This window comes from Sabulicella glaciei (assembly GCF_026183895.1).
GTDB classification, from domain to species: domain Bacteria; phylum Pseudomonadota; class Alphaproteobacteria; order Acetobacterales; family Acetobacteraceae; genus Roseococcus; species Roseococcus glaciei.
Window position 1 is genome coordinate 1 of sequence record NZ_JAPFQI010000019.1, and the last position, 84,118, is coordinate 84,118.

General features: G+C 66.9%; 61 protein-coding genes, 1 tRNA gene and 3 pseudogenes. 38 read left to right on the forward strand and 27 right to left on the reverse strand.

Annotated features, from left to right (window positions below; genetic code table 11):
* Both OF850_RS18465 and OF850_RS18470 read left to right on the forward strand, forming a co-directional pair.
* A pseudogene (locus tag OF850_RS18465) lies at positions 1–122 on the forward strand (IS481 family transposase); the annotation flags it as partial.
* A 24-nt stretch (positions 123–146) separates the two neighbouring features.
* The gene (locus tag OF850_RS18470) at positions 147–494 is read left to right on the forward strand and encodes an efflux RND transporter periplasmic adaptor subunit (RefSeq protein ID WP_301591825.1); all 348 of its coding nucleotides are present in this window, start codon (positions 147–149) and stop codon (positions 492–494) included.
* Here the strand turns inward: OF850_RS18470 and OF850_RS18475 are convergent, their stop codons facing one another.
* Positions 495–1,289, reverse strand: coding sequence for a class II aldolase/adducin family protein (locus OF850_RS18475; protein ID WP_301591826.1), 795 nt, complete (start codon positions 1,287–1,289; stop codon positions 495–497).
* Positions 1,290–1,477: 188 nt separating this feature from the next.
* On the opposite strand from OF850_RS18475, the gene OF850_RS18480 reads away from it, so the two are divergent.
* Positions 1,478–1,864 (forward strand): c-type cytochrome, encoded by a 387-nt coding sequence (locus OF850_RS18480; RefSeq protein WP_301591827.1) that lies wholly within the window; start codon positions 1,478–1,480, stop codon positions 1,862–1,864.
* A gap of 22 nt (positions 1,865–1,886) precedes the next feature.
* On the opposite strand, the gene OF850_RS18485 is transcribed toward OF850_RS18480, so the two are convergent.
* From OF850_RS18485 to OF850_RS18495, 3 genes are all read right to left on the reverse strand, one after another.
* Positions 1,887–2,543 carry a GOLPH3/VPS74 family protein gene (locus OF850_RS18485; RefSeq protein ID WP_301591828.1) on the reverse strand — a complete coding sequence of 219 codons (657 nt, stop codon included), beginning with the start codon at positions 2,541–2,543 and terminating at the stop codon, positions 1,887–1,889.
* A 76-nt stretch (positions 2,544–2,619) separates the two neighbouring features.
* Complete coding sequence (locus tag OF850_RS18490) at positions 2,620–3,249, reverse strand: GOLPH3/VPS74 family protein (protein ID WP_301591829.1); 630 nt, start codon at positions 3,247–3,249, stop codon at positions 2,620–2,622.
* Positions 3,246–4,802, reverse strand: coding sequence for a gamma-glutamyltransferase (locus OF850_RS18495; protein WP_301591830.1), 1,557 nt, complete (start codon positions 4,800–4,802; stop codon positions 3,246–3,248). The genes OF850_RS18490 and OF850_RS18495 overlap by 4 nt, the downstream gene beginning before the upstream one ends.
* A gap of 135 nt (positions 4,803–4,937) precedes the next feature.
* On the opposite strand from OF850_RS18495, the gene OF850_RS18500 reads away from it, so the two are divergent.
* Complete coding sequence (locus tag OF850_RS18500) at positions 4,938–7,085, forward strand: malate synthase G (protein WP_301591831.1); 2,148 nt, start codon at positions 4,938–4,940, stop codon at positions 7,083–7,085.
* 15 nt (positions 7,086–7,100) lie between these two features.
* On the opposite strand, the gene OF850_RS18505 is transcribed toward OF850_RS18500, so the two are convergent.
* A complete protein-coding gene (locus OF850_RS18505) occupies positions 7,101–8,447 on the reverse strand; it encodes a DUF3300 domain-containing protein (RefSeq protein ID WP_301591832.1) in 1,347 nt (448 codons plus the stop codon).
* A 103-nt stretch (positions 8,448–8,550) separates the two neighbouring features.
* Here OF850_RS18505 and OF850_RS18510 point away from each other — a divergent pair, with 103 nt between their 5' ends.
* The 6 genes from OF850_RS18510 to OF850_RS18535 all read left to right on the forward strand — a co-directional run bounded on the left by OF850_RS18510 (position 8,551) and on the right by OF850_RS18535 (position 14,363).
* Complete coding sequence (locus OF850_RS18510) at positions 8,551–9,507, forward strand: tripartite tricarboxylate transporter substrate-binding protein (RefSeq protein WP_301591833.1); 957 nt, start codon at positions 8,551–8,553, stop codon at positions 9,505–9,507.
* Positions 9,507–10,727, forward strand: coding sequence for a CaiB/BaiF CoA transferase family protein (locus OF850_RS18515; protein ID WP_301591834.1), 1,221 nt, complete (start codon positions 9,507–9,509; stop codon positions 10,725–10,727). The genes OF850_RS18510 and OF850_RS18515 overlap by 1 nt, the downstream gene beginning before the upstream one ends.
* A complete protein-coding gene (locus OF850_RS18520) occupies positions 10,724–12,118 on the forward strand; it encodes an amidase (RefSeq protein WP_301591835.1) in 1,395 nt (464 codons plus the stop codon). Before OF850_RS18515 ends, OF850_RS18520 begins: the two co-directional genes overlap by 4 nt.
* Positions 12,119–12,168: 50 nt before the next feature.
* A complete protein-coding gene (locus tag OF850_RS18525; protein ID WP_301591836.1) occupies positions 12,169–13,011 on the forward strand; it encodes a fumarylacetoacetate hydrolase family protein in 843 nt (280 codons plus the stop codon).
* A 29-nt stretch (positions 13,012–13,040) separates the two neighbouring features.
* A complete protein-coding gene (locus tag OF850_RS18530; RefSeq protein ID WP_301591837.1) occupies positions 13,041–13,193 on the forward strand; it encodes a hypothetical protein in 153 nt (50 codons plus the stop codon).
* Between the two features lie 195 nt (positions 13,194–13,388).
* On the forward strand, positions 13,389–14,363 hold the full coding sequence (locus OF850_RS18535) for a Bug family tripartite tricarboxylate transporter substrate binding protein (RefSeq protein WP_301591838.1): 975 nt from the start codon (positions 13,389–13,391) through the stop codon (positions 14,361–14,363).
* Positions 14,364–14,370: 7 nt separating this feature from the next.
* On the opposite strand, the gene OF850_RS18540 is transcribed toward OF850_RS18535, so the two are convergent.
* The gene (locus tag OF850_RS18540) at positions 14,371–15,066 is read right to left on the reverse strand and encodes a DUF882 domain-containing protein (RefSeq protein ID WP_301591839.1); all 696 of its coding nucleotides are present in this window, start codon (positions 15,064–15,066) and stop codon (positions 14,371–14,373) included.
* 244 nt (positions 15,067–15,310) lie between these two features.
* On the opposite strand from OF850_RS18540, the gene OF850_RS18545 reads away from it, so the two are divergent.
* Both OF850_RS18545 and OF850_RS18550 read left to right on the forward strand, forming a co-directional pair.
* The gene (locus OF850_RS18545) at positions 15,311–16,492 is read left to right on the forward strand and encodes a M20 family metallopeptidase (protein ID WP_301591840.1); all 1,182 of its coding nucleotides are present in this window, start codon (positions 15,311–15,313) and stop codon (positions 16,490–16,492) included.
* Between the two features lie 32 nt (positions 16,493–16,524).
* Entirely contained in the window at positions 16,525–17,394 is an 870-nt protein-coding gene (locus tag OF850_RS18550; protein ID WP_301591841.1) for an N-formylglutamate amidohydrolase, read from the forward strand.
* A gap of 18 nt (positions 17,395–17,412) precedes the next feature.
* On the opposite strand, the gene OF850_RS18555 is transcribed toward OF850_RS18550, so the two are convergent.
* Positions 17,413–18,114: an alpha/beta fold hydrolase gene (locus OF850_RS18555; protein ID WP_301591842.1), complete on the reverse strand. Its 702-nt coding sequence runs from the start codon at positions 18,112–18,114 to the stop codon at positions 17,413–17,415.
* A 190-nt stretch (positions 18,115–18,304) separates the two neighbouring features.
* On the opposite strand from OF850_RS18555, the gene OF850_RS18560 reads away from it, so the two are divergent.
* The 5 genes from OF850_RS18560 (at position 18,305) to OF850_RS18580 (ending at position 24,721) form a co-directional block, all read left to right on the forward strand.
* Positions 18,305–20,224 (forward strand): DEAD/DEAH box helicase, encoded by a 1,920-nt coding sequence (locus OF850_RS18560; protein WP_456314453.1) that lies wholly within the window; start codon positions 18,305–18,307, stop codon positions 20,222–20,224.
* A gap of 87 nt (positions 20,225–20,311) precedes the next feature.
* Positions 20,312–21,511 (forward strand): acyl-CoA dehydrogenase, encoded by a 1,200-nt coding sequence (locus OF850_RS18565; RefSeq protein WP_301591843.1) that lies wholly within the window; start codon positions 20,312–20,314, stop codon positions 21,509–21,511.
* The gene (locus OF850_RS18570; RefSeq protein WP_301591844.1) at positions 21,504–22,736 is read left to right on the forward strand and encodes a class I SAM-dependent RNA methyltransferase; all 1,233 of its coding nucleotides are present in this window, start codon (positions 21,504–21,506) and stop codon (positions 22,734–22,736) included. The genes OF850_RS18565 and OF850_RS18570 overlap by 8 nt, the downstream gene beginning before the upstream one ends.
* 45 nt (positions 22,737–22,781) lie before the next feature.
* Positions 22,782–23,759: an MBL fold metallo-hydrolase gene (locus tag OF850_RS18575; protein ID WP_301591845.1), complete on the forward strand. Its 978-nt coding sequence runs from the start codon at positions 22,782–22,784 to the stop codon at positions 23,757–23,759.
* Complete coding sequence (locus OF850_RS18580) at positions 23,756–24,721, forward strand: MBL fold metallo-hydrolase (RefSeq protein ID WP_301591846.1); 966 nt, start codon at positions 23,756–23,758, stop codon at positions 24,719–24,721. The genes OF850_RS18575 and OF850_RS18580 overlap by 4 nt, the downstream gene beginning before the upstream one ends.
* Before the next feature lie 13 nt (positions 24,722–24,734).
* Here OF850_RS18580 and moaB read toward each other — a convergent pair whose 3' ends face one another.
* The 3 genes from moaB to OF850_RS18595 form a co-directional block, all read right to left on the reverse strand.
* The gene (moaB, locus tag OF850_RS18585) at positions 24,735–25,271 is read right to left on the reverse strand and encodes a molybdenum cofactor biosynthesis protein B (RefSeq protein WP_301591847.1); all 537 of its coding nucleotides are present in this window, start codon (positions 25,269–25,271) and stop codon (positions 24,735–24,737) included.
* A 5-nt stretch (positions 25,272–25,276) separates the two neighbouring features.
* Positions 25,277–26,914 carry a lytic transglycosylase domain-containing protein gene (locus OF850_RS18590; protein WP_301591848.1) on the reverse strand — a complete coding sequence of 546 codons (1,638 nt, stop codon included), beginning with the start codon at positions 26,912–26,914 and terminating at the stop codon, positions 25,277–25,279.
* Positions 26,915–27,185: 271 nt separating this feature from the next.
* Complete coding sequence (locus tag OF850_RS18595; RefSeq protein WP_301591849.1) at positions 27,186–27,968, reverse strand: uracil-DNA glycosylase; 783 nt, start codon at positions 27,966–27,968, stop codon at positions 27,186–27,188.
* Positions 27,969–28,040: 72 nt separating this feature from the next.
* Between OF850_RS18595 and OF850_RS18600 the strand changes: the two genes are divergently transcribed.
* The 9 genes from OF850_RS18600 (at position 28,041) to OF850_RS18640 (ending at position 36,575) form a co-directional block, all read left to right on the forward strand.
* Positions 28,041–29,687, forward strand: a complete 1,647-nt coding sequence (locus OF850_RS18600) for an electron transfer flavoprotein-ubiquinone oxidoreductase (RefSeq protein ID WP_301591850.1) — start codon at positions 28,041–28,043, stop codon at positions 29,685–29,687.
* A 5-nt stretch (positions 29,688–29,692) separates the two neighbouring features.
* Positions 29,693–30,085 carry a DoxX family protein gene (locus OF850_RS18605; RefSeq protein ID WP_301591851.1) on the forward strand — a complete coding sequence of 131 codons (393 nt, stop codon included), beginning with the start codon at positions 29,693–29,695 and terminating at the stop codon, positions 30,083–30,085.
* Positions 30,085–30,285 carry a hypothetical protein gene (locus OF850_RS18610; RefSeq protein ID WP_301591852.1) on the forward strand — a complete coding sequence of 67 codons (201 nt, stop codon included), beginning with the start codon at positions 30,085–30,087 and terminating at the stop codon, positions 30,283–30,285. Before OF850_RS18605 ends, OF850_RS18610 begins: the two co-directional genes overlap by 1 nt.
* Complete coding sequence (locus OF850_RS18615) at positions 30,282–30,890, forward strand: glutathione S-transferase family protein (RefSeq protein WP_301591853.1); 609 nt, start codon at positions 30,282–30,284, stop codon at positions 30,888–30,890. Before OF850_RS18610 ends, OF850_RS18615 begins: the two co-directional genes overlap by 4 nt.
* On the forward strand, positions 30,887–31,510 hold the full coding sequence (locus OF850_RS18620; RefSeq protein WP_301591854.1) for a class II aldolase/adducin family protein: 624 nt from the start codon (positions 30,887–30,889) through the stop codon (positions 31,508–31,510). Before OF850_RS18615 ends, OF850_RS18620 begins: the two co-directional genes overlap by 4 nt.
* Before the next feature lie 120 nt (positions 31,511–31,630).
* Positions 31,631–33,331 (forward strand): tetratricopeptide repeat protein, encoded by a 1,701-nt coding sequence (locus tag OF850_RS18625; protein WP_301591855.1) that lies wholly within the window; start codon positions 31,631–31,633, stop codon positions 33,329–33,331.
* Between the two features lie 3 nt (positions 33,332–33,334).
* Positions 33,335–34,183, forward strand: coding sequence for a 4-(cytidine 5'-diphospho)-2-C-methyl-D-erythritol kinase (locus OF850_RS18630; RefSeq protein WP_301591856.1), 849 nt, complete (start codon positions 33,335–33,337; stop codon positions 34,181–34,183).
* Positions 34,184–34,229: 46 nt separating this feature from the next.
* Positions 34,230–34,304: transfer RNA gene (locus tag OF850_RS18635), tRNA-Gln, on the forward strand.
* 342 nt (positions 34,305–34,646) lie between these two features.
* On the forward strand, positions 34,647–36,575 hold the full coding sequence (locus OF850_RS18640; RefSeq protein ID WP_301591857.1) for a site-specific integrase: 1,929 nt from the start codon (positions 34,647–34,649) through the stop codon (positions 36,573–36,575).
* A gap of 517 nt (positions 36,576–37,092) precedes the next feature.
* Here the strand turns inward: OF850_RS18640 and OF850_RS18645 are convergent.
* Positions 37,093–40,236 carry a sacsin N-terminal ATP-binding-like domain-containing protein gene (locus tag OF850_RS18645; RefSeq protein WP_301591858.1) on the reverse strand — a complete coding sequence of 1,048 codons (3,144 nt, stop codon included), beginning with the start codon at positions 40,234–40,236 and terminating at the stop codon, positions 37,093–37,095.
* Positions 40,233–42,992, reverse strand: coding sequence for an ATP-dependent helicase (locus OF850_RS18650; RefSeq protein WP_301591859.1), 2,760 nt, complete (start codon positions 42,990–42,992; stop codon positions 40,233–40,235). Before OF850_RS18650 ends, OF850_RS18645 begins: the two co-directional genes overlap by 4 nt.
* Before the next feature lie 448 nt (positions 42,993–43,440).
* Between OF850_RS18650 and OF850_RS18655 the strand changes: the two genes are divergently transcribed.
* The 7 genes and pseudogenes from OF850_RS18655 (at position 43,441) to OF850_RS18685 (ending at position 49,084) form a co-directional block, all read left to right on the forward strand.
* A complete protein-coding gene (locus OF850_RS18655) occupies positions 43,441–43,878 on the forward strand; it encodes a recombinase family protein (RefSeq protein ID WP_301591860.1) in 438 nt (145 codons plus the stop codon).
* A gap of 194 nt (positions 43,879–44,072) precedes the next feature.
* Positions 44,073–44,294 (forward strand): annotated as a pseudogene (locus tag OF850_RS18660) (integrase core domain-containing protein); the annotation flags it as partial.
* Positions 44,295–44,568: 274 nt separating this feature from the next.
* A complete protein-coding gene (locus tag OF850_RS18665; RefSeq protein WP_301591861.1) occupies positions 44,569–44,949 on the forward strand; it encodes a hypothetical protein in 381 nt (126 codons plus the stop codon).
* Between the two features lie 120 nt (positions 44,950–45,069).
* A protein-coding gene (locus OF850_RS18670; RefSeq protein ID WP_301591862.1) for an ISNCY family transposase occupies positions 45,070–46,580 on the forward strand; the annotation gives its coding sequence in 2 pieces (ribosomal slippage) (positions 45,070–45,967 and positions 45,967–46,580; 1,512 coding nt in all).
* Positions 46,579–47,187 (forward strand): annotated as a pseudogene (locus tag OF850_RS18675) (IS630 family transposase); the annotation flags it as partial. The gene OF850_RS18670 and the pseudogene OF850_RS18675, both read left to right, overlap by 2 nt.
* Positions 47,188–47,462: 275 nt before the next feature.
* A complete protein-coding gene (locus tag OF850_RS18680; RefSeq protein WP_301591863.1) occupies positions 47,463–48,578 on the forward strand; it encodes an ankyrin repeat domain-containing protein in 1,116 nt (371 codons plus the stop codon).
* Positions 48,579–48,607: 29 nt separating this feature from the next.
* On the forward strand, positions 48,608–49,084 hold the full coding sequence (locus tag OF850_RS18685) for a hypothetical protein (RefSeq protein ID WP_301591864.1): 477 nt from the start codon (positions 48,608–48,610) through the stop codon (positions 49,082–49,084).
* A 105-nt stretch (positions 49,085–49,189) separates the two neighbouring features.
* Here OF850_RS18685 and OF850_RS18690 read toward each other — a convergent pair whose 3' ends face one another.
* The 15 genes from OF850_RS18690 to OF850_RS18760 all read right to left on the reverse strand — a co-directional run bounded on the left by OF850_RS18690 (position 49,190) and on the right by OF850_RS18760 (position 78,155).
* Positions 49,190–49,999 (reverse strand): GIY-YIG nuclease family protein, encoded by an 810-nt coding sequence (locus OF850_RS18690; protein ID WP_301591865.1) that lies wholly within the window; start codon positions 49,997–49,999, stop codon positions 49,190–49,192.
* Positions 49,996–50,640, reverse strand: coding sequence for a class I SAM-dependent methyltransferase (locus OF850_RS18695; RefSeq protein WP_301591866.1), 645 nt, complete (start codon positions 50,638–50,640; stop codon positions 49,996–49,998). Before OF850_RS18695 ends, OF850_RS18690 begins: the two co-directional genes overlap by 4 nt.
* Positions 50,633–51,655: an HNH endonuclease gene (locus tag OF850_RS18700; protein ID WP_301591867.1), complete on the reverse strand. Its 1,023-nt coding sequence runs from the start codon at positions 51,653–51,655 to the stop codon at positions 50,633–50,635. Before OF850_RS18700 ends, OF850_RS18695 begins: the two co-directional genes overlap by 8 nt.
* A 559-nt stretch (positions 51,656–52,214) precedes the next feature.
* Positions 52,215–52,559, reverse strand: a complete 345-nt coding sequence (locus OF850_RS18705) for an H-NS histone family protein (protein ID WP_301591868.1) — start codon at positions 52,557–52,559, stop codon at positions 52,215–52,217.
* 379 nt (positions 52,560–52,938) lie between these two features.
* Entirely contained in the window at positions 52,939–53,502 is a 564-nt protein-coding gene (locus OF850_RS18710) for a hypothetical protein (protein ID WP_301591869.1), read from the reverse strand.
* Positions 53,503–53,638: 136 nt separating this feature from the next.
* Positions 53,639–54,517, reverse strand: a complete 879-nt coding sequence (locus OF850_RS18715) for a hypothetical protein (RefSeq protein ID WP_301591870.1) — start codon at positions 54,515–54,517, stop codon at positions 53,639–53,641.
* Positions 54,518–55,491: 974 nt separating this feature from the next.
* Positions 55,492–57,714 (reverse strand): UvrD-helicase domain-containing protein, encoded by a 2,223-nt coding sequence (locus OF850_RS18720; RefSeq protein ID WP_301591871.1) that lies wholly within the window; start codon positions 57,712–57,714, stop codon positions 55,492–55,494.
* Positions 57,711–64,100: a DEAD/DEAH box helicase gene (locus OF850_RS18725; RefSeq protein WP_301591872.1), complete on the reverse strand. Its 6,390-nt coding sequence runs from the start codon at positions 64,098–64,100 to the stop codon at positions 57,711–57,713. Before OF850_RS18725 ends, OF850_RS18720 begins: the two co-directional genes overlap by 4 nt.
* A gap of 1 nt (position 64,101) precedes the next feature.
* Entirely contained in the window at positions 64,102–68,973 is a 4,872-nt protein-coding gene (locus tag OF850_RS18730) for an N-6 DNA methylase (protein ID WP_301591873.1), read from the reverse strand.
* A gap of 4 nt (positions 68,974–68,977) precedes the next feature.
* Positions 68,978–71,821 carry a DEAD/DEAH box helicase gene (locus OF850_RS18735; protein ID WP_301591874.1) on the reverse strand — a complete coding sequence of 948 codons (2,844 nt, stop codon included), beginning with the start codon at positions 71,819–71,821 and terminating at the stop codon, positions 68,978–68,980.
* Between the two features lie 487 nt (positions 71,822–72,308).
* The gene (locus OF850_RS18740) at positions 72,309–73,451 is read right to left on the reverse strand and encodes a hypothetical protein (protein ID WP_301591875.1); all 1,143 of its coding nucleotides are present in this window, start codon (positions 73,449–73,451) and stop codon (positions 72,309–72,311) included.
* Between the two features lie 337 nt (positions 73,452–73,788).
* Positions 73,789–75,747, reverse strand: coding sequence for a DUF3732 domain-containing protein (locus tag OF850_RS18745; protein WP_301591876.1), 1,959 nt, complete (start codon positions 75,745–75,747; stop codon positions 73,789–73,791).
* Positions 75,744–76,229, reverse strand: a complete 486-nt coding sequence (locus OF850_RS18750) for a three component ABC system middle component (RefSeq protein WP_301591877.1) — start codon at positions 76,227–76,229, stop codon at positions 75,744–75,746. Before OF850_RS18750 ends, OF850_RS18745 begins: the two co-directional genes overlap by 4 nt.
* Positions 76,226–77,443, reverse strand: a complete 1,218-nt coding sequence (locus OF850_RS18755) for an ABC-three component system protein (RefSeq protein WP_301591878.1) — start codon at positions 77,441–77,443, stop codon at positions 76,226–76,228. Before OF850_RS18755 ends, OF850_RS18750 begins: the two co-directional genes overlap by 4 nt.
* 106 nt (positions 77,444–77,549) lie before the next feature.
* Positions 77,550–78,155, reverse strand: a complete 606-nt coding sequence (locus OF850_RS18760; protein WP_301591879.1) for an HD domain-containing protein — start codon at positions 78,153–78,155, stop codon at positions 77,550–77,552.
* A 31-nt stretch (positions 78,156–78,186) separates the two neighbouring features.
* On the opposite strand from OF850_RS18760, the gene OF850_RS18765 reads away from it, so the two are divergent.
* From OF850_RS18765 to OF850_RS18785, 5 genes are all read left to right on the forward strand, one after another.
* A complete protein-coding gene (locus OF850_RS18765; RefSeq protein WP_301591880.1) occupies positions 78,187–78,480 on the forward strand; it encodes a hypothetical protein in 294 nt (97 codons plus the stop codon).
* Positions 78,481–78,964: 484 nt separating this feature from the next.
* Positions 78,965–79,195, forward strand: coding sequence for a helix-turn-helix domain-containing protein (locus tag OF850_RS18770; protein WP_301591881.1), 231 nt, complete (start codon positions 78,965–78,967; stop codon positions 79,193–79,195).
* 81 nt (positions 79,196–79,276) lie between these two features.
* Complete coding sequence (locus tag OF850_RS18775) at positions 79,277–81,016, forward strand: tyrosine-type recombinase/integrase (RefSeq protein ID WP_301591882.1); 1,740 nt, start codon at positions 79,277–79,279, stop codon at positions 81,014–81,016.
* Positions 81,016–82,137: a tyrosine-type recombinase/integrase gene (locus tag OF850_RS18780; protein WP_301591883.1), complete on the forward strand. Its 1,122-nt coding sequence runs from the start codon at positions 81,016–81,018 to the stop codon at positions 82,135–82,137. Before OF850_RS18775 ends, OF850_RS18780 begins: the two co-directional genes overlap by 1 nt.
* A gap of 38 nt (positions 82,138–82,175) precedes the next feature.
* Complete coding sequence (locus tag OF850_RS18785; RefSeq protein WP_301591884.1) at positions 82,176–84,095, forward strand: recombinase family protein; 1,920 nt, start codon at positions 82,176–82,178, stop codon at positions 84,093–84,095.
* Positions 84,096–84,118: the final 23 nt, after the last annotated feature.

Genomic DNA, 84,118 nt, shown 5'->3' on the forward strand with positions numbered 1-84,118 from the left:
CCCGTCGCTTGAAGACCCTACGCGGCCTCACGCCCTATCAAGCCATCTGCAAAGCATGGGCCGAGGAGCCGCAGCGTTTCACCGCAAATCCGCACCACCAAATGCCGGGACCAAACATCTAGGTGCGACCCGGCCAGGACGTCGTGGTGACAGGCGATCCCTTCGGCGGGATGCCGCTGCGGGGCCGCGTCGCCTTCGGTCGTCGCCCAAGCCAGCAGCAAGGGGCACAGCTTGGGGATGGGCTGACGCCCGAACACCGCCGGCGCCTCACCGTCTGCATGTCCGTCAGCCTGTCCATCGTGGTGCGTGAGCGGCAGGAGGCGGTGGTCCTGCCGCCCCAGGCGATCCGCACGGAGAACGGCCAGCACGTGGCCTGCATGCGCGACGGGGCACGCTTCGCGAGCCGCCCCGTCACTCTGGGCATCACCCTCCCCGAGGGCGTCGAGATCCACGAAGGGATCAGTCCCGGGGACGCGATCGTGCTGCGCGAGTGATCAGCTGCGGTAGCTGGGGTCGAGCCGGTCCAGCATCCGCAGCAGCGCCGGCCATTCCATGACGCCATAGGGGCGGCGCGTCTTGGGCTGGTAATTGTTCCAGGTCTCCTCCAGCACCTCGCGTCGCACCTGCACCAGCGGCACGTTGCAGGCCATGGCGGCCAGCTGCGCCTTGCAGGAGAGTTCGAGCCGGTGCATCGCGTTGAAGGCCTCGGCGATGCTGTGTCCGACAGTGAGTAGCCCATGGTTGCGCAGGATCATCGCGTTGCTGTCGCCCAGATCGGCCACCAGCTTGTCCTGCATGGCGACGTCGAGCACCACGCCCTCGTAGTCGTGATAGGCGATCTTCAGGAAGCGCATCGCTGTCTGGTTCATCGGCAGAAGGCCACATTCCAGCGAGGACACTGCCATGCCGGGCCAGGTATGGGTGTGGATTACACAGTCCAGGTCGTGCCGCCGCTCATGGATAGCGCCATGGATCACATATCCCGCGCGATTGATGCCGTACTCGAGCCCGCCGAAATCCGGCTTGAGCAGGACGTTGCCCTTCACGTCGATCTTGATGAGCGAGGAGGCGGTGATCTCCTCGTACATCAGCCCATAGGCATTAATCAGGAAGGCACCCTCCTCCCCAGGCACTCGGCAGGAAATATGGTTGGCGATCATGTCGCTCATCCCATAGTGGGCCGTGAGGCGGTAGCAGGCGGCGAGATCCACCCGCGCCTTCCACTCCTGAGGCGTCACCTGGTTCCGCAGGCTCGGAATGTTCAGGACGGGCTGCGCTTCTTCCAGCATGGGCTTCCTCCGTTTCGCTCCATCCTAGCCCGTGCGCCGCGTCCCGCCAGGGCCACCCTGGACGTGCCATGAATGGGACGCTTATTTTGCGCTGCCCGTTGCGCGGCGAAAATCGCCCGCCACGGTGACCCAGCGGCCGCATCGGCATTGAGCATCAGATGCGGCAACGCAACGGAGGAAGAGACGACATGCGGGCATGGATGATCTTGGGCGCGGCCCTGGCGGCGGCACCCTTCAGTGGCGCGGTGGCGCAGGACGCGGATGCAGGGCAGCGCGTCTTCAATCAGTGCCGTGCCTGTCACACCATCAACCAAGGCGGGCGCAACGGCGTCGGGCCGAACCTGCATGGCGTGTGGGACCGCAAGGCGGCAGCGGTGGAAGGGTTCCGCTACTCGAACCCGATGCGCGAGCGTGCCGCTGCAGGCCTGACCTGGGACGAAGCGACGCTGCGTTCCTACCTCACCGATCCCAAGGCGGTGGTCCCCGGTGGCTCCATGGCCTATCCGGGGCTCCGGAACGCGCAGCAGTTGAACGACCTGCTCGCCTACCTCCAGCGCGCCTCGACCGCGCAGTAGCGGCCGGGCGCGGCGGGGCCCCTCAGTGGGCCCCGGCGAAGGCCAGCATCATTGCATAGACCTCGCGCGTCACGGAGGAGAGGGTGCGGCCCAGTTCCTCCAGGTCCGCGACTTGGTCCACCCGCGCCATCGCCCGGTCCTGCTCCTCGGGAGAGAGGATCAGCGGGATGAGGCCGGCCGAGCGGGCGAGCCCGATCATCAGCGCCTCGCGCGGCTCCGGGATCTCATCATGCAGCAGCACGTCGCGCAGGCGGGCGCGCACTTCCTTGACCTCGGCCTGCCCCTCGGGCGGCTTGGGGTAGCGGCGCTCGGGGAACACCCAGAGGAAGCGCCCCTCCTCCCGCCGCAGCACGCCCTTGGCGGTGAGGCGGTCGAGCACCATGCTGCGCAAGTGCTCGGTCTTGCGGCCGATCTCGACAATCCAGTGCCGGCTGTCGCGCATCGTCTGAGACGACGAGATCATAATCAGCGCCTCGTCCAGCACCGGGTCGTCCGTGGGCTTCTGGCTGGTGACCATCAGCCGCTCCAGGTCCGTGTCCACGCGGCCCTGGAGCGAAAGCTCCATCAAGATCGCGCTGGACAGGGCGTAGTCTCCCGCCGGGGCCGGCAGCCCGATCGGCCGCCCGGTCCGGTCGTCGAGCAGGAGGAGCATGATCTCCTCCGGCATGGTCAGTTGCATGGCGCTTGCTCCTCAACGGTCGCGCCAGAGTGCGGAAGCCTTCCTGCCCTGTCCAGGGTGGGAGGATCACGGTGCGCTAGCCGCCGAGCCTCGCGACGCGAAGCGCTGCCACGGCGGCGCCCAAGCTGCGGCCCAGCGCCTCGATGCGGCCCAGCAGGTCCAGCCTGTCCTGCCGCGCCGCCAGGAGGTCCGCGGGCAGCAGCACGGGCAGCAGCCCCGCGGCCCGGGCCAGGGCGACCAGCAGCGCCTCTCGTGGTTCCGGCACGTGGTCGCCTTCCAGCGCGCGGCGCAGCCGGGCCAGCACCTCGCCCGCCTCGGGCCGGTCGCCGGCCGGCACCCAGCGGCGGGAACGGAAGAGCAGCAGCACCCGCCCTTCTTGTCGCCGAAGCAGCCCCTTTGCCTCCAGCCCCGCCATGGCCGCGCCACGTAGCGCATCCTCCTCGCGGGCGAGAAGCATCAGGGCGCTGCGCGAATCGCGTGAATCGGGCAGGCGTGCCAGGGCGATGTCCATCGTCGCGTCGCCTGTCGGCTCGGCCGCGACGAGGAGGAGCGCCTCCCGGTCCGTGTCGACGCGCCCGGCCAGGGCGAGTTCCATCAGCACCGCCCCAGCCAGGCCCAGCCCCGCCGCCATGCCCTGCCGGCCAAGGGGCCGTCCTTCCTCGTCGAGGGTGAGGAGCAGCACCTCCTCCGGCAGGGACAGGCTCATTCGGAGATCGCGGCCGACCAGGGCGACATCACGTCGGTGATGCCAACGCGCGTGCCGTCCTGCTGCAGGATCAGGTTCGGGCAGGCGAAGTTCACCGGCATCACCGCGTGCTCCACCACCTCGACCGGCGCATCGGCAGCCAGCGCCGCGACGACGGCATCGCCCAGGCGCTCATCCGCCGTGACGCCTTCCGGCCCGCTGACGTCGACCCGCGGATGATGCGCCGCCGCCTCCGGATCCATGCCGAAATCCGCGACATAGGACAGCATCTGGTAGACGCTCGCCATGATGCGCCGCCCGCCCGATGCGCCGAGCGCGACTTGCGGGTCGCCCTCCGCATCGAGCGCGATCACCGGGCACATGTTGCAAAGCGGACGCTTGCCCGGACCGATGGCGTTGGGCGTCTCGGGCCGCGGGTCGAACCACATCACGCCGTTGTTCATCAGCACGCCGGTGCGCGGCAGCACCATGCGCGACCCCATGGAGGAAAGCAGCGTCGTGGTCATCGCCACCATCATCCCGTTGCGGTCGGCGGCGGTCAGGTGGGTGGTGCAGCTATCGGCGCCCTGCGGCTCCGCCTCGCCCAGGCCGGCAAGGCGCTCAGCGTAGGATTCGCGCAGGGAGCGCGCGAGATGCGCGTACCATTCCGCGTCGGGCACGCCGCTGAAGGGTGCCGACTCCATCCGCTCCAGCAGGCGCGCAAGGGTAGGGGCGGCGGTGAGGCCGCGTGCCAGCATCAGCCGGCGGCCGCGATACGTGACCTCCAGCGCCGGGACGCTTCGGGCCGTGCGGCCGGACAGATCCTCGGCGGACAGGAAGCCTTCCATCGCCTTCATGTCGGCTGCGATCTCGCGCGCCACGTCGCCCTCGTAGAAGTCGCGCAGCCCAGCGGATTGCAGCCGCTCCAGCGTGTCGGCCAGCTTGCCCAGGCGGAAAAAGCCCGGCTTCCCCTGGTAGGGCGCGACCGGCGGCAGGCCGTTCGGCAGATAGATGCGCGCGCTTTCCTCGTAGAGGCGCAGAACGGCGGCGCTGTTGGCGATCTTGAGCGTGGTGAACCAGTCCTGCGCCAGGCCGCGCTTCGCCAGTGCCACGGCGGGAGCCAGGATCTCGCGGATCGGCAGCGTGCCGTGGCGCTCGTGCAGCAGCGCGTAGCCGGCGACGGCGGAGGGGATGACGACGGATTTCGGCCCGTGGATGTTCACGTCGCCTTGCACCTCGGGCCAGGCGAAGAGGTCCTGCTTCATCCGCCCGGTCATCGGATAGGCGGAAGGATCGAGGCCGCCCGGCGCGCGGGGGCCGAAATCGTAGGTCTCGGCGGCATGGCCGGGCTTCATCACCTGCGCGAAGCCGATCCCGCCCAGGCCGCTGTTCCAGGGCTCGACGGCGGCTAGGGCGAAGGCGGTGGCGACGGCCGCATCCGCCGCCGTGCCGCCCATGCGCAGCATCGCCGCCCCTGCCTCGGCCGCCTCGCGCGCCTGGGAGGCGACGATGCCCCCCTCCCCGCGCGCGGCGGGCTTGCGGAGGGTCCAGTGCTGCGAAACGTGCGGGATCATGCGGCGGCGCTCCTGTGTCGTCCGGCGCATGGTCGGCGCGGCGCGGCCCGCGGGCAAGCCACCCTTGCCCCTTCCGCCCCCGCCCAATGTCGCCTAAAGCCGGGAAAACCCCCATCTCGGCAGGGAGAGATACGGATGAGCCTGGACGTCGCCCCGGAACTGCGGAGCTTCATCGAGAACGAGGCGCTTCCTGGCACGGGGGTGGAGCCTGCGCGGTTCTGGCAGGGGATGGAGGCGATCCTGCGCGACCTCGCCCCGCGCAACGCCGCCCTGCTGGCCAAGCGCGATGCCCTTCAGGCCAAGCTGGATGAATGGCACCGGACCAACCCGGCCCGCCCCATCGACCTCGGCGCCTACGAGGCCTTCCTGCGCGAGATCGGCTACCTCCTGCCCGAGCCCGCGGACTTCCAGGTCACCACGGCGAACACAGACCCCGAGTTCGGCCTCGTCGCCGGGCCGCAGCTTGTCGTTCCTGTCTCCAACGCGCGCTATGCGCTGAACGCCGCCAATGCGCGCTGGGGCTCGCTCTACGACGCGCTCTACGGCACTGACGCCATCCCGGAGTCGGATGGCGCAGAGCGGACGGGCAGCGACTACAATCCCGCGCGCGGCAAGCGCGTCATCACCTTCGCACGGCAGGTGCTGGACCAGGCCGCAAAGCTGGATGGCGCCGGCCATGCCGAGGCGATCAAGTACCAGGTGAAGGACGGCCAGCTCCTCGTCTCGCTCCAGGGCGGCGGCGATGTGGGGCTGAAGAACCCGGCTGTCCTCGTCGGCTACACGGGCGAGCCTTCCTCGCCGAAGTCGCTGCTGTTCCGCAACAACGGGCTGCACCTCGAGCTGCGGATCGACCGCTCGCACCCCATCGGCAAGGAGGATGCGGCGGGCGTCGCCGACCTCGTGCTGGAAAGCGCCCTCTCGACCATCCAGGATTGCGAGGACAGCGTCGCTGCGGTGGACGCCGCCGACAAGGTGCTGGTCTATCGCAACTGGCTTGGGCTGATGAGGGGCGACCTTGCCGCCGACCTCGAGAAGGACGGCAAGGTGATGACGCGCCGGCTCAACCCGGATCGGACTTGGACCACGTCCGATGGCAAGGGGACGATCACCCTGCCCGGCCGCTCGGTCATGCTGGTGCGCAACGTCGGCCATCACATGATGACGGATGCGGTGACGCTGGATGGCGCGCAGACGCCGGAGACGATCCTGGACTGCCTCGTCACCTCGCTGATCGCGGTGCACGACGTGAACGGCAAGCGCCTGAACTCCCGCGCCGGCAGCGTCTATATCGTGAAGCCGAAGATGCACGGACCGGAAGAAGTGGCCTGGGCGAACGAGCTGTTCGGTCGCGTCGAGGACGTGCTCGGCCTCGCGCGCAACACGCTGAAAATGGGCATCATGGACGAGGAGCGGCGCACCACCGTCAACCTCAAGGCCTGCATCAAGGAGGCGTCGAGCCGCGTCGCCTTCATCAATACCGGCTTCCTCGACCGCACGGGCGACGAGATCCACACCTCGATGGAAGCCGGCCCGATGATCCGCAAGAACGACATGAAGGGCACGGCCTGGATCAAGGCTTATGAGGACTGGAACGTCGATATCGGCCTCCTGTGCGGGCTGCGCGGCAAGGCCCAGATCGGCAAGGGCATGTGGGCCATGCCCGATGCCATGGCCGCGATGATCGAGCAGAAGGTGGCCCACCCGAAGGCCGGGGCAACCACGGCCTGGGTGCCTTCCCCCACCGCCGCCACGCTGCACGCGCTGCACTATCACCAGGTGAGCGTGGCCGCGCGGCAGGAGGAGATCGCGAAGGGCGGCCGCCGTGCCTCGCTGGAGGACCTGCTGACCGTGCCGGTTGCGACCAACACCAACTGGGCGCCAGCCGACCTCCAAGCGGAGCTCGACAACAACGCGCAGGGCATCCTGGGCTACGTGGTGCGCTGGGTGGACCAGGGCGTCGGCTGCTCCAAGGTGCCGGACATCAACAACGTCGGGCTGATGGAGGACCGGGCGACGCTGCGCATCTCCGCCCAGCACATCGCCAACTGGCTTCGCCACGGCATCGTCTCGGCCGACCAGGTGATGGCGACGATGCAGCGCATGGCGGCGGTGGTGGACCGGCAGAATGCGGGCGACCCGCTCTACCACGCCATGGCGCCGGGCTTCGACGGCGTGGCGTTCCGCGCCGCCTGCGCGCTGGTCTTCGAAGGGACGACGCAGCCGAATGGCTACACGGAGTTCCTGCTGACGCGCTTCCGCCGCGAGGCGAAGGCCGCAGGCTGAGGATGCGGCGGGGGCTCAGCGCCCCCGCCCACCGCCCCCTCCCCCACCGCGTCCGCCACCACCTCCGCCGCCGCCACCGGAATTTCCTCCGCCACCGCGTGGGCCGGCATTGCCGCCCCCGTGGCGATTACCGCCGCCACCCGGATTTCCTCCGCCGCGCGGACCGCGATCGCCGCCGCCCGGGTTGCCGCCCCGGCCACCGCCCCCGGGATTGCCGGAGGGGCGCCCGCCTCCCGGCCCTCGTCCTCCTCCGCCACCGGCAGGCCCGCGATCAGGGCCTGGGCCGCGTGACGGCGCCGATGGGCGAGGTGATGGCCCGCGGTCCGGCCCGGGGCGAAAGTCCCGCTCCGGCCCTCCGCGCGGCCGCTCGAAGCGCGGCGGTCCGCCGCCCGGGCCACGGTCCGGCCCTCGTCCCCGGGGCGGGCCGCCTACCGCGCGCGGCGGCTCCCAGCCGCGGAAGCGGCCGTCCCAGCGCGCCGGGCCGGGGCTGCGCGGTCCGCGGCGGTCTGGGTCCGGGCGCCAATAGCCGCCCGCCGGCAACGGGCGCCCGCCCGGAATCCGCGCGTATCGGGCCGGCTCGACCAGCACGCCACGGCCCCAGGAGGGGCGTGCCCAACCCCAGAGCGCACCAAGGACGGCCGCACCGCCCAGAAAGGCCAGGCCCGTCCCTAGCGACCCGCCCAGGCCGTAGGACGCGGGCGGCGGCGCGTAGGGCGGCGGGTAATCCGGATAGGGCCACTCCCCATAAACGAGGCGCGGGTCATAGACCGGCACATAGACGCGGTCCGGCTGCGCCGGCTCGATCAGGATGACCTCGGGCGGCGGCTCGACGATCCAGGCACCGGCGGGGGGCGGGGCCGCGAAGGGCTCGGTGGAGACGGCGAGGCGCTCGTCACCACGCAGGTGACCGCGCTCCCGCGCGCGATGCCGCAGCACCTGCACCGCGTTGAGCACGTCGGCTTCGCGCTCCAGGAAGGCCTCGCCCAGGGCCTGGGTCCAGTCCAGGTTCTGGCTCATCATCCGCAGCACGTCGGGAAAGGCCACCAGCGACTTTACCGCGGGGTCCCAGGGAGCCGCGCCGGCGGCCCGTTCCAGCTCAGCGCCGGACAGCCCGGCGTTTCGCGGGTCTGACATCCAGCGCTCCGCCTGCACCACCTCCACCGGGTAGGTGGCAGCCATCAGCACCTGCGCCAGCAGCCGGTCGGGGTAAAGGGCGATGGGCGCCACGAGCTGTTCCAACCGGCCGCGCGTCAGGCGCGCGTCCTGGCCACGCGCCGGCGGCAGGATGGCGAGCAGCCCGCCCCCCGCGAGCAGCAGCAGCGTCCCACGCCGCGTTTCCACGCCCTTTCGGTCCTCGGCCACTCCGGCGTCTCCTCGTTCCGCTTCCTTGCCAACGGGGAAAGGACGCCTCCGTTTGCCGGAACCCGTGCGGCGCGCCATGCTCGGGACGGGAGGAATTACCGCCATGCTCCGTCGCCATGCCCTCGCCCTGCTGGGCGCGCCCGCGCTTTTGCCAAGCCGCGTCTCGGCCCAGTTCAGCCGGCCCATCCGCATCGTCGTGCCCTTTCCGCCAGGCGGCTCCAACGACGTGGTCGCGCGGCCGCTGGCGGATCGGCTTCAGGCGCGGATCGGCCAACCGGTGGTGATCGAGAACCGCGCCGGCGCGGGCGGCTCCATCGGCGCGGGTCAGGTGGCGCAGGCGCCCGCCGACGGGACCACGCTGATGATTACCTCCTCCTCCTTCGCCGCCTCGGCGGTGGTGCAGCGCACGCCCTATGACGCGCAGACCTCCTTCGATCCGGTCTCGGTCTTGGCGCGCGCGCCCTTCTTCATCCTGACCAACCCGAACTTCCCCCCGCGCGACGTGGGGGCGCTGATCGAGTACGCGAAGGCCAATCCGGGCAAGGTGGATTTCGGCTCTTCCGGCCCGGGCGGCATCAACCACTTCATCTCCGAGCTTTTCGCGCTGCGCGCTGGCATCCGGCTGAACCACGTGCCCTATCGCGGCATGCCGCCGGCGGTGACGGACCTTGTCGCCGGACACATCCAGATGCTGATCACCACCATGGCCAGCGCCTCCGCCCCGGTGCGGGAGAATCGCGTGCGCCTGCTCGCCTACACCGCCCCCGGCGCGCCTCCGGGCAGCCCGCCAGCGCCCACAGTGCGCGAGGTGACGGGCCTCGACTACGACGCCGCGATCTGGTGGGGGCTCTTCGCGCCGCGCGGCACCCCGCGCGAGGTGGTGCGCGCCCTGAACGAGGCGACGCGCGCCGCCTTGGCCGAGCCGGAACTGGCCCGCATCTACGAGGCGGAGGGCGCGCGCCCCGCTCCCTCCTCGCCGGAGGAGTTCGCCGCCACGCTCGCCGCCGACATCGCCCGCTTCCGCGAGGTGGCACAGGCCGCGAATATCCGACTCGACTGATGGCGCTGCCACGGAAGGATTTCGACCCCCATTCGCGCGGCCCGCTGCATGGGCTGCGGATCGTGGACCTGTCGCGCCTCGTCGCTGGAAACACCGCCACGAAGGTAATGGCCGATGCCGGCGCCGAGGTGATCAAGGTCGAGCCGCCGGAGGGCGACACGCTGCGCGCGTGGCGCGTCGAGGGGATCGAGACGTCCTGGAAGACGATCTGCCGCAACAAGCTCTCGGTCTGCCTCGACCTGAAGTCGCCCGAGGGCGTCGCCGTGGTGAAACGCCTCGTCGAGGGTGCGGCGATGTTCGTCGAATCCTTCCGGCCTGGCGTGCTGGAAGCGATGGGCTTGGCGCCGGATGTGCTGCTGGCGATCAACCCGCGCCTCGTCATCCTGCGCGTCTCGGGCTGGGGGCAGGACGGACCGTATCGCCACAAGCCAGGCTTCGGCACGCTGGTCGAGGGGTATTCGGGCTTCGCCGCCATCAACGGCTTCGGTGACCGGGAACCGGTGCTTCCCCCCATGTTCATGGGCGATGCCTATGCCGGGCTGCACGGCGCTGCCGCCGCCATGATCGCCCTTCGCCATGCCGAGGTGACGGGCGAAGGCCAAGTGGTGGACCTGTCGCTGTTCGAGCCGCTCTTCGCCGTGCTGGAGCCGCAGATGGCGAATTGGCGCCTCACCGGGCGCAAGAAGCCGCGGACGGGCTCGCGCTCCACCAACACCGCGCCGCGCAACGTCTACAGGACCGGCGATGGCGGCTGGGTGTGCCTCAGTGCCTCCACCCAGGGCATGACGGAGAAGCTGTTCCGCGCCATTGGCCGTGCGGACCTCGTCGCCGATCCGCGCTACGCCACCAACCCGCAGCGCGTCCGCAACGCGGGCGAACTGGACACGATCATCGGCGAATTCGTAGGCCGAATGACCCTGGCCGAATGCTGCGACTTCTTCGACAAGGCGGGCGTCACCATCGGCCCTGTCATGGACACTGAGTTGCTGGAGAAGGACGGCTACGTTCGCGGGCGCGAGGCGCTGGTGGAAGTCCCGGATGACGAGATGCCGGGCGGCCTGCTGCCCATGACCGGCGCGGTGCCACGCCTGTCGCGCACGCCCAACATCCTGGCCCGCCCTGCACCGAAGCTGGGCGAGCACAACGAGGCGGTGCTGGCGCCCCTGCTGGGCGAGGCGGAGGTGACGCGACTGCGCGGGGCGGGCATCCTGCGCGGATGACGCCCACCGATCCCGCCCTGATGTCGGCGGAAGACCTCCTTGCCCTCTATGCCCGCCGCGCCCTGTCCCCCGTCGAGGCCCTGAAGGCGGTCACCGAGCGGGTGGCGCGGCTCAATCCCTGGGTCAACGCCTTCGCCGCGCTGAACCCGCGCGCCATCCAGCAGGCCGGCGAGAGCGAGGCGCGCTGGATGGCCGGCCGCCCCATGGGCGCGCTGGATGGCGTGCCCTGCACGGTGAAGGACCTGCTGAACCTCGCGGGCTTCCCGACGCGGCGGGGCTCGCGCACCACCGACGCCACCCCGGCGACGGAGGACGCGCCGGCGGTAATGGGACTGAAGCGCGAGGGCGCGGTGATCCTGGGCAAGACCACCACCACCGAGTTCGGCTGGAAGACGCCGGGCGACTGCCCGCTGCACGGCATCACACGCAATCCCTGGAACCGGGAGCGGACGCCGGGCGGCTCCTCCTCCGGAGCGGGAGCCGCGGCGGCGGCCAGCTTCGGGCCGCTGCATATCGGCACGGATGCGGGCGGCTCCATCCGCATCCCCGCGGCCTATTGCGGCGTGGTGGGGGTGAAGCCTTCCTTCGGGCGGGTGCCGCAATGGCCGCTCGGCGCATTCGCCAATGTCGCCGCCGCGGGGCCGATGGCGCGCACCGTGCGCGATTCGGCGCTGATGCTGAACGCCATGGCGCGGCACGACCTGCGCGACCCCTTCTGCTTGCCCGACGACGCGCGTGACTGGCGCGACGGCATCGAGGCGGGCGTGTCCGGACTCCGGGTCGCCCTCGTGCGGCGCAAGGGCTTCGACGCGCCGCTCGATCAGGAAGGGACGGACGCGCTCGACGGCGCCGCCCGCGCCCTGGAGTCGATGGGCGCGATCGTCGAGGAGGCGGAGCCGAACCTGCCGGATATCCGCGCCGTGTTCGGGCGGGTCTGGGGCGTCGCCCTCGCGCGGCTGGTCGCCACCGTGCCCGCCGAGAAGCACGCCCTGCTCGACCCCGGCATCCTGGAGGTGGCGGAGCGCGAGTCGCGCATGTCGGCGGTGGATTTCCTGGGCGCCGACGCGCTGCGCATCGAGGCGGCGCACGCGATGGCGCGGTTCCACCAGCGATTCGACCTCATCCTCAGCCCCGGCACCCCGACCGCCGCCTTCGGCGCGGACCAGCCCACCCTGCAGCCGCACATGGCGCTGTGGCGCGACTGGGCGCCCTGGACCTTCCTGTTCAACCTGAGCCGCCAGCCGGCCATCTCCGTCCCAGTGGGGCTGGATTCCGAGGGGATGCCGCGCGCAGTCCAGGTTGCGGCGGCGCTCTACCGCGATGACCTCGCCTTTCGCGGGGCTCGGGCGCTGGAACTCGCCGTCCGTCATCCCGCCGCCCCGGACTTGTAACCAGACCGCAACCATGCTTCACGCCCCGCCCAGCGGGATGGAGAAGCTGGATGCGGCTGGTCACCTTCGATGACGGCAAGGGCGCGCGCCTCGGCGCGCTGACGGCATCGGGGATTCGCGACCTCGGCCCCCGGACCATGATGGACGCCATCGCCGACACCTCTGGCCTGCTCGCCGCCTGCGAGAAAGCCTCGGTGGTGACGGAGGCGAAGCTGCTGGCGCCCCTGCCGCGCACGCCGAAGAACATCTTCTGCGTCGGCAAGAACTACCACGAGCACGCGAAGGAATTCGCCGGCTCCGGCTTCGACGGCGGCGCCAAGGACGTGGTGCCCCCCTTCCCCGTGGTGTTCTCCAAGCCCCACACCTCCGTCATCGCCCATGGCGAGCCGATCCTCTCTGCCTTGGACCCCACCGGTGGCCTCGACTACGAAGGCGAGCTGGCGGTGGTCATCGGGGTGGGCGGGCGCGGCATCCGCAAGGCGGACGCGCTGTCCCATGTCTTCGGCTACACCATCGTCAACGACGTGACGGCGCGCCACCTGCAGAAGCGCCACAGCCAGTGGATCCTCGGCAAGGGGCTGGACAGCTTCTGCCCGATGGGTCCGGCCATCCTCACCGCGGATGCGGTGCCCGACCCGGCGGAGCTGACGCTCACCACCTGGGTGAACGGACAGCGGCGGCAGCATGCCCCGGTGCGCGACCTGATCTTCGACATCCCAACGCTGATCGAGGCCATCAGCGCCGGTATCACGCTGGAGCCGGGCGACGTGATCGCCACCGGCACCCCGGCGGGCGTGGGCATCGGCTTCGACCCGCCGGTCTTCCTCCAGCCCGGCGACGTGGTGCGCATCGAGGTGCCGGGAATCGGCGTCCTCGAGAACCCGGTCGCCTGACCAGCAGAGCTCCGTCAGGGAGGAAGAGAATGCTCCGCATGCCGCTCGCCCACGCCGCCCGGCGCCGCCTGCTTACCCTGCCCGCGCCGCCGCGCCCGGACGCCTCGGCGCAGCAGCGCCAAGCCGCCCCGGCGAAGCCCGCCGAGGCGCCGCGCAAGACCGGCACCAGCCCGCGCGGCTGACAGCGGGGGCCACTGCTTCCCTTGCCGGATGCGGGCGGGCATCCTGCTCGTCACGAAGCTGGAGGGAACGAGGTTGGACCGAGGCGCGACGCAGCGACGCGCGCCGGTGTCTGCCCCCTGCCCCCTCCACGCCGCATCCTGGACGCGTCGCCGCCTGATCGCGGCCGCGTGCCGCATTCGGAGGGACGATCGACCATGGCCCTGATGAACCGCCGCGCCGTCCTGGCCGGCGCCGCCGCGCTTCCCACTGGCGGCGCGCTGGCGCAGGACTTCCCCACCCGCACCGTCACCATGGTGGTGGGCTTCCCGCCCGGCGGGCAGGCGGACCTCGCGGCACGGCCCGTCGCCGCGGCCATGGAGCGGAACCTGCGACAGCCCGTCGTGGTGCAGAACCGTCCCGGCGCCGCGGGCGGGCTGGGCAGCGCCTTCGTGGCCCGCGCGCCCGCCGACGGGCACACGCTGCTGATGGCGCTCTCCTCCCTCGCGGTGATCCCGGAGGCGGAACGCCTCTTCGGCCGTCCGGCCCCCTATGAGGTGAGCCAGTTCGCGCCGATCGGCCTGGTGAACGCCGACCCGACCATGCTCGCCGTTCCGGCCTCCGCGCCCTGGCGCACGCTGGAGGAGTTCGTCGAGGCGGCGAAGGCGCGGCCCGGCGACATCCCCTACGGCTCCTCCGGTCCCTACGGCACGCTGCACGTCGCCATGGAGATGTTCTGTGCCTCCGCCGGCATCCGCCTGCTGCACGTGCCCTTCCAAGGCGCGGGCCCGGCGATCACCGCGCTTCTCTCGGGCAACATCCAGGCGCTCGCCAGCGCGCCGGGCACGCTGACCCAGCACGTGCAGGGCGGACGGGTGCGCGTCCTGGCCTGCTGGGGCGCCCAGCGCGCTCCTGCCTTCCCGGACGTGCCGACCTTCATGGAGCGCGGCTTCCGCGACGTGGAGTTCTACATCTGGGCCGGGCTGCTCGCCCCTGTCGCAACCCCCACTCCCATTCAGGCGCGGCTGCGCGAGGCCTTTCGCGCTGCCATGCAGGATCCGGAGGCGCTGCGCGCCTTCGAGGCCGCAGGCAGCCCGCCGCGCTACATGGATGCGCCGGATTTCGCCCGCTTCCTGGCGGAGGACAGCGCTCGCCTCGTGCGCGCGGTGCAGCGCATCGGGCGGGTGGAGTAGCCGCGCCTCAGCGCAGGTTGAGGATTCGCGGCGCCCGGAAGATCGGGCCGCCTTGCGCCTGCCGCTCCAGCGGCTCGATCACCATCCATTGCCGGCCACGGGCCAGGGGCGTGGTGCCGTTGCGCACCGTCTCACGCCCGGCCGGCGCGCGGACGGCGAGGATGGCTTCGGGCTCGGGCCCGCCCGAGCCGCCCTGGCGATGATCCCAGAAGCGCACCGCGCCGGTGTCGAGGTGCATCCAGCCACCATAGGCGCCCACCCCCCCCCCGCGCATCGCCACCGCCTTTTCGATCGCGGTCCCAAGGCGGTTCGCCGGCAGCCATAAGTCGAGGGCGCGGGCCGAGAGGTGCTGGCTGCCGGGCACCCCGCCCACCGCTGCGTTGGTGCGCGGGCTGCGATAGCCGGACAGGACGGAGAACTGGTTCACCCGCGCCTCGCGCCCCAGGCGCCACAGCAGGTCGAGCACGGCGGGATCGAACTGCTTCACCTCGCCGGTGCGCCAGTCGCGCATCACCTCCGAGAATTCCTCGATCGCCTTCTGGTCATGGCCCGACTCGTTGCGATACGGGCCACGGAACCATGCCCCGGTATGGGTGAACTGCACGGCCAGCCGCCGCACCTCGCGCGAAGCGGTGGGGCGTCGCGACTGGGCGGCAGCTTGGTTGGAGAGCAGGAGCGGGGCAGCGCCAGTCAAGCCTGCCAAGATGGCACGTCGTCCGAACAAAAGTTCCACTCCCTCCCGAACATGGCGCGGGGCCGAGATGCGAGGGCTCTGTATCGTCGAAGCGAAGCCAAGTCATCATGCAACGGATTGGAAGGTTGGCAACCCGGCGTTACTTTCGGCGGCCGCGCCTGATCCTTCCACGCATTGGGCGAGCGGGCCGGATGGCGCAGGGCTCGCGATCCGCCTAGGCTCGACGGCCCAAGGGCGAAGGAAACCGGGACGCATGAACACCGAATCGGCCGAGGCCAAGATCACCGCATGGCTCGCCACCCAGCAGGACGCGATGCTGCGCGTTCTGGAAGCGATGGTGAACACGGATGGCGGCTCCTACGACAAGGCGGGGGTGGACGCGGTCGGCGCCCAGATCCGCGCCTTCTGCGAGGAGCATGGGCTGAAGGTCGAGACGGTGCGCGGCGAGCGCTACGGCGACTGCCTGCGCGCCATCCTGCCGCATGAGGGTCCGGCCAAGGCGCGCGGCAACCAAGCGCAGAACATCGTCCTCATGGGCCATCGCGACACTGTCTTCCCGAAGGGCGAGCCGCAGCGCCGACCCTTCACCGTCCAGGACGGCAAGGCCTTCGGCCCCGGCGTCGCCGACATGAAGGCGGGGCTGGTGATGAACATGTTCGTGCTCGCGGCCTTCGCGAAGTGCGGCGGCGCCCCCGGCCCGCTGGTCGGGCTGTTCACCGGCGACGAGGAGATTGGCTCCCCCGAAGGCCGCGCGGTGATCGAGGAGGAGGCGCGCGGGGCCCGCGTGGTCCTCAACTCGGAGCCGGGACGGCCCGGGAATGGCGTCGTGACGGGTCGCAAGGGCGGCGTGTTCATGGTCTTCGACATCGAGGGCAAGGCCGCGCATTCGGGCGGCAATTTCGAGGCCGGCATCTCCGCCATCGGCGAGCTGGCACACAAGATCACCGCCATCCACGCCCTGACCGACCTCGGCCGCGGCATCACGCTCAATGTCGGCCTCGTCGCCGGCGGGCAGAGCGTCAACACCGTGGCGCCGCACGCCCAGGGCCAGATCGACCTGCGCTACGTGAACCCCGAGGACCGGGACGAGGTGATGGCGAAGATCGAGGCGATCATCGCCCGCGCCCATGTCCCGGGCACCAAGGCACGCCTCGCGATCAAGGGCGAGTTCCGTCCGCTGACCCAGGACGCGGCGGCGGCGCGGCTCTTCGACCTGTACCGCTCGGTCAGCGAGGCGCCGGTGGAGGGCGTGTTCTCCGGCGGCTGCGCCGATTCCGGCTTCACCGCCGACATGGGCGCGCCCACGATCTGTGCCGTCGGCCCGGTGGGCGGCAACGCGCACAGCCCCGAGGAATGGCTCGACGTCTCGACCCTGGTGCCGCGCGCCCAGGCCGCGGCGCGCGCGATCCTGCGCCTGGAGGAAGCCGGGCTGTGACGCGGCGCTGAGCCGAGCGTATAGGAGGGGCGATGGATCTGCCGCCCACCGGCACGGAACTGGCCCCGCCTCCTTTCACCCTGATGCGCCCGGCGCGTCAGGAAGCCCCGGTCGTGCTCGTTTCCGCGCATTCCGGGCGCCGTTATCCGGTTGAGTTCCTCCAAGCGGCTCGCCTCGACCCCCTTGCCCTGCGCAAGAGCGAGGACGCCTTCGTGGAGGAACTCCTCGCTGCCGCGCCGGAGCTCGGCCTGCCGCTGCTGGCGGCGGAGTTCCCGCGCGCCTTCTGCGACGCGAACCGGGAGCCCTGGGAACTCGACCCCGGCATGTTCGACACGCCGCTGCCGCATTGGGTGAATAGCGCCAGCCCGCGCGTTGGTGCCGGCCTCGGCACCATCGCGCGCATCGTCGCCTCGGGCGAGCCGATCTACCGGCGCCGCCTTTCCTTCGAGGAGGCGGAGCGGCGCGTGCGCGGTTGCTGGGAACCGTTCCACGCCGCCCTGCTTGCGCTGATCGGCGAAACGCAGTCCCGCTTCGGCTCCTGCCTCGTGCTCGACTGCCACTCCATGCCGAGCCAGGCCCTGCCCGGTACCCCCGCGCCGGAGATCGTGCTGGGCGACGCGCACGGCACCGCCGCCAACCCGCGCGCCGTGCGCCATGTCGAGACCTCGCTACAGCGCCTGGGGTTCCGGGTGCGGCGCAACGATCCCTATGCCGGCGGCTACATCACCCGCCGCTATGGCCGCCCGCGCGAGGCGGTCCACGTGGTGCAGATCGAACTCGCGCGCTCCCTCTACATGGACGAGTCTCGGATCGAGCGAGGCCAGGGCTTTGCCGCCATGCAGGCACGCCTGACCGGCTTCCTCGGCGAAATGGCAGAGACCGACTGGACCATGCTGGGCTAACGCCGGAGCCCTCGGTGCTCAGGCCCGGCCGAGCCACTCCCTGAGGGCGGCGCCCGCCGCCTCGGGATCCTCCATGGTCGGCAGGTGGCCGCAGCCGGCGAAGCGGCGCAGCACGGCGTTCGGGATTGCCGCCGCCATTTCCTCCGCCAGTTCGGGCGGGGTCAGTACGTCCGCCTCTCCCACCCCGACCAGCGCTGAGACGGCAATGCTCGGAAGGAGAGGGCGGGAATCGGCCCGCCCCATGATGGCACGCTGCTGGCGCAGAAATGCCTCGGCGCCGACGCGCGCCGCCATCTCCTTCACCTCCTCGGCCAGGGGAGTGTCGAGGCGCGAGCGATGCAGAAGTTGCGGCAGGAGGCGCGGCGTGACGCCACGGAACTGGCCACGCTGCGACAGGGCGATGAGGTCGAGGCGCTTGCGTCTCGCCTCCTCCGAGTCCGGCCGGGCCGAGGTGTCCAGCAAAGCGAGGGCGGCGACGCGCGGGCCGGCCTGGCGCATCACCTCCAACGCGACATAGCCGCCCATCGACAGCCCGGCGACGGCGAACCGATCCGCGCCTTCCATCAGCGCGAGGGCGCGCTGCGCCATCCCCGCCATCGTCTCGTCCAGCGTCAGGTCTGCCACGACCGGCGCAGCGACACCTTCGACGGCGCCCAGGCAGTCGCGCCACAGCCGTGCGTCGCACAGCAGCCCAGGGAGGAGAAGAAGCGGAATGGCCATCCCCCGGGCATAGATGGCCTGCGAGAACCCCGCAAATCCCCCGGGAGTGCTTGCTTTTCCGGCCGCGCGGGCGCATATGCGCGGTGTTCGCAGACGAGGGCGGCCTGACCGCCCGCTCGGCCGCGCGCCTTTTCCCTGGGCTCACCCCCGGCTGGCGACGCGGCCTCGCAAGGCGCTAGGAAGCCCAGACTTGACCGACACCACCGAGAATACCCCGGCCGATCCGGCTGCGGAGACCCTCACCGAAGGCCCCACCCGCACGCCGGTGACCCCCGACTCCCTGCCCGAGCCCGCCCGCGAGGGCGAGCCGGTGGTGGACGGCGCCGAGCCTGCCGAGACGCCCGACTCCCTGCCGGAGGCCGACCGCGCGGGCGCCGACCCGCTGACCGGGCCGGATGACGGCGGCGAGGCCGATGCCCGCATCGACGAGCGCCGCGCCGAGGCCGAGCCCGTGGCGGAAGCCGAAGCGGTTGCCGAGGCCGAGCCTGTCGCCGAGGAGCCGCGCACCGTCTTCGCCGACTTGGGCCTGTCCGAGAAGCTTCTCCGCGCGGTGGAGGAGTCGGGCTACAAGCACCCGACCCCGATCCAGGAACAGGCCATCCCCATCGTGCTGATGGGCCGCGACGTGCTGGGCTGCGCCCAGACCGGCACGGGCAAGACCGCGTCCTTCACCCTGCCGATGATGGACATCCTGGCCGGTTCCCGCGCCAAGGCGCGCATGCCGCGCTCGCTGATCCTGGAGCCGACGCGCGAGCTGGCGCTGCAGGTGGCCGAGCAGTTCGTGAAGTACGGCAAGTATTTGGGCCTGACCCACGCGCTGCTGATCGGCGGCGAAAGCATGGACGACCAGAAGGCCGCGCTGGAGAAGGGCGTGGACGTGCTGATCGCCACGCCGGGCCGCCTGCTCGACCTGTTCGACCGCGGCCGCATCCTGATGGCCGATTGCAAGTTGTTGGTGATCGACGAGGCGGACCGCATGCTGGACATGGGGTTCATCCCCGATGTCGAGCGCATCGGCTCCATCATCCCGGCGCTGCGGCAGACGCTGTTCTTCTCGGCCACCATGGCGCCGGAGATCCGCCGCATCGCCGATGCCTTTCTCCGCAACCCGAAGGAGATCACGGTCAGCCGCCCGGCGACGGTCGCGACCACCATCACCGCCGGGCTGTTCTACGTGCCCGAGATGGACAAGCGCGAGGCGCTGCGCCGCCTGATCCGGCGCGAGCAGGTGCAGAACGCCCTCATCTTCTGCAACCGCAAGCGCGACGTGGACATCCTCTACAAGTCGCTCAAGAAGCACGGCTTCTCCGTCGGCGCGCTGCATGGCGACATGGACCAGTCGGCCCGCTTCGCCACGCTGAACGCCTTCAAGGCGAACGAGATCCGCCTCCTAGTGTGCTCGGACGTCGCGGCGCGCGGCCTCGACATCGGCGGGCTTTCCCACGTCTTCAACTTCGACGTGCCCTTCCACTCCGAGGACTATGTCCACCGCATCGGCCGCACCGGCCGTGCGGGGCGCGAAGGCCACGCCTACACGCTCGCGACGCCGGAGGACGGCAAGCTGGTGCAGGCGGTCGAGAAGCTGACCGGCGCCCCCATCCCCCGGATGGAGATCGAGGGGATGGAGCCCATCACCGAGGCGGAGATCGCCGAGGCGATGACCCGCAAGCGCGGCGGGCGCGGCAGCCGGGCCGATGCCGGGCGCGGCGAGCGCTCGGGCGGCCGGGACCGCCATGGCCGCGGCCGGGAGCGCGACCGCGACGAGCGCCCGCGCCGCGCTGCTGCCCCGCCTGCCACTCCCGCTGCCGAGGAAATGACGGAGGAGCGTCCGCGCCGCGAGGAAGCCCGCCGGCGCGACGAGCGTCCGCGCCGCGAGGAAGCCCGCCGCGACGAGCAGCCGCGCCGCGACGAAGCGCGCCGTGACGAGCCGCGCCGCGACCGGGAGCGCGACGACCATCGCCGCCGCGACCGCGACCGCGACGATCTGGGCCCGCCGGTGCGCGGCTTCGGCGACGATGTGCCTGCCTTCATGCTGATCCCCATTCCGCGCCCTCGGAAGCCGCGCGCGGAGACGGGCGCCCCCGAGGGCGATGCGGCCGAGGCCGCCTGATTCCGGGCCCGCCCGGGCCGGAGGGCCCGGGCGACTGACAAGGGCGGGACGCGCGCGCTAAACAGCGTCCCCAGGAGGATGATTCCGATGAACGTCGTCACGCCGGCCAAGACCAGGCATGCCCCCTTCCAGTGGGAGGACGCGCTGCTGCTCGACGAGCAGCTGACCGAGGATGAGCGGATGATCCGCGACGCCGCGCGGGCCTTCTGCCAGGACCGGCTGATGCCCGGCGTGCTCATGGCCAACCGGACCGAGACCTTCGACCGGTCCATCATGAACGCCTTCGGCGAGCAGGGCTTCCTGGGCGCGACCCTGGAAGGCTATGGCTGCGCCGGCGTGTCCTATGTCGCCTATGGCCTCATGGCGCGCGAGGTCGAGCGGGTCGACAGCGGCTACCGCTCCGCCTTCTCCGTGCAGTCCAGCCTCGTGATGTATCCGATCCACGCCTACGGCTCCGAGGCGCAGAAGCAGAAGTTCCTGCCCAAGCTGCGGACCGGCGAGTGGGTGGGCTGCTTCGGCCTGACCGAGCCGGATGCCGGCTCCGACCCCTCCTCCATGCGGACGCGGGCGAAGAAGGTGGATGGCGGCTACCTGGTTTCCGGCTCCAAGACCTGGATCACCAACTCCCCCATCGCCGATGTGTGCCTGGTCTGGGCCAAGAACGACGAGGGCGAGCTGAACGGCTTCCTGCTCGAGCGCGGCATGAAGGGCCTCACCACGCCCAAGATCGAGGGCAAGTTCAGCCTCCGCCCCTCCGTCACCGGCATGATCATGATGGATGAGGTCTTCGTGCCGGAGGAGAACCGCCTGCCGGGCGTGCGCTCCTTCGCCGGCCCCTTCTCCTGCCTCAACCGTGCCCGCTACGGCATCGCCTGGGGTGTGCTGGGCGCCGCCGAGTTCTGCATGCATGCGGCGCGCGACTACACGCTGAACCGCAAGATGTTCAACAAGCCGCTGGCCCAGACGCAGCTTATCCAGAAGAAGCTGGCGGACATGGAGACGGAGATCACGCTCGGCCTGCAGGCCGCGCTGCGCGTCGGCCGCCTGTTCGACGAGGGCAAGGCCGCGCCGGAGATGATTTCCCTCATCAAGCGCAACAATTGCGGCAAGGCGCTCGACATCGCGCGGGTCAGCCGCGACATGCATGGCGGCAACGGCATCGTGGACGAGTACCACGTCATCCGCCACGTCATGAACCTCGAGACGGTGAACACCTACGAGGGCACGCATGACGTGCATGCGCTGATCCTCGGCCGCGCGATCACTGGCCTGAACGCCTTTGGCTGAAGCGGTCGAAACCAAGATCGAGGCAATGGGGGCCGGGGGCGACGGGATCGCCCCCGGCCCTCTCTTCATTCCGTGGACACTTCCCGGCGAAAGGGTGCGCGCCACGCCGGGCGCCAAGGGACGCGCGCGGCTGGAGGAGGTGCTTGCCCCCTCGCCCGAGCGCGTCGCGCCGCCCTGCGTGCATTTCGGCCCCTGCGGCGGCTGCGCCCTCCAGCACTGGTCGCTCGACGCCTATGCCGAATGGAAGCGCTCGCGCCTCGTCGAGGCGCTGTCGCGGGCCGGCTTTCCCGACGCGCCGGTCGCGCCCGCCTTCGTCACGCCGCGCAATTCCCGCCGCCGCGTCGATTGGGGGTTGGAGCGCCAGGCGGATGGCTCGGTCGCCATCGGCTTCCATGAGCGCCACGGCACTGCGCTGGTGCCCATGCAAGAATGCCACATCCTGCGGCCGGAACTGGTCGCGCTGCTCGGGCCGCTGGCCGCGGCGCTCCGCGGGCTGGAGGGGCTGCGGCGTCTCGGCACCGCGGTGGTGAACTGGCTCGACACCGGCGCCGACCTCCGGCTCGACACGGACGGCCCGCTCACCGAGGGGGACCGGCGCCGCTTGGCCGCCTTCGCGGCGGAGCAGGGCATCCCCCGCATCGCTTGGCGGAACGAGGTGGCGGCGCAGCGCGGCGCCGTCGCCGTCACCCTGGCCGGTGTGTCCGTCGCCCCGCCGTCCGGCGCCTTCCTGCAGGCGACGCCGGAGGGCGAGGCGACCATCATCGCCGCCGTTCTTGCCGCCCTGCCCTCCAAGATGCCGCCGCGCGCTCGCCTCGCGGATCTTTATGCCGGCATCGGTACCCTGTCCTTCCCCCTCGGGTCGCGCGGCGTCGTGGATGCCTTTGAGAGCGACACCCCGGCTGTCGAGGCGCTGAAGCGCGCCGCGGGCGGCGGGCGGGTCCGGGCGCAGCGGCGCGACCTAGTCCGCCAGCCCCTGCTGCCGCTGGAACTCAAGCCCTATGCCGCCGTGGTGCTGGACCCGCCCTTCAACGGCGCGGTGGATCAGGTGGCGCAGATCGCACGCTCGGCCGTGCGGCGTGTCATCTACGTGTCCTGCAACCCGGCCGCGCTGTCGCGTGACGGCGCGGCGCTGCGGGCGGCGGGGTTCGAAGTGGAGTCGGCGGTGCCGGTGGATCAGTTCCTGTGGTCGCCGCACCTCGAATCCGTCGTTGCCTTTACTCGGTGACTTCCTATTTGCTGGACCGAACCCAGCTTGGGAGGGATCCGTCCAATGAGCACCCATCGTCGTGGCCTTTTCGCAGGCAGCGCGGCCATCGCCACGGCCATGGCGCTTCCCGCGGCCGCGCAGAACGCACCGGCCGCCGCAGCGCCTCCTGCCCAGGCCCAGGCGCCGGGCTTCTACCGCTTCAAGGTCGGCAACCTCACCGTCACCACCGTGCATGACGGGTTCTTCCGTCGCCCGGTGGAGGGCTTCGTCCGCAACGCCCCGGTCGCCGAGGTGCAGGAGGTGCTGCGGGACAGCTTCATGCCGACCGACACCCTCACCGTCCCCTTCACCCTCACCTTCGTGGAGACGCCGCGCGGCCTGGTCGTGTTCGACGCCGGGACGGGCGGGCAGATGGCGCCGACCGCCGGTCAGATGGGCGCGAATCTCCGCGCCGCCGGGCTGGACCCTGCGCAGGTGCGGGCTGTCGTCGTCTCGCACTTCCATGGTGACCACATCACCGGCCTGACCACGGCGCAGAATGAGCCCGCCTTCCCGCAGGCCGAGATCTTCGTGCCCGCCGCCGAATGGGCGTGGTGGACCGACGAGGGCAACCGCAGTCGCTCCCCCGAGGGCCAGCGCGGCACGTTCGAGAACACGGCGCGACGCTTCGCCCCGTATCGCGACCGCATCCGGCAGGTGCAGGACAGGGCGGAGGTGCTGCCGGGCATCCGCGCCATCGCCGCGCACGGCCATACGCCGGGCCACACCTGCTACCATGTCAGCGACGGCGACGCGCAGATGATCTTCCTGGCCGACATCACCAACCGGCCCGAGATCATGATGCCGCGCCCCGACTGGCAGATCGTGTTCGACTTCGACCCGGAGGCGGCGGCCCAGTCCCGGCGCCGCATGCTGGACCGCGTGGCGACCGACCGCATCCGCGTCACCGGCTACCACTTTCCCTTCCCGGCCAATGGCCACGTGGCGCGCCAGGGCCAGGGCTTCCGCTTCGTCGCGGCCGACTGGACGACCGCGCTGTGAGCCGGCGCCTCCTTCTCGCCGCGCCCGCCCTGTTGCTGGCGCATCGCGCTGTCGCGCAGGGCTCCGCGCCCGCCGCGCAGCCGGCTCCGACCTCGCCCGGCTTCCACCGCTTCCGGCTGGGGGAATGGACCGTCACGACGCTGCATGACGGCTTCGTGCGGCGCCCCAACGCGCTGCAGGGTCTGGTGACCAACGCGCCCGCCGAGCAGGTCCAGGCCACGCTGGACGAGGCGGCGCTCCCCGCGCAGGGTCTCGTGAATCCCTATGTCATCACGACGCTGCGGACGCCGCACGGCGTCGTGTTCTTTGATGCCGGCACTGGCGCGGGGCAGATGGCGGCGGGCACCGGGCAGCTGCCGCGCAGCATGGAAGCCGCCGGCATCCGGCCAGAAGAGGTGACGCTGGTCGTCGTCTCGCATTTTCACGGCGACCACATCACCGGCCTGACGACCGCCGAGAACCGCCCCTTCTTCCCCAATGCCGAGATCGCCGTCCCCGCGACGGAGTGGGCGTGGTGGAGTGACGAGGCGAACCGCAACCGCTCGCCCGAGTTCCAGCGCGGCAATTTCGCCAACACGGCACGCCGCTTCGCACCGCTGCGCGATCGGATGCGCACCTTCGATGACGGGGCCGAGGTGGCGCCGGGCATCCACGCGATCGCGACCCATGGGCACACGCCGGGCCATACGGCCTTCCACGTCACCAGCGGCAACGAGCAGATGTTCGTGACCGCGGACACGGCCGGGCGTCCCGAGCTTTTCCTGCGGCACCCGAACTGGCATTCCGTCTTCGACTTCGACGGCGCCATGGCCGCGGAAAGCCGGGTCCGCCTGTTCAGCCGCATCGCGGATGAGCGGGCGCGGCTTTGCGCCTATCACTTCAACTTCCCCGGCACGGGGTATATCGCCCGGCAGGGCGACGGGTTCCGCTTCGTGCCGGCGGACTGGTCGGGCGCGATCTAGTCTGGAGGGGCGCTCAGCCCTTCAGATGCTCCTGCAGCCTCGGCATCAGCTCGACGAGGTTGCAGGGGCGGTGCCTCGCATCCAGCTGCCAGCGTAGGATGTCGTCCCATCCATCCTTGCAGGCCCCCGTGCTGCCCGGCAGCGCGAAGAGGTAGGTTCCGCCTGCTACGCCGCCGATGGCGCGCGACTGCATGGTGGAAGTCCCGATCTTCGCGAAGCTGATCATGCGGAACAGTTCCCCGAAGCCCTCGATCTCCTTCTCGAGGACGCGGGCAAAGGCCTCGGGCGTCACGTCGCGGCCGGTGATGCCGGTGCCGCCGGTGGAGATGACGCAATCCACCTCCGGGTCGGCGATCCAGCCACGCAGCCTCGCCTGGATCAGGTCGGCCTCGTCGCGCACGATGTCGCGGGCGGCCATCACGTGGCCCGCCTCCTGGATGCGGGCGGCCAGCGTGTCGCCAGACCGGTCGGTGGACAGGTCGCGCGTGTCGCTCACCGTCAGCACGGCGATGTTAACCGGGATGAAGCGGCGGGACTCGTCGATGGGCATACGGCCTAATTGCCCCTCTGGGGCCTCGCCCGCAACATCGCCGTGACCGCTTCCGTCCCCTGGAATTCCGGAAACTGCCCGCCCGCGATGGCATCGAGGCTCGGCGAGGGCAAACCCAGCCGGTTCGCGTAGATCCAGGAGAAGGTAAGGACTCGCTGGACGTAGTTCCGCGTTTCCGTGATCGGGATGCTCTCGATGAACAGCAGCGGGTCGTCCCGGTGACGCTGCGCCGGCAGCCAGCGCTGGAGGTTGCCGGGTCCCGCGTTGTAGGCGGCGAGGATCCGGATCAGGTCGCCGCCCGTCGCCTCGTGCCGGGCAAGGTAGTGGATGTAGCGCTGGCCGATCTCCAGCGAGAACCCAGGCTCGTGCAGCCGGTTCACCCGCTCCCCACGCAGCGTGGGGTCGTTCGCGACATAGGAGGCGGTGGCCGGCATGATCTGCAGCAGGCCCCGCGCGCCGGCCGGGCTGACCGCGCTCGGGTCGAAGCGGCTTTCCTGCAGGGCGATGGCGTAGATCAGCGATGGGTCCATGCGGAACCCGTTGGCCGGCAGCAAGGTCGGCAGCGGGAAGCGGGAGGTGTCGCGGCCACGTGCATCCTCGCCCTGCGCTGCATTGGCGACGGCGGTCGCGACGCTCGCCATGCCCGCCTGATGCGCCACGGAAAGGATGCCCTGCACCACCAGCCGGTTGTTGCGCGCCCGCCGGTGCAGGAGGCGCAGTTCCGCCTCCGCGCGCTCGGTCTGGCCCACCTGCAGCAAGGCCAGGGCGCGCCATCCTCCATCCGTCTCCGCAATGGCGGCGGCGTGGGTTTCGCCCGCCACGTCCCGCTCCCAGACCAGGCCGGGCGGCAGGCCGAGCGTGCGGCGCGCGATCATGCCGTAGAAGGTGCGCGGCTCCTGCGCCGCCTGGAGCATCCAGGGCACGTATTGCGTCGGCCGCCGCGCCCGCACCGCGGAGCGCGCGGTCCAATACGCGGCCGATGCCCGAAGCGCCGCCGCGGCCGAGTCGGCCCGCGCGGCCCGCTCGAAGGAGGAGTAGGCGAGGTCCCAGCGCTCCAGCGCCCAGGCGCTCAGCCCCACCTGGAAGGCCGCGAGCGCATGGCCCGGGATATTCCGCAGCGCGTCCTGGGCGAGGCGCAGCGCCTGCTCATCCTTGCCCTGGCGGAACAGGACCTGCGCCGCCTCGGCCTTGAGCTGCGCCGCATAGGCCGGAGTGAGACCGCGGGTCCGGGCGAGGTGCGAAAGGATCGCATCGACCTTGCCCTCGGCGGCGCGCGCCGCGACGGTGCGGTCCAGCGCCGGGTTTCGGGTGAAGCTTTCCGGCCCATTGCTCCGCTCCTCCGGCATCTCCGCGAGGCCGGGCAGTTCCGGCTGCTGCGGGGGCGGCGGGGCCGACGCGCCGCGCGGAAGCTTGGCCAGCAGCGTGTCGTGAATGGCAGGCGCGTCGGGAAGGTCGGAGAAATCCGACAGCCAAGCCTGAAGCTCGGCGGCACCGCCCTGCCCGCGCAGTAGGCGGTCGGCGAGGAGGTGGCCCATCAGGCGCCGGTCTTCCAGCCGCTCCGCCTCGCGGGACGCGGCGGCGAAATCGCCTCGACCCTGCGCCTCGAAGGCCCGGCGCATCCGGGCCGCGTCAAGGGCGGTCATGGGCTGGGGAAGCCCGGTGGTGGTTCGCGTCCGGCCCTGGGAAGGGGCGGTCTGGTCTTGGGCCCGCTGCGCGGTGGCCGGGGGGAGCCCGGCGCCGAAAAATGCCGCCAGGCTCAAGAAGGCCAGGCGGCGGCGGGCCATGGGGCAGAGCGCGCTCATGGTTCCCTTGCCCTACACAGCGCCCCGACCCCCGCGCAAGCCTTAACCAAAGCTTTCTGTCCAATATCAGGCAGAAAGATTCGGCCGTGTCGCGGCAACCCCACTGGCAGGCTCAAATCGTCACATTCCCGCCATCATTCAGTTTGCGGCGCAGCGCCAGCAAGTCGCGCCACGCGTCACGCTTGGCTATCGGATTTCGCAACAGATACGCAGGGTGCAAGGTCGGCAGCGCGGGAATGACTTCGCCGTGACTTGACGTGAACTTGTGCCACTTGCCACGCAGTCTAGTGATGCCCTCACGCGTCTGGAGCAGCCCCTTGGCCGAAACGCCCCCCGCCAGCACCAGCAGGTGTGGCCGAGCCAGGGCGATGTGGCGGTGCAGGAAGGGCATGAACAACGCCACCTCGGCGTCGCTCGGCGTGCGATTCCCTGGCGGCCGGTAGGGCAGGATGTTGGTGATGTAGAGGTTCGACTCACGCGACAGGCCGATCGTCGCCATCATCCGGTCCATCAGCCGTCCCGACACCCCCACGAAAGGCCGGCCCATGCGGTCCTCGTCGGCGCCCGGGGCCTCGCCGATCACCATCACCGACGCGCTGGGCACGCCATCCGCGAAGACGAGCTGGCTGGCGGTTTCGCGCAGCGGGCTGCCCTCGAAGCGCGCCATGGCCTCGCGCAGCGCCTCCAGGGTCGTTGCGCCGGCTGCGAGTTCGGCCGCCACGCCGCCTGGGGGGCGAAGCAAGGCCAGTGCGGGGCGCGGCAGGGTGGGCGCCTGAACGGGTTCGGGAACCGGGAGGTCGCGGCGCTGCGGCTCTGCCAGGATCGCCTCGTCGGCGCCCATGGCGGCCTGCCAGGACAAGGCGGCCAGCAGGGCCTGTCGGGTCGTGTCCTCCATCGTCCCCCTTCTACCGCGCCGCGCCGCTTCGCGTTAGGTTCCGCCGCAGCATTCATGGGGAAAAGCCGGGACATGAGCGAGAATCACGAGGAGGCGATGGCCGAAGAGCGCGAGGCCATGGAGTTCGACGTGCTGATCGTCGGCGCCGGGCCCGCCGGCCTCGCCGCCGCGATCCGGCTGAAGCAGCTCTCGCCCGACGCCGCCGTCTGCGTGGTGGAGAAAGGCGGCGAGGTCGGCGCGCACATCCTTTCGGGCGCGGTGCTCGAGCCGCGTGCGCTGGACGAGCTGATCCCCGACTGGCGGGACGATCCCCCTGCCCTCGCGACGCCGGCCGGCGAGGACAAGTTCATGCTGCTGACGGAGACGCGGGCCTTCAAGCTGCCCACGCCGCCCAGCATGAACAACCACGGCAACTACATCGTCTCGCTCGGCAACGTCGTGCGCTGGCTCGGCGCCAAGGCCGAGGCGCTGGGCGTCGAGATCTACCCCGGCTTCGCCGCCTCCGAGACGATCATCGAGGATGGGCAGGTCAAGGGCGTCGTCGCCGGCGTCATGGGCATCGAGAAGGACGGCGCCAAGGGCGGTGGCTACCAGCCCGGCATGGAGCTGCGCGCCAGCTACACCCTCTTCGGGGAGGGCTGCCGCGGCTCGCTCACCAAGCGCCTCTTCGAAACCTACAAGCTGCGCGAGGGCGCGGCGCCGCAGACCTATGCCATCGGCATCAAGGAGCTGTGGGAGATCCCCAGGGAGAAGCACCAGCCCGGCCTCGTCTGGCACTCCGTGGGCTGGCCGCTCCCTTCCGACACCTATGGCGGCTCCTGGCTCTACATGCTGGGCGAGAACCTGGTTTCCATCGGCTTCGTCGTCGGGCTCGACTACCCGAACCCGTGGCTCTCCCCCTTCGACGAGTTCCAGCGCTTCAAGCACCACCCCGCCGTGAAGGCGATGCTGGAAGGCGGCAAGCGCATCTCCTACGGCGCCCGCGCGCTGAACGAGGGCGGGTTCCAGGCCATTCCGAAGCTGGTCTTCCCAGGTGGGGCGCTGATCGGCGATGCGGCGGGCTTCCTGAACGTGCCTAAGATCAAGGGCACCCACACCGCGATGAAGAGCGGCATGCTGGCCGCCGAGGCGATCGCCGAGGCGCTGGAAGCCAAGACCCCCGTCCTCGACGCCTATCCGCGCAAGATGGAGGCGTCCTGGGTGTGGGAGGAGCTTCGTGCGGTGCGCAACATCCGCTCGGGCTTCGGCAAGTTCGGCTTCTGGGGCGGCATGGCCAATGCCGCGCTCGACACCTACCTGTTCCGCGGCCGCGCGCCCTGGACCATGACGCACCACCAGGACCACGAGACGCTGCGCCGCGCCGACGACGCGCCTCGCATCAACTACCCGAAGCCTGATGGCGTGCTGTCTTTCGACCGCCTCTCCTCCGTGTTCCTGTCGAACACCAATCATGAGGAGAATCAGCCCGCCCACCTGGTCCTGAAGGACCCCGGCCGCTGGCTACCCGAGAATTGGGAGAAGTACCGCTCGCCCGAAAGCCGCTACTGCCCGGCGGCTGTGTATGAGGCGGTCGGTGTCGAGGAGGGCAATCCCCACCTCGTGATCAACGCGCAGAACTGTGTCCACTGCAAGACCTGCGACATCAAGGACCCGACGCAGAACATCGACTGGCGCACGCCGGAAGGCGCGGGCGGGCCGAATTATCCTGGAGGGATGTGATCCGCATGAACGACCTCGCGACCCGCGCGCAACCCTGGCTGCTTTCGGCCCTGCGCATCATGGCAGCGCTGCTGCTGATGCAGCACGGCATGCAGAAGATCCTGGGCTGGCCGCCTTCGGGGCGGCCCATGCCCGAGTTCATGACCCAGTACTGGTTCGCCGGCATCCTGGAACTCGGCGGCGGCGCGCTGCTCGCGATCGGGCTGTTCACGCGGCCCGTGGCCTTCGTGCTCGCGGGGCTGATGGCCTTCGCCTACTTCCTTGGCCACGCGCCGCGCGGCTTCCTGCCCATCCTGAACGGCGGGAATCTTGCGATCCTCTTCTGCTTTGTATTCCTGTACCTCTCGGCGGCTGGCGGCGGGCCGCTCTCGCTCGACGCCACCGCCCGGCGGCGCTGATGCCGCTCCTTGCCCTGCTTCGCCAGGGCATGGTGCTTTCCTTGGGCTGGGTGGTGGCGGCAGCGCTGGTGCTGCGCCACCACGGCTTTCCCTGGGCACTCTTGCTTCTCGTCATCTGGGCCGCGCTGCTCGTCCGCTTTCAGCGCGCCACCGTCGTCCATGCGCGCAGCATCGCGGGGCTCGACAAGGAAAACTCATGATCCGCATCCATGGCACCGCGCGTTCCCGCGCCTTCCGCTGCATCTGGGCCGCCGAGGAGGCGGGGCTTCCCTTTGTGCTGGTGGAAACGGGCTTCGGCGCGGCGCTGCGCTCGGCCGACCACCTGCGCGTGAACCCCAATGGCAAGATCCCAGCGCTGGAGGATGGCGACCTCGTGCTGTTCGAGAGCCTTGCCATCAACCTGCACCTCGCCCGGCGCGCCGGTCCGCCGCTGATGCCCGAGGGCGACGACGCGAGCCGCGTCCTGCAGTGGACGCTCTGGGCCGCGACCGAGGTCGAGCCGGCCGCGATGCAATGGGCCTACCACACCTATCTCCGTCCCGAGGGCGAGCGCGATGCGGGCCAGGCCGCGCAGGGCGCATCGGGTCTGGGTGCGAGGCTGGACGTCCTCGAATCGCATCTGGAAGGGCAGCCGCATCTGCTCGGCGAGGCCTTCACCATCGCCGACTGCAACCTTGCGGGCGTTCTCTATGGCGCCTGGTCCAACCGCTTCGACTTCGGCGGCCACACGCGCTGCCGCGCCTGGCTGGAGCGCTGCTTCAACCGTCCGGGTGCCCTGGCGGCCCGAAAGCTGCGCGAAGGGTGAGCGGGTCCCTGGTCACGGCGGCCCGGCGCCTCGACGCGCTGGGCTTCATGCCGTCGAAATCGGGCAATCTTTCGGTCCGCACGCCGCGTGGCTTCCGCATCACCCCGGCCGGGCTCCCCTATGCGGAACTGACCGAGGACGCCCTCGTCGAGTGCGATGCCGATGGCGTGCCGTTCAGCGCTTCGCGACGCCCCTCCTCGGAATGGCGCCTGCACGCGACGCTCTACGCGGCACGGCCGGAGGCGGAGGCGGTCGTCCACACCCACTCCCCCTCCGCGACGGCCCTGTCCTGCGCGCGGCAGCCCATCCCACCCTTCCACTACATGGTTCTCCTGGCCGGAGGGACCGACATTCCCTGTGCGCGCCATGCCACTTTCGGCACGGAGGACCTGGCTGTCGAAGCCGCCGTGGCGCTGGTCGGCCGCCGGGCCTGCCTGCTGGCCAATCACGGCGTGGTCGCTATCGGGGCGAGCCTTTCCGCCGCGGAGACCCTGGCCATGGAGGTGGAGAATCTCGCGTCGCAGTATCTCGCCCTACTCGCCGCCGGGCTTCAGCCCGTGATGCTGGACGAGGCGGAACTGGATGAGGCGCGCATGCAATTCGACAGCTACGGGCGCTGACGGGGCGCAACCACGCCCCACGCCCACCTGTTGCATTCTTGCACGAATGCGACGGTACTTGTGGCCGTCGCGCAACGGGGGTTCTGTGCGATGCAGGTGGTTCCTGCTAGACCGGGGCCCATGGCCGGAAGCCCCTTTTGCCGCGCGGCGTTGCTGGCCGTCACTCTGCTCGCTGCCTGTGCCGCCGGTGTCGACGCGCCGGGCCGCGATGGGTCGCTTCGCGCGCCCGTCGCGGGCAATCCCGGCAACGTTTTCGGCAGCTTCCTGGTCGGGCGCTTCGCCGCGGACGAGCTGGACACGCGCGCCGCCGCCGACAGCCTACTCTCAGCCCTGCGCGCAGAGCCAGATCAGCCAGAGCTGCTGCAGCGCGCCTTCCTGGCGGCGCTGCTAGACGGGCGGCCCGAGGCGCTTCGCCTCGCGCGCCGCCTGCCGGACAACCTCGCCTCGCAGCTCGTCCTCATGGGCAGCGACGTGGTGAGCGGGCGCTTCGACCGCGCCGAGTCCCGCGCCAGGGCCTTGCCGCGTCAGGGGGCGATCCAGGCGCTGCAGCCGGTCATCATCGCCTGGACCCTGGCCGGTCGTGGCCAGTGGGGCGAAGCATTGGCCTTGCTGCGCCCGCAGGCGGAAGGCGGGCGGTTCCGCGCACTCAACGCGCTGCATGCCGCGCTGATCGCCGACCTCGGCAACCGCCCGCGCGACGCGGAGCGCTTTGTCCGCCTTGCCCTCGCCGACCAGCCGGAACCGACGCTTCGCCTGTCCCTGCTCGCCGCTTCCATCCTCCATCGCACCGGCAAGCAGGCCGAGGCATCGCGGCTGCTGGACCGCCTGGCCGAGGGCCATGACGAGTTGGCACTGGCGGCCCTGGAGCCTGCGCGCTCGCAAGTGCTGGCCGCGCGTGGCATCACCTCGCCTGCGGAGGGCATCGCGGAGGCTTATGTCGCGCTGGGCGCGGCGTTGCGCGGTCAGGGGCTGGAGGAGATGTCCACCCTCCTCGCCCGGCTGTCCCTGCGCATCCGGCCTGGCTTCGCCCCTGCCCTGCTCCTGCTTGGCGACCAGTTCACGGAGGCAGATCAGTTCGAGGCCGGGCTGGAGATCCTGGCTGCCATCCCCGCCAATGATCCGCTTGCACCCGCCGCCGCGTTGCGCCGCGCCGGGCTTCTCGACCGTCTCGACCGGTTGGACGAGGCGGAGCAGATCATTCGCGAGGTGATGGAGATCCTCCCGAATCCGCCGCAGCCGCGCATCCGCCTCGGGGACATCCTCCGCCGCCGCTCCCGCTTCGTCGAGGCGGCGGTGGCTTATGACGGGGCGATCGAGCGCCTTGGCGTGCCGCGCGCCCATGACTGGCCGCTCTTCTACGCCCGCGGCATCGCGCGCGAGCGCTCGGGCAACTGGCCAGGCGCGGAGGCGGACTTCCTCCATGCCCTCGAACTCGCGCCCGAGCAGCCCTTTGTGCTGAACTACCTCGGCTATTCCTGGGCTGACCAGGGCGTGAATCTGGACCGCGCGCGCGCCATGCTGGAACGCGCGGTGGAGCTTCGCCCGCAGGATGGCAACATCGCCGACAGCATCGGCTGGGTGCTGTTCCGCCAGGGCGACCATGCCGGCGCGATCCACTGGCTGGAGAAGGCAGTCGAACTGGAGCCGCGCAGCGGCACGATCAACGACCATCTCGGCGACGCCTACTGGGCTGCGGGCCGCGAAGCGGAGGCACGCTTCCAGTGGCGTCGCGCCCTTACCATGGAAAATGAGCCGGACGAGGCCGCGAAGATCGAGATGAAGCTGCGCGACGGGCTGCCACGCCCGGTTCGCCAAGACTGAGCGGTGTCCCTGCGCGAGGCCGCGCCGGCCAAGGTCAACCTGTTCCTGCACGTCACGGGGCGCCGCGCGGACGGCTATCATCTGCTCGACAGCCTCGCCGTCTTCGGGCCCGCCGCGGACGAGTTGCGCGGCGAAAGCGCCTCCAGCCTCTCCCTTCGCGTGGAGGGACCGTTCGGCTGCGCGCTGGCTGGGGAAGCGGACAACCTCGTGCTGCGCGCGGCGCGCGCCCTGGCGGAGCGAGGCGGCGTATCTCCCCGTGCCGCGCTGACCCTGGTGAAGCGGTTACCCGTTGCCTCGGGCATCGGCGGCGGCTCGGCCGATGCGGCCGCCGCGCTTCGCCTGTTGAACCGCGCCTGGGGCCTGTCCCTCGACGAGACGGAGTTGCGCGAGGTCGCCTTGCCGCTGGGCGCCGACATCCCGGTCTGTGTCGCCTCGCGCGCTGCGCGTATGGGGGGTGTCGGCGACGTCATCACTGAGGCGCCCGCCCTGCCACGATGTGGCCTGCTGCTGGTGAACCCGGGCGTCGCCCTGCCGACACCGGAGGTGTTCCGCGCCCGTTCGGGCGGCTTCAGCCCCCCGGCCGCGCTGCCCGCCGCTTGGCCCGACGCAGCCGCCATGGCGGCGGATCTGGCGCAACTTGGCAATGACCTGGAGGCGCCAGCCGTCGGGCTGCGCCCACCCATCGGAGAGGTGCTGTCGGCGCTGCGCGCCCTGCCCGGCTGCCTGCTGGCACGGATGAGCGGATCAGGCGCGACCTGCTTCGGCCTATTCGCGACGGCCGAGGAGGCCCGCGCCACCTGCGATGCGCTCCCCGCCGCGTGGTGGCGAGAAGGTGGCGCCCTGACCGGCTGACCCCCGGTTCCAGAGGCAATGATTCTGCCCTATAGGGTGGCGCGGCTGGGGCGTAGCCAAGCGGTAAGGCAGCGGTTTTTGGTACCGCCATTCCCAGGTTCGAATCCTGGCGCCCCAACCAGACCGGACGGATTCCCAAGGAAATCAGGAGCTTCACGGCGGGCGCGGCCCGAACCGGAGGCTGCCTCGTCCCATGGTCCCCATCTGTGGTCCCCAGAATGGTCCCCAGGGTGCCTGTCCCGCCCGTCCGCGCCCGCGATCTCAGGCGGCAGGCGCACCCACCCACCTTCTGCTTCGGCCGGGCGGCTACACCTGGCGCCGGCGCCTCCCGCCCCCATCAGGTGCGCCACGCACTCTTGTGGCGAAACGGCGCGAGGTCCGGCTATCTCTGAGGACCGGGAGCCTCGCCCACGCGCGGATCCTCGCCCTGCAACTCGACGCCTTCTTCGCCCGGACCGCCGCCATGCGCTCAATCAGCCCGGAAACCCTTGCCGACCTTTTGGCGGAATATCGTGATGACCTCGTCCAGCGCCTCGCCGTGCAGCGAGTGCGGGCTGGAGGGGGCTCGGACGCGCGAACGTCAACAGTGGTCGGAACGCTGTCGCCCACGCAGACGCGCGCCCTTCTCGATGGGCTCATGGGAGCGGAACCGGGCGACACGCTCGGACGCGGGACTACGGCGCTGCTCGCCGAAGCGGCCGCGCCACATTCAGATCAGCTAGTACGCACGCAGTCCCTGTCCTTACGCGAGGCACGTGCCCAAAGATCGCTCGGGCGGGCCGCCGTGTTCCAGGCTGCCGTCCACGGCCTCGATATGGAACTTGCGCGGGATGATCTCGCTGGCTTCCTGGACCGGCGTGGCATCGCCCTCACCCCCGACAAGCGGCTGCTGGCCGAGGAAGGGGCACTGAAGACCCAGGCCTGGGCGCATCGAGAGATGGCCAACCGCGAGCGCGCGCCAGCCACAGAACCCTGGCAGGACCCTGTCCTGCGGATCTCTATCTCACTGAAGCATGCAGATTCCCCTGTAGACAAAGCTTCGCCGCTGGTGGTTCCCCCCACTCTTCCGCCCGCTGTCGACCGCGCGGCCACGAACCCATCCGTCGCACCTGCACCGGTCTCAGGAGCCGTTGCAACTCCGACACCAACGGGAGCCGGCGAAAAGACCGAGGCACCCCTGGTGTCGGTCCTTGCCCAGCGCTGGATCGACGAAGGTCGGTCGGGCGACCCACGCGCCGCTAAGAACGCAAAGGTCCGCGTCAGCACGGTCAGCGACCGCATCCTCGCACGTCGCATGTTTCTCGATCTGATCGGCGATATGCCGGCCCAGGCTCTTGTCCCAGAGGTCGCTGATCGGTTCGTTGCGGTGCTCGGGAGGCTTCCAGCACGACACGGAAAGGGTGAGTACAAGAACCTGACGCCGAGGCAAGCCATCGAATACGCTGACAGCATGGACCTCCGGGCCTGCGCGACCGGCGACGAGGACGCGCCCACCGTGCCGCGGCTGTCCCTGGCAACGGTCAACCGATACCTGAGTGCGCTCGCACCTGCCCTTGACGGCAACGCCCCGCTGGACCGACACGGACGGACCGCCCTGGTCGCGGCACGATACACGAAGGCGCAGGTTGAGGCGGAGCCGACTTTCGTGCGGAAGCAGCTCGACGATGACCAGCTGCACCGGATCTTTCACGGGCCCCTCTTCCTGGGGCACGACGGCAGCCGCGATCGCGGGAAGCCTGGACCCTACTTGGTCCGGGATGGCATGTACTGGACACCACTTCTCGCCCTCTACGGCGGCGCCTGCCTTGAGGAGGTCCTGCAACTCCGGCCCAAGGACATTGTCCGCCGTGACGGGGTGGCCCTGATGTGCATCGGCGCCGACGGTGCAAAGGTGAAGGGACTCAACCGGCGCCGTGACGTGCCGCTGCACGACGCACTTATCCGGCTTGGATTTCTGGACTGGGTTGAGGAAGCGCGACGCAATGGCCAGGCAAGGCTCTTCCCGGAGGTGCGGCGTGGTGGCTCGGATGGACGCTTCGGCCACGCAGAGACACAGCGCCACACGGCCTATCGTCGCGCAGTCGGGATCACCGGCCGCGGGGCTGACATCCACGGGCTCCGACATACCTTTTCAAATCGCCTCTTCCGAACGGGGGTCAATCAAGCCGCGATTGCCGACCTTATGGGGCACGCGCGGACAGGCATTACAGCCGCCACCTATGGCGGCGATTTCATGGAAACCGACCTCGCGACTGTGGTGAACCGGATTTCCTTTCCGGCTGTTGACCTGAATCGCCTGATCGAGGCTGCCGGTAGTCTTCGAGCATCCCAGCCGCCACGCCGGCTGCGCGGGAAACCACGCAGCATACGGGCTCCGGGCGCTGAGACGTGAGGTCGCCCGACTGCATGCTGCTGGAACCGGTGGTGGCAGAGCGCCGGCACGCCGATCGGAGTCGAAGCCACACAGGTTCAAATCGGGGACACGCAACCGACGATCCCAATACGTGTCCGTTGCAATCTGACGAAACTCGAAAGAAATTCTCCTCGTAGACGAACGAAGGTACCTCTTGGGCTTCAGCAGCCGGTCGGCTGCGGTGCCGCGATCTCGGACCCATTCTGTCCGCCCCAACCCGCGCAGACTTCTACCAGTTTGTCAGTGGCGGCGCAGAGTTGGCCCAATCCCTTTCCTCGCTGCGGATATGTGGCAAGCATAGCCGGAAAATCATCGCCAAGCGTGCTGTTTGCTTAGTTCTGGCTGTCTGTGTTGCAGCTTGCGCCTACGCTTATCGATGGCCCAAGGGCACTATTTGTGGAGCGGGTTACAGAAACTCTCGCGCCGGGCCGCACCGTGACCATGTCTGTTGCGGTTGCAGCCGCCTCTTCGACACCATCCGCCCGGGGCCTACCCTTCATTCGGCAGCATGGTTGAAGCGAGCCTCTATGACAGCGGCGACTCCTTCCCACCCGCGATCGAAGGTAAAGGTGCCAGCTCTCCCGTGCGGATTGCGGATTCTGAGCACGCGGGCCTGGTCGCTGCCGGCGCGCTCCACGACGTAGAGCCAGAATTGGTCGCCGCATCGGCGCGCTTGCTCCATTTGAGGTCCTGAAAGTCCGACGGGGCGGTCCGCCAGGCTACCCTTCATCGCCTTGACCTCGACCCAGCGCTCGGGCTCCCCGGCCACGTCCTTCTCGACAAGATCGAAGCCCGTATTGCCGGCCGGCGTGCGCTCGAGAACAGGCTCGAGGCGCAGAATCAGCGCAATCGCGGCCTCCTCGAGATCAAGGCGCTGGCGCTGTGTGAGACCATCCGGATCCCCCTGCTCACCGTCCGGGCGTACGCCGACATAGGAAATAAATTCGCGCGTCCCGCCGCCTCCGGAGCTGTGCTTCCGGCCGCCAGATCCACCGCTGTGACCGCCACCGGGGCGGCCACCACTGCCGGAGCTGGAGCCGCAGCCACCGGCATCGCCGGTGCCCGATCCATCGCCTTGGCGATGGCCGGTAGCTACGTCGCCGCCGCCGTCTCTCTCGTCATCATTCGTAGCTTCACCTTCGTCATCCCGAGCCTCCTCCCTCAGCCGAGAACGGAGCTGCTCAAGATCGGTAACGCCTAGGCGCTTGAGCTCATCGAGCACGTCCGGATCGATGCCTACTTCACGGGCGAGCGCTGAAATTGCCGGAGGCCTAAACTCGATTCGGGCTTCAAGCACGGCGTGCCGTGGCCAACCAAGCTCCTCGAACACAACCTCAGACGGCAGCCGCAGCACGCCGGACGCATCAGGAATCCAAGCGGTCTGGTTGAGGCGCCGTAGAAAGCCCGCATCGACCATGGTGGAACGAGTCTGGTGGTAGATCCAAGTGTACGGAATCGACAGAATGGAGACGCCGCGACGATCGACGAGCTCGGCCATCGCCTCCCACAGAAGCAGAGCGCGCTCGCGCTGTTCCTCCTCCGGCAGCCCGGGAAGCAACTCGAGTAATTCCTTCAGCCCCGCGATATCGACGTCGTTGATGGCATTCTCAGAGGAATAGCCCTCCCAGCCCGCTGCGCGACGGGCCGCCTGCCGCTCATCCTGGCTGAGATCACAAACCGAGGTCTGGGGTCTCAGAATCCGGGTCGCACCGCAGGCTTCGAGCATTTCACGTATTTTCTCGCCGCGCAGGCACTCGTATTCGGCGTCGACGAAAAGCACGCGCTCTACCCCCTCAAAGACCTTCGTCAGGCGCGCGGTGGCGAGGTACACCTCGCCGGGCCTCGAGATGTACTTTTTTTGGGTTTTGGCGTCTCTCACGATTACAATCGTTGCCGTCCTAAGTGCGCCGACCAGCTTCTCCCGCTGGGCGTGTGAGTCGGTCTCAAACGCACGCAGAATGCGCGCAACGTCCTCAGCGTAGCTCGAGATTTTTACGGACTTTTCTCTGTATGCTGGAAGAAGATGGTGGATCACGTCATCAACCGGGTCCGGCTTTGTAAGACCGGCACTTTCTAAAAAATCCTGGGTCTGAGGTGCGACCAGTTCCGCTCGCAAAGTTGGGAAGCCGGTTTTCTCGCCGGTCGGCAGGAAGACCTGTCGGATGCCATTTTTTGTCAGCGGCACGTGCGTACCGTCCTCCAGCCGGTACAGCGCCATGTCTTTTGTACGCGACCGCATCAGGGCAGGCTGCGAGGCTAGCAGGCGATAGAAGCGTATCATCCACGCATCAGGCTGTTCCTTTAGAAAGGCGTCAGCGGTGCGTGCCAGCATCTGATCCAGGGTCAGCTCGGGGATCTTGAGTTCCTGCATGAGAAAGGAGCGAAGCTGCGGGGCACGGTCGGCAGTGATGTCCGCCGATGCCCAGACCACCATGCCCGGCTCCCCGATCAGTGCGGAAAGCTGCTTTGCTCCGAAAAGTTCGCGCACATCCTGAGCGCGCGCAAGGCGCAACTCGGCCGCGGTCGCGAAGCTGCCGGTGCTGGTCGGCAGTAGCCGCCTGGAGCGCATTGCAGCGACAACGCTGTCGTAGAGCGGCTGGAACAGCCCGCCAGCCATCTTTGAGCGATCAAGCGGAAGCGTACGTAGAGTGGCGACGCTTAGCATCCCGCTTTCCCGAAGATGCTCAAGTACCTCCACCAAGAGCTCACCGGTGCGCTGCGCGAGCTCGATGTTCCAGGGCTTGTCCGCGGGAATATTGTCCCGGCTCGGGGTTGTCTGATACGGGCCCTGCACCAGGAAGCCGGTATGCGTGGGCAGAACCGTCGGGAAAAACACGACGAGCCGCGCGTCCGAGATCGGCTGCACAGCCCGGGAGCCGTCCTCCAGCGTTTCTAAGCGAAACGCAAGCTCGGCCTGCCCGACCCGCTTTCCTTTACTCTCCACATCACGCGAGTATCGCAGATAGCTCTGGCTCGACGACTTGCTGCCGCGGCAGGTGGTCAGTTCGACCTCACACGCAAAGCCATCGCCAGTGCTCGAGCGGCGATAATTTCCCGCATCCTCACCCTCAACAGACCAGACGATTTCTTCAACGTGCTTCAGGAACAGGAGTGCCTCGGCGCCAAGTGCCCGCAGGCCCTCTGCGATCTCCTTGAACGCATCAGTGTCTTCCGCCCTCAGCGGCAGCAGGATAAGCGTCTCATCGGGATGGCGAGTGACGGAAGCGACTGCCCGCGGAAAGACATATTCGCTTACCGAAAAGGATTCGTCCCCCGAGTGGATTTCCGGCCGCTCCGTAAAGGCATAAACCGACTTGAACCCGATGCCGAAGCGGCCGATCGACGTGACGTCCTTGGTGCTGGCATTAATCCCGCACACCCCGCGCACGTCCGGCTCACTGAACGGTGCGCCGAAGTGCGAGATGCGCAGCGCTTCGTGTGTGAGCGCGAAGGTTACCGCGCGCGAGCCATTCCAACCCGCGCGCCTGCGCAGAGCATCCTCGGTGTTCTGTAGTACTTCATAGATGAAATGGGTTCTTTTGTCGTAGCGGTCCTCTAGCAGCATCTTGCCGATGCGGCCGATCGCGCGGCCATACTCGAGCCGGTTCTCCTCCCTTAGCGCTGCATAGTCGACGCTCATTGTTGAATCCTCACTCCATCAGCAGCAGAGCACAGCCGCCCGAAATCACAGCCTGCGCAGCGGCTGGCCTCAGGTGCCGGCGCGAAGTCGTTGTCGCGCAACGCCTGCGCGGTGCGATGGATCCGCCCGGTGACGTCGTGGATGAGGTCCTCGTCGACGGTTCTTGCCTTGCGCCGTTGCTGGTCAAGTTCGTAGGTTTCGACGAAATCCGCGTCGTGGCCAGTAAGTTCGCGGTAGCCGAGCGCATAGATATGTAGTTGGGCTTCAGTCAGCGCTTCGGCTTGCGCGCGCTCGTTCGACTTTAGATCGACGATCGCCACATCGCCGCTGTCGCGGCGCCGGACGAGATCGATCCGCCCGGCTACTGACACGCCGTTCCCGAGATTGAGTTCAATCGCTTTCTCGCTGAATTCGAGACGGGCGAACTCGCTTTGCCGGGCGGCGATGTAGGCCGCCACGGTGCGTCTCGCCGCCTCATGCATTGTTGCCCTTAGGCTGGGATAGGCATAGGGCACGCGCATATGCCTATCGACGAGTCCATCGACCCACGACATGTCTACGGTCTCCCCCGAGATGGCACGCATGTGCAGCTCGGCGAGCGCGTCATGCAGCGACTTCCCGTATCCAAGCGCCTCGTCGAGCGGCGCATTGAAGCCGTACAGCGTCCGCATCTTGAACTGATACGGACATTCGAAAAAATACCGTATGTCGGAGAACGACAGCCGGACATTGGCGATAGCAGAGCGGGGCTGGGGCACACCCCGCTCACGCCCCCTCAGATCCTGTGGTGTGCGTCGCACATGGCGGGACTCGAGAACGTCGTACCAGAAGACCGACGGTCGGACGTTGCGTCTGCTTCCGGGCGCCGGGGCGGTTGTCATGTGCAAATGCTTCTGGCTGCGCGTTACCGCCACATAGAAGAGCCGCCGCTCGTCTTCCTCAGACCCGAGGTACCGGCTGTGCCCGTTGACGCTCTGCGCAGGCACGAGATGCCAAACCGACATGCCGCCGCGCCCTGCCGGGGGGAACCGGTTCTGGACGAGCTGCGGCACAAACACGACTGGCCACTGCAGTCCCTTAGCTCGGTGAATAGTGAGGATCTGGACGGTGTCCACGGACACCAGACGCTCTTCGGTGCCGGTAGATTCGTCGTAGGCGGCCTCCGCTTGGTTGCGCAGGAACCCGGCAAAGGACTCGTATTTCTGAACTGGTCGCGAGTGGAAGTAGATCGCCTCGAAATCAGAGATGGCCTGGCTGAACTTGGCCAGATTGTAGAAGACGACCTCGCCCCTGCCACCCGGCACGGCCTCTTCGCGGATTCGCAGCCGCTCCAAAAAGCCGATGAACTGCCGCTGGATGTTGTAGACGGAGAAGCGGACCTCCTGGTCCTCTGCCTCCATACGAGTCCGGGTAACCTCGGCCTCCTGGACGGCCTGCGCAATCAGCACAGGATCGACTCCAAGATTTGCGGTGGTCCAGGCGGCGATGACATCGACGGCATTGGCCTGACCCGCCATGAGATAGAACAGTTGGCGCGCAGCTTCGGCCTCGGGTGTGTCGAAAAGACTTCCCATACCGACCGAGACGACAGGAATGCCTTCGCGCTCGAGCGCCGCACGAATCGGTCCCGCCATGCTGGTCATGCGAATGAGCACCGCCATGTCAGACCAGGAAATCGCGCGAAAACCGTCCCCGTCCCGGACCAGGGTGCCATGGAGCGCACGGCAGGTGCGGGCGATGTACTCGGCCTCTTCGTCGGGTGAGGGGAACTGCAGCGCCACAATATCGCCCGGCTCGTAAGTCTGCCGCTCGGCTGACTCCATCGTCTTTTGCAGCCTGACCGGGTTCTTCTCGATGACGAGCCGCGCGACGTCGGTTATACCGGGACTCGAACGGAAATTGTCCTCGAGACGGATTGCGCTCGCACCGTATCGTTCCTCGAAGGTGAGGATGTTGCGGGCGTCGCTCCCGCGCCATTGGTAGATCGTCTGGTCGTCATCCCCAACCACGCGCACCGCCGCGCCCAGCGCGTGGAGGCCGGCGATCAGCCGCTCTTGAACGGGATTCACATCCTGATACTCGTCGACGATCACCACGCGCAGCCGCTCGGCAAGCCTTTCCCGTAAGCCAGCGTCCGACGCCAGCGCCCGCGCCGCCTCCTGTAGAATGGCGGAATAATCCAAATAGCCCTTCTCATGCAGCATGGCGCAGTATGCGTCCAACCCTTCCGCAACGCTCGCCTGACGCAGCAAGCTCTCATCTACCTCCGCTTCGCGCAGTAGACCAAGCGCGTCGACGTACACACGGGTATCGATATAGCGCCGCAGCTGCCGCCCCTGCAGCGTCGATGTCGCGGTGAGTCCTGACCGAGCTGAGCTGCGGTTTACGAAGAGTGTCTGCTGTATCTCATTTAGTACCTCATATTTGAGGAACTGCGGAACCTCCGAGCGAAGCAGTTCGAGACAGAAACCGTGGATCGTGCCGATGTACATCTCGGCTGCACCCACTAGGTCTGACATGGCTTCGGCGCACCGCTCGAGCGTGCGTTGGCGCAGCTCTGCCGCGGCCTTCTCGGTGAAGGTGAACGCGACGATGTTGCGCGGCAGCAGCCCTGCTCCGCCGGCTGCGCTCGGCGTTAGCAGGCGCGCAATGTGCCGTGCCACGACTTCTGTCTTACCGGAGCCGGCGCATGCGATTAGCTGGAGATCGCCGTCATCATACTCGATCGCCTGAAGCTGAGCTTCGGTAAGCGACATCTCTGTTTCTCCTTGCGGCAAGCATGCCAAGTCTGTCTCGAAGTGCAATCGCAATTCGCTTTGCACGGGTGGTTCGGCATAGGGGTCCATTGACGGGCCGCGGCCTGCATTGGATCTGCCTACGCCGGAATCTCGCTTGGCGGCGAGTCCATATGGGCCCCACATCTGCTATAAGTAATCTCGCGTAAGCGCGAGGTTCGCCCGAGCTCGCGATGGACGACACCGAGACCCTAGGCCACTCGGCTGAAGTCCCCGTACTCCTATTCTTGCTTGACTCACGGCGCCTCAGCTCAGGCATTATTCAGGCTCCGGAGCGCGGCCGGGCGAGGAGGCTGGCTGGGAGGGTAGGATGGTCGAGGGCGAACGGTCGGGCGATGGCGCAGTTCACGCGTCGAGGCAGCCTCCTCGTGACCTCGCTCCTCTGTGCGACCATCGGAACACCGTCGCGTTGGCCGCGCAGGCCGCCCAGGCTGCGGCTGGTGAGGCAGAGCGGCAGCTTGAAGGGGCTAAAAGCATTGGGGCGAGTCCTCAACCTCGCCCTAGCGAGGGCGCAAGAAATGAGCCAGGAAAAGGCGAGGCGGCTCAAAGCCCGATCGCCATCGCCAAGGCGCTCAATGTCGAGGGCATCCCGGCGCCCCGCGGTGGCGCCTGGACCGACGGCGCGCTGCGCGTCCAGGCGCGGCTGGGCACCGGCATCCTGCGCAACGCGCTCTACGTCGGCCGACTGGTGTGGAGCCGGCGCCGCTGGCTCAAGGATCCGGTAACGGGGCAGCGCCTGGCGCGCCGCAACGAGGCCGAAACCTTCGTGACGGAGGAGGTGCCGGAGCTGCACATCGTCGAGCAGGGTCTGTGGGACCGAGTGCAGCAGCGCCTGACCGCGGCCTAACGGCCCCGGCATACGGCTACGGGGGAGGACAGCACGCCTCCCGATCACCTCTGGCACTACGGGCGGGCGCCGACGCTGCTCAGCGGCAAGGTGGTGTGCAGGGTGTGTGGCGGCCCATTCATCACCAGCGGCAAGGCCTCCGTGCGGCAGGGAACGTGCACAAACCGCACGCGCGTACGCCGGACCCGGCTCGAGGCCTGGTGGTGTGTTTCACACCGGTTCGCAGCCCGGAGAGCAATGGGGTCTGCGAGGCTTTCGTGAAGACGCTGAAGCGCGACTATGTCCGCGTGAACCCGTGCCCCGATGCGCTCACCGTGCTCGGGCAGCTACCGGCCTGGTTCACCGACTACAACACCCTTCACCCTCACAGCGGCTTGCAGATGCGCTCGCCGCGTGAGTTCATCGCCCACCAATAAGCCAACCCAGTTGGGCGTCTGGTCTGATGGGGCGCACTCTACCCAACCTGTCCGCATCGAGCAGGCCTTCGCCAAGCTGAAAGCAGGCCTCCGCAAGGCAGGAGCGCGAACGCGAGACACGCTCTGGCACACCATCGACCGCCTGCTCGAACCCTTAAGTCCAGACGAGTGCAGGAACTATCTCGCCAGCTCGGATGACGATTTAGAGCATTTTCGTCTTGCATAGATTCGGGTGATCTGATTCGACGCTGTTGATGAAGCAGCGAGGTTGGTGATGACGTCACCCTTGTCGCCCGACTTGCGCCGGCGCCTGGTTCGCGCGGTGGAGGCTGGCAGCTCGGCGCGAGAGGCGGCGCGCCGTTTCGAGGTCAGCGCCTCGGCCGCGATCAAATTGATGCAGCGGGTGCGCCAGACCGGCAGCGCCGCTCCCGCCCGGATCGGCGGCTACCGCAAGCCGCTGCTGGATGGCCACGAAGCCCTGCTGCGCGAACTCACCTCAGCCAAGCGCAGCATCACGCTGGCCGAGCTTCGGGACACGCTCCGCCAGCGCGGCATCGAGGTGGGCTCGCTGTCGACGATCTGGGCCACGCTGCGCAGGCTTGGCCTGTCACACAAAAAAACTAGGCCGGCAAAGCTTGCTGATCTCGTGCGTTGACGTGGCCTGATCCCAGGGTGTGGGAGGCGTGGGATGGCGAGGCTGTCGGCACGAGAGCGGCCGGAGCGGGAGCGGCGGCTGACCCCGGTCCGTGAGGTCTGTCCTGGTTGTGGCGGGCGGATGCGGGTGCGCTACGACAACTGCCGCAACCTGGTGACCCTGTCGGGGATGGTGCGGCTTCGGCTGCGGATCCGCCGTTGCGAGGCGCCGGACTGCCCACGCTTTCACCTTCCCTATCGGCCGGAGGCGGAAGGCGCGCTGGCGCTGCCCCAGCACGAGTTCGGCCTGGATGTGATCGCCCTGGTCGGCCTGCTGCGGCATCGCGACCACCGCAGCGTTCCCGAGATCCACGCCGCCCTGCGAGGCCGCGGGGTGGAGATCGCCGAGCGCAGCGTCACCAACCTGCTCGACCGCTACGACGAGCTTCTGGCCAGCGCTCTGACCGGCGGGCGGCACCTGCGGCGGGTGCTGAAGGCCCAGGGCGGCGTCATTCTGGCCCTCGACGGGCTGCAGCCCGATGTCGGGCATGAGGTGCTCTGGGTGCTGCGCGACTGCCTGTCCGGTGCGGTGCTGCTCGCGCGCAGCCTGCTGTCGAGCCGGTCGGAGGATCTCGTGCCGCTGCTCGAGGAGGCCAAGGCGGCCGTGGGCGTGCCGGTTCTGGGCGTGATCGGCGACGGGCAGACCTCGATCCGCCGCGCGGTGGCCGAGGCGCTGCCGGGGGTGCCGCACCAGCTCTGCCACTTCCACTTTCTCCGCGAGGCGGCCCACCCGGTGTTCGAGGCCGACCGGACCGCCAAGAAGGAACTCAAGAAGCGGGTCCGCGGCGTGCGGCGCATCGAGCGCTCGGTGGAAGGCGCTGAGGAGCCCGCGGCCGAGGTCGCGCGGGGCTACTGTGCGGCCGTGCGCAGCGCCATCACCGACGACGGGCGCCCGCCGCTCGCCGCCTCGGGGCTGAAGCTCAAGGCCCGGCTTGCGGCCGTGGCCGACAGCCTGGACCGGGTTGCGGAAAAAGGGGGCTCACGCCGGCGCTGACGCGGCTCCGGGTCCTGATCGGCCGCGGCCTGGAGGGGACCGCCGCCCTGTGGCCGGACATCGAACGGACTTATGGCTGGGTTCACCGTGCTGCCCAGATCCTCGGCAACGCCGCTGGCGAGACTGCTGACCTTGTTCGTCGGCGCTTCGATGGGCTGATCGGCGCCATGACCCGCCACGGCGCCGAGGCCGGCAACTTGGTTGGCGCCGTCGAGCACTTCCTGAAGGTCACCCGCAGCTACCGGCCGGGCCTGTTCCACTGCCCCGCGGTCGCGGGGCTGCCACGCACCAACAACGATCTCGAGCAGATGTTCGGCTCCCAGCGCTACCACGAACGCCGCGCCACCGGACGCAAGACGGCCTCCCCTGCGCTGGTGCTGCGCGGCGAAGTGCGCGTGCTCGCCGCCACCGCGACGCGGCTGCATCCGCCCAGCGCGCGCGACCTCGGTCGCGTCAGCCTCCAACGCTGGCGCGACCTCCGCCAACGCCTCGAGCCGAGGCGTCTCGCCAGAACGCTACGCACCCGCTTTCGCCGCGATCCTGCTCGATACCTGGCCGCACTCGAGCAGCAGGCATGCCAGCAAGCTTTGCCGACCTAGAAAAAAAGCGCTGCGGGCCGCTGAACAGGACCGGCCGGATGTCGCGGCCCACCGCTCTCAGTGGCGGGTGTGGCAGCGCTTCATGGACCCTGAGCGCTTCGTGTTCCTCGATGAAACCGGTGCCGCCACCAACATGGCTCGCCGCTACGGCTGGGGCCCGAGGGGCGAGCGCCTGGTCGATGCGGCGCCGCACGGCCACTGGCGCACCACCACCTTCGTGGCCGGGCTGCGCAGCACCGGACTCGTTGCGCCGCTGGTGCTGGATGGCCCGATGACGGGCCCGGCCTTTCGCGCCTATGTCGAGCAGTTCCTCGCGCCCGAACTTGCGAAAGGCGACGTGGTGGTGATGGACAACCTCGGCGCCCACAAGGTCGCCGGCATCGAGGCGGCGATCCGGTCTCGGGGCGCGAGCCTGCTCTACCTGCCGCCCTATAGTCCGGACCTCAACCCAATTGAGCAGACCTTCGCCAAGCTCAAGGCCCTGCTCCGCAAAGCCGCCGCCCGCACACAAGAGGCTCTGTGGGCCACCATCGGCAACTTGCTCGGCCGCTTCAGCCCAAGCGAGTGTCGCAACTACCTTGAACACTCAGGCTATGCGTTCGAGTAACCCGAAAATGCTCTAGAGTAATGGCAAAAATCTAGCAGCCACGCCTCGGTTACAGCATCACGGTTGCACAGCAGAAATTTCCGTTTCATAGTTGCATCAGGAGTCCTTGCCGTCTTGGGGCATTAAGGAGATGTTACGCGACACGCAGCCACCAATCGAGTGATGGCAGATCTTTCTCATGGCAAGAATCTCATCGGGAAAGCCACATCTTATGGCCCGCAAAGCAACTCGGCGGTAATCATTTCCATCGATCAGAACAGAAGGTCTGGGAGAAATTGTCCGCAATCATCGATATCAAGGATGAGTCTGGCTGCCCAGCTGCACGTTTCATAAACGCACTTGAACAGGGTTTTAAAGGCGCGGCAAGGAACTGCCTCGCTGACCAGAATTTCGACCCCAATTTTGGTGACGGTGCCGTTCTTCGGTCTACCATCAAACTTGGCTACCTCGATCTCATTGATGACGTTCTTTCCAAGGGCGCCAATCCGAACCTCGCTTGCCCGGATCGTCGAACGGCACTCTTTTTCGCTTTAGAAAACGAATACTTCGATGTGGCCGAAACGTTGCTGCGAAATGGCGCCGAGATCTCAGCGCGCGACAAATTCGGATGGACACCTTTGATTTGGGCTTCTATAAAAGGTTACCCTCGTATCGTAGAATTTCTGGTGGAGAAAGGCGCCGACCTCCATATCTGCAGCGAAGACGGCTGGAATGCTTTAACCGGGGCCTTTTTTAAACAGCACCAGTTCATCGTCGACTATCTGACGAAACATGGCGCAAGGTTCGGACGAAAGTATAAAGAAGCCGCCTTGCTGTCCGCCTACCAGTATGGAGCCTACCATGTAGTGCGCCAGCTGATCCAGGACGGTGTAAATGTGAACATTGGCAGCTCCGATGGCGAGCCATTGCTCATTTCTGTGCTTCATCGTGGTGATGCCGACATCCTCCAGCTCCTTCTGGACGCCGGAGCAGACATGAACATGAGGGATAAGGAAGGAAACCCGGCTCTGCTAAGCGCGATTCACCGCGCCCAGTACAGATTGGCTTCAACGTTAGTCCAAAGCGGAGCATCCGTTAACGTGAAAGGCCCGTACTGGGCTCCAATCCATATCGCTGCGGAACGCGGACAGCTGGAACTCTGCCGTATATTGCTTGCAGCCGGGGCTGCCGTCGACCAGTTGGGCCACGATGGGCATACCGCACTGATGCGGGCCTGCCAGCAGAAGCACCTTGACGTGGTTGAACTGCTTCTAAGCCAAGGAGCCGACCCCAATTTGAGACAGAAAGAAGAAAAAAGCAGCTTGGCTTTGGCTGGATACGGCTTCCGCACTCTGTCTGATCATCAAAACAGTATAATTCGTTTGTTGATGGAAAGGGGAGCTAAGCCCTGAACATTTCACAAACGGATGTGTTCGACTCGGTGCGGCGCGGTTATAGCGCGCTAGAAAAATCGTCTCCTGAAGAAATTGCCGCCTATTTTGAAGCGGTCGATTCGGGAGCTGTCCGCGGACATATAAACAATATCAAGGGCATTCTTTTCGAGCAGGAATATGTCGAAGCCTTGGAAGCGGCGGGCACACACGCCGCCATGTTCGAAGCCACCAACCATCCGGTGACCGACATCATGGTTTTCGGCGGGCTCAACGATGTTTCGGAAATTCAACTTAAGGCTACGGACAGCGTCAGCTACGTGACATCGGCAGTGAATGAGCATCCAGAAATCCTCTTTGCGGTGACCTCCGAGGTCGCGACAAAGATCGGCGATGCTGTGGTGGTCAACACTGGGATTGAAAACTCGGCGTTGGAGCAGGCAATTGAAGAAGCGCTGTTCGCTGAAGCCGTCAACCCATTCAGTGCCCTATCTGCCCTTAGGTTTCTTATTGGTATTCCGTTTTAGGCGCTTATTTCCTACCTGAGGCAGCGCTGCGCAGTCAGCAACAGCCAGTCCTGCCCCGAACCTGGGGACGACGAACAAGCCCCGCATGTGATGGTGTGGCGCGCATCAATTCCGGTTCAACCCGAACTGATCCCGCGTGAGCAGGATCTGCTTCCAATATGCCTCACGCCTAAGGATGACTTCGTCTGCAGTGCCGACTGGCCGGTGTTCCAACAGTGCAAACCGGAAAGCCTGGCGAATGTAGGCCAGGCTTGGCTCTGCTGCGAGTTTTCGCAGTTCAACACTGCCGCCATGGCCTGTCGCAGCGTAGCTGCACCACCGAGACCAGATTCCATTATCACCGTAAGCGGAGCCGACGTAGCGCAGGCCCGTCATCGTGTCGGTGATTAGATAGATGCCCTTTACGCTCTCAAGCGCTGCTTTCCAATCCGGGCGGCCATTGCGGACCAGCGTTTCCAGTTCCTCAAAGCCCAAGTCGATTTCATCGAACCCTGGAAAAGCTCGTCCAGAATAGGGTTCGCGAAGAATCTCTAGAACCGTGAGATCGGCGTGGTGATTTTCGAAGTTCACACGTGTGCTGCGATTCCGATACGAAGAGCCGAGCTTGAGGCGCCCAATGAAGCCTGCGCCCTCGCCTGCCAGCTCTACCTCGTAGCGATCAGGGTGGCGACCAAGCACGCGAAACACGCCGCCAAAAAGCCAAGTGTCAGGTTCATGGTAGAACTGCATTAAGGAGAAGATGAGTGGGCGGTTGAAATCGTCCCGGGCAGGCCGATGCTCCTGCCATTTCTGCCATTCCGAACGGCTCCGCGCCCAGGCCTCGAGCGGCTGGTTTATTCGATTCCAACGCGCAAAGTGCAGCTTGAAGGTGGCTGGAGCAGCGATAGGCCATATTTCTGCAAGGCGAATGGTCATGGAACTACGGCCTGTACTGAGACGGGAGAGCTAACCACGCAGGTGCGCTTCGCTATGGCATTGATCCACCGCTCGCCAGAACGGCCCGGGCGTACGTCTCCGGTGGTCCAGATCTCTGTCAGCGCGAGGCTAGTCCCATGAAGGGCTGCACCCATGGTCTCCTCGGTGTGGTTTACGAAGTGGCGCCCAGCTATCTCGCGCTCGCCCTTGCCGAGCTTAAAAGACAGGTACAAGGCGCCCCACGGCCGAAGTGCCGATGCAAGCCGCTTTGCGACTGCTGAAAACTCAGCTTTCGGGACGTGCAGCAGCGAGGCGCAGGCCCAGATCCCATCGAACTCCTCCCGCCACGCCACGTCCTCGAAGCGCATCTGCAGAACCTCGGCCCGCCCCGCGACCCACTGCTTCGCAAGCCGCACCATCTCGGCTGAAGCATCGAATGCTAGCACCGTGAATCCACGCTCGACGAAGGCCACCGAGTCGCGCCCAACTCCACAGCCGGCATCAAGGATCCTGCCTCCCTTCGGCACATGCCGGAGGAACCGCTCGTGGAGCGCCGCCATGTCCAAGCTGCCAGTGTCTGCGGCGAAGCGCTTTGCGTTCCGGTCATAGTAAGCGACTGAGTCCACGCCGCACTCAGCCATCGGCGGCCGCCCCCTCCGGCTCCCATTGGTGCACGAGGGCATCGAGCGCAATGCGCTGGCGCGCCCGAAGGAATGACGCGCGCGCGTCGGCGTCCACGCCCGTCTGCAGCATGACGGTTTCCCGCAGGGGGTGGTGGCTGTCCACGAGCCAGTTGTTGCGTTCGTGCAAGCGCGCGATCAGCTTCGGCGAGGGTACGCCTGCGAACTTGCCGCGCTCGCCGCGGTTGCAGCCGCGGCAGGCGAGCACGAGGTTCCAGACGCAATCGGCGTCCGGCATCTCGCCCCGCTCCTTCAGAACCCATGGGAAGAAGTGGTCTACTTCGGTTGCGGTGAGCGGCACCTCCGCCCGGCAATAAAAGCAGCGCCCGCGCTGATAGCCGTTCAGCGCGCCCCGGACGCGGGTCAGGCTCGTGCGCCGGATCCCGCGATCGGCCTCGACGAACAGCAGGTCCTGCGCAGCGTCGGCCTGCACTGCGACACCGGCCCGGGGCAGATCGAGTTGCCAGGCAGTCTCCACCAGCCGCCAGCGCGCTTCGGCCTCGTCGGCGAGCCCGAGACCCTGCACGGAGCCGGCGAGCCGCCGCAGGTCGTCGGTCAGGCGGATAGCGCCACCTCCGCCGCGGTTCCCTCCTCTCTCATCCTCGAAAAAGCGAACCGGGACCGGCCCGCTGCCGACCACGTGGAAGGCATCGATCACGTTGACAAAGCCGAGTCGCGCCGTGGTTCCCACCAGCGCCTCTTCAGACAGCTCGCCGCGGTTGAAAGCGCGACACGCGTCCAGGAACTTGCTCGAGCGGGAGGTGGTCTGCTTATCGGTGAGCGTCAGGTGCTCGCACAGGTGCCGGGCGAACGGGGCAGCGAGTTCCTCCAGCGGCACACGATCGTCGTCGCGCTCGGTCAGCCCAAGCAAAGTCTTGGCGAGGGCAAACTTGTAGGAGGCCACGTTGCGGCCAAACAGGACGACGGCGCGCCAGTTGGCGTCGAGCGTCGGGGCCTTCGCCAGGAAGTCAGTCACTCCGCCGTCTCCCTGGCCGCGTTGGTCGGTCGGCGTGGCCGTAGGCTGTACTGGGCGAGCGGCGCCCGACCGGACCACCAAAAGTGCCAGCCGAGGAGATCGCTTTCGAGCTCCCGCAGGACGTGCCTCGGTGTCCCTTGGGGCAGCGGCGAGTACGCGAGCCAGGGCTCCCGAACCGGCCAAGGCGCGGCAGCGTGAGTTGCGGCCCGCGCCGGCAGGGACGAGGTCTTCCCGATATAGACAGGCTCCTCAATGTCACGATCGTGGACGCAGTAGGCGGCAGATCCGGTTGTCAGCGACCGTGCCTCGGTGAGCCGCGCCGGCTGCCACCAGGCTGCCTGGAGCGGCCCCGCCTCGCCGTGCAGGGCCAGCCGGGAGACCGCGAAGTCTATCCTGGCGCCGCCTTCGGACAGCGGCATCGCCCTTCGGCTCGGGCCAAGGCGGTGGGCGCTTTGCGAGATCACTGCAGTCTCGCGCTCGCCATTCTTCCCCGCACGCACAAGCCAGAGCTGGGTCAAAACCTACTCCTTCCTGCTAGCGTGGGCTGTACACGTTCCGATCAGACGGCGAAATCATCCTTGCTCTTTCCCTGAGCCTCGAGCTCAGTCAGCCAGCCGGGCTTGCGACCCTTGCCCGACCACGTCAGGCCGCCAGGACCGCGATACCTTGGGTCACGAGCCTTCCCGGCATCGCTGCGCGGCTTGCGAGCTTTCCCAACAGCAGGTTGGCCACTCAGGACTTCCTGAAGGCTCAGGCCCAAAGCCTCAGCCCGCTTGATCATCTCCTGGACGAGCGCAGCCTTAGCCTCTTCCTTCTTGCTCTCCAGCATAGCGGTGGCCTCGTTAATCAACGTGACCAGTTCTTCAGCTGACATCGCATCGAGATTCATCTTGTTGCTGGTCATGGCACGACTCCATTCACACACAATTTGGTTGCTGGCTAATCGCATTGCTGCCGGTTGGCAACGAACGCCGGTAAAGCGGAAATAGTCATGCATCGCGGGTTGACTAGAGCCGTTTCAGGTTGGTTAGACCCGCACCGGAGGACAGCGGCGGCGAGGTGGCTGGCTCAACGATCCTTCCGAGGACCGGCGCGGCCCTACTGAACCCGTCAAACCCGGAAATCCTCTAAGTCCTGAACCGGGCGCCGCGCTTCGCATGAGCGGCCTTTATCGCTCGGCAGTGACCTTTGCGTACTTCCCCTATTGGCGCGAGTGGCGCACAGAAATCGTCGGCCAGCACTGGCCTACCTACCCAAAGCAAGCCTGACGCCGCGGCCCGAGCTTAGGCGTTAACGGAACTCATGAAGTACACTGGCTTGACCCTGGCGCGCTTGCCCAACCAAATTAGGTTCGCTGATCCCCGATGGGCGTCGTATTCTACGATGTCGGGCCATCCCGCGCTGGGACGAGGTAGATCCTTGTAATCTCCAGTCTCGGTGTTGTAGTGCCACCACCGATTCACAACGATACAAGACTTGTCCGGAGCTCCGGACCTTTTCTTCTGGTTCAAAAGAGGGCTGAGAAAGCGGACCAAAGCCCACTCCACACTATTGGCATGTGGCTCTGTCTTCCTCTTGCGTCCTGGAATTGCCGGAACCGACACCTCTCCCAACCAAATTTTACCGCCGCCGATTGTCCCAAGCTTGTGGTGGGACGAACCTACGCGTGTGGCGACGTTTTTGCTCAGGCCGACATACAAAAGTTTTCTCGGTCCGCGTGTACCTTTGACCATGTGCCCGACTGCGGCGTAGAGACCTTTAAGGTCCCATTCACGAGCTTTCGTGACTGCTTCCGACTTCGAATACGGGCCATACCAGTCAACCACGGTCGCGATGTTGTCAGACACGTCGTCTCCTTTTCCAGACGGTTCGGGAAACTTTGCTCAGAAGAAGAGTGTCAGCGTCAGGAGCCGCACAAAAATTGAATGCATTATAGACTGGCCGCCTGCACGTATCGCAGGCGGCCGCTCGCCCTTAATACAGCTAGCCGAAGAGTTCGTCTGCGATGCGCGTGGGCGCATAGAAGGCGATGCCCTCGTCGCGGTAGACCGGCAAGGTCGCGCGCACATTGGCCGCCTCTACCTCAGAGGAGGTGAACAGGTGCCCACCGGCCTGGGTATGGAAGAAGCGATAAATGGGTGCCAGTCCCTCGCCCGCAGTGGCTGACATATGGAAGCCCACGCCCTCGTCCCGATAGTGCGGCAGGTTCGCGCGCACGGCATCCGCTTCGACAGCTGAAGTGGTAAACAAGTGCCCACCGGCCTGGGTGTGAAAGAAGCGAAACACTGGTACTGCGTTGGCCACACTGGCGTCGGCAGTGAGGAAGGCAACGCCCTCATCCCGATAGTGCGGCAGGTTCGCTCGCACGCTGGCTGCCTCTACGGCCGAGGTTGTGAAGAGATGTCCCCCCGCTTGGGTATGAAAGAAGCGGAAGGTCACGCCGTCGTCGTTCAAAATGGTAAAGGTTGCTCGTGCAACCGGCGGCACACCAGAGAAAGGATCGAGATTGCTGACATAAAAAGAAATAGCGAATTGCTCGTCGCGCTCTCTAACATTGTCGGCGTTGAGGAGTATCTGATTGCCAGATCCACCCGCATTCGTTCCAAAGCCAGACAACGCGAATTGATTGGCCGGCTCTCCGCCAATTTTGTTCGAAAAAAATATGTTCCAGAAGTCGCTGGTTTGTCCGGTTACTGGCTCAATTTGCCAGAAGAAGCTTCTGTAGACCGGATTAATCTGGATGATGTCAAATTGAACGCTTGCACCCGACCCGGCGGACCGATCAGAAAGCGTTCCTTCGTATATCGACGATCCAAAACTTGAACGAATTATGTACTTACCATTATTGCTTATTTCTTGCATGGACGCTCTCCTTCGACAACTTTGCGTTCCTTACTATTGCAGAAATGTTGGTGGCGCAACAGACAGTCTCAGCGGGATCGGTGTTCATGCCAAGCATCTGACTCGCGCGTATGTGGTTGATCGGCTCGGCGGGGGCCGTGGCGGTTTAGTGTCGACCCGACCTTGCTGTCGGCATGTTGAGATCACTTAGATCTTGTAGAGAAGACCTCAGGGAGGCGGCGTTTGGCCAACTGCTGCGTGCCGCCACCCAACGGTCTTCCTCCTCTCTGAAGCGACGAAGTCTCGCTCTCCATACCGTGAGGCGAGGCTCGCCCGGCATACGCTGGGCCGGAGCAACCAAGGCGACAGCTTCGAGCGAGGGCTGTTGGTTCGGCCGGCGCAGCGGGCGCTGCGTCGCTAGGGCATCCGCCGCGCCGTGCGGCTGGCCGGGGCGCTGTCCACGCAGGACTGGCTGGACCGCCTCCGCTGCTCGGCGTGCGGACACCGGGGCGCGCGGATAATTGTGCGCCCGGACACGCAACCGACGTTTCCAGTACGTGTCGGTTGCGATCTGACGAAGCCCGAACATGGTCTCCCACTGGATTGCGAATTCCGCCTGCTCCTCATACCGCTCAATGTGCTCCGCGCGCTTAGCATCCTCGCTCAGCACCTAGGCGAATGCAGAATATCTTGAGAGAGGCGCTTGCAAGCGTTGTGACAGTCAAAACTGCGGCCAGCGCCTCGCTCCGGGCCTATTTCCAACATTAGGCCAAGGGCCTCGGCGCCTCGCTTACGTTTGAACTCAGCGGTTCGGCTGCTTCGCACCCGGACACCGTGCTCGACCATCAGTTTGGTTAAGCGTTTCCCGTTGTTCAGAACCACGCGCTGCGGGATCCTCGATGCGAAGTCGGCGGCCTGAGCCGAAGAGGCTGGCTTTAGATGCCTGGGTCTCCGGCCGCCCGACGGTGCTGCCAGGCGCGCGCCGCTTGGGTCTCCTACACCACCAGTCGGGACGCAACCGTGGCTCCGGGCGGGGCATCCAAGGTGGCAGCGTCAATCAGGTTCGTTGCAGTTCCCGACCAAGAAACGCGAAGCGCCTGCTTCGCACGGGTTGCTGCGACATGGAGGAGAGACCGGTACTGCATAACGATGTCCTCCCAGTCCGCTGGATCGACCGCCGCCCGAAGCACGCCCGGTGGCGGGAATGCGGTGTTGGAGAGGAACGGGATAGCCACCGCAAAGAATTCGAGGCCCTTCGCCCGGTGCATGGTCGTGATCCGGACTCCAGGAATAGCCCGATCGTCCGCGCCGGACTGAAGGAGCACCGTCTCAATCCCAGCGGCGCATAGCGCTCCGTGGACCCTCTCCACGTCCGCCTTGCGCGCGCAAAGCACGCCTATGTCGGAGAGTCGAATTCGATCTGCCGGGAGCCTGCGGAGCCAAGCTACCAGCCCCTCCAGTTCCTCGGCCTCAGATTTGCACCCGACTAGCAACGGGGCAGCCCCCTGCATGAGGCTGACGTAGCCGCGCAGTGTCTCCGTCCCCTCGTCAAGGTCATCCACACTCACGCCCTCAAGGACGGAGACGGCCCAAGCGCGGATCTCTTGCGTGGTCCGGTAGTTGAGCCGGAGCTGCTTCGATCGGCCCCGGACGTTGATCCCGCAGGCGGACATACTGGCTCGCCGTCCATATATCCGCTGATGCGCGTCCCCCACAATGAAGACAGTATTCCGGTCCCCGGACGGGGTCTCCGGAACGATCGCGCGGATCAGCCGGAATGCTTGCTCCCCCATGTCCTGCGCCTCGTCTACGATCACAGCGGCGTAAGGGAGGTTCGGTGCCTCCGAGGTCAGGATTTCGGTCGCTTCTCGGTACGCGTCATCCGGCTCAGCAAGCCCCTCGCTGATCAGCCGCGCCCGGTAATCGGCGAAGATATCCCAAAGGACAGCCCGCTTCTTGCGGTCAAGCGGTGTGCCGCGCCCAGCCCGGGACGCCTTCAGGTAGCCCCTCTGGTCGGCCACCGCCTTGGCCTGCACGATCTGCGCCCATTCCGCGCGGACGAAGGGCTCGGACAGCCCCTCGGGTAGCTCGTGATCGTCGAATACCGACCGCCAGACCTGATCGAGGCGGTCGCGTGCCTCGCCGAAGAAGGCGACCTCGCGCGTGAAGCTCTTCCGCTTGAGGAATCGGGAAACCCACCGGTCTAGGTTGGCCACTTCGATCCTTGGCGGGCGCGCGTCCAGATGCGCCGGGCAGAGGGTCCGCAGGTTGGCCTCGATGTCATGGGCGAGGCTGGTCGTGAAGGTCGTTAGAAGCACCCGCCGGCCCTCCAGGGTCGGATCCTTCTCGATCTGGTCCGCCAGATGCTTTGCCCGGTGCATCGCAACGACCGTCTTGCCGGTCCCAGCGCCGCCCCGGACCAGGACCGCCCCGTTATAGTCCCGGTAGGCGATCTTGCGCTGTTCGGGGTGCAGGAAAACGCGCCACCCCTCGAGCCCCTCCTCAAAGACGCGACGCAGCTCCGCCTCGCTGTCCGGAATGAAGATTGTCTGGCGGCTCTGCTCCGTCTCGATCAACTGCCCGAAGGTCAGATCCGCTACGGGTGTCTGCGGCTCCGCGTCCGGCTCCCCGCCGACCCCGGTCAGCGACTTGATCTCTTCGTCCTCATAGCCGGCCGCGATCGCGTAGAGAATCTGATAGGTGAGTGGGTCGAACCGGTCCTCCGCGCCCTCCATCGTCTCGATCGTGGGGATGTTGCGGACCGCCGGCAACTCCTCCTCTGGCACGCCAAGAGCACGCAGCCGCGCGTCAGGGACGTTTTCGAAAAGACGCGGGGCAACGCGGGCCAGGATCGCTACAGGCTCGGTCACCGCGTCGACCTCCTCGATGACCCGGATCCGGTTCGTCTCTGGGTCGAGCTTGACCCGGCGCCCGGCCGCCCAGCGGTAGGCCTTGTCGTGCTCGTTCACGTGCACGAACATGATGTCCCGGCCAATCTCGAAGGCGATCGCCCTGTACCCCTGATCGACCCGCAGAGACTTGATCGAACTGTCCTTGGATCCCTCCACGGTCTCGAGATTCAGCCCGTTCGCGGACGGGTCGGACATGTAACGGGTCATCATGTCCATAAACTTGAGCGCCACCCGGTCGGGCAACTTCCGCAGGCTCTTCATGCAGCCGATGTCGTAGGAGACCCGCTTGGCCATCGTGCCCGTCATGTCCGTGCCTCCTGAAGGGCCTTGATAATTCTCGAGACTGTCTCCCCGACCTGGTCGGCCTGCGGATCGAACCGGATCAGGGCCCAGTCAACCACTTCGTGGGCCTTCTCAGCGACGGCGACGCGCGCCTCCACCCATCCGAACTCCATCATGCCGATCACGCGGCTACCCACGAGCAGGTCGTCCCCGATCCGGTCCGGCCCTGGGGTTTCCGCCGCGATCAGCGCGTCGATCAGTGGGTGGAACGCCTCGTCGCAGAGGGCGCGCGCCTCCTCCCAAACCGCCGTGCGCTGCAGCACTTCTGGCTCATCGACCGGCTCCGACATGTCCGGCGGCGCTAGCGTTTCGAGCCCATCGACTTCGACATGGAGTCCACGCACCCCTTGGAACAGGTTCACGATCCGCCAGAGCCCGCGCCACGCTTCCGTGTAAAGGACCTTCGCGCCTGGGTCCGGCAGGACCGCACGCAGAAGGAGCCGGACGTCGCGGTCGGACTGCGCCCACTCCGTCGGCGTGATCTTCTGGCAGGCCATATAGAGGTCGAGCGCCCCGAGCCCGACATGTTCCGCGAGCCCCGGTGAGAGCAGGAACAGCCACCCTGCCTCGGAGAGGGCCGCCTGTCGAGGGAGCTGATCGAGCGGCCGCCCCGCCTTCACAAGCCCCCGGACCAGGATGGAGCGGATCGTCGCATCGCGGTCGGTGTCCCCATCGAGGAAGCCCCTGAGCGCCTCCACCGTGCTGACCGTCTGAAGCGCACGGACCGCCTCCGCATGCGGGGCGAGGAGCGGGCTTGCCAGCGCCTTTCCGAGGGGGCCGGTCATCTGCGTGCCGAGGGCGGTCTCGGAGAGCGGGTTCAGGTAGGCGCTATCCGCCGGGTCTAGGTCTCGCCAGGACAGGGTCCAGACCCGCACCTGCCCGGACCGGATCATCAGCATCCGGTCCAGCAGGTCCTGCGCCACCGTGTCCGCGTGATATTCGATCCCGTCCATCTCGATTACGACCGGTAGTCCCACGCCGCGGCCGACGGGCGTGACCAGGAAATCGACCCTCTTGCGAGGGAGGCCCCGAAACCGAGCGTCGATCTGCACCTGCGGCTCGATCGTCCAGAGGCGCGGCGCGTCCGACCGGCCCGCGCGCAGCACAAAGCCGCGACGTCCACCCGGGAGGACCTGCGGGGTCAGCGCCCCGTCTCCGTAATGGTCGGAAAGGGCCCGTAGGAGCCGCTTCTCGAGCACACTCTCGACCAGTGCCCCCCGGATCGACTCGTCGATCCCGGTCTCGGCCCGAGTCAGGCTGTCCCATTTTTGGAGAATCGTCTCCATCATCTGCCGTGCCCGATCCCGGTCCGGCTCTCCTGGTCCGAACTGGGACCGGTACGGCTTCACGCAACGGAAGCACCCGTTCCGGTCCAGCTCCTGGTTGCAGGGGCAGTCTCGGAGCGCCTCCGCCGCGCGGCTGATCACCGCGCGCATCGTGTCCGGATGCTCAGCGATCTGGCGCAGGTAGCCTGAACCGCCTGGGACGGAGTCGTAGAGGTAAAGACTGCGGACCGTGGTCATCCCGTTAAGCTGCGCCTGGAAGATAGTGGACCGGATGTGGTCCACTTTCCCCGCGAAATGACGCCGCATCCCGAGGTTGATCGCCGCAACGAAGCTCTTAAGGTCATCGTCATCCGCGTCGCCGACCACCGGGATCACGATTCGGATCGCCTCTGTGTCGAACCTCCGCATCAGAAAAACGCCGGTCTCCCAGCGGTCCCGGTGCAAGTCCTGATCCCGCATCACCAGGCAATTCGGCGGGTGCGTCCCGCGATCGTCCGCGCCACGTGGCGGGCCCTGGAGTGACCCGCAGTGCCGACAGATCCGGAACGGCTGCGCAGGCCGGCGCTCTCCCGCGATCTTCGGGCCTGGAAGGCTGGTTTTCTGGCCGAAGTTGAAGTCCCTGAAGGTGCAGTGAGGGAGGAACTCAAACCCAAACGGGGCGCCGTTGTCTCGGCTCGTGAACCAAGAGGTGGCGATATCCTCCGGCCCGTGGAATGGCATCAGGGCCCGGTCGAACTGGCGCTGGTCCCGCTGATCTCCGTCGCGGATCGCCGCCTTTTCCTCACTGTCCACCGCGATGACGGACTTCAGCTGGACCACGTTGTGTTCGGAGCCGCTGTCCGACCACATCTCGTCGCCGCATTTCGGGCAGGTGCGGGCTTCCGTCCCCTCGATGCGGTGCGCAACATGGGAGCAGCCAGGGCAGAAGGTCCAAGCGGTCAGGTCCTCCTTACCCATCTCGATCCGGTCGATCTGGACCTGGCGACCGTTGGCGTAGAAGAACTGGCCCGGTGCAAACTCCGACAAAGCGGAGCTAGCCGGGCGGGAGTATTCCTTGTGCAGGAGGCCATCCTCGTCGCGCGCGACCGCACCGTCGTTGCGCCGCGACAAGATCGAGGTCAGCTTCACCCCCTCTTCTGGGAAGGCGTAATTCGGCAAGATCCCCTTGTCGGTCAGAAATTTGATCACCGGCACGTCGTCGATCCCGCTGCGGATCAGCCGGTTGATCTCGGTCCGGTCCCGGTTGAGGTCCTGCTCGCGACGCTGATACTCCTCATCTGTCAGCTCCGCGCGGCGCTTCTGGAGCCGCTTGAGCTCCTTCGTCGCCTCCTCCCGCTTTTCCACGAGCCGGGCCCGCTCTGTCGCTGCCGCGTCGAACGCCTCCCCGACGCGCCACCCGATCGATTTCGGATCCGTCCCGGTTAGGTAGGACCGGATCCGATCTGCCAGATCCGTCCGGTCCCGGACCTCCTGCGGCAGGCCGGAAAGGAACCGGTTCGCCAGCTCCGGCCCGGTCTCGCGCACCAGCTCAAGCCATTCGACCGGGAACCCTTGGGTCACGCCCGAAGTCCGGCGCTTGAGCACGTCACGGACCTTCCCGTAATCCCCGCTCACGGTCGAGCCTAACACGTAGACGTCGAGGGTGAACGCGGTCACTTGACGAAGGAGTACCTCCTCCGCTGCCAGGAACACGCCCGGCGGGCGGACTTGGCCCGCCAGCATCGGGGTCGGGTTCTCCCAGAACTGCAGGTCATGCGCGCGCGCGTTCGCGAGGACCATGTTTAGGGCATTCCCGTCACGCCGCCCGCTCCGCCCCATCCGCTGGACGTAGTTCGCCTCCTCTGGAGGAACGGAACTCAAGAGCAGGGTGGACAGGTCCCCGATGTCGATCCCCATCTCAAGGGTCGGGGTGGCCGAGATCAGGTTCGGGGCCCAGCAGGTCTCCCCCTTGATGAATCCGGTCTCGACCCGTAGCCGCTCATCCGTCTCGAGGATCCCGGTATGCTCTCGGGCGACCACCCTGTGATTGCGGTCCGAGCGCAGGGATCGGCGCAGGGCGGGCCGGTCAGGTTGCTTCGTGGCAGCGAAGTGCCCGTCGCAGCCTATTCGCGTACAGGGGGATCCGACGAGGACCTCCGCGTTTTCTGCGAGCCCGGTTTCGCGCCGGCCGCACCGGTCGCAGGTGAGCCCGATCGTGGCGGTTGAAACTGTGACCCGCTCTGGCACCAGAAGCCAGGCGTGGCGGTTCGTTCCCTCCGGCCCATTCACGCGCCGAACGATCTCGTCAGCCTCAAGGCGTCGTAGCAAAATCGGATAGATCGTTTCTGGGTCCGACGCGTAGCGTAAATCGGAAGGGCCGATCGTCCGGAAAAGCCAGTCCTGGTACCAACTGGCGGTTCCGGTCCGGGTGATCCGTTCGGACCCGATCGGTGGGTGGCCGAGGGTCACCGGGATTGGGGCGAGGCCCCGGCGACCGTCTGGGCTCGGCAGGGAGCCAGTCTTGCCGGCCCCCACCTGGATGGCGGCCGCGAACCAGTTAAGCCCATAGCGCCCTTTGCCGGTCGCGATCGCGCTTTCGAGATAAGGATGCGCCACGGACCCCTGTCGGCGCATCCGCTGAGTCACCCCGGCGAGTAGCCGGGTCAGCAGCACCGGGTCGAACTCGGGTGCGCCCGGCAGCTCGTTACGCAGTTCACGCGACAGCCGGTCAGCCGAGAAAGCGAGGAGGTCCGTCGGGACGTCCGCTGCCGCTATCCCGTTCAGTTCGAGTGTGTGGTTGAAATGTGCCCGGTAGCTCAGATCGACGAAATACTCCCAGCCAAGCCGGATCCGAATATGGTCGAGGAAGACCGGATCCGTGATCGACGTCCCGCTCCCGATCAGATCTTGGTAGCGGCGCCGCCATGTCAGCTCCTTCGGGATGAAGAGGGCTGTGAACCCGTTCGGGCCGAGATCGGCCAGCTGCGCGCGAGGGACCTTCTCGATCACCTCGTGAAGGCTCATCGCGCCGCTCTCTGTGCCGCGAAGAGCCCCGTAGAGAGCCTTCTGGTAGACGGACAGGGCGTTCCGAGTCTCGGCGACCGCCGCGCGATGTGCAGCGTCCTGAACCGAGTCCGAGAACATCAGGAAGCGCGGCTTCGCCTCCGGCCGCTCCTCGTTATGCTCCGAGGTGTAGAGCGTCCCGGTAATACCGCTCGTCAAACGCGCCGCGCGCATCCCGAACAGGAGCAGCCCTCGCGCCTGCCCGCATGCGGGGCAGGTCCGATCGATCCGGCCGTTTGAGTCAGTCGGGTTGTACATCCAGACCGGCGAAGCTGGTCCTGGCTCGAGATGGTCGTGATCTGCCGGCGTGAACTCGACCGTCTCCGCGTGGAGCACCCCCTTCACGATCTGGCCCCCGGCGCCGCTCGCCTGGACCATGCGGTCGATCGACTCGTGATAGATCAGTCGGATCCGATTCGCCCCGTTCTCGTCAAAGAACTCCTCATAGAGCTGCTCGAGGTCCGCATGGAGCGACTTTGACCTTGCGTCCTGCCGCCCGACATGCGCCGTCGCTCCGCACCTGTTGCAGTTCACGACGGGAAGGGCCCGGCGGAGAATGTGCCGATCCAGGTCCAGCGCATGGGACAGGTCCATCTGCGAGCGGACCCCGCCCGCCTCGAGCCGCGGCAGGGTCGTCACCATCCGGGACATCTCCCGGATCCAAAGCTGAAGCCGAACGCTGAAAAGGGGCCTCGGGCTCTCGATCGCTCCGGATCTGGCCCAAGCGACCAAGGCCACGACCAGTTCGGCCAGCGCGCTTTTGTCCGCCTCCGACCAGTCCCGAAGGGCGCGGACCTGTCCGAGCCCAGCCGCGACCACCTCCAACGAGGCAGGCCCCTTGTGCTCGGCGATGATCTTCAGGGTCCGCTGGCACAGTTGGTGCTGGACAAGCCGGTCGCCGAGCGCGATCCGCCAGGCTGGGTCCGTCGGGTCGCCCCCGTCGAGGAAGGCGAGGTCCGGAGCGGTCCGGTCCGGAAAAAGGCAAGCGGCTAGCCGGCGCGCTGCCCCCGGCTGGTCTATCTCCGCCGCCTCACACAAGGTCGCGTGGATCTCGGCAGGGTCCGGGCGGTCCAGATATTCCGGGTCCTTGAACACCTCGTTCGGGGTCTTGCGGGTCTCCCGGACCACCGCGCCCGCGTCGAACGGCTCACCGAAAATCGTCTCTGCGTAGCGCTTCAGGTCTGTCGCCGCCTCCTCGCCGGAGCCGAGCGTGGCCGAGGAGCCGACGCAGATCAGGTGACCATCCGGGGTGTTCAGACGGTATTTCAAGCGGCGCAGCAGAAGAGCAAGGTCCGCTCCCTGCGCCCCGTCGAACGTGTGCATCTCGTCGACCACCAGGAACCGGAGCGTATCCGGGTCGTTCTGCCCCCAGAGCGGCTTGTCGCGCCCGCGCAGTAGCAGGTAGTCAAGCATCTTGTAGTTGGTCAGCAGGATGTCGGGGGGGGCTCTTCGCATCGTCTCGCGATGGGTGATCACGCTCTCCGAGGTCACCTCATGCGCCGGGTTTTGCGGCTCCGCGTCCGCATAGATCCCCGCCCGCACCCCTTGAAGCGACGGGATCCGGCTCAAGGCGTCCGCGATCCGGCGTGCCTGGTCGGTCGCCAACGCATTCATCGGGTAGATCAGGATCGCCTTGATCCCGGGCTTCCCCTTGTGCCGTCGGCAGTGATCGAGGATCGGCCAAAGGTAGGATTCCGTCTTCCCCGATCCGGTCCCGGTCGCCACCAGTGTCGAACGCATTGCCTCCCCGCTCAGCCGGGCGAAGGCATCCGTCTGGTGCTGGTAGGGCGCGAAGAGCAGCGGCACCTCCGGGAAGGGCTGCTTCCAGGTCCCGTCAGCCGCCCCGTCGATCTGCCGGAATGGCATGTCCACCGAGACCCACGGACCCTTCAGGAAACTCCCCGGCTCCGACATGAACCGATCAACCATCCCTTGGAAGGCGGGGCTGGTGCTGTTCAGGGTCGTGTGGACCAGTTCGCGCAGGCTGTCCTGCACATGACGGGCGAGCAGGACCGGGTTCATCTCAGGCGGCCTTGTCGAATTTCAGCCGCTCGAAATAAGCCCAGGCGCGGCGATAGTCCTCGATCCGGTCACACTGGGTGAAGGGGCCGACAAAGTGGCGGGTAGCGGTCCGGGGACCGCCGGGCATCGTGTCGTCGATGGCGGTGCAGGCCAGTTCCGCCGGATCGTCCGCGAGGATCTTCTCCCACGCAGCACGGCCTGGGCTTTTGCCGCGGTCGTCCAGCCAGCCGACGCCGGGCAGGCCCTTGGAGCAGGTCCAGACGATTCGGCCGTTCTGGTCATACCAGGTGCCCGCCTCGTTCTCCTGCAGGACCGGGAAGTAGATCCGGTAGATCTCGATTAGCTGGTCGAGCGTCAGGTCAAGCGCCTGAGCGACCAGCACGTCGATCTCGACGAGCGCCATGCGGCGGGCGAACTCGGTCCGGAGGCCGGCAGTCAAGTCCCAAGTCGCGGGACCAATCACCGAGCCTTCGAGGTTTAGGCGAGGGTCAGACGAGGACCAACTAACGACGTTACCATCAGTGAAATGCCGATTCCAAAAGGGTGAGTAGGCCTCGGTAATGCAATTAAGCCGCAAGAACCTGTTTGTCAGTGTTCTAGAGGCAGCCGCAACTGGCATTCTCCTTATAGCTGGTTGTCCAAACTGAGACTCACCCGATGCCTTAACCAAGAAGTCAAGCGGTAACGCAGATAACGAACATCCTACGCGTATCAAATCCGTCTCATTCTCACACGAAAAGCTAGTCAATGCATCGACATGAGCAACGCTCGGGGGGATCAAGGCTGATATCAGAGTTCTTTCACCAAAAGGCGCAAGCATTCTCCTTATCGCGATCCTAAACGAGCTGATATGCGCTTCCGTGCTCCATTTACAACGTGGGGTTCTGTCCTCGAGGTCCGATCCACTTATCAACGGCTGAAAAAGAGTCCTTTGCCGAAAAGACGCCCCAACGTTGGCCAGATCAAGAGGTTCATAATCGCGATGCGATTTACAACCTTTTCTTGGCTGCTTGAACATCGGATTGCCCACAAATATCATTGGTCCTGTAAGTATCTGATTTTCCTTCTGAGATCTAAACCCGGGAGATTTGAGAATTGTCCCATCTTTTTGAGCTGCAGCTTCATCGAGGAGCGTGCTCATTTGAAAATTTGCAATTGAGCCGGAGATTTTTCTACTTTCACCTAGTTTCTCAACAACAGCCATTACGTTGACCGAGAATGGCTCGATGAACGAAGGGGCGCCTTGATCAAAAGTGGCCGCCTCACCCATAACTGAGGCAAAAGCAGAAATAGCAGATTCATCAATTTTAACAATTCTGGAGCTGTGACCCTTGGTATCCCATTTCCCGCTCTCATCCTTAATTCCAGGCACGGAGCCAGCGCCGTCATGAGCGTAGGAGTCGTCCACTTGCCTCGCAATGAAAGCGCTCGAAAAGTTCTCAAAATTAACTAGACCTCTGTCGGAGCCGTAAATGTTGAGCGAGAATTCAGCCTGATTTCCAACTTCCGCAAAGTTTTTATGCTTAAGTTCATTTCGAAAGTGAAAACGTTTTCTGGATCTGCGGTAATAATTCGTCCGAAACAGGGTAGCTCCACTGTCTGTGAGGTGACCGTCCTGATGGATCAGTGCCAGAGTGCCGGATTCGCTCGACAGCCTAAGGCCCAGATCAACAAAGCATCTGTACAGATTGTTCCTGCCGCCACCCGCAAAGGGTTGCATTTCAGCTGACGAGGTGACAGCCATTGATCCCTTTGCGGAAACAAGGTCGGACAAGTAACGCGATTTGGCTCTTGCTGAATTCAAAATTGTAACTTTCGCATTTGCCGCATCGACAGCAGACATTGGTCTCGCAATTAAGGCGGGCTCGATCTCGCAGAGGACATCAATCTCAGACCAGCCTGGCCTTACCCATGGCGGATTCCCGACGATGAGGTCGAACCCTCCCCGCGCCTTCATGACATCGGCGAAGATCAGGTCGAAATGAACGAAGCGCTCGCGCTCGGCCACCTCGACCGCCGTCTTCAGCCAGTCGAAATTCTCGATCAACGCCTCGACATTCGTTTCTCGGAACAGCACTTCCTGCCGCTTGGCCGCCGCCTTGAAAAGGTCGCTCGCGGGCGCGTCCGGCTCCAGCAGGTGTAGGAAGTCCGGAGCCGGGTCCGCGAACTCCGTCACGCTCGGCGCCGCCAGCGCGCCGTCGGCGGTGAAGCCCCCCTCGAGGATCATCGCCATCCCCTGAAGGAACTCCGCCCGGCTGGGCAGCAGGTCCGCCCGGTCCAGCGGCCAGAGCCAGAGCGCGCACCAGGCGTCCAGCGCGGTCTTCAGCCGCTTGTAGGGGAGCGTGTTGGTCGCGTGGTCGGCCCCGATCAGCTGGGCGTTGCGACGGGCCTTCTCGTGGAAGTCCATCCCCTTGTTGCCCGGCATCACCTTGTCGGGCCACAGGGTGATCTCGTCATTCGCCGCGGCGCGGGTCTTGGCGAGGTCCTCCGCGACCTGGTCGAACAGCGCCTCGGCGATCCGGCTGAGCTTCTGGACCAGCTTGACCTCGTGCGGTTCCAGCTTCTTGAAGAACCCGCCCTTCCGCCATTCCCTGATCTGATCCTGCGCGCGTTTGGCGAAGGGGGTGATCGACTTGTCCTTGTCGAAGTTCGCCATGTCCTTGGCAGGGAGGAGCCACTGCCAGACATGCCCGTCGGGCAGGCGGTTGCGCCAGCCGATCTCCTCGGGTTTTGCGTTGAACCACAGGTCTCCCTGCGCCTTGGCGCTGAGGAGGGACGGGGCGTAGGCGGCCCGGCGCGCCCCGATCAGGGAGTTCCCGGCGTGGAACTGGTCCCCGAACCAGGGCGAGAACTCGCTCCCGTGGAGGCTGTTCAGCCATAGCGAGATCGCCCCCAGTTCGACCGCGATCGGGTTGAGGTCGACCCCGAAGCAGTTCCGGTCCGCGATGTAGGCCCGGACCCGCTGCTTCTCGAGGACGATGTCCTCCTGCGGGATGGTCCGGCCCGTCTCCTTCTGCTTGCGCTCGAGGTAGAGGTCGGCGAGCTGGTTCGTGGTTTCCACCAGGAACGCGGCGGAGCCCATCGCAGGCTCGAGGATCTTCAGCTCCAGGAGCTGGTCGGCCTTCAGGTCCCGGCACCGCTCCATCAGCGCGTGCTTGACGAGGAGACGGGCGAGCGGTTCGGGCGTGTAGTAGGAGGCGGACTTTTCCCGGTCTCGACCTGCGAGCCGGTAGATGAAGGTCCCCTTGGGGTAGACCAGGGCCTCCGGTCCGTTGAACACGATCTCGTCCGGGGCGAACTCGCCGATCCGGCTGCGTGGGACGAACCAGCTTGGGGCCAGCTTGTCGACCTTGTCGCGGCGGAACTCGTCTTCCTGCTCGGCCTCTTCGGCATCTGGGGAGACCTCATCGTCCTCCTCGTCTGCTTCTTGCGCCCCTGCTTCCTCTCCGTCCTCGCCCGCACCGTTCGAGCGCCCCTTGCGGGGCTTCAGCTCGATCATGTCCGCCTTGGCGACAACCCCGGTGAAGGAGATCAGCGTCTCGTAGACCGCGCCCAGTTGGCCGATGCCGAGCTTGGCATAGGAGATCCGGCCGGTGCTCTTCCCGGTGGAACGGAGCGACAGGAGCCGGATCACCTGCTGGATCGCCTCGTTGCGTAGTCGCAGCCCCTTCAGAAGTGGCGTGCTCTCCGGGTCGAGCAGGGACACCTTCACGGACGGCAAGCGCAGCCCGGTTCCCCGCTCCTCGTCGGCCAGGTCGAGGCCGGTGTAGAGGAGGTCGAGGGTCCGCTGAAGGCTCTCCCAGAGGAAGGCCCCCTCCCGGTCCGCCGTGGTCCGGAGCGGGGCGGATTCGAGTTCGCGCAGCGCCTCGAGCGAATACCCGGTCGCATAGATCGGGTTGCGCATGTCCAGGAGCTTCAGGCGCGGGTTCGCCTCCGCGTAGAACAGGAACAGGAGCCGATACATGTAGCGCAGGCACTCGCGCGACAGCTCAGGCCCGTCGATCCAGACCCCGCGCCGAGCCGCGTCCGGGAAGGCGGACGGGTACTTCCCGCCGGTCACCGCGATCACCTCCTGACCCAGCAGCTCGATCGCGTCCCGGACGGTCCGCTTCAGCGAGCTGGTGACCGCGTTGGCGTTCCGCTGCGCCTCCTCCTCGAGCCGATCGGAGATCGGCACCCCCTGGTCCGGGACGCGCGCCTCGCGGGAGATCAGGCAGGCCATGACGGTCAGCGTGTCCCGGTCCGCGCGGGTAAAGATCTCTTGCAGGTCGAACCGCAGGACGGACCGGGCAGGCCACTTTCGCTTGTCGATCAGGACGAGCTGCGACAGGCCGAGGACGAGCACGTGACGCGGCCCGTCGGACAACTCAAAAACCCCCTCTGCGAGGACGGACTCGATGGTTCGGTCCAGAAGAGCCGCTTCGCGCAGGTCCGGTGGAACTTGGTCCGCGTTGAAGCAGGCGCCGAGCGGATCGGAGGCCTCGTCCTCCGGCGGGGGGACCGGCGCCTCGACCACCCAGAGCGCGTCACGGCCGGTCGCATCCGCAGCACGGGAGACGAGTGGGATCACCGGCGCCCCGTCGAGCGCAGCAAAAGCCCCCTCCCGCCGCCACTCATAGCCGAGGGCGCGAAGGAGGGCATGATGGGCGTCACGGACCAGTTCGGCGCGCCGGGACCGGTCAGAGCTGTTCCGGGCCTGCCTCAGCGCCTCCATCGTCGGGCCGGCGACCCGCACGAGCCGCTCCACGGGGTGAGCATCCCGCTCAAGGCTCGCCCAGCGAGCGGTGATGTCCTGAAGCTCGTCCTTGAGCACGTCCGACAGGGTCCCGGACGGGAAGAACTCAGCCTCGTTTTCGATCCCGATCAGGTCCATCCGCTCAACCCACAAATACGGCTTTGACGTCCACGTGCGGGTTCGGATCAGCCACCATCTTACGGGTCCGGTCGAACCATTCTGCCCAGTCGTGGAACAGCTTTTCGATTTCCTGCTCCCGCTTGCGGCGGATCGTCAGGCGTCTTTTCTCGACCGGGCTCATCCCCGCATCGCCCATGGGTACATCGCCGAGGTCGAGCGTAAGCTGGGCCCGAAACCGGGTCTCCAGGACGGCAAGCCGGTCGAGCACCGCGTCAAGATCACGCTCGATGTCCGCCTCCCGGGCTTTCCGCAGTTCGACGAGGTGGGTCTGGAACCGGTCCACGGCGATGGGGATGGCCGCCTTCGCGGCCGACAGGTCCTCCAGGGGGCGACTCGGGGTGTCCTCCGAAAGGCGGGTCCGGGTGAGGAACGTCCCCACTTCCTCGATCCGGATCGTCCCGTCCGGAGAGCAGATCATCACGCCCCACCGGTCCACGACCGGGGCCCCATTTGCGTTCGCGATCGCACCGTGCAGGAGGACGGCAACCTCCCCCGGAAGCAGCCGGCCCGCGAGCGACGCTATCGGCGACGCATGTTCCGCGAAGAAGGTGCTGGCCCGGTCCGCGAACCATTCGAGGATCGGATGCCCGTCCCAGAGGTACTGCACGCTCGGCCAGGCCCGCTCCTGCGCCTTCGCGTCACTGATCGCCTGGTTGATCACACCAGGTTGGTCGGACAGCTCGATCCGGCCCCCGGGGCCGACCGCCTCCTCTGGCATGAACCGGCCGTCAACGGCGCCCTCGCTCGCGTAGCCGAACCCATCCCGGGCCCGCATGTCGGCCGGGATGGCGACCTGGATCAGCCGGTCCGCCTGATGGATCCGCGGCAACTCGGGGAAGGCGTTCTCCTCGGGCCGGGACAGCCGCTCGATCATCGCACGCGCGTAGGTGAACGTGTCCGGGTAGAGCCGGGGCGGGCCCTGGTCCGTGGAGGTTGCCGCCTCAGCCGGTGCCGGTGCCGGTGCCGCGTAATCCCCGAAGAGGGCCGCGAACTCGTCGTCGACCGATATGTGGGAGATCGCCTCAGCGGCGCGCTCATCCATCTGCCGCTCGAATGCCTCCGCGCCTATCCCGGACGCGACCGCCTCTGCAACGACCGCCTCCTCCCCCTCCGCGTCCCCCGCGCCAAGGAACACAGCCGGATCCCCGACGCCTGCCTGGGCCGCCTCGTCCTTGGCGACAAGCTTCTCGAGGACCCACATCTGTCGCACCTTGGGGTGCGTGCTCTTGCCCACGAAATAGCTGATCTGCGGCGGCCGGTCCTGGCCGTACCGGTCAATCCGCCCGTTGCGCTGTTGGAACCGCAAAAGGGACCATGGGAGGTCGAAATGGATCAGGCGGTGGCACTGGAAGTGGAGGTTGAGCCCCTCAGACGCCATGTCGGAAGCGATCAGGATTCGAATGGGAGACCGCTCCTGGCCAAACGCCTCGATCACCTCCTGGGTCCGGACGTCCGCCTCGACGCTGCCCCCGTCCACCCGCGCCACCTGATCCGGTGAAAGGTCCAGATCCTCACGCAGCCGCTCGGCGAGCCAGGAGACGGTCGCGATCCGCTCCGAGAAGATCACCAGCCGGTCCCGGGGCGCCCTCCCGGTCCAGCGCAACTCGCGCAGAAGCTGCAGGAGCTCCTGGTACTTGCTAAACGCGCCAGTATTGATCGCGACCACCTGGTCGGCCAGCGACCGCAGCCGGTCCCGGTCCGCATCGGTACCGCGGGCGGTCCCGTTCTCGATTCCGCGGATCCGCCGCTCGAGCGTCTCGACGCAGGCGACCGGGCTGGAGAAGATCGCCTTGGCGATCGTGGTCCGGAACAGGTCGATCGCGCGCCCCTGAGTCTGCTCCTCGTCGAGATCGAGGTGGAGGTCGGCGATTGCCTGATAGGCCTCCTCCTCCTGAGGGCTAAGCGGGAAGTGGCGCGGGAAAAGCTGCCGTTTCGGGACAGCCCGGCCAATATCGGCGACCACCTCGGGCGAGGACCGGAACCGGCGGACAACAAGATCCTCGATGTCGGACCTGTGCAGGCGGGTCGGGTCCGGTACGCGGGTCGGGTCCAGCATGCGGATCAGGCTCGCGAAGCTCTCTTGCGACCCGTCATGCGGGGTCGCGGTCAGCAGCAGCAGGGAGTCGGTCCGGCGGGACAAAAGCTGGGCCAGCTCCGCCCGCTGCGAATTCGACCCGGCCGCCGACTTTCGTTCGGCCGCATTGTGCGCCTCGTCGATGATGATCAGGTCCCAGTAGGAGTGCTTCAGCGCGTCCCGGATCTGGGTGTCCCTTTTCAGCGTGTCGATCGAAACGATGGACCGGTCGAACTGGTCGAACACGTTGTAATGGGCTGGAATCCGGTTCCGCATCCGCCGGATCGCGGCGCTGTCGAGCCGGGAGAGCGGGATCGAGAACCGGGTCCAGAACTCCTTCTGGAACTGGGTCAGCATCGCGCGGGTCGTGACCACAAGGATCCGGTCCGCCCGGCCACGCAAGGCAAGCTCAGAGGTAATCAGGCCCGCCTCAAGGGTTTTCCCGAGACCAACGTCATCGGCGATCAGAAGCCGAACCCGGCCTTGGGCTAGCGCCCGCTCCACCGGCAAGTGCTGGAAGGTAAGGTCGTCGATCGCGGCCCGGCCGAGCGTGAGGGGGCTGCGTGCTGTGGTGGGCGTCGCCCTGAACGCGGCCTCGAGGTGCAGCTTCGTGTCGATGAGCCCAGACGAGGTGTCTGGGACCAGCCGGACCGCCGCCGAATCGAGGACGGCCGCACCTTTTTCGAGGTTCCAGACGAACCGGGCCTCTTTGTCACGCACGAGCCCGCTCACGCCGCGGCAGTGTACCTCTTGAAATCCGCGCTTCAGGGTCGAAGTCCCTAGCACCTTCCAGGTGGCAGAGCGGAGCTGGATCACAGATCCAGGTTGAGGAACCGCACTCACTTTGCGCACCACGTCCCAGCGGAGTCTTTGGTCAAGCAGATCCGTTGATCCTGCAGCCTGCGCATACATGGATCCGTTCGGTCATGAGCGGCCATTCCGCCCCCCTTATTTCTTTTCGCTTGAGCATGGCGCTTTCGCGCTTCTATCCGATCCGATTGACTTCAAGTGGCCTCCGAGGCATGTGCGGCAAAAATACACTCCGCTTGCCGGCAAGATGACTGCTCTGGAATGCTTACCTAAGGGGACAGGTGGCGTCAGCAGATAGAGCAAAGAATTTCGGTCCTCGACTCCTATCCCAGCTCTAGCCGCTCTCCTCAAAGCTGTCTCCCTTTGTGGGCGGATGTGCAACGCCGAAAGCCGCCGCCAATAGGCTTGCTCAACCGGTGGGCCACTTGATGGTGAAGCCGTCTGCTCTCGGATACGCAATGGCAAAGCCGTTCTCCAGTGCAAGAGCGGCGTCTTTGGGAGCAGGCCGGCTGCCGACGACAACAAGCAGGCTGGGGGAAGCTGACCGCTTCTGTCGGTAATCCAGCAGCTGCCCCATAGCGGTGCGTACGGCATACCGCACATCAGGCCCCTCGCAGGGCTTGACCTCGCCCAGCACGTGCCCGCGGTCGCGCAGAGTGAATTCGATGTCTACGCCATCGAAGTTCTCCCGGAGGTTCGCGGCTCCAAGCGCGGCGGCATACGTCTTGAACCGCTTCTGCAGGTCAGCGTGCCTCGGGGTCACCTTCAACTCGTGCTCTGTGAAATAGCGAACATAGGGCTGGTCGGCTGACGCCGCGGTTTGCGTCCCCGCTCCAGAAGAGGACGACTTCGGCTTACGGTAGCCCCGGGTCTTCGCTGCGACCTCGCCAAGGTCAAAAGGCCCTATCCGGAGCCAGCGCAGGATTGGGCTGTCGGTGTCCAGGGATTGCTCGACGATGCTCAGTGCTTGGTCAGGCCTGATGGCCATGAACCTGCTGTGCATTTTGATGAAGACGGGAGGCCTACCCCCCGCCTCCTTCGGAGGGAACAAAGCCGCGGGGTCGAGCGGAACCGGCTCGCGAAACCATGCGAATTCGGATGGTGGGCAACGCCAGTTGTTGTGATGCCCTTCGTTTCGCCACCTCGCCCGCACTTCTGCAAAGGAGTGATGGGCTCTCTGCACACTCGGTAAGGTCCAAAGCCGCTTGGCCTCGTCTTGGAGGCGCAGCGCTTTGAAGATGGCCCACTTCTCCGCCTCCGTGTTCCTTTGGACGCTTGTGGCGACCCCGAGGGCATGCGGGACGCCGCCGTTGTAGGCGGTCATGATGATGCCGAGGCGCTCGCCATCAGCCCATGCCCTCATTCGGTCGGTCGTCTCTGTGTGGAACACGCGCCAGCCGTTCCAGGTCCGGTTTGGGTCGCCGTTCCACTCCTCGTGGCCGAAGCCAGTTTTGCTCACGTAGCCGGCGTTCTTCCGGATGACTCCATCGGGGTGCAGGTAACCCATGGTGTTCCAGACCATCGGCTTCACCACGACAACCTTGCCCGCCATGCCTCAGCCCCATCCAGAAGCTAAGTCTAAACCGATCGGCGCGAGGTCTTCCAGTGTCGGAGGGCCGCGTCATCACGCGAACATACGCTTTCGCCCCGCCCTCAGGAGCTTGCCGTGAGCGACGAGCCTGCGTAGCGCCTGACCGACCGCCGCTCGCCCGCCGAGGTGCATGAGCCCTTTTACGGTCAGGAGCGCTACCAGGAAGGCTCCTCGCCACCTCCAAAAGCTGTTCCGTCGGTTGCGCCGCCGCCTCTGTCAGAAATTTATTTGCGTTTCTGGCAGGTTAGAGCCGGGTCCCTACCGGTCCCTCCCCGCTCCGCCTCCGACCGGCAGCCGCTCACCCGTCGTCGCGAGTCGGCCAATCAAGCGGAATCAGCGCCCGGCCAGACCCCCTCGTCCACCTCTCCCGGGTAGCTTCAATGTAGCGCGGGTCATCCGCGAAGTAGGCGTGCTCGATGAGAATGACCTGGAGACCCTTCCGTCGTGCCGTCTCGGCGAACAGGAAGTTGATGTGCTGACGCATCGCCTGCACGTCCTCATCCTCTTCCCGGCCGACGATCTCCGCTTCGTCCTCGTCTTCCCCGCTCTGTGGGAAGTAGGGACGGCTGATCTGATCGAGAATAAGCACGCCCGGCACCGGCGCGCTCACCATCTCGAAGTAGCGCTGAAGCGCGAAGGACAGCGCGATGTGGATGGCCAAGTAGTTCTGATCCGAACCGACGTCAGGCAGTCGGAGCACGGCTCCACTTCCCGCTTCGATTACCGTGACCTCGGGCTGGCGCGACGAGAAGTCGAGTTCGGACCCGTTACAGGGTGCAACCGTCGGCAGAACCGCAAATGCTTCCGACGCGAAATGCGAGATCTTTCCCTCCGCCCGCTTGACCTTGATGTCCCTGGCTTCCCGATCGACCCGAGCTTCCAGCTCGGCGATCTCGGCGCGCAGCACGTTCAGATCGCGCGTCACTTGGCGCGGCTCGTCCACGCTTGCCTCTAGGAAGAACGAAATCCGGCCGAGGAGGTGAGCTCTAAGCTGCCCGAGATCGGCCAAGCGGCGTGTCTCTTCGCTTTGTCGTAACCAGGATTGGATCTGGTCGTCCACCCGGCGCAGCTCGCCGTTCAGCCGTCCACTCTCCTCCTCGAGCGCTCGGTCGTACTCGACCAAGCGGGGCTTCACGCGCTCAACTGCAACGCTCTCGGCGCGCACTTTGGTCAGCGTCTCATGCAGCGCAGCCGCAGTTTCGCGCCCACGTTCGGAGGGCGCCTCGCACACTGGGCAAATTCCGGACAACTCGTCCAGGTGTAGGTGCTCCGCCAACCGCAGCTTGTCTCGCTGGCGCACCACCGCGCCTTGAAAACCAGTTGCTTCTCGGAGCGCGGTACGAGTGGCTTGGGAGCGCCGACGAAGCGCGCCGAGCTCGGCCAGAATCTCCCGGCGTCGCCGATTCAGCGTACTGAGCTCGCCCTCGCTCGGGTAGGCGCTGGCCTCAAGCTGCGTCTGGGAGACCGTCTTCAGCTCGGCAAGAAGCGCAGCCTCGGGCGCATCTGCCGAGGGCGCATCGGCGACGCCAATGCGGTGCGCCTCCTCGAGCAGACCGATGGCACGCTGCTTGAGCGCCGTCTGAGCCGTAGCGCGCGACCGGGCGCGGGTCTCTTCCTTCTCAAGCGCCCGCTGGAGTTGGCGCAGCTTCCGTTCGTCTGTGGCGCTCGCCTCATCGGTGACGCGCAGGAAGTAGGGCATCGCAGCGACGATGTCGCGCGCCTTGTCGGCCTTCTCCAAGCCGTGAAGAAGAGTTGACTCGCTGTAGATCACCTCTTTCGTCACGAACATGTACGGCGTGACGTGTCGGACCGTTGCACGCCCGCGCCCGCCGACCGCCTCGCCTTCGTCGATCAAATCGCCGATCCCAAACGCCCGCTCGACGAACGCCTTCGCTGCTTCCACAGTCGTCGCTCCCTCGAACTCGTCGATGGTGTCGGGCAGGGGCAGATTCCGCCCACTCGCCGCGAACATGCGGGTGCTGGTCGCTTGGCCCACAGGCGGAATGAGGCGACCGACGATCATCTGCGCGTCGCCAGACACCCATCGGACGCCGACCGCTAGGCTACGTCGCCGCACATGGGCGGGCAGCTCACATTTGCTCGACCCGAGACAGTAGTCGATAGCCTTGATCAGCGTCGATTTTCCGGTGCCGGCCGCGCCCGTGATGATGTTCAGCGCATCCGCCTCGAAACTGACGTTGCGCCGCTGACCAGAGACGCCAAGAAAGAAAATGGTGTCGATGTTCCATCGTGTCATACCGTCAGTCCCATCATATCGAAGATCGTCCGGGTCGTGCCGGCGGTCGAAAACCAATGCCCGAGGCGCGCCGCGCGCTTCATTGCCTGGGCGGGCTCCTCCCCAAGAGCGCTGATCGCGCTCTGCTTCATTTTTTTGCCGCCCAACTGGAGCCGGGCGTCCTGCCTCATCACGAGCACGCCCGCGAAGCAGCCGAAGCGGATCGCATCGGATACGATTTCCAGCGACGCGTTGACTCGCTCGGCGAGCCCGACTTGGACCTGAGGGCTTCTCTCCAGCCACTCGAGCAAACCGGTGAGCTTATTGGTGCGGTCGAACGCGGCGGCCAGCTCTCCGGACAGCGCCACCGGCAGCGCGAGGTACGCCACTGGCGTCTCCGGACCCTCGGGCCGGACGGATAGGTAGGCCTTCGTGAACTCGACAAGTACGGCCGCACAAAAGGCAGGATTCGTCTCGGCGTAGACGTCGTGAGCGACCCTCATTCGCCGCCCCCCAACAGTGTCTCGTAATCAGGATGCCATCCGACCTTCAAGTTGATGGCGAGCACTTGGTAGGTGCCACGCACGTAATAGGCTGCACCCCACCCCTCGGCGATTGGGCGAACGGTGCTAGGCGCCTCGTGGTGCGTCCACCGCAGCAGCTTCAGACCGGACGCGCATTTGCCCTCGTCCTCGAGCGAGGCGCACTCGTCGACTAGCTCGGCATGCCGGTCGGACCAGTGCTCGCGAAGGACCGCATCATAGGCGCTGATCTTGCTTGCCATGGCGGGGTTGTCGGCAAGCCAGCGGGCGCGCTGCGCGCGCGCCTTCCACTCCTCGCGGATGGCGCGCTCAAGATCGTATGGCTTGCCCTTCACCAGCTCGATCTGACGGGCGAGCATGCCGTCCGGTTGATAATCCTCGGGGTGACTCACTGTTTCGAACTCGGCGACGAGCTTACCCTGCTCAAGGTCGGCGACCACGGCCATGACCTGGCTCTGCAGCTCGGCACGGGTGATGACGCGGTCTCGCTCACCGCATAGTGAGTAGACGATCTGGCGGTCCCACCACTCGATGAGTCGCTTAGCCACGGCCGGGCGGTACTCGGGCAACACAAAGTGGAAATGCCCGGCGATCTCCTGCTCAATCTCTCCCACGGTCGGACTGTCGGGTCGGATGATGGTGCGGCGCAGAAGGTTCAAGCGCTCGGGCTCGCTGAGGGCAAGAAATGCGCGGCATCCGTCGACCCGGTCCGGAAACGGCAGTGTCTTTTTAGCTTTCGCAGCTGCTTCGCGCGCCTCAATGACCCGCGCGGCCTCCGCCGTCATCGCTGCGACAAGGTCAGCGCGGTTGGTGTCCGGATCGGTCAGCGCCCTAAGCGGGCTATCCGACGGAATGTCGCCCACCGCGATCAGGTGCAGTGTCGTTTCCGCCAAGGTCACCTGGGGTAGAACGTCGATCCATACCTTCACGGTCCGCCAGAGCGAGCGCGACTTGATCGTGATGGGTGGTGGCTTGGCGCTGATAGAGTGCTTCAGCTGATAAAGCAGCGTTTGCCCGTCGGCTTTCAACTCAACGTCGTCGAGCTGTTCGATGCCGATCGCGGCCTCATCGGTGGTCAGGGTCACAAGGGTTAGAAGCGCGAAATACGCCTGGAACCAGAAGCCCAGCGCCGAGCCCTCGGCGGAGTGCGCTTCGCTCTTATGATCCTGGTCCATAAGGTCACAATCCGGATAAGGATAGCTTAGCGCCTTCCGCGATTCATCTTCAAGGCGCCTGCCGACTTGACCAACTCCCGACAGAAAGTGCTACAGGCTGAACTGATCACGCCTGTATGCGCCGGATAGCAAGGCGCTCCATTTCGCCGACGGCCCGGGCAAGTTCCTGCGCGAGCCTCCCCGGGAGGAGGCGGTCAAACACCTCGGCGAGGGCCCGATAGTACCAGAGTGTGCCTTCGAGCCCTGCGTTGAACCGGCTCATCATGGCCGGCCCATGCTCGTGCAGATCGTCGACGATGGCACGGGCGTTGTGGAGCTTGTCGCAGGCCGAAACGAGCAGCGAATCGGCGTCCGCGTGCGCAAGGTGCGCCAGATAGGCTTCCTTTCGGGCACGCCAGGGCGGCTTCGGCAGGGTTTCGGCATCGGTGCAAGCCCGCACGATGGCCGCGACCCTTGGGCCGAATTGCTGCTCAATGGCCGCCTCATGTTGGACCCCGCAATCCTCAATGGCATCGTGCAGCAACCCGGCGATGGCCTGCTCCTCATCGCCGCCATGCTCCAGCACCAGGGCGGAGACACTCAGGAGATGGGCGATGTAGGGGATCTCCGTCCCTTTACGGGTCTGGTCCGCGTGCAGGCGCAAGGCCAGGGCGGCGGCGTCCGCCAGGGAGGCCCAGCGCCCGCGTTCCACTTCAGGTTTGTCGTTCGACATCGATGGTCCTGGTCAAGAGGATGGAGCTTTCATGGGACGCCCCCGCAAGCCCGAGGCGCTGAGCAACGCCGAGCACCAGCGCAAGCATGTCCGGGAACACGGCCTCAAGACGATCCGGGTCACCCCCGCGGTTGCCGCTCTTCTCAAGGAGGCGCGCAAGCGCACCAAGCTGACGAACGACAAGGTCATCCACAGGGGGCTGGTGGCCCTGCTGGCGGAGATCGAGCGCGAGTTGGGCATTCCCCGTCCTGCCCCCACTCGATCCAAGCGGTCCGCACGCAAGACAGCCGGCCCGGGTCGCCCGCCGGATCTGTTCTCCAAGTGACAGCAGCCTCGCGCTGGCCCGACGATACCGCTATTTTTCTTAGCGGGTAAGAGAGATTTCCGGACCCGGGCGCCGCCTTCGAGCACCGCATCCCGCCGATTCGTCGAGCCAGCCCATCGCTCCCGCTCCGATGCAAGAGCGGACCGCTCAAAAATATTTTTGCACCAAAACAGGAGCTTACGTCGCTTCCCCTTGCCGGGGGCGACCGCCTGTGCGGCTTGTCCCGCGCTGACGCCCTTGGTGCTTGCAAGTCGTGACGGCCTGCTGCTGGCATGGACGCACTCAACCCTCGGCCCGGATTTGCCGCCTCCGACCTGCCTCTTGGCGAGGTCGGAGCGGCCCCTGGCACGCCCTCCCCGCGCCCCGCTTCAGCCCAGGGCCCTGCCCTGTTGCGGGAGCTGGTGCGGGCACTGGCCCGCCAAGCGGCGCGGGAGGCTTGGGTGCGTAGCCATGCCCCGAACCCCTCTCCTGAGGAACTCCTATCATGACCCCACGTCGTGTGTCTGTGGCTGCCGCCACGCCCCTTCCCTCGTCTTCAGCCGTCGCGGAGCCGCTGCTGACCATCCCCGATGTCGCGGCGCTGCTGCTGGTCTCCGAGCGGACGGTCCACCGCTTGGTCGCTAAGGGAACGCTGCGGCGCCACCGGGTGGGTCGCCTCGTGCGCATCAGCCGGGCGGATCTGCAGGCGTATCTGACGCGTCAGCGCCTGGCATAGAACGTCAAGAATTATCGTCTCATTTCAACAATATGACGGAACGACGTGACTGCGTATCCCAAGTAATCAGATACGTTATTGGTGTTGCGCAGTCACATTTTTCATGTCACGACCAATACAGATCAGCAGAGGCACCCCATGGCAACTTCTGACAATTACTCCGACCCCCAAACCCTCGCCCAGCTGCGCCAGCAGATCCTCGCCGATGCGACCCTGCCGGAGGCTCGCCGCAAGGCCATGGCGTCGGCCCTCAACACGGTCGAGCGGGCCCTCGGGCAGCCGCTGGAAAGCTTGCCGGCCGACCCAACCCAGCTGCGCCCCATGCTGGAGCGGGTGACGCCGGCCATGGTCCGGCTGAGCACGGGGAGCTGGAAAAACGTGCGCAGCCTATTGGGGGCGGTGCTCAGGCACGCCAATCGCAACATGCTGCCGCAGCGCTTTGACATTGCCCCGTCCCCCGCCTGGGGCGAGCTTCTCGGCCTTGTGCGCGGCACGCGGCACCTGTTCCACCTGGGCCGCTTCGCCCGCTACGCCACCCAGGCCGACATCGAGCCGGATGAGGTCAACGACGCCGTCCTCGCCCGCTACACCCAGTTGCTGGTCACCCAGAGCCTGGGCAGCGCGCCCCTGCGCTGCGGGCGCGACACCATCCTGAGCTGGAACGCGGCCCGGGAAAGATTCCCGCAGTGGCCGCAGCAAACCCTGACCGTGCCGGACAACAGGATCCGCCGCAGCCTGGACTGGGGGAAGTACCCCGCCACGCTGCAGGCGGAGGTGGAGGGCTGGATCGCTTGGTTAGGGGGCGACCTTTTCCTGGATCGCGACTTCCGGCCCCTCAAGCCGCTCTCCCTGCAGAGCCGCAAGCGCTACCTGTCCCTGTATCTCGGGGAACTGGTTGCGGACGGGGTCAATCCGGCCACCATGACCGAGCTGGCGCCCCTGGTGGCTCCGGCCATGGCCAAGCGCGCGTTGTCCCGCGTGCATCGCCGGCAGGGCGACCGCACCTCCCTGCACCTGTCGGCGATGGCAGGCGTCGTGCTCATGATTGCCCGCCACTGGGCCAAGCTGCCCGCCGACGAGATCGAGAAGCTTCGGCGGCTGAGCAAGACCCTCCGCCCGGAGACGCAGGGGCTGACGCCGCGCAACGAGAGGCGTCTCGCCCTGCTGATGGACCCGCGGCAGCAGGAGCTTCTGATCAACTTGCCCGCGCGTCTCGCGGAGCGCGTCCGGAAAGGCGGCCGGCCCACCCAGCACCTCGCACGGATCATGCAGACGGCCGTGGCCGTCGATGTTCTGCTAAGCGCAGCTCTGCGCATCAGCAACCTCGCGGGCCTTTCCATCGGCAAGACGCTGCTCGTGCATCACGACGGACGGATGTCCATCGCCATCCCGGCCGATCAGGTCAAAAACAGCGTGCCGCTGACGGCCGACCTTCCACCCACCGCCACAGCGCTGGTGCGGGAGTACATCCGCCTCTACCGGCCCCTGCTGGGCGATGCCTCCGGCCCATGGCTGTTTCCGGGCGCCAAGCCCGGCACGCAAAAGACCACCGGCGCCCTGCGCGATCAGATCAGCGGCGCCATCGCGCGCGAATACGGCCTCGAAATGCATCCGCATTTGTTTCGCCACTTCCTGGCGGCCATGGTTCTCGCCGCGAACCCCGGCAACGATGGCTTGGTCACCCGGGCCTTGGGCCACAAGCGCCAGGACACCACTCGCAGCCACTACGTGGGGTTCCAGACGCAGCACGCCCTCAAGCATTACGACGCGCTGATCGAGCGCCGACGGACCCAGTCTATTATTTCCGCAGGTGGCCGGTGATGGGCGCGCGCCCCAGCGGCCATGCCGCCCTGCCCTTTGCGTCCTGGCCCGAGGCCGACCGCGCCACCTATCTGGCCGCCTGCACGCCCGGCAGCCCCTTCGATGATCCTGGCGCAGCGGCCTCGTGGCGGCCGGCCACGCACCGGTCGCTGTGCGCGGCCTACTCGCGCTGGCTGGGCTTTCTCCAGAGCGAGGGTGTGGTCCTGGCGGAGGAGGGCCCGGCTGAGCGCGTGACGCCGGAGCGGCTCCGACACTACGAGCGCATGTTGAGGGGGCGCTGTGCTTCGGTCACCGTCGCCACGTATCTCGGGCAGTTGCTGATGTTCCTGACCGATCTTTGGCCGGAGCGGAACTGGCGCTGGCTGCGGGAGATCCAGGCCCGGCATCAGCGGCTGGCCCAACCCAGCCGGGTGAAAGCCGCGCGGATGGTCGATCAGATGGAGCTGGTGGAGTTAGGCTTCTCCCTGATGGAGCAGGCCGTGGCGCGGCCCCTGCCCCCGGACCTGACGGCCGGACCGTCTCACCCCGCCCTCCTCTACCGGGACGGGCTGATGATCGCGCTGCTGGCCCTGCGTCCGCTGCGGCAGGGCAACTTCCTGAACCTGATCCTGGGCCGGCATTTGCAGCGCACGCCGGAAGGCTGGCGCATCGCCATCCCGGCCAGCGAGTGCAAGACCGGCTTGGCTCTGCACATGGTGGTGCCGGCCCAGCTCCTCTCGGCGCTCGAGACCTATCTGACGGTGTATCGCCCTGTTCTTCTCGACATGCGGGGACCGGCCGACCGCCAGCATCGGCTCCATCCGGCGGGCCACGCGCTCTGGGTCACCCGCTGCGGCACCGCCATGACACCGGGCGCGCAGCAAAAGCAGCTGCGTCGCCATTGCCGGGCTCGCTTTGGGCACGACATCAACCCGCATCTGTTTCGGGACTGCGCGGCCACGACGCTGGCGGATGAGCATCCGGAGGGGATTTCGCTCGCGGCCGACCTGCTGGGCCATCGCAGCACCACCACGACCCAGGCCCATTACATCGCGGCGAACCAGCGCAAGGCCCTGCAGCAATGCCAGGCTCTGATCCTGGCCCAGCGCCGCCCGTCCAGCCGCAAGGGCCGCACGCCATGACCGTCCGCCGAGCCCCCGCCACCCAGCCGGTCCGCGCCGTGATCTACGCCCGCTACAGCTCGGAGAACCAGCGCGAGGCGTCGATCGAGGATCAGGTGCGCATCTGCCGGGCGCGGGCGGGTCGCGAGGGCTGGACGGTCGGCAACGTCTTTGTCGATGCGGCCTTCTCCGGCGCCACGGCGCTGCGCCCGGGTTACCAGGCGCTATTATCAACGATGCGGGCGGGCCAAGCCGACATCGTCCTGGCCGAAAGCCTGGACCGGCTGAGCCGCGATCAGGAGCACGTAGCGGCGCTGCACAAGCAGGCGCGCTTTGCGGGCGTGCGGATCGTCACCCTGGCCGAGGGGGACATCTCGGAGCTGCACATTGGCCTCAAGGGCACGATGTCGGCGCTGTTTCTCCAGGATCTAGCGCAAAAGACCCATCGCGGCCTGGAGGGCCGGGTGAGGGCCGGCGGCAGCGCCGGCGGGCTGAGCTACGGCTACCGCATCCGCTGTGGCCTTCGATCGGACGGCACGCCCGTCACCGGCGAGCTGGAGGTGGTGCCCGAGGAGGCCGCCATCGTCCGGCGGATCTTCCGGAGCTATGCCGACGGGGTCTCGCCGCGCGCCATTGCCAAGGCGCTCAATGCCGAGGCGGTGCCCGGCGCCCGCGGCGGGCGCTGGAGCGCCTCGCTGCTCTTGGGTGGGGCCGCCCGCGAGACCGGCCTGCTGCGCAACCACCTCTACGTGGGCCAGCGGATCTGGAACCGCCAGCGCTTCAGCAAGGATCCGAGCACGGGCCGCCGGGTGGCCCGGCTCAACCCGCGGGAGGCGTGGATCACCACGCAGGTGCCAGAGCTGGCCATCATCGACGCAGGGCTCTGGCAGGCGGTTCAGGACCGGCTGCGCCTCGCCTCATCCGCAGCTTCGCCTTCAGTAGGCGAGCGTCACGGCACCGACCGACGCAACACGGGGGCGCGCCTCGCTGCGGCGCGACGGCCGGCGTGGCTGCTCTCTGGACTGGTCCGCTGCGGCGTCTGCCATGGGCCGATGAGCGTGATGGGCAGCGGCGGCCGCCTGGGCTGTGCCAACCATGTGGAGCGCGGCACCTGCGACAATCCGCGCACCGTGCTGCGCGACCGCCTGCTGACGCGGGTCCTGGTGGGGCTCAAGGAACGGCTGTTGGCTCCGGACCTGGTCGAGGAGTTCGTGCGCACCTACGTGGCGGAGACCAACGCCGCCAATCGCGAGCGTGGTCAGCGCCAAGCCGGGCTGAGCGAGAAGCTCGCCAAGCTGAACCGGCAGATCCGCAATCTCGTGGAGCTGATCAAGGACGGCCACGGGAGCGCGGCGCTGGTCGGGGAACTGCGCACACTGGAGCAACAGCAGGCGACATTGACGGCGGAGCTTGGCGCGGCAGGGACCGCGGAGCCGGTGCCGGTGCTGCATCCAAACCTGCCCGAGCTGTATCGCCGCAAGGTGGAGGCGCTGGAGGTGGCGCTGCAGGAGCCAAACACGGCGGCCGCAGCCGCCACCGCCCTGCGCGGCCTAATCGATGCGATCCTGATCTTCCCCGGTGCCCGGCGGGGCGAGCTCACGGTGGAGCTGCGGGGCGACTTGGCCGCGCTGCTGGACCTCAGTTCGGTGGCTCCTCAACGCAAAACGGCCGCTCCCTTGGTGGGGAACGGCCGTTCTGGAGAAGTCTTGGAAACGTGGGATGCGGGGAAGCGCAACCGCCTTGTCCTGCCGCGCGGCAAAGAGAAAGGCCGCCCGGAGAACCGGACGGCCGATCTGATCGAGCAGGTTAAGATGGTTGCGGGGGCATGCAACCGCCTTAACCTGCTGTTCGACGCCCCGCGCTTGCGGAATCAGACAGCTTCATCTGTCGGGCGCCATGGAATGACCCTCCCTTGGCGACATGAAATCGCCCCCCTCTGGAGAGGGAGAGAGGGATGTCGATGGACGAGGCTGGAGTGATCCAGGCTTCCGCGCTGGACGAG

Coding starts and splice junctions, on each gene's coding strand:
- OF850_RS18475 (WP_301591826.1), bottom strand. CDS start 1,289: ATGCTGGAAGAAGCGCAGCCCGTCCTGAACATTCCGAGCCTGCGGAAC.
- OF850_RS18480 (WP_301591827.1), top strand. CDS start 1,478: ATGCGGGCATGGATGATCTTGGGCGCGGCCCTGGCGGCGGCACCCTTC.
- OF850_RS18485 (WP_301591828.1), bottom strand. CDS start 2,543: ATGCAACTGACCATGCCGGAGGAGATCATGCTCCTCCTGCTCGACGAC.
- OF850_RS18490 (WP_301591829.1), bottom strand. CDS start 3,249: ATGAGCCTGTCCCTGCCGGAGGAGGTGCTGCTCCTCACCCTCGACGAG.
- OF850_RS18495 (WP_301591830.1), bottom strand. CDS start 4,802: ATGATCCCGCACGTTTCGCAGCACTGGACCCTCCGCAAGCCCGCCGCG.
- OF850_RS18500 (WP_301591831.1), top strand. CDS start 4,938: ATGAGCCTGGACGTCGCCCCGGAACTGCGGAGCTTCATCGAGAACGAG.
- OF850_RS18510 (WP_301591833.1), top strand. CDS start 8,551: ATGCTCCGTCGCCATGCCCTCGCCCTGCTGGGCGCGCCCGCGCTTTTG.
- OF850_RS18515 (WP_301591834.1), top strand. CDS start 9,507: ATGGCGCTGCCACGGAAGGATTTCGACCCCCATTCGCGCGGCCCGCTG.
- OF850_RS18520 (WP_301591835.1), top strand. CDS start 10,724: ATGACGCCCACCGATCCCGCCCTGATGTCGGCGGAAGACCTCCTTGCC.
- OF850_RS18525 (WP_301591836.1), top strand. CDS start 12,169: ATGCGGCTGGTCACCTTCGATGACGGCAAGGGCGCGCGCCTCGGCGCG.
- OF850_RS18530 (WP_301591837.1), top strand. CDS start 13,041: ATGCTCCGCATGCCGCTCGCCCACGCCGCCCGGCGCCGCCTGCTTACC.
- OF850_RS18535 (WP_301591838.1), top strand. CDS start 13,389: ATGGCCCTGATGAACCGCCGCGCCGTCCTGGCCGGCGCCGCCGCGCTT.
- OF850_RS18545 (WP_301591840.1), top strand. CDS start 15,311: ATGAACACCGAATCGGCCGAGGCCAAGATCACCGCATGGCTCGCCACC.
- OF850_RS18550 (WP_301591841.1), top strand. CDS start 16,525: ATGGATCTGCCGCCCACCGGCACGGAACTGGCCCCGCCTCCTTTCACC.
- OF850_RS18555 (WP_301591842.1), bottom strand. CDS start 18,114: ATGGCCATTCCGCTTCTTCTCCTCCCTGGGCTGCTGTGCGACGCACGG.
- OF850_RS18565 (WP_301591843.1), top strand. CDS start 20,312: ATGAACGTCGTCACGCCGGCCAAGACCAGGCATGCCCCCTTCCAGTGG.
- OF850_RS18575 (WP_301591845.1), top strand. CDS start 22,782: ATGAGCACCCATCGTCGTGGCCTTTTCGCAGGCAGCGCGGCCATCGCC.
- moaB (WP_301591847.1), bottom strand. CDS start 25,271: ATGCCCATCGACGAGTCCCGCCGCTTCATCCCGGTTAACATCGCCGTG.
- OF850_RS18590 (WP_301591848.1), bottom strand. CDS start 26,914: ATGACCGCCCTTGACGCGGCCCGGATGCGCCGGGCCTTCGAGGCGCAG.
- OF850_RS18595 (WP_301591849.1), bottom strand. CDS start 27,968: ATGGAGGACACGACCCGACAGGCCCTGCTGGCCGCCTTGTCCTGGCAG.
- OF850_RS18600 (WP_301591850.1), top strand. CDS start 28,041: ATGAGCGAGAATCACGAGGAGGCGATGGCCGAAGAGCGCGAGGCCATG.
- OF850_RS18605 (WP_301591851.1), top strand. CDS start 29,693: ATGAACGACCTCGCGACCCGCGCGCAACCCTGGCTGCTTTCGGCCCTG.
- OF850_RS18610 (WP_301591852.1), top strand. CDS start 30,085: ATGCCGCTCCTTGCCCTGCTTCGCCAGGGCATGGTGCTTTCCTTGGGC.
- OF850_RS18615 (WP_301591853.1), top strand. CDS start 30,282: ATGATCCGCATCCATGGCACCGCGCGTTCCCGCGCCTTCCGCTGCATC.
- OF850_RS18625 (WP_301591855.1), top strand. CDS start 31,631: ATGGCCGGAAGCCCCTTTTGCCGCGCGGCGTTGCTGGCCGTCACTCTG.
- OF850_RS18640 (WP_301591857.1), top strand. CDS start 34,647: ATGCGCTCAATCAGCCCGGAAACCCTTGCCGACCTTTTGGCGGAATAT.
- OF850_RS18645 (WP_301591858.1), bottom strand. CDS start 40,236: ATGAGCGTCGACTATGCAGCGCTAAGGGAGGAGAACCGGCTCGAGTAT.
- OF850_RS18650 (WP_301591859.1), bottom strand. CDS start 42,992: ATGTCGCTTACCGAAGCTCAGCTTCAGGCGATCGAGTATGATGACGGC.
- OF850_RS18665 (WP_301591861.1), top strand. CDS start 44,569: ATGACGTCACCCTTGTCGCCCGACTTGCGCCGGCGCCTGGTTCGCGCG.
- OF850_RS18690 (WP_301591865.1), bottom strand. CDS start 49,999: ATGACCATTCGCCTTGCAGAAATATGGCCTATCGCTGCTCCAGCCACC.
- OF850_RS18695 (WP_301591866.1), bottom strand. CDS start 50,640: ATGGCTGAGTGCGGCGTGGACTCAGTCGCTTACTATGACCGGAACGCA.
- OF850_RS18705 (WP_301591868.1), bottom strand. CDS start 52,559: ATGACCAGCAACAAGATGAATCTCGATGCGATGTCAGCTGAAGAACTG.
- OF850_RS18715 (WP_301591870.1), bottom strand. CDS start 54,517: ATGCAAGAAATAAGCAATAATGGTAAGTACATAATTCGTTCAAGTTTT.
- OF850_RS18720 (WP_301591871.1), bottom strand. CDS start 57,714: ATGACGGGCACGATGGCCAAGCGGGTCTCCTACGACATCGGCTGCATG.
- OF850_RS18725 (WP_301591872.1), bottom strand. CDS start 64,100: ATGAACCCGGTCCTGCTCGCCCGTCATGTGCAGGACAGCCTGCGCGAA.
- OF850_RS18730 (WP_301591873.1), bottom strand. CDS start 68,973: ATGGACCTGATCGGGATCGAAAACGAGGCTGAGTTCTTCCCGTCCGGG.
- OF850_RS18740 (WP_301591875.1), bottom strand. CDS start 73,451: ATGGCGGGCAAGGTTGTCGTGGTGAAGCCGATGGTCTGGAACACCATG.
- OF850_RS18745 (WP_301591876.1), bottom strand. CDS start 75,747: ATGACACGATGGAACATCGACACCATTTTCTTTCTTGGCGTCTCTGGT.
- OF850_RS18750 (WP_301591877.1), bottom strand. CDS start 76,229: ATGAGGGTCGCTCACGACGTCTACGCCGAGACGAATCCTGCCTTTTGT.
- OF850_RS18755 (WP_301591878.1), bottom strand. CDS start 77,443: ATGGACCAGGATCATAAGAGCGAAGCGCACTCCGCCGAGGGCTCGGCG.
- OF850_RS18760 (WP_301591879.1), bottom strand. CDS start 78,155: ATGTCGAACGACAAACCTGAAGTGGAACGCGGGCGCTGGGCCTCCCTG.
- OF850_RS18765 (WP_301591880.1), top strand. CDS start 78,187: ATGGGACGCCCCCGCAAGCCCGAGGCGCTGAGCAACGCCGAGCACCAG.
- OF850_RS18770 (WP_301591881.1), top strand. CDS start 78,965: ATGACCCCACGTCGTGTGTCTGTGGCTGCCGCCACGCCCCTTCCCTCG.
- OF850_RS18780 (WP_301591883.1), top strand. CDS start 81,016: ATGGGCGCGCGCCCCAGCGGCCATGCCGCCCTGCCCTTTGCGTCCTGG.